The sequence below is a fragment of the Erythrobacter sp. JB1-4 genome, assembly GCF_057365025.1.
Window position 1 is genome coordinate 942672 of record NZ_CP200292.1, and the last position, 115343, is coordinate 1058014.

At 56.3% G+C, this 115343-nt stretch carries 83 protein-coding genes, 1 tRNA gene and 2 pseudogenes (2 of these 86 cut by a window edge); 32 read left to right on the top strand and 54 right to left on the bottom strand.

Annotated elements, in window-relative coordinates:
- The 3 genes in view from AC0V61_RS04285 to AC0V61_RS04295 are tightly spaced (at most 35 nt apart) and all read right to left on the bottom strand, a layout consistent with a single transcriptional unit that may run on beyond the window.
- Window positions 1-198 carry the start of a glycosyltransferase family 2 protein gene (locus AC0V61_RS04285; RefSeq protein WP_486156035.1) on the bottom strand. The gene continues 789 nt to the left of window position 1, outside the view, so the window shows 198 of its 987 coding nt (coding positions 1-198); it begins with the start codon at window positions 196-198; the stop codon falls past the left edge of the window.
- 35 nt (window positions 199-233) lie between these two features.
- The gene (locus AC0V61_RS04290; RefSeq protein WP_486156036.1) at window positions 234-1163 is read right to left on the bottom strand and encodes a glycosyltransferase family 2 protein; all 930 of its coding nucleotides are present in this window, start codon (window positions 1161-1163) and stop codon (window positions 234-236) included.
- Window positions 1163-2437, bottom strand: a complete 1275-nt coding sequence (locus tag AC0V61_RS04295) for an oligosaccharide flippase family protein (protein ID WP_486156037.1) — start codon at window positions 2435-2437, stop codon at window positions 1163-1165. Before AC0V61_RS04295 ends, AC0V61_RS04290 begins: the two co-directional genes overlap by 1 nt.
- A gap of 281 nt (window positions 2438-2718) precedes the next feature.
- On the opposite strand from AC0V61_RS04295, the gene AC0V61_RS04300 reads away from it, so the two are divergent.
- Window positions 2719-4146: a WecB/TagA/CpsF family glycosyltransferase gene (locus AC0V61_RS04300; protein ID WP_486156038.1), complete on the top strand. Its 1428-nt coding sequence runs from the start codon at window positions 2719-2721 to the stop codon at window positions 4144-4146.
- On the opposite strand, the gene AC0V61_RS04305 is transcribed toward AC0V61_RS04300, so the two are convergent.
- Together AC0V61_RS04305 and AC0V61_RS04310 are read right to left on the bottom strand one after the other, a co-directional pair.
- A complete protein-coding gene (locus tag AC0V61_RS04305; protein WP_486156039.1) occupies window positions 4143-5798 on the bottom strand; it encodes a hybrid sensor histidine kinase/response regulator in 1656 nt (551 codons plus the stop codon). The two genes, AC0V61_RS04300 and AC0V61_RS04305, sit on opposite strands and share 4 nt — an antisense overlap.
- A complete protein-coding gene (locus AC0V61_RS04310; protein WP_486156040.1) occupies window positions 5785-7281 on the bottom strand; it encodes a sensor histidine kinase in 1497 nt (498 codons plus the stop codon). Before AC0V61_RS04310 ends, AC0V61_RS04305 begins: the two co-directional genes overlap by 14 nt.
- Before the next feature lie 285 nt (window positions 7282-7566).
- On the opposite strand from AC0V61_RS04310, the gene AC0V61_RS04315 reads away from it, so the two are divergent.
- Window positions 7567-8835, top strand: coding sequence for an acyl-CoA dehydrogenase family protein (locus AC0V61_RS04315; RefSeq protein WP_486159447.1), 1269 nt, complete (start codon window positions 7567-7569; stop codon window positions 8833-8835).
- Window positions 8836-8842: 7 nt separating this feature from the next.
- Here AC0V61_RS04315 and AC0V61_RS04320 read toward each other — a convergent pair whose 3' ends face one another.
- The 14 genes from AC0V61_RS04320 to AC0V61_RS04385 all read right to left on the bottom strand — a co-directional run bounded on the left by AC0V61_RS04320 (window position 8843) and on the right by AC0V61_RS04385 (window position 29810).
- Entirely contained in the window at window positions 8843-11635 is a 2793-nt protein-coding gene (locus AC0V61_RS04320) for a CHAT domain-containing protein (RefSeq protein WP_486156041.1), read from the bottom strand.
- Window positions 11607-12353 carry a hypothetical protein gene (locus tag AC0V61_RS04325; RefSeq protein ID WP_486156042.1) on the bottom strand — a complete coding sequence of 249 codons (747 nt, stop codon included), beginning with the start codon at window positions 12351-12353 and terminating at the stop codon, window positions 11607-11609. The genes AC0V61_RS04320 and AC0V61_RS04325 overlap by 29 nt, the downstream gene beginning before the upstream one ends.
- 3 nt (window positions 12354-12356) lie before the next feature.
- A complete protein-coding gene (locus tag AC0V61_RS04330; protein ID WP_486156043.1) occupies window positions 12357-13688 on the bottom strand; it encodes a sensor histidine kinase in 1332 nt (443 codons plus the stop codon).
- Window positions 13685-14377, bottom strand: coding sequence for a response regulator transcription factor (locus AC0V61_RS04335; protein WP_486156044.1), 693 nt, complete (start codon window positions 14375-14377; stop codon window positions 13685-13687). Before AC0V61_RS04335 ends, AC0V61_RS04330 begins: the two co-directional genes overlap by 4 nt.
- A gap of 195 nt (window positions 14378-14572) precedes the next feature.
- Window positions 14573-15448, bottom strand: coding sequence for an SH3 domain-containing protein (locus tag AC0V61_RS04340; RefSeq protein WP_486156045.1), 876 nt, complete (start codon window positions 15446-15448; stop codon window positions 14573-14575).
- Between the two features lie 143 nt (window positions 15449-15591).
- Window positions 15592-20589 carry a hypothetical protein gene (locus AC0V61_RS04345; protein WP_486156046.1) on the bottom strand — a complete coding sequence of 1666 codons (4998 nt, stop codon included), beginning with the start codon at window positions 20587-20589 and terminating at the stop codon, window positions 15592-15594.
- Between the two features lie 24 nt (window positions 20590-20613).
- Window positions 20614-21903: a tetratricopeptide repeat protein gene (locus AC0V61_RS04350; protein ID WP_486156047.1), complete on the bottom strand. Its 1290-nt coding sequence runs from the start codon at window positions 21901-21903 to the stop codon at window positions 20614-20616.
- 160 nt (window positions 21904-22063) lie between these two features.
- Complete coding sequence (locus AC0V61_RS04355) at window positions 22064-23353, bottom strand: ABC transporter permease (RefSeq protein WP_486156048.1); 1290 nt, start codon at window positions 23351-23353, stop codon at window positions 22064-22066.
- Complete coding sequence (locus tag AC0V61_RS04360) at window positions 23353-24096, bottom strand: ABC transporter ATP-binding protein (RefSeq protein WP_486156049.1); 744 nt, start codon at window positions 24094-24096, stop codon at window positions 23353-23355. Before AC0V61_RS04360 ends, AC0V61_RS04355 begins: the two co-directional genes overlap by 1 nt.
- A gap of 8 nt (window positions 24097-24104) precedes the next feature.
- Window positions 24105-25349 carry an efflux RND transporter periplasmic adaptor subunit gene (locus tag AC0V61_RS04365; protein WP_486156050.1) on the bottom strand — a complete coding sequence of 415 codons (1245 nt, stop codon included), beginning with the start codon at window positions 25347-25349 and terminating at the stop codon, window positions 24105-24107.
- Between the two features lie 136 nt (window positions 25350-25485).
- On the bottom strand, window positions 25486-26304 hold the full coding sequence (gene kdsA / locus AC0V61_RS04370; protein ID WP_486156051.1) for a 3-deoxy-8-phosphooctulonate synthase: 819 nt from the start codon (window positions 26302-26304) through the stop codon (window positions 25486-25488).
- Window positions 26305-26313: 9 nt separating this feature from the next.
- Entirely contained in the window at window positions 26314-27630 is a 1317-nt protein-coding gene (locus AC0V61_RS04375) for an RraA family protein (protein ID WP_486156052.1), read from the bottom strand.
- A 3-nt stretch (window positions 27631-27633) separates the two neighbouring features.
- Window positions 27634-28626: a KpsF/GutQ family sugar-phosphate isomerase gene (locus AC0V61_RS04380; RefSeq protein ID WP_486156053.1), complete on the bottom strand. Its 993-nt coding sequence runs from the start codon at window positions 28624-28626 to the stop codon at window positions 27634-27636.
- On the bottom strand, window positions 28623-29810 hold the full coding sequence (locus AC0V61_RS04385) for a hypothetical protein (RefSeq protein WP_486156054.1): 1188 nt from the start codon (window positions 29808-29810) through the stop codon (window positions 28623-28625). The genes AC0V61_RS04380 and AC0V61_RS04385 overlap by 4 nt, the downstream gene beginning before the upstream one ends.
- Before the next feature lie 301 nt (window positions 29811-30111).
- On the opposite strand from AC0V61_RS04385, the gene AC0V61_RS04390 reads away from it, so the two are divergent.
- Window positions 30112-32040, top strand: a complete 1929-nt coding sequence (locus tag AC0V61_RS04390) for a methyl-accepting chemotaxis protein (protein ID WP_486156055.1) — start codon at window positions 30112-30114, stop codon at window positions 32038-32040.
- Window positions 32041-32148: 108 nt separating this feature from the next.
- On the opposite strand, the gene AC0V61_RS04395 is transcribed toward AC0V61_RS04390, so the two are convergent.
- The 3 genes from AC0V61_RS04395 to AC0V61_RS04405 form a co-directional block, all read right to left on the bottom strand.
- On the bottom strand, window positions 32149-35733 hold the full coding sequence (locus tag AC0V61_RS04395) for an ABC transporter permease/M1 family aminopeptidase (RefSeq protein WP_486156056.1): 3585 nt from the start codon (window positions 35731-35733) through the stop codon (window positions 32149-32151).
- A 17-nt stretch (window positions 35734-35750) separates the two neighbouring features.
- Window positions 35751-36647: an ABC transporter ATP-binding protein gene (locus AC0V61_RS04400; protein ID WP_486156057.1), complete on the bottom strand. Its 897-nt coding sequence runs from the start codon at window positions 36645-36647 to the stop codon at window positions 35751-35753.
- A gap of 112 nt (window positions 36648-36759) precedes the next feature.
- Complete coding sequence (locus AC0V61_RS04405; RefSeq protein ID WP_486156058.1) at window positions 36760-39402, bottom strand: M14 family metallopeptidase; 2643 nt, start codon at window positions 39400-39402, stop codon at window positions 36760-36762.
- A gap of 247 nt (window positions 39403-39649) precedes the next feature.
- Between AC0V61_RS04405 and AC0V61_RS04410 the strand changes: the two genes are divergently transcribed.
- The gene (locus AC0V61_RS04410; protein ID WP_486156059.1) at window positions 39650-42934 is read left to right on the top strand and encodes a TonB-dependent receptor domain-containing protein; all 3285 of its coding nucleotides are present in this window, start codon (window positions 39650-39652) and stop codon (window positions 42932-42934) included.
- Window positions 42935-43013: 79 nt separating this feature from the next.
- On the opposite strand, the gene AC0V61_RS04415 is transcribed toward AC0V61_RS04410, so the two are convergent.
- Both AC0V61_RS04415 and hppD read right to left on the bottom strand, forming a co-directional pair.
- Entirely contained in the window at window positions 43014-43574 is a 561-nt protein-coding gene (locus tag AC0V61_RS04415; RefSeq protein ID WP_486156060.1) for a VOC family protein, read from the bottom strand.
- A complete protein-coding gene (gene hppD / locus AC0V61_RS04420) occupies window positions 43571-44680 on the bottom strand; it encodes a 4-hydroxyphenylpyruvate dioxygenase (protein WP_486156061.1) in 1110 nt (369 codons plus the stop codon). Before hppD ends, AC0V61_RS04415 begins: the two co-directional genes overlap by 4 nt.
- Before the next feature lie 147 nt (window positions 44681-44827).
- Between hppD and AC0V61_RS04425 the strand changes: the two genes are divergently transcribed.
- Window positions 44828-45364: a VOC family protein gene (locus tag AC0V61_RS04425; RefSeq protein WP_486156062.1), complete on the top strand. Its 537-nt coding sequence runs from the start codon at window positions 44828-44830 to the stop codon at window positions 45362-45364.
- Entirely contained in the window at window positions 45364-46008 is a 645-nt protein-coding gene (locus AC0V61_RS04430; RefSeq protein WP_486156063.1) for a carboxymuconolactone decarboxylase family protein, read from the top strand. The genes AC0V61_RS04425 and AC0V61_RS04430 overlap by 1 nt, the downstream gene beginning before the upstream one ends.
- On the opposite strand, the gene AC0V61_RS04435 is transcribed toward AC0V61_RS04430, so the two are convergent.
- Both AC0V61_RS04435 and AC0V61_RS04440 read right to left on the bottom strand, forming a co-directional pair.
- A complete protein-coding gene (locus tag AC0V61_RS04435) occupies window positions 46005-47543 on the bottom strand; it encodes an acetyl-CoA acetyltransferase (RefSeq protein ID WP_486156064.1) in 1539 nt (512 codons plus the stop codon). The two genes, AC0V61_RS04430 and AC0V61_RS04435, sit on opposite strands and share 4 nt — an antisense overlap.
- A 12-nt stretch (window positions 47544-47555) precedes the next feature.
- Window positions 47556-48824, bottom strand: a complete 1269-nt coding sequence (locus AC0V61_RS04440) for an acetyl-CoA C-acetyltransferase (protein WP_486156065.1) — start codon at window positions 48822-48824, stop codon at window positions 47556-47558.
- Between the two features lie 125 nt (window positions 48825-48949).
- Between AC0V61_RS04440 and AC0V61_RS04445 the strand changes: the two genes are divergently transcribed.
- Window positions 48950-49711 (top strand): crotonase/enoyl-CoA hydratase family protein, encoded by a 762-nt coding sequence (locus AC0V61_RS04445; protein WP_486156066.1) that lies wholly within the window; start codon window positions 48950-48952, stop codon window positions 49709-49711.
- A gap of 66 nt (window positions 49712-49777) precedes the next feature.
- Window positions 49778-50941 carry an acyl-CoA dehydrogenase family protein gene (locus AC0V61_RS04450; protein ID WP_486156067.1) on the top strand — a complete coding sequence of 388 codons (1164 nt, stop codon included), beginning with the start codon at window positions 49778-49780 and terminating at the stop codon, window positions 50939-50941.
- An 87-nt stretch (window positions 50942-51028) separates the two neighbouring features.
- Here the strand turns inward: AC0V61_RS04450 and AC0V61_RS04455 are convergent, their stop codons facing one another.
- On the bottom strand, window positions 51029-53596 hold the full coding sequence (locus tag AC0V61_RS04455) for a TonB-dependent receptor (RefSeq protein WP_486156068.1): 2568 nt from the start codon (window positions 53594-53596) through the stop codon (window positions 51029-51031).
- A gap of 210 nt (window positions 53597-53806) precedes the next feature.
- A complete protein-coding gene (locus AC0V61_RS04460; RefSeq protein WP_486156069.1) occupies window positions 53807-55822 on the bottom strand; it encodes a TonB-dependent receptor plug domain-containing protein in 2016 nt (671 codons plus the stop codon).
- A gap of 124 nt (window positions 55823-55946) precedes the next feature.
- Here AC0V61_RS04460 and AC0V61_RS04465 point away from each other — a divergent pair, with 124 nt between their 5' ends.
- Both AC0V61_RS04465 and AC0V61_RS04470 read left to right on the top strand, forming a co-directional pair.
- On the top strand, window positions 55947-57458 hold the full coding sequence (locus tag AC0V61_RS04465; RefSeq protein ID WP_486156070.1) for a flavin-containing monooxygenase: 1512 nt from the start codon (window positions 55947-55949) through the stop codon (window positions 57456-57458).
- Window positions 57459-57503: 45 nt separating this feature from the next.
- On the top strand, window positions 57504-58280 hold the full coding sequence (locus tag AC0V61_RS04470; RefSeq protein ID WP_486156071.1) for a competence/damage-inducible protein A: 777 nt from the start codon (window positions 57504-57506) through the stop codon (window positions 58278-58280).
- A 9-nt stretch (window positions 58281-58289) separates the two neighbouring features.
- Here AC0V61_RS04470 and AC0V61_RS04475 read toward each other — a convergent pair whose 3' ends face one another.
- The 4 genes from AC0V61_RS04475 to rplK all read right to left on the bottom strand — a co-directional run bounded on the left by AC0V61_RS04475 (window position 58290) and on the right by rplK (window position 61535).
- Window positions 58290-59249 carry a dienelactone hydrolase family protein gene (locus AC0V61_RS04475; RefSeq protein ID WP_486156072.1) on the bottom strand — a complete coding sequence of 320 codons (960 nt, stop codon included), beginning with the start codon at window positions 59247-59249 and terminating at the stop codon, window positions 58290-58292.
- Window positions 59250-59267: 18 nt separating this feature from the next.
- Window positions 59268-60251 carry a hypothetical protein gene (locus tag AC0V61_RS04480; protein ID WP_486156073.1) on the bottom strand — a complete coding sequence of 328 codons (984 nt, stop codon included), beginning with the start codon at window positions 60249-60251 and terminating at the stop codon, window positions 59268-59270.
- Window positions 60252-60409: 158 nt separating this feature from the next.
- Window positions 60410-61102: a 50S ribosomal protein L1 gene (rplA, locus tag AC0V61_RS04485; protein WP_486156074.1), complete on the bottom strand. Its 693-nt coding sequence runs from the start codon at window positions 61100-61102 to the stop codon at window positions 60410-60412.
- A 4-nt stretch (window positions 61103-61106) separates the two neighbouring features.
- Window positions 61107-61535: a 50S ribosomal protein L11 gene (gene rplK, locus AC0V61_RS04490; protein WP_486156075.1), complete on the bottom strand. Its 429-nt coding sequence runs from the start codon at window positions 61533-61535 to the stop codon at window positions 61107-61109.
- 407 nt (window positions 61536-61942) lie between these two features.
- Here rplK and AC0V61_RS04495 point away from each other — a divergent pair, with 407 nt between their 5' ends.
- Together AC0V61_RS04495 and AC0V61_RS04500 are read left to right on the top strand one after the other, a co-directional pair.
- Entirely contained in the window at window positions 61943-62878 is a 936-nt protein-coding gene (locus tag AC0V61_RS04495; protein ID WP_486156076.1) for an aspartyl protease family protein, read from the top strand.
- A 182-nt stretch (window positions 62879-63060) separates the two neighbouring features.
- Window positions 63061-65088: a hypothetical protein gene (locus AC0V61_RS04500; RefSeq protein ID WP_486156077.1), complete on the top strand. Its 2028-nt coding sequence runs from the start codon at window positions 63061-63063 to the stop codon at window positions 65086-65088.
- Between the two features lie 3 nt (window positions 65089-65091).
- Here the strand turns inward: AC0V61_RS04500 and AC0V61_RS04505 are convergent, their stop codons facing one another.
- From AC0V61_RS04505 to secE, 3 genes are read right to left on the bottom strand one after another with little or no spacing between them, the layout of a single operon-like run.
- Window positions 65092-65283 (bottom strand): hypothetical protein, encoded by a 192-nt coding sequence (locus tag AC0V61_RS04505; protein WP_486156078.1) that lies wholly within the window; start codon window positions 65281-65283, stop codon window positions 65092-65094.
- Window positions 65284-65297: 14 nt separating this feature from the next.
- Window positions 65298-65834: a transcription termination/antitermination protein NusG gene (gene nusG, locus AC0V61_RS04510; protein ID WP_486156079.1), complete on the bottom strand. Its 537-nt coding sequence runs from the start codon at window positions 65832-65834 to the stop codon at window positions 65298-65300.
- Between the two features lie 37 nt (window positions 65835-65871).
- Complete coding sequence (gene secE / locus AC0V61_RS04515) at window positions 65872-66090, bottom strand: preprotein translocase subunit SecE (protein WP_486156080.1); 219 nt, start codon at window positions 66088-66090, stop codon at window positions 65872-65874.
- 313 nt (window positions 66091-66403) lie between these two features.
- Between secE and AC0V61_RS04520 the strand changes: the two genes are divergently transcribed.
- Window positions 66404-67933 carry an alanine/glycine:cation symporter family protein gene (locus AC0V61_RS04520; RefSeq protein WP_486156081.1) on the top strand — a complete coding sequence of 510 codons (1530 nt, stop codon included), beginning with the start codon at window positions 66404-66406 and terminating at the stop codon, window positions 67931-67933.
- 676 nt (window positions 67934-68609) lie between these two features.
- On the opposite strand, the gene AC0V61_RS04525 is transcribed toward AC0V61_RS04520, so the two are convergent.
- Window positions 68610-69041: a hypothetical protein gene (locus tag AC0V61_RS04525; RefSeq protein WP_486156082.1), complete on the bottom strand. Its 432-nt coding sequence runs from the start codon at window positions 69039-69041 to the stop codon at window positions 68610-68612.
- A 135-nt stretch (window positions 69042-69176) separates the two neighbouring features.
- Here AC0V61_RS04525 and AC0V61_RS04530 point away from each other — a divergent pair, with 135 nt between their 5' ends.
- Both AC0V61_RS04530 and AC0V61_RS04535 read left to right on the top strand, forming a co-directional pair.
- Window positions 69177-70424 carry a PQQ-dependent sugar dehydrogenase gene (locus AC0V61_RS04530; protein ID WP_486156083.1) on the top strand — a complete coding sequence of 416 codons (1248 nt, stop codon included), beginning with the start codon at window positions 69177-69179 and terminating at the stop codon, window positions 70422-70424.
- Between the two features lie 99 nt (window positions 70425-70523).
- Window positions 70524-71912: a PucC family protein gene (locus AC0V61_RS04535; RefSeq protein ID WP_486156084.1), complete on the top strand. Its 1389-nt coding sequence runs from the start codon at window positions 70524-70526 to the stop codon at window positions 71910-71912.
- An 88-nt stretch (window positions 71913-72000) separates the two neighbouring features.
- Here the strand turns inward: AC0V61_RS04535 and AC0V61_RS04540 are convergent, their stop codons facing one another.
- The 3 genes from AC0V61_RS04540 to AC0V61_RS04550 form a co-directional block, all read right to left on the bottom strand.
- Window positions 72001-72267 carry a light-harvesting protein gene (locus AC0V61_RS04540; protein WP_486156085.1) on the bottom strand — a complete coding sequence of 89 codons (267 nt, stop codon included), beginning with the start codon at window positions 72265-72267 and terminating at the stop codon, window positions 72001-72003.
- A 12-nt stretch (window positions 72268-72279) separates the two neighbouring features.
- On the bottom strand, window positions 72280-72432 hold the full coding sequence (locus AC0V61_RS04545; RefSeq protein WP_486156086.1) for a light-harvesting protein: 153 nt from the start codon (window positions 72430-72432) through the stop codon (window positions 72280-72282).
- A 396-nt stretch (window positions 72433-72828) separates the two neighbouring features.
- Window positions 72829-72904: transfer RNA gene (locus AC0V61_RS04550), tRNA-Trp, on the bottom strand.
- Between the two features lie 124 nt (window positions 72905-73028).
- Here AC0V61_RS04550 and aat point away from each other — a divergent pair.
- Window positions 73029-73760 (top strand): leucyl/phenylalanyl-tRNA--protein transferase, encoded by a 732-nt coding sequence (gene aat / locus AC0V61_RS04555; RefSeq protein WP_486156087.1) that lies wholly within the window; start codon window positions 73029-73031, stop codon window positions 73758-73760.
- Here aat and AC0V61_RS04560 read toward each other — a convergent pair.
- The 4 genes from AC0V61_RS04560 to AC0V61_RS04575 all read right to left on the bottom strand — a co-directional run bounded on the left by AC0V61_RS04560 (window position 73709) and on the right by AC0V61_RS04575 (window position 75949).
- Complete coding sequence (locus AC0V61_RS04560) at window positions 73709-74239, bottom strand: DUF2155 domain-containing protein (RefSeq protein WP_486156088.1); 531 nt, start codon at window positions 74237-74239, stop codon at window positions 73709-73711. The genes aat and AC0V61_RS04560 overlap by 52 nt on opposite strands.
- A 3-nt stretch (window positions 74240-74242) precedes the next feature.
- Window positions 74243-74674: an NADH:ubiquinone oxidoreductase subunit NDUFA12 gene (locus AC0V61_RS04565; protein WP_486156089.1), complete on the bottom strand. Its 432-nt coding sequence runs from the start codon at window positions 74672-74674 to the stop codon at window positions 74243-74245.
- 64 nt (window positions 74675-74738) lie between these two features.
- Window positions 74739-75287: a DUF192 domain-containing protein gene (locus AC0V61_RS04570; RefSeq protein ID WP_486156090.1), complete on the bottom strand. Its 549-nt coding sequence runs from the start codon at window positions 75285-75287 to the stop codon at window positions 74739-74741.
- Window positions 75281-75949, bottom strand: a complete 669-nt coding sequence (locus AC0V61_RS04575) for a regulatory protein RecX (RefSeq protein ID WP_486156091.1) — start codon at window positions 75947-75949, stop codon at window positions 75281-75283. Before AC0V61_RS04575 ends, AC0V61_RS04570 begins: the two co-directional genes overlap by 7 nt.
- A 198-nt stretch (window positions 75950-76147) precedes the next feature.
- Here AC0V61_RS04575 and AC0V61_RS04580 point away from each other — a divergent pair.
- Window positions 76148-77880: pseudogene (locus AC0V61_RS04580) on the top strand (fatty acyl-AMP ligase).
- On the opposite strand, the gene AC0V61_RS04585 reads toward AC0V61_RS04580, so the two are convergent.
- Entirely contained in the window at window positions 77877-79481 is a 1605-nt protein-coding gene (locus AC0V61_RS04585; protein WP_486156092.1) for a TIGR00341 family protein, read from the bottom strand. The pseudogene AC0V61_RS04580 and the gene AC0V61_RS04585 sit on opposite strands and share 4 nt — an antisense overlap.
- 209 nt (window positions 79482-79690) lie before the next feature.
- Here AC0V61_RS04585 and AC0V61_RS04590 point away from each other — a divergent pair, with 209 nt between their 5' ends.
- The 5 genes from AC0V61_RS04590 to AC0V61_RS04610 all read left to right on the top strand — a co-directional run bounded on the left by AC0V61_RS04590 (window position 79691) and on the right by AC0V61_RS04610 (window position 85326).
- Window positions 79691-80923 carry a toxic anion resistance protein gene (locus AC0V61_RS04590; RefSeq protein ID WP_486156093.1) on the top strand — a complete coding sequence of 411 codons (1233 nt, stop codon included), beginning with the start codon at window positions 79691-79693 and terminating at the stop codon, window positions 80921-80923.
- Between the two features lie 12 nt (window positions 80924-80935).
- Window positions 80936-81733 carry a hypothetical protein gene (locus tag AC0V61_RS04595; RefSeq protein ID WP_486156094.1) on the top strand — a complete coding sequence of 266 codons (798 nt, stop codon included), beginning with the start codon at window positions 80936-80938 and terminating at the stop codon, window positions 81731-81733.
- A 136-nt stretch (window positions 81734-81869) separates the two neighbouring features.
- Window positions 81870-82037 (top strand): hypothetical protein, encoded by a 168-nt coding sequence (locus AC0V61_RS04600; protein ID WP_486156095.1) that lies wholly within the window; start codon window positions 81870-81872, stop codon window positions 82035-82037.
- A gap of 98 nt (window positions 82038-82135) precedes the next feature.
- Window positions 82136-82735: a biliverdin-producing heme oxygenase gene (locus AC0V61_RS04605; RefSeq protein ID WP_486156096.1), complete on the top strand. Its 600-nt coding sequence runs from the start codon at window positions 82136-82138 to the stop codon at window positions 82733-82735.
- The gene (locus AC0V61_RS04610) at window positions 82732-85326 is read left to right on the top strand and encodes an HWE histidine kinase domain-containing protein (protein ID WP_486156097.1); all 2595 of its coding nucleotides are present in this window, start codon (window positions 82732-82734) and stop codon (window positions 85324-85326) included. The genes AC0V61_RS04605 and AC0V61_RS04610 overlap by 4 nt, the downstream gene beginning before the upstream one ends.
- A gap of 3 nt (window positions 85327-85329) precedes the next feature.
- Here AC0V61_RS04610 and AC0V61_RS04615 read toward each other — a convergent pair whose 3' ends face one another.
- From AC0V61_RS04615 to AC0V61_RS04625, 3 genes are read right to left on the bottom strand one after another with little or no spacing between them, the layout of a single operon-like run.
- Entirely contained in the window at window positions 85330-86139 is an 810-nt protein-coding gene (locus AC0V61_RS04615; RefSeq protein WP_486156098.1) for a class I mannose-6-phosphate isomerase, read from the bottom strand.
- Window positions 86139-87191 (bottom strand): mannose-1-phosphate guanylyltransferase, encoded by a 1053-nt coding sequence (locus tag AC0V61_RS04620; RefSeq protein ID WP_486156099.1) that lies wholly within the window; start codon window positions 87189-87191, stop codon window positions 86139-86141. Before AC0V61_RS04620 ends, AC0V61_RS04615 begins: the two co-directional genes overlap by 1 nt.
- 43 nt (window positions 87192-87234) lie before the next feature.
- A complete protein-coding gene (locus tag AC0V61_RS04625) occupies window positions 87235-87999 on the bottom strand; it encodes a hypothetical protein (protein WP_486156100.1) in 765 nt (254 codons plus the stop codon).
- 284 nt (window positions 88000-88283) lie between these two features.
- On the opposite strand from AC0V61_RS04625, the gene AC0V61_RS04630 reads away from it, so the two are divergent.
- Window positions 88284-89948 (top strand): MASE1 domain-containing protein, encoded by a 1665-nt coding sequence (locus AC0V61_RS04630; protein WP_486156101.1) that lies wholly within the window; start codon window positions 88284-88286, stop codon window positions 89946-89948.
- A complete protein-coding gene (locus AC0V61_RS04635; RefSeq protein ID WP_486156102.1) occupies window positions 89906-91336 on the top strand; it encodes an ATP-binding protein in 1431 nt (476 codons plus the stop codon). Before AC0V61_RS04630 ends, AC0V61_RS04635 begins: the two co-directional genes overlap by 43 nt.
- A gap of 88 nt (window positions 91337-91424) precedes the next feature.
- On the opposite strand, the gene AC0V61_RS04640 is transcribed toward AC0V61_RS04635, so the two are convergent.
- The 3 genes and pseudogenes from AC0V61_RS04640 to AC0V61_RS04650 all read right to left on the bottom strand — a co-directional run bounded on the left by AC0V61_RS04640 (window position 91425) and on the right by AC0V61_RS04650 (window position 97382).
- Window positions 91425-94868, bottom strand: a complete 3444-nt coding sequence (locus AC0V61_RS04640; RefSeq protein WP_486156103.1) for a TonB-dependent receptor — start codon at window positions 94866-94868, stop codon at window positions 91425-91427.
- Window positions 94869-95151: 283 nt separating this feature from the next.
- A pseudogene (locus tag AC0V61_RS04645) lies at window positions 95152-96089 on the bottom strand (isopenicillin N synthase family dioxygenase).
- Window positions 96090-96137: 48 nt separating this feature from the next.
- A complete protein-coding gene (locus AC0V61_RS04650) occupies window positions 96138-97382 on the bottom strand; it encodes a NupC/NupG family nucleoside CNT transporter (RefSeq protein ID WP_486156104.1) in 1245 nt (414 codons plus the stop codon).
- 217 nt (window positions 97383-97599) lie between these two features.
- Here AC0V61_RS04650 and AC0V61_RS04655 point away from each other — a divergent pair, with 217 nt between their 5' ends.
- From AC0V61_RS04655 to AC0V61_RS04685, 7 genes are all read left to right on the top strand, one after another.
- Window positions 97600-98316, top strand: coding sequence for a queuosine precursor transporter (locus AC0V61_RS04655; RefSeq protein ID WP_486156105.1), 717 nt, complete (start codon window positions 97600-97602; stop codon window positions 98314-98316).
- 151 nt (window positions 98317-98467) lie between these two features.
- Window positions 98468-104020: an AMP-binding protein gene (locus tag AC0V61_RS04660; RefSeq protein ID WP_486156106.1), complete on the top strand. Its 5553-nt coding sequence runs from the start codon at window positions 98468-98470 to the stop codon at window positions 104018-104020.
- Window positions 104021-104134: 114 nt separating this feature from the next.
- Window positions 104135-104398 carry an SDR family oxidoreductase gene (locus AC0V61_RS04665; protein WP_486159449.1) on the top strand — a complete coding sequence of 88 codons (264 nt, stop codon included), beginning with the start codon at window positions 104135-104137 and terminating at the stop codon, window positions 104396-104398.
- Between the two features lie 138 nt (window positions 104399-104536).
- Window positions 104537-104860 (top strand): hypothetical protein, encoded by a 324-nt coding sequence (locus tag AC0V61_RS04670; protein ID WP_486156107.1) that lies wholly within the window; start codon window positions 104537-104539, stop codon window positions 104858-104860.
- Between the two features lie 347 nt (window positions 104861-105207).
- The gene (locus AC0V61_RS04675; RefSeq protein WP_486156108.1) at window positions 105208-106614 is read left to right on the top strand and encodes an efflux transporter outer membrane subunit; all 1407 of its coding nucleotides are present in this window, start codon (window positions 105208-105210) and stop codon (window positions 106612-106614) included.
- A complete protein-coding gene (locus tag AC0V61_RS04680) occupies window positions 106611-107924 on the top strand; it encodes an efflux RND transporter periplasmic adaptor subunit (RefSeq protein WP_486156109.1) in 1314 nt (437 codons plus the stop codon). The genes AC0V61_RS04675 and AC0V61_RS04680 overlap by 4 nt, the downstream gene beginning before the upstream one ends.
- Window positions 107921-111112, top strand: coding sequence for an efflux RND transporter permease subunit (locus AC0V61_RS04685; protein WP_486156110.1), 3192 nt, complete (start codon window positions 107921-107923; stop codon window positions 111110-111112). Before AC0V61_RS04680 ends, AC0V61_RS04685 begins: the two co-directional genes overlap by 4 nt.
- Here the strand turns inward: AC0V61_RS04685 and AC0V61_RS04690 are convergent.
- The 3 genes from AC0V61_RS04690 to AC0V61_RS04700 form a co-directional block, all read right to left on the bottom strand.
- Window positions 111109-111912, bottom strand: a complete 804-nt coding sequence (locus AC0V61_RS04690; protein WP_486156111.1) for an SDR family NAD(P)-dependent oxidoreductase — start codon at window positions 111910-111912, stop codon at window positions 111109-111111. The two genes, AC0V61_RS04685 and AC0V61_RS04690, sit on opposite strands and share 4 nt — an antisense overlap.
- A gap of 73 nt (window positions 111913-111985) precedes the next feature.
- On the bottom strand, window positions 111986-112897 hold the full coding sequence (locus tag AC0V61_RS04695; protein WP_486156112.1) for a 2OG-Fe(II) oxygenase family protein: 912 nt from the start codon (window positions 112895-112897) through the stop codon (window positions 111986-111988).
- Between the two features lie 21 nt (window positions 112898-112918).
- Entirely contained in the window at window positions 112919-113713 is a 795-nt protein-coding gene (locus AC0V61_RS04700) for a CmcJ/NvfI family oxidoreductase (RefSeq protein ID WP_486156113.1), read from the bottom strand.
- 121 nt (window positions 113714-113834) lie between these two features.
- Here AC0V61_RS04700 and AC0V61_RS04705 point away from each other — a divergent pair, with 121 nt between their 5' ends.
- The gene (locus tag AC0V61_RS04705; RefSeq protein ID WP_486156114.1) at window positions 113835-114749 is read left to right on the top strand and encodes a LysR family transcriptional regulator; all 915 of its coding nucleotides are present in this window, start codon (window positions 113835-113837) and stop codon (window positions 114747-114749) included.
- Window positions 114750-114756: 7 nt separating this feature from the next.
- Here AC0V61_RS04705 and AC0V61_RS04710 read toward each other — a convergent pair whose 3' ends face one another.
- A protein-coding gene (locus AC0V61_RS04710) for a zinc-dependent alcohol dehydrogenase family protein (protein WP_486156115.1) crosses the window boundary here: on the bottom strand, window positions 114757-115343 show its 3' portion. It continues 418 nt past the right edge of the window; the window shows 587 of its 1005 coding nt (coding positions 419-1005); its start codon lies off the right edge, out of view; the stop codon is at window positions 114757-114759.

Here is a 115343-nt window from a genome sequence, read left to right on the forward strand (position 1 = left end):
ATTTTCCTGACAGACAATGCGGATGCGTGGGTCGGTGAAACCTCTTACGATATCCATTGATGCATCACTGCCACCATCATCGACACAAATAAGCTCGAAATCGGTAAACGTCTGATCCAGCACCGACTGCACCGCTTGGCCAACGAAGTGTTCGACATGGTAGATCGGCATCACGACAGAGATTTTGGGATTGGTCATGGAAATGGCCTTTCGAAAAGGGTTTCGGAGAGAAATCAGGCAAACACGGCGCGGCGTAAGGGTGCGGGCAAGGCACCGCCGGCAATCGCGCCGCTAAGGGTAAGGATGCTTCGAGCGCCGCCTGCCATGAAGCTGTCGCGGTCCGCCTTGAGCCCGCGTTGAGCGAAAGAACGGGCCACATGGATTGAGGCTCCAGCGCGAAGCGCGCGGCGGGTGAGATAGCGGCAGTATGTCGCCTCGGCCTCAGCCAGTTCAGACCCATCAATCCAACATGAAGCAAACCGCCGCCAATGGGATAGCATCGCTTCGAAATCGCATGATAGACCGTCCTGGCTCATCCGATATCGCACAAGCTTTTGGTCGAGACCTTGGATTGCGCCGCCATCTGCGATTACGCGCGCAAGAAGCTCTTGGTCTTCAGCATAGCGCATCGTCTTGTCGAAACCGCCAAGCTTCAGGAACGCCTCGCGCTCTATGACCAGGTTTGAGGTCGTGCAGACGGGGTTCTCGACAAGCACGTCGGCGACATCGAGATGGCCTGATGGCACGCGAGAAAAGGTCCGACCGCGTGCAAGCTTGCCGCCACGCTCGGGTGCAAACTCGACCTTGGCAAAACTCGCAGTCAGAAGCGGGTCAGCTGCATGCATAGCCCGATGCCGGGCAAGCTTATACGCATCCCACTGATCATCAGCATCGAGGAAGGCGATGAACTTGCCCTTGGCAAGCAATGCACCATAGTTTCGCGTCGCTGACACACCTGAATTGGGCTGAGAGACAACACGAACACGCCAATCCATCACGCCAAGGTCAAGCATTACATGAAGAGTGTCATCGGTTGAGCCGTCATCGACGATGATGATCTCAAAATCCTGATCGCTTTGCCCAAAGACGCTTGCAACCGTCGAACGCAATGTCGCTGCGGCGTTGTAGGCGGGGATGACGACAGAGAATTGTGGGAAGGACATTATTGGTCTCCTTTGGTGAGAACGAACTTCGAGGGGCTTGGCGACAAAAATTGAAGCGCTGCTGCCGGGACGAGGACGAGGGTGAGGGCTGCGGCGAAACCGATGCAGGCGGCCAGAAGGCTGATTTGCGCACCAAGGACCAATCCAACTAGGGCGACCGAAGTGGTGATCGCCATCAGGCTTGTCTCGGCATAGGGTGTACCAAGCGCGCGGAAGCGGGCGCCGAGCAAGGCGGCAATGAAGAGAGGGATCGCAGCGCAGGCTAACAGTGACAGATAGGGCGTTGCCGCGATCCATTTGTCTCCGAAAACAATCGGAACATAGAGCGGGGCCAGCAACGCCTGTGCAGCAACAAGTGGTAAGACGACCGCAAGCCCGGTTGCAAAGGCCCGCTTGAATTCACGCTCGAGCTCGTGCTCATGCAATTTTGCAAGGTGAGGGAACAGCACCAGATTGCAGGCGGTCACCAGCGATTGCGTAATGCCCAGTCCAGCGTTGAAGGCGAAGTAATATAGGCCAAGAGCCTCGGTCCCCAGCATCGCACCGACGAGCAGCTTGTCGCAATGAAGGCGGACAGCGGTCAGTAGCTCTGAACCCAGAATGGCGGGGCCGAATTTAGAAAAGGCGTTGATAGGCGCTTGCCCGACAAGGCGGTCATACGACCAGCTATGCGTGCGGCGTGCCAGGACCAGCCAGATGGGCGCGGTCAACAGTTTGGGCAGGACTATCGCCCAAGGGCTCGGCCATAAGACGGCCAAAGCAACCGTGAGGGTGCAGTCAGCTATGTTTTGAGCAGCTGCAACCCTCGCGCTCGCCCCCATACGCTGAGCGCGCATGGCCAGGAAAATCTGCACCAGGCCAGCTGGCATGAAGAGATAAACTGCCGACAAAACCGCGAGCATTGCGCCTACATCGGTCAGCTCAAATGCGAGCGCAGCGACGGCCGCTACGCTAAGCTGAACCGCTGTAACGCCGAGGCATACGATCCAGAACAGGCGCGAGGCGGTGTTACAAATTGCGCCGAGTTCAACTTCAGTTGCGGCAATAATCCGCTGGCCGATGCCAACATTCGTCAAAACGCGCACAAGTTCAAACAGGCTGAGCGCCAGTGCCGCAGTGCCAAGCATCGCGGGTGAGATTTGCCGGGCAACCACAAGGATAGCCGCGAGCCGCACAATCCGCGTAACGGCTTCAGCTGAACCATAGGCCAGCATTCCGCGGGCAAAGGCAGGCCAGCGGTCAGGCGTCATAAGAGTGCGAATTGCGGTGGTCATGTGTTCCTCGCATTGGGTTCATGCAAAGAAATTCAATTTCCGTGCCAATTCGAAGAACGACGTATTTCTGGGGTTCTTGGGGTTAAGGCAGCTCTAATTTAGCAGAACGGATGAAGTCATTTGCGAAATGCGAATATTTTCCGATGCAAAATGCGAAAATGGACTTCCTCGACTGACTCCGACAAGAGGGTGGGAAATAATACATCTATAAATCAGTAGTTTGAGAGTTTGGCACGCGCATTGCCAATTACGGGACAAGACCAACCCAAGGAGCTTGTCCGATGAAATATACGCCCTCCAGCGACTTTCGCCTTATCTCTGGCGCCGAATTATCTGACCGCGTGGAAGCCGGCCGCGTTTGGCCCACGAGCGAGCTTTTCGGCCTCTCACTCATTCAAGCAAACCGCAGCGCGATGGCGCATCATATCTTGGCTCTCGTGGGTGCAGGTAAGCGTTCGACGATCAACTTCGTCAACGCGCATTGCATCAATCAGCAGCGCGAAGACGCCTCTTATCGCGCGGCACTTCAAGCGAGCGACCTCTTGCTGCCAGACGGCGTTGGAATGGAAATCGCTGCCAAGATGAACGCAGATCGGCTCGGCGAAAACCTCAATGGCACAGACCTCTTCCCTGAACTTTGCCGCGATGCCGAAGAAGAAGGCACAGGTATCTTCCTTCTTGGCGGATTGCCCGGGGTCGCTGACAAAACCGCAGATTGGGCGACCACCCATTTTCCAGAGCTTCGCATCGCGGGCACCCATTCAGGCTATTTCGACAAACGCGATGAGGACGTGCTGATTGAGCGGATTAACCGGTCCCATGCCGGCATTGTTCTGGTTGGATTTGGCGTTCCGCTCCAAGAGAAATGGATCGCGCGCAATCGACATAAGCTTACCTCACCTGTCGTTATGGGTGTTGGCGGATTGTTCGACTATTACTCAGGCCGCATCCCGCGTGCGCCCAAACTTGTACGCGCATGCAAGAGTGAATGGATGTGGCGTCTTGCGATGGAGCCGCGCCGCATGGCAGGCCGCTATATCGCTGGAAACGCACAGTTCCTGGCCCATGCCGCTTTCGATGCTGCGCAAAAACGCGGCGCGTTGCACCTTGTCAATGCAGCCGCCAAGCGTACGCTTGATATAATCGGCGCGGGTCTGGCGATCCTTGCACTTCTGCCAATTTTTATTGCGACCGCCCTATCCATTCGTTTGGAAGACAAAGGGCCGGTGCTTTTCCGCCAGACACGTATAGGCGTAGACGGCACGCCGTTTAGCATGGTCAAATTCCGTTCGATGTACACCGATGCAGAAGACCGACGCAAAGCACTGTTATCAAAGTCGGAGCGCGATGGAACGTGTTTTAAAATGCGCAATGACCCGCGCATTACCCGAACGGGCCGCTTTATCCGCCGCTTCTCAATTGATGAACTACCGCAGCTATTCAATGTGCTGGGCGGTAGTATGTCATTGGTCGGCCCTCGCCCCGCTCTGCCAAGCGAGGTGAGCACCTATCAAGGATCCCATTGGAAGCGCCTTGCGGGCAAACCCGGCATTACCTGCACGTGGCAGGTTCGCGGGCGCGCAGAGATCCCGTTTGAGCGTCAGGCAATCATGGACCGCGCTTACCTCAAGCGCACCAATCTGTGGGTCGATATCAAGCTTCTGCTGTGCACACCGGGCGCAGTTCTGGGCGGGCGAGGCGCTTACTAACCCTCGCTTACAAGCGCGTTGTAGAGATCGTCAAAGGCCAGAAGTGTCGAGGCGATCTCTTTGCGCAAGCCCGCACTTGAGAAGGTTGGATCTTGGGCAAGCGTCTCGCGATAGCGGCTAAGCTCTTCGACGATACCGATGGCCCCCACATTGATTGCCACGCCTTTGAGACTGTGGGCGGCGCGCGAGAGTTCGCGCGTATCGTCCGACTTGGCGGCTTTAAGCACCTCTTCGCCGTAGTCGCTGATGTCTTTCTTCGCAGCCTCGCGCATTCGGTCGCGGTAAGCTTCGGGAAGATCAAAAAAGGCGCGCTGGAACAACTCGTGGTCAAAGCGCGCATTGAGCGGCTGAACCGCTTCGCGGCCAATCATGGCAGTGCGGATCGCGGTCTCGAGTTCCTCGCGGCGCACTGGCTTTGACAAACACGCTGTCATGCCGGCTGAGAGCAGCCGCTCCCTCTCCGCCTGAAGGCTATGAGCGGTTACACCGATTACCGGGGTTCGCGAAGCTGGACCGCTCATTGCCCGGATGGCCTGCGTTGCTTGCTCGCCATCCATAATCGGCATCATGACATCCATCAGAACCACATCAAACGTAGCAGCGCGTACGGCCTCAATGGCCTCGACACCGTTTGTCACGATGGTCGCCTCACAGCCGATGGATTGAAGCATGCGCTCAATCACATACCGATTGCTTTCAGTGTCCTCGGCAAGCAAAACTTTGGGAGCAGCAGGGCCCGCTTGGGGCCGCGCATCGCTATCGAACGTAAGGTCAGGAGCGAGCGTGCCCGGCGATGCCACTTTCTGGTCGCTTTGCTCGAACAGTTTAGAAGCGATTTCGACAAGTTGATCGGCGGCTTGCCTGACAACCGCGAAGTCCTTTGATTGTGATGGCACATCATCGGACAACAACTCCAGCCCACCATTGAGTGAATTGAGCGGTGTGCGGATTGCGTGCGCCATTTCGGAGAGGAAGTCCGTTCGAGCTTTCAATGCGTTAGCAGTGCGTTCTTGTTCTGCCGACAATTGTTCGCTCAGCGCATTCAGTTCTCGCACGCGGCGCTCAGCGCGAAGTTGGAGAGCACGCACTGCACGCTCATTGGCACGGCTGAATGTAATATCGCGCACAGTTCCATAAACGCGTGAGGGGGTCTCATCATCCCCTGCGTCGCGCCTGATAACCCAGCTCAGCCAATTGGTCGCGCCAGTGTCAAATCGGATAATGCGGTGTTCAAATCTGTGCTCTACGCCCGGCTTTAGATGAGTGAAGAAGGTAATCCCGTCGCGCAATATCCGATCTCGGTCGAGCGGATGGATCGCCTCAATCAGCTTCTCCAGTGACCCTTCCTCACTCTTCGGAAGCCCAAGCAGCTCACCTGTGCCTTGCGAAGCGGTGAAAGGTTGCCCTTTCTCACCATAGATCGTTGCCATTTGCGCGGTTGTTTGAGCCGACAGCAGTTTTCGGCTTTCAATGTCGAGTTTTTCGACGAGCTCGCTTTCTCGTTGGCTCAATTCCTTATTGGCCGTGTCGAGCTCGCGCATTCTCCCTTCTAGCGCGGTTTCAGCATCGAGAAGCGCGCGTTCGGCCCGGTCGAGCCGGATTTTGAGGATCCGAGCCTGTTCATCAAGCGGTAGATCTTCAAGCGTGCTCATTGGCGACCTTTTCTAGCACTTCGGGCAAAAGCCGCACGACATTGCCTGCGGGAATGATAAGGGTGCCGTGGTCGCCTTCCTCGTCAGTGATTGAACGCTCGCCATCGCTATCTTTCATTTCAATAACCTTGGTGGCTGCGTCTACAAGGTTCCCCGGCACACGAGACTTGTTCGCTGAGTCATATAGGATGACCAATGGTGCAGCATCGTGGTCATTGTCGTCGAGGTGCTGAGCGCTCACCACAGACCAACCGGCCTGGCTTGCCAAAGCTTCGGCTTGGATCTGGGTGGTGGCTTTCTCGATGGCTATGTGAATGAACCCTCGCGCTGCCTCCTCAACGTTTCGCGACTGCGTCTCTGCGGCCTCTGCAAGAGGAAGATAAATCGCAAACGTGCTTCCCCTGCCCACTTCGCTTTCGACCTCTATCCGCCCGCCCATCGCGTCAACAAGTTCGCGTGTGATCGAAAGGCCAAGCCCTGCGCCCACCGAGCGTCCAAGCGAGTCCCTTCCGCTTGTGTCGAACGCGTCAAAGATTGTGTCGATGCGGTTTTGATCCATTCCCGAACCGGTGTCTGACACGATGAATGTCCAATCCTTTTCACCGGCAAGGGGAGGCTCGATATCGATTGTCACCACACCCGATTGCGTAAATTTGACTGCGTTGCTGACAAAGTTTGCCAGCACCTGCTGGATGCGCCCCGGATCTCCCATGGCTTGAGCATCGCAAACCGCGTCAACTTCAATCCGGATAGCTTTGCGGCGTGCAAGAGGCCTGAAAAGCTCTGCGACGCGCTGGGCGACGGCGCTCGGGCGAAACCGCTCGGCCTCTCTAACCCCGGCATCCTGAGACAGTCTCGCTTGCTGCAAAATCGCATCAAGTGTGTCGAGCAATGCCTGACACGAATCCTCCATCAGCTGAAGCGCGCGCTCTCGTTCGCTTGCCGAGCGTTCCCTCTTAAGCTGATCAAGAATGCCAAGAACCCCTCCCAAAGGCGTTCGGATTTCGTGCGATACAGCGGCGAGAATGTTGGTGCGCGCTTCCAATTCGGCTTGGGCCTTGTCGCGTGCCTCGACGAGACTTCGCTGTGCCTCTTTCTCGCTCGTGATCTCTTGAAGTATGCCATAGAAACCGATCAAGCCTTGCCGGGTGGATTGGTTGTCAAAGGCTGGAATGCCGCTCACCCTTTGGGTGCGTACCACGCCTTTGGCGGTCACGACGCTGATCTCGAAACCGAAATCGGCTTGCGCATTGATGACGTCCTCGACCGTTTCCACAAGACGCTCACGCTCTGCCTCAGGCACGATTTCGGGCAAGCGGTCGATAGGGATCGGCATATCATTTAGGCCGATATTATCCCGGACCCAGGATGAAAATTCGATCGTGCGGCGCTTTGGATCGAGCACAAAGTGTCCCATACGGGCCGACGCATGCGCCCGTTCGAGAAACAGCATTTGCCGTTTTAGCTCGTAAATAGCGTCCAAATTCTAATCCCGGCTCAATCAATTGGCTTCACACGGATCATAGCACTTTAGGCTGAACAAACCACCAATGCGCTATGGGGCAAAGCCCAAGCTGTGGCACCCGATTGGTGGCTTGTGCTGTGCACTTCGCACCGAAGTCTTGCGTGCCATGCCTGAAGGCATGATACCCGCTATATCACCAAACATTCGCCAGCCGACTGGGGCCCGCGCACTGATGACCCGTTGCATCCCTTTGCTAAACGTGCATCCATGGATCGCACAAAAGAGACAGGGAAGAGAGCTGCAATCATGTTTGAGGTGCCACAAGAAATACTCGATTACCTAAAGGTTCTCGACCACTTCATCGAAAGCGAGATCAAACCGCTTGAGGAACAGGACGACAATATCCGCTTTTTCGACCACCGCCGCGAACATGCGCGCACGGATTGGGACAATAACGGTCTGCCGCGCGAAGAGTGGGAGGAGCTGCTCAGACAAGCCAAAGACCTCGCCGATAAGGCAGGGCACTATCGATACCAGCTTCCAAAAGAATTTGGCGGTCAGGACGGCACCAATCTGGGCATGGCGGTCATCCGGCATCACTTCGCAAAGAAGGGCCTTGGCCTTCACAACGACCTTCAAAATGAGCACTCGATTGTCGGTAATCTCGTTCAACCCCTGATGATGCGCGACTTTGGCACTCCCTTGCAAAAAGAGCGCTTTATGGAAGGGATGCTGCAAGGCTCAATGCGCTGGGCCTTTGGCCTGACCGAAGAAGCGCATGGGTCTGATGCAACGCATATGAACACCACCGCAGTGCGGCACACCAAAGACGGCGTGGAAGGATGGCTGATCAATGGCGAGAAAATGTGGACCACAGGGCTGCACACTGCGACCCATGTGATGACATTTGCGCGTCATTCCGGCGAGGCAGGCGATGCGAAAGGTTTGGGCTGTTTTGTGGTCGACACCCAGTCGCAAGGGTTTGAGGTTGGCGAATATCTTTGGACCTTCAACATGCCAACAGACCACCCTAAATGCACATTCACCGATGTGTTTGTGCCTGATGATATGATCTTGGGCGACCTTGATTGGGGCCTCGCGGCCGCTCAACATTTCGTCCATGAAAATCGTATCCGACAGGCTGCAAGCTCGCTTGGCGCGGCGGAATATTGTGTCGCCGAGGCGATTTCATATGCGCAAGAACGCAAGCCCTTTGGTAAGCCGTTGTGGCTCAACCAAGCCATTCAATTTCCCATCGTCGAGCTCTCCACTCAATGTGAAATGCTGCGGCTTTTGATCTTCAAAACCGCTTGGGAAATGGACCAGATGACCAAACCTGAGGTCGCAAAGCGGCTCTCTCATAAGGTCTCTATGTGCAATTATTGGGCAAACAGATTGGTATGCGATGCCGCAGATCGGGCAATGCAAGTGCACGGCGGCATTGGATATTCACGGCACAAACCGTTTGAGCACATCTATCGCCACCACCGCCGCTATCGGATCACCGAGGGCTCTGAGGAAATTCAAATGCGCAAAGTGGCCGGTGTGCTGTTTGGCAAGATCAAGACCTGATCGAAGATCACTCGATAATCACAAAAGGTGCCCATACCGCAGGGGAAGCGGCACCTTCCAAACTCGCATCAGCGATAAGCGCCAATTGTGCCCGGCGCAAAGCTTCACTGCGTTCGACACCTGTGCTGGACGCCTTGAGTGTTGCAACGCTTAGCCGGGTCGCCACATCATCGCGCACCGGCCAATGCGAAAGCAGCAGCGAACGCGCGCCTGCAAGCTGAAACGCACGCGCCAGCCCGGAATACGTTGGCGATGCACGCCCTTCCCCGGCGGCTGTATTGCAGGCGGACAGAACCACCCAATCGGCTGCCAATTTCAAACGCCCGATCTCGCTTGCAGTCAAAAGGCCATCATTGTCTGCGCTTTGAGCCGTTTGATCGGGGGTAAGCACCAAGGCAGGCTCCCCCAATCCCTCGATCTGTCCGCTGACCAATCCGTGCGTTGCAAAAGCGAGCACTTGAAAGTCTGCCAAAGGCGCGCTGCGTACAGCTTTTTCCGTTGCATCATTTCCGGCAAGAACCAGCGTGCCTTCATCGGCAAAAGCGGCCTTAAGAGCGGCAAGCTCCTCGCTTGCGCCGGGCAAGGACGGGAGCGCTTTGATGCTTTGGATATCGACAACCGCGCCGCGAAGCGCTGCTCTATTGGAAGGGGGCGCGGCAAGGCTTGGCGCACCAATTCCTGCAAAACGTTGAGGCGCGCTTGCTTGCTCACGCTGTCTTGCGCCAAGGCCCGGCGTAATGGCGATCGCATGGCTCTCTATCAAGAAGCGCGGGCGCGCAGTGTCTTCATGTGCGGTCACAAGCACCGATGGCGGAATAACCGCCAACGGGCCGCCGGCCGGAAAGATGAGCTTGTCCGCATTCCCAATAGCGCTCTTCACCTCTGAAGGGAGGATATAGTTGTACAGCGTATGAGCCGCCTGCGCGTCAAAGGCATCTTGCCCACCAAGGCTTGCATCAAGGGAAGCGCGCAACTTTGTGATCAAATCGCGCGCTTCGAACAAAGAGGTTTGTGACTGCCCCCAATGAAAACCCTCAGACGTGATCGCAATGGTGACGACGCGGTCCGAATACACCATGGGTACGATGTAAGCCTCGCCATCGGCCAAAAGGCCTTGCGTCGACGCAATCGTGAGTGGCTTGGGCCTTAGATATTCGGCAAAGTCAGGATATGCAGCGGCCAGTGCCGCTTTGGCAGATTCCAGCTCGTCAACGGCCTTAGCCAATGCAGCCGATGTTCCCTGCCCATCTGCAAACAGGGCTCGCGCTTCTTTCTCTTCAGCGCGGGCAAGCCGCACCTGATTAAGCGCCTTGTTGAAACCTTCTGCATCACCGGGATACGACAGAGCAGCAGCGCTGACCGCAAGATCGCTAATCACAGCAAGCTGCGCGCTGCGCCATGCCCTTTCGTTTTCGCCATTCACAAGCGATACAAACATCGCATCACGAAACAGCTCGGTGCCATCAGAAGCTATCGCGCGGCGGTCCTGTTCGCGGGCATAAAGATCGAGCAATGCATCTTCATTAAACGCCAGCACAGGTGCCATGATCGCGCTTGCCTTTGGCCCATCGCCAGCCCTTGCATACATCACCGCCGATATCCCCTCACGCTCTCGCCTCTCGGGGTTGGTGGGTTCAAGCGCGGCATAAGTCGCCATCGCTGTATCATTAAGAGCCAGCGCCTCGGTATGATTGCCCTGAATGCTCAGGATATCGGCAAGGTCAGACTGCGCGCGCGCCACATCGCGCCCTTGCGCATTGGCACTTTGATAAAGCGCAATCGCTTTTTCAAAATAGCGCACGGCCTCCTCAGAACGGGCATCGCGAAACAGCAATGCGGCAACCAAAGCGTCCTGATAAGCGCGCTCTTTATCGTCCGAGTAGCCAGAGTTCCCCTCAGCACTCAATGCGACCTCAACCGCTTGCCCATTACGCCCTAGCCGCGACAAAAGAACGGCTGTGTTTTGATAAATCGAGAGAAGCTGCGGGCTGTCTGGACCCCACTCCTTCACGCCGATGTCGGCAATACGACCAAACAGGTCAGCCGCTTCAGTGATACGTCCGCTATCCAGTGCGATAAGGGCGTTGGCGAGGAATACATAAAACCACCCAAGGTGATCATCGCGCGGGAGCACTTCAAACGCGAGCTGCTCAGTGTAACGAACCGCCTCAGCGCTCGCCTCAAGGTCCTGATTGCGCAAATATGCAGCGTATTGATAGGCGAAGTTCACCCTTGCTGGATCATTGGGCGCCAAATCCTCAAGCGCGATATCGAGGGCTTTTTTGTGCCAGCTGATCGACTTTGCAAGATCGTCTTCTTTGACAAAAAAGTGCCGTGCCAAATGGTGCGCGGCAAAGGTTCGCGCATAGCATGGGGTGCAGCTTTCGCTTTCAACCATGGCCCTGAGTTCAGCGATATACTGCACTTGGAGCGCTTCGTCTGCGGTGAAAGCCACAAGCCCGTGTCCCACCGCTCCCATGCGCGCATCAGGGTGCAGATCGTGTGCGTCGCTTGCTAGATACAGCTCATAGGCTTCCTTATATTTGGCCTTACCAATCAGGCCTATAATAAGGTCCGATGTAAGCTGTGCCCGTTTTTCTTGTGACACCTCATTGCCCATCGCATCGTAGGCGGATTGCGCTGCGGGCAAGATCCGGTTCGCATCGCCGTAAATGTCGAAATATTGGGCCGATGCACGATCCGCGTCCTGTGCTGATAGCGGGCTTGCTGCAACCGTGCCGAGGGCGGCAACGAAGAAGGCGGCAAGCGCCTTAGTCAAAGACGAGAAAATAGACGGCACGTTTGGGCCCCTCATTGACCAATTCGATTGAATAACGCTGAGTGTAGAGCGGTGTGAAGCGGCATGATGGGGGGCTGGACCCTTCGGTATCGCATACGCTGCGCGCACGTTGATCACTCACGCTGATGCTGACAGGCCCTGCGCCCTTGTGTGTAAGTGCCAGCGTGCTTGGTTCGCCCGATTTGAACGTTTGCGCGCTGATCCAGCGCTCGCCCGGAGCAAGCTCTCCGCGCACATACGCAGGTCCCAAAAGGCGTCCGCGAAACGGCTGCGCCTCATTGCCCGTTGCAGCAGCCCACATGCCAACAGTGTCAGTTTGATCCTCGTTCAATGGCGAGATTCCGCTGGCGTAAAGCGCGCTCACCAATTGCCCAAGCCGATCGTTTTCACGCGCGTCATAAGCGGCTTCCGCGCTTGCTAGATCCAAGGCAATCCGCCCTGCTCTGTATTTTGGAACCGGCGCATTGGGTGCCGCTGCGACTGGCGTTTGTCCAGTTGCAGCAGCACCTCCCCGAAATTGGTGCGCCCCCCGAAATTGGTGCGCCCCCGAAATTGGTGCGCCCCCTGCAATCGGTGCACACGCGCCGCCTGCCAGAATTGCTCCTGCAAGCAGCGCCAGAACCGTTGATCGTCGCCCCCTCATGAATGCAAGACTAGCGAGAGTGTCGGCCAAAACCTTGTAAGAATGCGACCCATCGAAGCTGTGCTCGTTTGCCATCGTCTATCTCCCCAACCGGAACCGTGATCCGGCCTGGCTGTCTTCGAGAGTGAGGTGCAATCCGTGTCGTTCTGCAATCGCTTTGGCAAGCGCCAGACCCAGCCCGCTGCCATGCACATCCGCGTTGTTACCCCGCCCACGATAAAACCGGTCGAAAACCCGGGCCCTATCGGCAGGAGAAATGCCGGGGCCATTATCAGCGATGATAAGCTCTGGCCCGCTAGACAAGTGCACTTCAATCGCACCGCCTGGCGGCACATATTTAAGCGCATTGTCAAGAAGATTGGTCACAAGCCGGCTCAATTGGCGTTCCTCGCCATCGACCATCACCGATGGCTCAATCTGCCAGCTCAGCCGGTGTCCTGTTTCCTCCGCGCTGCCCGAATACAGCTCACAAAGCCCGCTCACCATCGCGCTCATATCGAAAGCTTGAAGCCCCGCTTTGTCCCCCCGGCGGCTCTTGCTTGAGGCAATGTCGAGGAGCGATTCAAGCGTTTGCACCAGCCGCTTGATCTCTGCTCGCGCCTCTACCAAACGCTCTCCCACACGCGCTTCAGGCTTAGCTTCAAGCGCTTTCAGCAACCGGTTATCGAGATGCGATAATGGCGTGCGCATTTCATGGGCAAGCTGTTCTGAGGTTTCCTTGTAAGCCTCCATCAAGCCGCGCTGACGCGCAAGGGCTGCTGCGCTGTGTCCGGCAAGCTCGTCAATCTCATCGCCGCTCGTGCGTTGAACCAGCTCGCTTTCTTTTGCCGGATCACGAAAGGCAAGGTTGATACGGCCAATACGGCGTTGGAGGCCAAGCGCTGCCACCCTGCCAAGCAAAGCAACCAAGAGCACAAACAAGCTCCCTCCCACAGCAAAGGCAATGGCAACGTTCTTGAGCACTGCATCATTGGCATCCATGCGCCTTGCGACAAGCAAGCGAAGGTCCGGTCCCAATTGCACCGCTCTTGCAAAGCCATGAGAGCTTTCACCAATGGCAATATCGCCCGTTTCGGAGACCATGGGGTCTAATGCAGGCCAAGCAGCAATATCCCCGGCAAGGCGTTCGCCCCGATCATCGGCCAAAAGGTAATGCGGAGTGCTGCCTTCCGATGGGGTGAGCGCAATCCTATCGGAAATACGTTGCCGCAATTCATCAACGCCGCTGGTCGCATAAATGTCGACAAGCCCAGCGATGTCCACATCCACCTGTTTGGCCGCGCCCTCGTTCAAGGTTGAGAGAACCGTTTGATGGGTCACAAACCACAGCGCAAAAACCAGAGCCAAGGAGAGACCAATCGCAGCCAGCACGAGGCGCGAGAATATTGATCGGCGGGCCTCGATGATCATTTGCCCTCTAAGATACGATATCCAGAGCCCCAGATCGTCTCAAGAGCAGGTGCCTCAAAACCTTCTTCAAGCTTGCGCCGCAGACGGCCAATGTTGACGTCCACCACATTGGTTTGCGGGTCAAAATCAATGTTCCAAACATCGCGAAGAAGCATCTCGCGAGTTACCGTTTCGCCTGCGTTCTCCATGAAATAACGGAACAGGTCGAACTCTTTGGGGCTTAAGGGCAGATGTTGATTATCACGAAATGCGGTGCGCGCTTTTAGGTGGCATTCAAACGCACCGTAAATGATGACCGCCTGATGCTCTTGTCCTGCATTGCGGCGGTGAAGCGCCCGCAGGCGCGCCATAAGCTCATCGGGCTCATAAGGCTTTGCCATGTAGTCATCTGCGCCCGCATCCAGACCTTCTGCCCTGTCCGCGCTTCGGCCAAGGGCGCTCAGCATCAAAATGGGCGTCCCTATCCCGCTTTCGCGCAGGCGGCGCGTTATGGTGAGGCCATCAATATCGCCCAGCATCCGGTCAAGGATAATGACATCAAAGCCTTCCATCCCTGCACGCAAAAGAGCCGCGCTTCCGCTTTCTTCCCAGATCAACGTATCGCCGCTTTGCGATGCCACTTCGCTAACCGCCGCAGCCGTGCGCGCATCATCTTCAACATAAAGAATTTTGAGCGGTGCTTTCGCCATTATTTCATCCCGGCCCCCATTCCGGATAACCTCGGCCCCCATCAGGCCGGTAGCTGGAATTGAAACTGCCATTGCTTGGGTCCTGCTGCAAGCGGTGGGTGGCCGATTATTAGGTAGCCAGTCTTTAGGTGGGCAGCGTGAAAGCCTGTAACAGCCTCACACCACCCACCCCTCGGGTCGCCTTTTTGGCGGGCCTTAATTGAGCGCCTCGACGCTCACCCAGCCCTTCGTTCCAAAATTGTCTTCAACCTCGATGAAAAGCCCTTCGCGCTTGCCGGTCGGGTTTAGAGTTGTGCCAGGCTCAAGCCCGCGCACAGCCTCAGCATCGCTCATCGGCATCGCCATCATGGAGGTCGCGGCAGTGACAGTTGCCACATTGCTTGCCGCGGCCGCAGGCGCTGCGACGCGCGGGATAGAGGCAATCACGCCTTCTTGATCAACGACCTGATTAAAAGCGATTACAAAGGCTTCAACCAATTGTTTGCCCTTGCGGCTATCGCGATATCCAACCTGCTCGGCGCGCGCGCTCCACACAGAGGCTCCGCGAAAACTCAAAGAACTGCGTTTAACAGTGCCAGAGCCGGTCACAATCGTTTGCCCGGTGGCAGGCGAAAGCAGTTTAATGCCGGCTGCCACGCGCTTTTTCTTGCCTCCGAACATGTTGAACATGCCCATGACGGCGCCTGCACCCGGCACCCGTCCCAAAACTTGTCCTGCCGCGCCTGAGCGCACCAGCCCTTCAACCGCTGCCGTTTTCGCGATTTCGATGGATTGATCGACTTCCTCGCTGCTGCCAGCGATCACATTCATCAGAAAGTCTGCTGGCTGGCCGCTTGCTGCCGAATGCGGCGTGAAACAACCTGAATCGATAGCAAGCGCATTGATCAGCTCGCGCGGTGATCCCAGGTCAAACTCTGCCCAACCTTGGGTGTCGCCTTCAACGATGGCGATCGTTCCGATGCTTTCCTCGCATGTGACCAGCTCAAGATCATCCTTGGCTTTTGCGGAAGTGGGCGCTGATACAGCCGCGATAACAGCGACGCTCGCCAAAAGTGTTGTAAGGTGTTTCATTGGTCTATTCCCCCTTGCGTGGTACGATGTGCATTGCTGTTTGAGGGTTTGCCCCGGAGCTCTTGAAGGGACCACACACAGCTCCTGTCACCTCGATGACAAATGCCGTTAGGAGCTGTGTGCGGCCCTTTTCTCGCGCCCCCTTATTGGCGTGCAGCATCGCCCCAACTGATCATGCCGCCCATCATCGCCTGCGCCTCCGCAATAGCCTCAGCACGAGCGGACGGTTGGACGGGGCTTCGTGGCTGCACGGGGCTTGAGGCCAAGGTCTCAGGCCCAAGATCGATAGAGGCCGTGGTGGTGGTCTGCGGGCTCGTCCAACGCGACCAATCGGTAGATGTCGCCTGCTTCACCGCTGATGCTGACGCCCCTTCTTGACCGAAGATCGCAAGGCCAGACGCTGTTGTAACTCCGGTGGAGTTGTTGTCCGTCACATTCATGGCCAGAGCCGCATAAGCCGCATTATCGCCGTAAAGCGTCCCACTGACATTGACGAAGCAACCCGGCGTGCAGGTGTCTCCGGTTGAGGTCACCGTGCCCGCAGTGCTGGTGAATGCGCCGCCGAAAGTGAAGCCTGCACTGCCTGAGACCAGATTGATCTCGCTATCGCCCGGATTGGCCGCGCCGCCAGTGGTAGAAACCGACCAGCTGCGCCCGCCAACGTCCATGGAAAGGTCATAGCCAACTCGGTTCACCGACCCAAAAGCAATGGCAAGATCGCCTGTCACTGATCCCGGGGCAGAGCCTGCATTGTCGGTCGCAGAGGTTCCACCGATGAGCTCATAGGAAATCGTTCCTCCGGGAAGGCTTGTGGTCACCTCGCCCGTCATCACATGATAGCCGCCATTGGGCCCAATGACGCTGTCGATATTGCCTAAGAGGCCACGTGTCTCGACGGTGCCATCTGTCCAACGCGCCCAAGCAATCTGTTCCAGATCAGTGGCTTCCACAATTGTCGCATCGTTGCTGGAAATTGTTCCAAGAGCAGATGTCAGACCTGTGACCTCACCATTTACGAAGTCGGCTGATCCTCCGAAACCCGAAGCGAGCGAGCCATCAAGATAGGTGTAATAGACTTGGTCTGTGCGCGTACCCGTGAAATCGCCAGTGTTCCCGGTGACAGAGCCCTTTGCTGATACATCGCCAACTCCATCGACAAATGGACCATTTGCAGCAAAAGCAGCGGACCCACGGAAACGATAGTCTGTCCCGGTTCCGGTTTGAAAAGCCTGATAGACCAAGCCCACATGGCTAGCGCCGTCACCATAAACACCGCCTTGGACTGACAAGAAGCATGTTGAGTCGGCACAAGCATCGCCGCCGATCCCGACACCTTCGATAGCGCCCGGCCCGCCATTGCTGGCAGATGTGTTGAATGTATTGCCAAAAAACGTGCTGATAGGGATGCCACTTTGTGAGGCGTCGTCCAGCCCGCCATTGGTGGTGAACCGAGCGCCGTTGCCATTGCTCCAAATATCGAACTCGAAACCAACCGTCGGTGCTGACCCGAATGCAATCGCAAGCGCGCCTTCGAAGAACCCGGACGTTCCCGCTGGAAGATTGGCATCGGTTGGAGCAGTGCCGCCGATCAAATTGTATGTGACCTGCCCCATCGTTGGCAGATTGAACGCTTCAACCCCTACGATCAGATGACCGGTGAAGTTGGTTGTCCCAACACTCAAAGTCGTATTGATGTCGGGCACGAAATACGAATTCCATGCCATAACCCCCTCGACGCCGCCTTTTTCTTTGACTTCAAAAGGCACTGATGCGTTGAAGCCCGCGCCATAGGCACCCGACAAGAACTCGGCAAAACCGCGCGTATTGATCAAGGAAGTGATCACGCCATCAGGCGAAATCGTCGCTGAATTCAAACGCGAGCGGTCAGAGGAAATCGGGTAAGTTGAAAGAGCATATGCCCTTTCAAGCACAGTTTCAGTGCCCACAGAAATGATCGGACGCGTTCCGATGCCACCGACCCCGTCGGCACCAGACCCGAACACCGCAGAACCGGTGACGATGCTTTGCCCGTCAGTGCCAACACTGTCCTGAAGGAAGTATGTGAGACCGGCATGACTTGCGCCAGAGCCGAACAGCCCACCGGTGATCGTCATTGCACAAAATGTCTCACATGTGTCGCCTTCGAGGCCGGTAACCGTGGGAGCGAATGCAAAAGTGTTGTCTGCATCGATGTTAAAGCCGCCGGTTGCCGTGTTGGCTATGCCGCCATTGGTTGAGGCAGACCAACCGCGCGATCCGGTGAATATCTCAAGTTCAACTCCGATACGCGGGGTCGTGCCGAAAGCGACAGCCAATTCGCCATCGAAGAAGCCGGTTGATCCAGCATCACCAAATAGGTCAGTCGGTTCGGTTCCGCCCACAAGGCCATAGGTAACAAGGCCGCTGACCGGCAAATCGGTCGCAAGGTCGCCAGCAATGACATGCGTGTTGAAATTGGTGACGCCGCCGCTTGATGCTCCGCGCTCATAGCGCGTCCAGGCAATAACGTCTTGAACTTGCCCGCGCTCACGCGCCAAATCGCCAACGGCGGTGTAATCGCGTGTGAGACCATTGCTGAACGACACAGACGTGATTTGTCCGTCGGCCTCCACCTCTGCTGAAGCATTTCTGTCGGTCGTAAAACCACCACGCGTTACATCAAAGACGCCAGCATTGGCAAAAGTCACGCTGCCATCGCCCGGAAGCCCTGCAAAGTTGTCCGGGTTGCCACCGCCCTGAAGGAACTCGAAGTAATCGATGAAGAAGTCGTTGAGACCATCAAAACCTGCCAAGCCGCCCTGAAGCGCGGCAAGAGCTGCGAGGAATTGCTCCAGTGTCGCCAAGTCAATGACGTTGTACTCACTGGGCACACCGCCCGCCGCCAAGAATGCGAAATAGGCGTTCAGGTCAGCCACATATTGCGCGTAAATCGGCAGACCGGCAAAGTTCACCGGATCACCGCCTGCAAGCACGAAGGCTGCGTAATCGGCAAAAAACGCATTCAGGTCGCCAAACCCGACAAGGCCGCCTTGAGCGTTCGCAAGCGCTGCGAGATAGTCGTTCAAAGTCGCCTGATCGAGAACGGTGTAATCAGCCGGTAAGCCTCCTGCATTGAGGAATGCAAAGTAAGCGTTGAGCTGCACCACGTAGTCGGCAAAAACCGGAAGTCCCGCAAACCCATCGACCGCACCGCCATTGCCGATAAAATCGAAATAGGCGGTGAGAAGATCGGCGTTAGCACCAAGAAGCTCATCCACTCGGCCCGCATCTTCAAGAATTGCAAGCAGCTCTTGGAGCCGGGTCAGATCAGTCTGGGTAAAGTCAGAGGGTAGCCCATTTGCCGCAAGGAAAGTGGCATAGCCATTGAGAGCGGCTGCAAATGCCGGGAAGTCTGGCGGCACGGGGAGCCCTGCGAAATTGTCGGGATTTCCGCCACCTGACACAAACGCGAAGTAATCCTGATAGAACATCGCCAATTCGCCGAGGAACCCTTGCGTGGCGCCTGCTGCTTCAAGCTCTGCGATATACCGCGCAATGACCTCTTGAGAGAGCGGTTGATAGGCCGATGGAATGCCGCCGTTTTCCAGAAATTCGAAATAAGCTGCAAGGTCAGTCTGGTACCCTGCAAAGATATTCGAAGGCAGGCCTGCAAATGCGTCCACATCACCGCCAGCCCGCAGGAAAGCGAGATATTCGGCGAAGAACTGCGCCTGATCGCCTTGCAAATTCGCCAATAGCCCGGTGTTTGAAAGCGTCTCCAAATAGGCTCGCAAAGTTGCCTGATCGAGCTCGGTAAAGTCGCTTGGCCGCTGCCCACTTGCAAGGAAGGCAAAATAGCCACCAAGTGCAGTTTGGAACTGAGCTGCAAACTCAATCCCTCCGTTCTCAAGGAACGCAGCGATGAGGGCCTGATCAGCGGCGCTAAGTTGCACCAGAAGTCCGCTTTGTTGGAGGAAAGCGATGGATTGGGCGAGCGCGTCTTGGCTGGCTCCTGTAAACTCGCTTGGCACCCCGCCACTGCGCAAGAAGGCGAAATAAGCGGCCGTCAGATCGGTGAATGACGCCGCGAATAGATCGCGGTTCTGGCCGCTTGCAAGGAACGCCAAATAGGCATCGGCAAGTGCGCGGTCCTGATCACCCAAGGCCGAAATTGCCCCCGTACGCGTGATGAAGGCCAAATAGGCGTCAATGTCTGCGGGCCGTGCAACGCCGGATGCAAAACCACTGGGCACGCCGCCAACCCGGATCAATTCAAGGTAGCCGAGCGTGAAATTGGCATATGAGGTGAGGAAATCTGCACCCGACGCCCCGCTTGCAAGAAAGCTGAGATAGGTCCGAATAATATCGGCCTGCGCCGCGTTAAACGGCGTTCCGCCATAAACGCCCTCAAGGTCAGCGGCGGCGGCAACCAAAAGCGCCAGATCACCGCTTGGGAAACGATCGATAGTCGGGTTGGCTACCGCAGCCTCGACCCGGCGCCCTGCCTCAATGATATCAGCTGAAGCACCGGCACCGGCAAGACTATCGCCCAGCGTGACCGGAATACCATTAAGCGCGGCATTCGCGGGTCCGGCATCGCCCGCAATCGCCAAAACCTCATCCACGCCGGGTTCTGCGCTTGGCTGTACGACCGGCGCGTTGGCAATCGTGCGCTCAGGCGCTTCGCCTGCCTCAGCCTTCCACATTTGCCCTTCGCGATAGGGTTTGCGGCGTTTGCCATCGGTGCTCACGCGCACGACACCGGTAAGCGTGTGGCCTGAGGAACTGCCGTCTTCATTAACGGTGAAACTTGCCGATGAATTGGTGCCAACGATCTGGCCCGCAACATCGCCGGGCATCCGGATATCCACGCGTGCACGAGGCGCACCGGTAACAGTGATGGAGCCCTTGTGAAGATCGATCGAACCATCATCGTTGATGGTGTATTCAGCGCCCTCACTGATGCTGACCATGGCGCCAGAGGTGAGTTTAATTTGCGCGATGCCGCTGGTTTGCGTCGTGCGCTGCCCGGGCTGAACATCGACACCAGAGCTTGGGAAAATTACTGTATTGGCAAGGGCAGGTGTTGACAGGGCAAGGCTTGATGCGCCGATCAAAAGGATCCGCAGCGAACGTGATGAAGTGGTGTGAATGGAAGTCATGTCAGATACTCCAGAAAAAGCGGATCAAAATTCAAAGCGCGCAGCGACCGAGACGGTCCAGCGTTCGAAATCGAACAGAGCAATGTTGCTCCAATTGCGGGTGTATGTGGCGGTGGGCTGGAGGAAGAGCTGGTCGAGGACGGCAACCTTTACCCCGGCGCGAAGATCAAGGCGTTCATCGCTGCGTTCTGTCAGGAACAAAGGGTCGGGTGCGTCATATCGGCGAAGGTCAAAGGCTGCCCCGCCAACGACTGCCACGCGCTTTGCCACTGGCACTTCTGCGCCGACATTTGCGCTTGCAAAGGCGAAGCTTTGCGCATCGCCAGCTTGCCTGCGGGTCTCTTCTTTGCCGCCGGTTACGTTAATGGCAAAGTTCTTGCCGACATAGCCGACACCGCCTGCAAAACGATCTGCATCGCGCAATGGATCATTGTCAAAGTCGAGCCGATTGTACTGCGCCGAAACGGTGAGAGCGCGGCCATTTTCAAGCGGCTTTGTATATTGTGCAATCGCCCCATAGCTGGTGCGGAAACCATCGCGGTCGAGCCAGAATTTCTGCACCTGACCAGAAAGCGAGATAACGTCGCGATTGGCAAAAGTGTGCGCATATCCAGCAGTGCCGGTAAGCGCGGCCTGATCAAAAGCGCTGCTATCAAAGTTATCGCGCCAGCTGCCCAGAGCCGATGCGAACAGTCGATCTTGACGGCCGATGGCAGTGACGCCGGAGACGCCTGCATTGACCTCGTAGAACTCATCGTCTTGCGCAATTGCATTCGCGCCAAGCTGTCCTGCTCCAAGGAAGCTGAACAGCGGGATCACGATCGTATCAAGCTGTGTGGCGCTGTTGATATTGTCATCATAGCCAACCCGGGCCTCGACAAAGCCGCTAACGTCCGAGCCGCCGCCTGCGATTTGTTTGTCGAACTGGCGCACAAAGCCGGTAAAGCGTTGGCGCACCGGGTCTGGGAGTGTTGGATCATCGACAACGGTCGCAAATTGCTCGCGCGCGGTGTCGATATCACCTGCTAGCGCATAGGCGCGAGCAAGCTCAGCGCGCGCTGCTGCATTGGTCGGCTGAACCGCTAGCACCCGTTGGAACGCAATGATCGCATCACCAAACCGGCCTGCGTCCAGAGCCGCTATTCCAAGCTGATAGTCAAATTGCGGATCGCCTGCTCTTGTTTCCACTTGCGCATTGAGCGCTTCAAACGCGCCGTTTGCGTCTTGCGCCTGCGCGCTCATCGGTAGTGTTGCTACGAGCGCGCCTGCACCCAGCAGGGCTGCTTTCACAGCGGTTTTGAAGACTGGTTTCATGTTATTGCCCCTAATCACCCTTGATCGGCTCCATGAGGAACCTTGCATCGCGGCTATGGGGCGGGCGCACAGACAAGTCCGCTGACAAGCAGTGTTACGGTTATGACAAATGCTGTTAGGAGGCGTGGTTAGATGCCGCGCTGGGGCGTCTTGGGTCGGCTTATTCTGTTCGAAGCGCCTCAATTGGCGACAGGCGCGAGGCGCGGATTGCCGGGTAGCTGCCGAAAATCAATCCAAGCATGGCTGAGAAAGCTATTGAGCCGAGCGCCACGCCTATTCCGATAGGAACCGGAAAATCCGCATAAGCGGTAAGAGCCGTCCCCGCGAGCCACGCCAGCACAAGGCCGACCGCGCCGCCAAGGACACAGAGAACTGCGGCCTCGACCAAAAACTGATTGCGAATATCGCTCTTCTTCGCGCCCAGCGCCATGCGAAGCCCGATTTCACGCGTGCGTTCGGTAACGCTCACCAGCATGATGTTCATAATGCCAATGCCGCCCACCAAAAGCGAGATCGACGCAATCGAGACAAGCACCGCTTGCAAAATGCCGGTCACAAAATTGCTTTGTTCGACAAACTCTTCCGTCGTTCGAACGGTAAACGGGCTGACTTCGCCCGGTTTCACCCGGTATCTGTCTTTCAATACAGTGACGATGGCCTCTTTGCCTTCGGACAAAGACGCATCTTCTTGAAAGGCCACAAAGGCGAGCTGTAAATCGTCAGGTCCCGGTAAAGTGTCACCGACGAAACGCTGACGCATGGTGCTGATTGGCATGATCAAAGTGTCGTCTTGGTCATCGCCAAGCGTTGATCCCTTCTCCTCCAGAAGGCCAATCACCCGGAAGGGCACATTGTTGACGCGCACCTTCTCACCAATGGGATCAAACTCGCCAAAAAGGTCTTTGGCAACCGTTCGGCCAAGCACCAAGACGCGGGCAGAAGAGCGCACGTCTGCTTTGGTAATGTACCTCCCTCGGTCGGCAAGTTGGCTTGTCACCTGCCCATACCCGGGAGACGTTCCCACTGCTTGAGATGAGGTGTTTCCTCCCGCTACGATCAAATCAACTTGCTGTCGCAATTGCGGGGCAAGCGCTCGGATATTGGGCACTTCGCGTTCGACTGCGCTGAGGTCGCGCGCAGTAAGCCGACCGCGAATGTCACTGCGTCGCGGAGGACCGCCTTCCTCATTGTTTGGCGCTGGCACAAGGATCGCCATGTTTGATCCAAAGCGGTTGATCGTCTCGGTTACCGCATCGCTCGCACCATTGCCCACCGCAACCGCGAGAGTCACAGCAAACACGCCAATTAGCACGCCCAGCATAGTGAGGATCGAGCGCATCAAATTGGTTCGAAGCGCGGTAAGCGCAATCGCAATGTTGACACCCCAACTGCTGAGGAAACTTGCGCGCCTTGGCTTGGCGAGGTCTGGTTTGGCAGGCGCGCTTGCCATTACGCCTCCTCTGCCTCGGGAGCGCTGGCTGCAATAGTGCGGCCCTCAACGGCGCGGTCTTCGATCACCTTGCCATCGCGAAACTCAATCCGGCGTTTGGCATGCTCTGCGATTTCATCCTCGTGAGTGACCACGATCACCGTAATGCCGCTTGCATTGAGACTTTCGAAGATCGCCATGATCTCCTCACTCGTGCGCGTATCAAGCGCGCCGGTTGGCTCATCGGCAAGCAGGACAAGCGGCTCTGTCACAAGCGCCCTTGCAATGGCCACGCGTTGCTGTTGCCCGCCCGAGAGCTTCGCTGGCGTGTTGAGGAGACGGTCGCCCAGCCCCATATCGATCAGCTTATCCGTTGCGCGGGCTCTTCGCTCTGCTTTCTCAATTCCAGAATAGATTAAAGGCACCGCCACATTGTCGATGGACGACGTTCGCGCGAGCAGATTGAACTGCTGAAAGACGAAACCAATTTTTTGGTTGCGCAGTACCGCCAGATCATCGCTCGTCATGGATGCCGTGGGTGTTCCATCGATCAGGACTTGGCCAGAACTCGGCACATCAAGGCACCCGATCATGTTCATGAAAGTGGATTTGCCAGATCCACTCGTCCCCATGATCGCCACATATTCGCCCCGCTCAATCGAAAGCGAAACCCCGTTGACCGCATGGATCACCTCGCCGCCAAGGTTGTAGCTTTTGACAAGCTCGCGGGTCTCGATGAGCGGATGGCCTGTGGTATCCTCCATGGCCAAGCTTACGATCCCTCATCCGAGCCATCGCCGGTTAGGCTCTTCGAGCGCACAAGCACAGATTGCCCAACTTCAAGCCCGCCAGTGATCTCAACAAAGTCCTCACCCTCAAGCCCCAACTCAACGGGCACACGCCGGGGCTTGTATGGCTCATCGCCGGGAACCCAGACAAACGCCTGTTTTGCACCGTCCCCCTCGCCTTCTGCCCCGTCCTCTTCTTGCTCAGCGCGGTCCTGGTCGCGAGGTAAAAAGCGTGTCGAGGCGACCGGCACTCGCAACACATCTTTCTTAGCGCCGGTGATGATTTCAACATTGGCCGTCATACCGGTCAGCAAAAGTCCATCTGAATTGTCGACGTCAAGAATAACCAGATAGCTCACCGCGTTGCCGTTTTGCGTCGCGGACTGACGAATTTGCTGCACCTTGGCGACGAATTCTGCATCGGGGTAAGAATCGACCGTAAAGCGCACATCTTGGCCTTCGCGCACTTGGCCAATGTCGGCTTCATCCACGCTTGCCTCGACCTGCATCCGGCTTGTGTCTGCGGCAATCGTGAAGAGGTTGGGGGTTTGGAAATTGGCCGCAACCGTCGTGCCCGGTTCCACCAGCTTGTCGATCACAACGCCGCTTGTGGGTGCAATGATACGGGTGCGGGACAGATCGAGCCGCGCTGATTCAAGTTCGGCCATGCTTTGCGCAATCTGAGCGCGCGCGCTTTGGGCTTGGGCCTGAGCGGAGCTGAGATTGGCCTTGGCTGAAACCAGCGCATTCTCGGCCTGATCAAGGCCTGCCCCTGACACAAAGCCTTTCTCAGAAAGCTCTTTGCGGCGATCATATTCACGTGTCTGGACCTCCACATCGGTCCGCGAGCGCGCAATCGAAGCCTCAGCCTGCAAAAGGGTCGCACGCGCGAGGTCCACCTGCGCACGGGCTTGGGTTACGCGGGCGCGGGGCCTCGTGGAGTCAATTTCCGCAAGCAATTCGCCAGCTGCAACAGGCGAATTAAAATCGACATAGACATTGGTGATCTGGCCTGAAACCTCAGCGCCTACATTGATTGTGTTCAATGCGCGCAAGGTGCCGCTTGCGGAGACAACGCGGGCAACCTCACCTGTGCCCGCTTCCTCGACGACATATTCGTAGCCCCGCTCCCTTGGCGAGAGGAGGCCCCACAAGATCAAGATCAGCACCAGCGCAATGACGCCCGTGATGATTGGGTGCCGCTTAATCCAATCCAGCAATCGCTTCACTGTGTATTTGCCCCGTTTCGTTGTGCCGTACAGCCTTACAACGAAATGCCCATGAGGCGAGGCCAAATGACGTCGTTAAGCGGATCAGGTCAGGCAACCACCGAAATCTCTGGGCGTGATGTGATACTTTTAAAGGCTATTGCTTGGCGAGACAATCAAAAGCCAGAAGTGTTTTGAGAAGGCCTTCCATCTCGCGCAATGGGATCATATTCGGGCCATCGCTGGGGGCTGTGTCGGGGTCTTGATGGGTCTCAATAAAGAGCCCCGCAACCCCGATGGCAACGGCGGCGCGCGCAAGATGGGGCACAAACTCGCGCTGCCCTCCCGATGAGGTTCCATTGCCGCCTGGTTGCTGGACCGAATGGGTCGCATCAAAAATCACCGGATAGCCCGTCTCAGCCATAATCGGGACGGCGCGCATGTCGTTGACGAGCGTGTTATAGCCAAAGCTGCTGCCGCGCTCGCACAAGAGGACGTTTGAATTCCCGGTGCTTGCGATTTTGTCTGCCACATTGGCCATGTCCCATGGCGCAAGGAACTGACCCTTTTTCACATTGACCGCGCAGCCCGTGTGACCAGCGGCAAGAAGAAGGTCGGTCTGGCGGCACAGGAACGCGGGGATTTGCAGCACATCCACGACCTCCCCCACGCGCTCGCATTGATGTGGCTCGTGCACATCTGTGATGACCGGACATCCAAATGTGCTGCGGATTTCACCAAACACATCAAGCGCAGTGGTGAGGCCGATCCCGCGCGGTGAATTTATGGAGGTGCGGTTCCCTTTGTCGAAAGAGGATTTGTAGATGAGGCCAAGGCCAAGATTGGCGCAAATCTCACTAAGCCCGCTCGCCATTTCAAGCGCATGATCACGGCTTTCCATCGCACAAGGCCCTGCGATGAGGGTCAAGGGTTTATCGTTTGCAACTTGGAGTTTGCCAATCGTCACACACTTCATCACCGCCTCCTAAAACGCGCCGAACCGGTTCAGGATTTCGCCGGTGTCGAGCCCGCGTGCGGCATTCAATCGGATCTGTGCCTCATTGCTAAGAACCTCCCAGGCGCGGGCCTCAACTGTGTTCCAAGAAGAGCGCGGCACCACAACCACGCCGTCTTCATCGGCAAACACCACATCATCATTGCAAACGGGCACAGTGCCGATTTCAATCGGCTTGTTCATCGCAAGGAGCGTGCCTTCAAACTTGATATCGTTGCAATGACTGGCGTGCGCAAAGACGGGCAGGCCAAGGCGGCGCACGTCTTCGGTGTCTCGCGTCACGCCATCGATTATCGCCCCGACGGCCCCGGCACGAGTGGCAAGCCCTGCGTTAAGATCACCGAAATAGGCTCTCCCCGGCACTTCATTGGCCACCATGATGACATCGCCTTGCCGCACAAAGTCATAGGATTGGAGCGCGCCGTAAATGCCTTTCCAGGCATCGCTGTGATCGTGCGGATCAATCTTGCCCAGTTGCAAGGTTTTGGCCCGGCCCATGATCTTTCCGCCGCTGGTTTGGCGAATATGGGATGGCAGAACCGCGTTGATCTCCATCTCCTTGCAAATGTCTGCCAAAACGGTTGAGGAGAAATGGCCAAGCATCGCGCGAAACCGGGCCGCTTCGGCCGCTCTTTGACCGGCTGCAATGGTCTCAGCAACGGCAAGGTCGGCGTGTGTGTTGATGTCCACCTGTTCGATCGGATCAAGCTCAAACAGGATCGGGTTTGCACCATAGCGCCGGCCTGGAAGCGCGCCGTCTTCTCCCTTGCGCACGATGTAAAGGCTCATCGCCTCGGCAATCGTATCGGGAAGGTCAACGCTGTTGGGTATGCGGCCCTTGCTGTCTGTGTATTCGGGCGCGCCATTGGCCCAGCAATATTGCTTTGCGCGCGTCACGCCCACAAGGCTGTCAGCGTGCGGATTGGCAAGCAGCGCCTTGAGCGCCCGGGTGAGGGTATCTGCCGTTACAAAAGGCGCGGTGCAAAGCACTTGGACCCAGATATCAGCCTCAGGCCGCTGGCTGCACTCCCATGCGAACATCTCATGCCCATCAGTTGCATTGCTGGCGAGGGCTTCGGGACGCTTAAGCCATGTGACAGGCAAATCATCCGCGAGCGCTGCGAGCCCGGCGTCTTCTGTGTCGAGACACACCTCATTGATAAGCTTGCAATCGAGCATTTGTCGCAGCTTGCGCTTAAACAAATGCTCACCGTCAAGGATCGCCCGGTTCTTGCCAGGGACCCGCTCGCTATCGCCTTTGGCCGGTATGAATGCGACAATTTTCATGGGCTATTCCAGTATGTCCTTGGCATGGAGCATACCTTTTAGACGGCCTGCCGTGTCGATGACGGGCATGACAAGCCAGGCCGCCCCGCTCTCCTTTCGCACCGCCAAAACATCGCCAAGACTGGCGTTTTGTGCGATGGTGAGCGGCGCTGTTTGCATAACCGATTGGGCTGTTGCTGAACTGACATCCTCGCCTTGTTCCAACGATCTGCGCACATCGCCATCGACCACCAGACCAAGCAGTTTTTGGTCCTCATCGACAACGCACGCAGCCCCCATGCGTTTGGCTGACATCTCCGATAAAAGCTCCAACATGGGCGTGCACGGCGTTACCGTGGGCAAGTCATCCCCTTGGGCCATAAGCGATGCAACAGGGATTGCGCGGCGCCCAAGAAGCCCTGCTGGGTGGTGCTCCAGAAACTCGTGCTTCGAAAAGCCGCGCTGCTGGCTAACAGCGATGGCAAGCGCATCGCATATCGCAAGCTGCAGTGTTGTGCTGGAGGTCGGAGCCATCCCTAAAGGGTCAGCCTCGGCACTGACCTTGGCAAGGATCGTATGATCGCTTGCATCCGCCAAGGGCGAGACCTCGCGTCCAACGATCGCCACCAAGGTGCAGCTGCGCATCTTAAGCGAGGGCACAATCGCCAAAAGCTCGCTTGTGGTCCCGCTGTTTGAAAGCGCAATGACGCAAGATCGAGGGGCGATAGCCCCCAAATCACCATGGGCCGCTTCTGCCGCGCTGATGAAAGCGCAAGGGATGCCAAGGCTCGAAAATGTTGCAGCCGCTTTGCGGGCGATATGTCCAGATTTTCCGATCCCAGTGAATGTAACGGGCCGGGTCTGCCGGGCTAGCAAAGCGATCACTTCGAAAACCGAAGACTGGAACGGCCCGTCAATAAATCGCGAGAGGGCATCGCGTTCAGCCGTGATGGCATCGATAAATGCGTCCGCTTGACAATCGCTGTGCGCCCTGAAGATTGCGGTGACTGCATTCACGCCGCGATCTCCTTGTGCGTGCCCCATCCGCGGGCGAACACTGAAAGGTTCCTCTCCCACCGGTCAGGGGCAAAAGGTTTTGTAATCCGCTCAAGAATATCAGAACCGGTCAAACCGGGATCATCGGGCAAAACCAGGGTGTTGGCCGCGTGAAAAGCGAACCAAATCCGTGCCATTCCGGTATCAGGAGGGGTCGCATCGCCGTTACAAACCGCGTGTACAAATGCCTCGATGTCGTTGCAGGCGTGCAACCAATCACCTGTGCGAAAATGGGATCGCCGCATGATGGGCGTGCCCCAAAATCCGGCAAGCGAATAACACTTTGAATCGCCTAAAAGGACGCCATCCGCCTCGCGCATTAAGTGCAAGGTGGTCCGCTGTGCGCAAGGGGTCTGTGCGGGCAAAAGACGAACCGCGTGGCGGTTGGCCTCGACCACTTCGGTAAGCGCTCTTTTGTTGACGTAAAGGTCGTTGAGAGGATGATTGGTAAGAGCAAGGAAAGCACGCCCGTCAATGCGTTCGACCATCTCTTGGACCAACTTTGCATTGGGGCGGGGACCCATTTGATGCTGGGTGTAAAAATTTTCTGCATGCTCATACTCAAGCGGTAAAAACAGGGTCGGGCGATCCTCGGGCAACCGCGCCCATTTGCGAAACTCTGCCCGTGTTGGCGCATTTGAATTGGCAGCCTGAGCAATGGTGCCCCAATACGGTTCGATCAGCTGGATCAGCTTGGCACGTTGGTCATCATCCAAGTTTGGCAAAAGCGCGTGGTCAAACGGCGCCTTGGCAAAATGAACCGCGCTCACAGGCAATACCAAAGGGTCAGCGCCGCCTTCAGTGATGTGACGCACGAGCCCCGGAAACAGAGCCGTTGTTTCAACATCAGCCGACCGGCAAAGCACGACATCTGGAGCAAGCGTTGCCACAAACTCAACCAGTCTCTCGCGCTCAGCGGCGTTGGTTCGCATGGAGCGATGGCTTTCATCGGTTACGATATGCCACTTTACCAATGGCAAGTGCGCGCAAGCGTCATATTGCGCCTGACCAAGTCCGGTTCCTTGCCAAAAGATCGGTGCAAGAATGTGAACCTCATCATCCACCGCCAGCTTTTCGATCAGCGGCAAAATGATCCTCTCAAACCACCACGGCGTCACAACCGGTAGATAAAATAGAATGCGCATGACCTGCCCCGTTTGCCCGATAGGCTGTTTGCAAAGTGAGTTGTGAGCCCGATACGTTCGTGCGCGAGAGACGACGTGGACGACGCTACTGACGCATCTTGGGTGCTAGGCGCTGTGTGTAAGGATTGGTTAACCATGCGACTGGGGGAAGACCATTAAGTGGTTCGCCTGAGCGAATGCACCGGCTCTTCAAATTGCAACCACTGTCTAAACGGCAATCACGCAAAACTGCATAACCAAAGATTTCGCCTTCCGTAGCAGGCTTAACCCTATTGGACCGGCTCCAAGCGGAAGGAGATCAATGGTGCTTGCGTCGCTGAGTATAAAGAAACAGCTTATTGTCGGCTTTGCAGCTGTGATCATTCTTCTTTTGGCCATTGCCGGATTTGCAGGCCTAAGAATTGCAACGGTCGATGCCAACCTCACACAGGTTAGCGACGTCAACTCGGTTAAACAGCGCTATGCCATCAATTTTAGAGGAAGCGTCCATGACCGTGCCATCGCGCTTCGCGATGTGGTTTTGGCAAAGTCGCGCGGCGAAGCTCAAAAAGCGATCAACGAAATCCGCTCACTTGAAGCGATGTATGATCAATCCGCAGGACCACTTGATGACATGCTCGCGCCTGCAACCGCTCCCTTGCCCGAAGAACTCGAAATACTCAGCCGCATCAAAGCAACCGAACGCGAGACCAATGCTCTGGTGGAACAGGTCCTTGCGCGGCATAATGCAGGCGATGACGTGGCCGCTGACCGTATTTTGCGTCTCGATGCCGCCCCAATGTTCACGCAGTGGCTGGGTCAGATCAATGAATTCATCGATCTGCAGGAAGCCCGCAATCAGGCAATCTCGGCTGAAACGCGCGCGACCACCGGAAACTTCACTCTCATCCTTGCTTTGGTCTGCCTTGCGGCGGTTTTGTTAAGCGGCTTGATTGTGCGCTGGTCGACCAGAACCGTGCGCAAAATTCCTCAACTCACCGACGCTATTGAGCGTATGGCAACCGGTTCGCGCGGCGTCACTATCCCCTCGATTGAGGACCAGAACGAGCTGGGCGGCCTCGCAAACTCTATGCAGAGCCTTCAGCGCGAACTCACTAAGGCTGAGGCGGAGAAGGAGGCACAAGCGGCACAAATTGTTGAGAGTATCGGGACGGGCCTCGAAAAACTGGCAGCAGGTGACCTGAAAGCGCGCGTGGATGCTGACCTCACCGGTCAGTTTGCCAAGCTTAAGTCGGACTTTAACACAGCGCTCGAGACGCTTGAGCACACAATTTGCGAATTGTCAGGCTCGGCCAAGACCACGAACACTGGCGCTCACGAGGTCAGGGCGGCTTCTGATGATCTGTCCGAACGCACCCAGCAACAAGCAGGTCGTCTTGAAGAAACCGCAGCTTCCATGAGCCAGATCACAACGCTTATCAAACAGACCGCTGAAAAAGCCACGCAAGCCAGCGATGCGATCCACCAGACCGACAACCAAGCGCGCGATGGCGGTTCAGCCGTGGCCGAAGCCGTGGAAGCCATGGCCTCTATCGAGAAGTCATCCAGTGACATCACACAGATCATCGACGTCATTGATGGCATCGCATTTCAAACGAACCTTCTTGCCCTTAACGCAGGTGTCGAGGCTGCCCGCGCAGGCGAAACCGGCAAAGGCTTTGCAGTTGTTGCCAACGAAGTGCGTGCTTTGGCGCAACGAAGCGCAGAAGCCGCGCAGGACATTAAAGACCTCATCACGAAGAGTTCCAGCCATGTCGAAAACGGCGTGAACCTCGTCGGGAAGACAGGTTCAATCCTGCAAACGATTGTGGATCAGATCGGCGAAGTCACCACGCAAGTGAACGACATCGCGCACATGACCAACTCACAAGCTGACAACATTTCGCTGGTCAATTCATCTGTCGGTGAGATGGATCATATGACGCAGCAAAACGCTGCGATGGTCGAAGAAACCAATGCCGCGGCGCGCAACATGTCGAGCGAAGCGGAGCGGCTTGAGAAGATTATCGCCAAGTTCGAGGTGTCGGCCAAAAGCGATGCCGGTTCACAGCATGGCTTTTACAACCCCGCCCCTGCGCCGCTTGCGGTTGCAAAGCCGGCTCGTGTGAGGCCGGTCTTCCCATCCATTCCAACGTCTGCGCCCATCACAGAACCAGCGGTCGCGGGCAACCTTGCTGTCAAACAAGGCCTTGAAGTGTTTGATGACGATCAGGATTGGAGCGAATTTTAGCCCGCAAACATCCCCGGATTGGGCCGGGTAACACAACCTTCCGATACCCGGCTCAGAGCCTTCGCATACCTGCGGTGTGCGAAGGCTCACTGTTTTTGCAGAACGCGACTAACCCGGAGCAACGAGGTTATCATCGGAATTGCGATCAACATATTTGTTGTACGGATCAATCCCGAGCCACGTTGGCCGCTTTTGCGTCACAAGCTTGATTGTCTGCTTACCCGACTTAATCGGGCGGCGCTCCATCGAAAGCACGTTTGCTCTGGCAAATTCACCTGCTCCGGGACGTTGAGTGAAGGCTCCAATCTCGATCTGATCATTAAGATCAGCCTCTGTCTCATTGCCCTCGCCATCGGCATAATATTTGGCCGCAGCAATCGTCAGCGTCGTCTCGAAATTGCCATCATCAAGCTCTTTGACCTCAGCCTCTTCAGCTTTGAGATCGTAGACCGTAATCTTCTGCAACAAGTCGCTGATGAGCTCGCGCTCTTCGTCATTGCGTGCAAGCGAGAAGAAACCACCGACCAAGTCCTTTGAGGTCGCATAGGGCTGGCTCTTGAAACGGAAGCGGTCGAGCAGCTGTGCCAACATCGCATTGACGCGCTCCTCACCCAAACGATCCTGCAAAAGATACATCACCACAGAACCTTTGCGATAGTGGATGTACCCCTGGTTTTCGACCCGCTCCAATGGCAATTCTTCGAGGGCTTCCGACCCGCGCGAGGCAAGATAATTGTCGAGCTCGAACTTCAGGAACCGGCGCATGTCGTCTTCGCCATACATGTCCTTCATCACCATCAATGCCGAATACTGCGCCAGCGTTTCGACCAGCATGGTGCCGCCCTGCTGGTTGGCTGAAATCAGCTGGTGAGCCCAATATTGGTGACCAAATTCATGCGCCGCGATGTAAGTGACATAGTCAATTTCGCCCGGGTTCGCGAGGCTGGCCAAAAAGCCAAGATCTTCTGACCAAGGCATCGTTCCTGCAAAAGCCTGAGCAAAGCTTGCATAGCCCGGGAACTCGATAATCCGAGCATAGTCAAACTGATAAGGGCCAAAATTGGCGCGGTAGTATTTTAGCGATGCATCCATCGCCTCCATCATCCGCTCAGCGTTATATGGGTGTTTTGGATCGTAATAGACCTGCAAATTCACCCCGTCGGCATCCCTTTCCATTGTCTCATAACGCGCAGACTGGATCGAGAAGAACGCCAGCACAGGTGCGGTTGACTGGAACGTTGCAATCCTGCGATCGCCTTCGACCACATCAGAAACCCGTTTACCCGGCGCAATGGGCACCTGATCTGCCGAAGTCGACAAAGTGATGCTAGAATTCACCCAATCGGCATCGCCAATGTAGTTTTCATCATGGGCATGCTCATCTTCGAGTTTTGCCGGGCGCAGTTCAGGTTCAAGGCCGTGGCTGCGCCGTGTGGCCCGATCTGTAAGCAATCCTTGCTCATTCATCCCGATTTGCGGCGTGAACTCGGAATTGTTGAGGAAGGTCCCGTTTTTGACCAAACGCGTGCCATACCCGCTTGTGCTGAGCGCTTTGTGCCAGCGTTGGCTTTTAAACGTCAGGCTTGCCGTTTCGTCTGGCGCCAAAGGCGTGTCAAAGCGGTAGATGCGGTGTTGATAGGTCTCGTCATTGTTCTCCAGCGTTGCCCCTGGAACATCCACTTCAAGCAGTTTGCTATCGGCATCGACGAGGCGCACATGAAGCGTTTCAACAGGAGCGCCTGTGTCATTGATCATGGTGTAAGTGCCCGATGCCTCCATCCGCCTCTCTTCGGGATAAAGATCCACAGCCAGCGCCACGTCGGTCAGCGATGGCTGTTTAAGATCGGCATATTTGAGATACTCTTTCTCATAGTCGGCCAACATCTTTTCCTGCGCATCGCTGTTGCGATAGGTGTTCTCGACATTCATCTGATTGTAGAGAAATGCCCCTGTACCAACAGAGGTGAGGACACCCACAAGACCAAGCGCACCTGCCACAGAGATAGCACGGCGCGGAAGCGCTTTGAGGCGCGGCATCAGGCTGGTTTCCGTCCCGCGCCGCCACATAAGGTGGGCAAGGACGGCCATAAGCAGAGCCATTCCTCCGAAATAGAGCCTGAGCCACCAGCCAAGTTCGCCCGCAACAGCGTCTGCATTCATATCGGAGACCGGATTTGCAACACCGCCGCCATACAAAAGAAGCGGGTGGTCAAATCCAATGCCAGCAAAGGTTATGGTTGCCACAATGTAGAGCACCATAATGCCCCAGCCGACATATTTGTTCGGGCTTAGCGCTTGGACAAAGACCGATAGGATCGCAAGTTGGAGCAAGTCGACGGTGAAGGGCAAGACGTACCACATAAGGTATTTGCCGATCTCGAAGTCGAAATAGCCACGGCTTGCCTGCACCGCCATCGCTGCGATTACCGACACCATCAAGGTGGCGAACAGAACAAGGGTCACTGCAATGGTCTTTGGCACCATATAGGCCCAACCTGGCAGCGACGTGCTGTCGATGACCTCGTGGAATTTGCGATCCCGGTCCCGCCAGACAAGTTCACCGCCGTAATAGATCGCGATAATAAGAGGGATGATGCCAAAGGTGCCTGAAATAAGCTCGATCAGCGAAAACGTCGCAGGGATACGAGGCGTGCCATAGGTTTCAGTGCCAAAAATGAGCGCAGCAAGGCAGTTCACTAATCCCAAAAGCAGCAAGACTGAAAATGCCGGGCTGCGCACGACTTGGGAAATCTCAAACCGGGTGGTTTTTAAAAGGCGCTCAAAAGCTGCTTGCTCGGGCCGAGTTGCGGGCAAAACGGCGACAGTCTTGGGCTGTGTGCGTGCAAGTTTCTGCGCTTTTTTCGCAAGTTTGCGTGCTTGGCGCGCCGACACACCCCGGTCTGCAAAACTGAACCGCCAAAGAGCAAAACCCAAGGCAACAATGGCAATGACAAGAGCAAACACACGGTTGAACAACATCGTGCCCGTCAGTGCGGGCAGCTGTGTGTTGAGTTCTGACACCGTCCAATAGCGCGTCTCATTCGACACCGCTGCAAGGCCCAAGGGCTCAAACATTCCGGCAATGTCACGATATTCCGGTTCACCGCCGACGATTGCATTGAAGGTGAAATAAAGCACCAGAAAGCCGACCACGGCGACATAGGTGTACATCATCGAGCGCGTGACGGTTGCGACTGCAAAGAAAATTGCGCTCAGCATGATAACGCTGGGTGCGGCAAAGAACACATAGCTGTTGAGATAATACTCAAGCTGGTTGGGGCCGACGGTTTCCTGATCCAACCATGGGGCCAAAGAGCCAAGGAAAATCGCAAGAGGGATTGCTGCAAATGCGATCAGTGCAACAAGGAGCGCGCCTGTAAAGCGCCCCATGAGATAGGAGAATTTGGTAACCTGCGTCGAGCGCACCATCGGCCCGAAACCGCTGTCATCATCGCGAACCACGACATTTGCCACAAAAGCTGTTGTGACAAACATGAAGAACAGGCTCATTATCTGCTGAACCTGAAGAATTGCTGCGGGGCTGTTTATCTTGACATTGCCCCCGCCGCCAATCGTGAGCTGGTCCCAAACGGTTGCCCCGAAGGTCAGCAGGAAAAAGATGATAAGCGCCACCCAGAAAACCGGATTGCGCAATTGGTAACGCAGCTCAAAAAGCGCGATGGAACCGAACATGGTTGCGTCTCCTCGCTTTATGCTGCGTCAGTTTCAGGAACGGCGCGGCGCGCCTGTGCAAGGGTGGAGAAATAAACATCCTCAAGCCCGCCATCGACAGCGGCAAATCCATCACCCGGATCATGATCGCACAAGATGTGAATGATGGTTTCGCCTGCAAACAAACGGGTCGAAATGACCTCATACATATTGCGATAACCATCAAGCTCGCCGCGCTCGATGGTTTTAGCCCAAATCGTGCCCACGGCCCTCGTCATGAGCTCTTTAGGCGCGCCTTCAAGCTTGATCGAACCGTTTACAAGAACCGCCATCGACGGGCACAAATCCGCCACATCTTCGACAATGTGGGTTGAGAGGATGACCACCACATTCTCGCCAATTTCAGCAAGGAGGTTGAGGAAGCGGTTGCGTTCTTCCGGGTCAAGGCCCGCTGTGGGCTCATCAACGATGATAAGATCGGGATTGCCGATAAGCGCTTGTGCAATGCCAAAACGTTGTCGCATTCCGCCAGAAAAGCCTGCAATCGCTTTCTTGCGAACATCCCAAAGGTTGACCTGATTGAGCAGTGTTTCAACCGTATCCTTGCGCTCACCCCTTGCTCCAATGCCTTTAAGCACAGCCATATGATCAAGCATGTCATAGGCTGACACGCGGGGATAAACGCCAAAGTCTTGCGGCAAATAGCCAAGCCGTTTGCGCAGATCCTCAGGCTCTGCAAGGATATCGAGGCCATCAAAGGTGATCGCACCCGAACTTGGCGTTTGCAGCGTTGCCACTGTGCGCATCAGGGTGGATTTGCCCGCACCATTGGGGCCAAGCAACCCGAACATCCCCTTGGGGATCGTCAAAGTCACATCATCAAGCGCGCGCACGCCGTTGGGATAGATGTGGCTGACATTCTTCAATTCGAGCATGAGTAGACCCCTTCTTAAGCGGCCTCACGCTAGAGGGGTGTATTGCCCGTGTAAAGCACCAGTTCAAAAGTGCTCTATCAATGACATATCGAGCCCGACAAATGCCGACAGCTTAACGAATGCGCGATGGGGCAATAAGAACCGCGTTGGCGATCAACAGATCAAGACCATCGAGATAGGCCCGCGTCGAGGGGTCATGGGCAAAGCCAATGGTCAGCCCGCGCCCTGTGCCTTGTGCCATCATATAGGGTTTGAACGCCATCTGGCGGCGGTTTTCATCCCACACATAACCGCTTTCAATAAGGGCATCTGGCGCTGCAAAACGCATGACATTGGTGCCATCTGACCGGTCGAGCGGGGTGAACACAGTCGATCCGCTTGCAAGAACCACCGCACCATCGTCATAGCCCGCTGACAAGAAGTGCTCGGTATCGGCAACGGTATTGAGCAATGCGCCCGGCAAGGTGTCAGGCAAGGCCTCCTGATTGGCAATGGCCTCGCGATATTCCTCCTCGTTTGAGATTTCCTGCGCCCTTGTGAGTGAGCCTGCATCCTTTTGGTCATCATTTGCAGAAAGACCCAATGCCGCCTCGCGTTCGATGGAAAGCAGCGGGCTATCCCCTGACGCCACCGCTCCAAGAGAATTGCCTACCGCGACCAGCACTCCGCCGCGCGCCACATACTCGCGAAGATTGCGAAGGCCGCTTGCGCCCATTGTGCCGCGCGGTGATCCGTTGGGGATCAGCACAACATCGTAATCAGATAGATCAGCGCGGCCAAACCGGTTGGTACGGATCGGCACGACAGGCAGGCCTAGGCGCTGTTCAAGCACAAAACGCAAAGAGCCCGCGCTCAGTTGAGAGATGCCTTCATCCCACGCAATCGCGACTTTAGGCAAAGTCAAACGCACGAAAGCAGAACTGCCAAGATTGGGCCCATCTTCAACCCAGCTATCAGCAATACCAACCGTCTCAGCGCCAATTTCGCGTGCCAGCTCTTGCAAACGCGCCATTTTTTCAGGCGAGTTCATCGCGACCGGGAAAACCACGGTTCCGCGCGGGAATGTGCGACCGTTTTTGGTGAAAGCTTCATCGCTTGCCCGCCCTTCAATACCATCGCTCAGCGCAAGGGTAACAAGGCGCGCTTGCCCGCTGTCGGACCACGGAACCGCAACCGCGTAGGCAGCGGAACCACTCGTCACAGGGGCAACAGGTTCGCCGCCGGTCATTGGCTCACCGCCAACCGCGCGATTGCACAGGTCGACTTTGACGCCCGACATGGCTCCGACAGACCAGGCCGTTACATCGTAAAGCTCATGTGCCAAATCCTGGCTGCGCCGCTTTTCCTGTTCGAGGATAAATTCGCGCGGCAATTCGGTGTCTTTGTCGAGCAGGCTACGCACCAGTTTGCCTGCTGGCTGAGCTTGCGGCACCGCGATATAGCCATTGGGATAGGACCGCCCGCAAACGGTGACTGAACCCGATTGGCGAACAACCTTGATGCCTTGCGTGGCAAGCCTGCGCCCAAGACGCTCTGCATTCCAGCGACGGCTGGATAGGTCGATGATATAGGCCCCCGACCCTGTCGCCCCGTTTGCGTTTGCCCGGCGATATTGCGCATAATCTGCCAGGAAACGGTCTGCGTTCACTGCCACCGCCTCAGCGGTTGAAAGGCTTGCGATGAAGTGGTTTCTGACCGTGGTTGCATAAGGCAAAATGGTGCCATCGCGCCGGTCCCAGATTAGGCCCCGGGCAGAACCTTGTTCATAGGTCATGCCAATCGCGCCTTGGTGGGCATTCCAGGTATCGCCATAGCCGGGATAGAAAAGGTCAAAGATTTCGCGCGTGAAATAGGGTTCACCGATCCGATCAAAATGGCGCGCATTGTTGCGTCCGATCAGCTCATACAAAGAGAGCTGCTCTGGCGTGATATTGGGGTTCACCGGATCGGCTGCTGGCGCAAAGAAATAGGTCTGATCGCCGCCCATTTCATGAATATCAGCAACCACCACAGGGCTCCACTCGCGAAGAGCCGCAACCTTGCCGCGCGTCTCAGGCTGGCTCAATGTGAACCAATCGCGGTTAAGGTCGAACATGTAGTGATTGACCCGTCCGCTTGGCCAGGTTTCATCATGCTCGGCCGCCTGACGATCACCAATTGGCGTCATGCCCAATGCATTACGAAAATGGCTCACAAAGCGCGCGCGGCCATCCGGGTTCTGAATAGGGTCCAGCACCACAATGGTATCTGACATGATCTGTTCGACGCGCGGATCATTTGTGGCTGCCAGCAGATGGTATGCCATCATGATGGCGGCATCGGTCGAGGCAATTTCATTGCCATGCACAGAATACGCAAGCCACGTGACCGGCAGGGCGTTACCATTGCTCGCACGGCCTGCGGCGATATTGGCAATATCGGCCTGAATATCATCAATGCGCGCCATGTTTTCACGCGAGCTCAGCACCAGATAATGCAGCGGGCGGCCCTGCCAACTGGTCGCATATTCAACCATCTTGACCCGGTCAGGCGCGGCATTCGCCAGCGCTTCGAGATACCGCACTGTCTCTTCGGGATTGGTGATGCGCTCGCCGGGCAAGTGTCCGACAACCTTTTCCAGCGTGGGAATGGCCGGATCAAATTCAGCTTGTGCGTATGACTGGGCCGAAACTGAGCTTGGGGAAGCTGTCAGCGCGAAGGCTGCAGCGGCTACGCAGAGGGCAGCAATGCAGCGCCTGTAGGTTTTAGCGATCATCCCTTGGGTCTTACCCAATAAGCCAAGGAGCGCAAGAGAGTGCGTACAAGAGCAGGCATGAGGTCAGAAGGCGGCCCTTCATCCAGAACGGGTGTGCTCAAATAATTGCCCAATGCACATGCAGGTTGTGCCATTATAGCAACAATCTTGCAAATAACAGGGCGCAGAAGATGGATTCTGTTGCTGTATTCTTGACACACTTTGGCCAGCGAATGACCATAGCGTCAGAACAAAAAAGGAAGCGAAGATGAAACCTCTCAAATTCTCTGCGCAAGCCCTGCTGCTTGCCGCGTCAAGCGCTGTGCCGTTTACGGCATATGCTCAAGACGTGACCTCTCCCTCTCAGGAACTCGAAGAATCAGACCGCATCGTTGTCACCGGTTCGCGCATTGCGACAGATTCGACCACATCGCTGCCAAGCCCCGTTCAAGTTGTCACCGTAGAAGAACTCCGTAACGCAGGTGAGATCGATATCTCGCAAACCTTGCGTGAGATACCTGCGCTCCAAGGTTCCGATCCCGCCACGCTTTCAAGCGCGCAAGGCCTCGCTCTTACCGGCGCCAGCACATTGAATTTGCGCCAATTGGGCACCAACAGAACTCTCGTGCTCCAAGATGGCCGCCGCCATGTGCCCGGTATTGAAGGGACCGCCACCGTTGACGTGGGCTCTATTCCATCGGCGCTTATTGCAAATGTCGAAGTTCTCACCGGCGGTGCATCGGGCGTTTACGGCGCGGACGCGGTGTCTGGCGTTGTGAACTATATCATGCGCGATGGCCGCGATTTCGACGGCATCGAATTCCGTTTGCAAGGCGGGATCAGCGATGAAGGTGATGCTGAGGAGTTTTATGGCTCCGTTGCTGGAGGCGGGACCTTTGGTGATGGCCGCGGTAGCGCGGTGTTCGCCGTGGAATTCTCAAGCTCTGGAGGTATCCTTAACGGGGATCGCCCCAATATTGCAGGTCCCGGGTTTTCGTCTTTCAACCCAAGTAATGCGTTCTTGAACAATCTTTTGGGTCTTGATCCAAATTCTGAGAACGCATTTGTGCCTGATCGGCGCTTGCCGGTGTCCAGTGCAGGTTCAACAATCGCGCTTGATCCCACGCCTTTTGCATTCCCATTTGGCGCCCTGTTGTCATTTGTCAGCGACTTCAACCCTGCAACCGATACCGTGCCAACGATTGGCGGTACGGACATCCCCGTGCTTCAGATCATTGATGAAAACGGCAATCTCAGGGCCTTCAACCCCGGTATTTCAACCGGCGCATTCAACGCGAGCGGAGGTGACGGGATTTTCATCGGGAACACAGCGCCCGGCCTCACCCTCATTCCTGAACTCACCCGCTTTAATGTCGCAGGCGGCATAGACTATGAGATCACCGATAACCTGACCGTCTTTGCAGACGCCAAGTTTTCACGCGTTGAAACAAGCAATATCGCAGGCATCCCGTTTTCAGATGACATTCCAATCGCGCTCGACAACCCGTTCTTGCCCCAAGCGTTGGTTGATCAAATCGCTGTGGTCGATGCCCTTGGCCCGGACACACCAAGCATCTTTGTAGCGCGCGATAACGTCGGCTCTGAAGTCAACACCGGCACCGACATTGAACGCACAACCATGCGTTTTTCTGGCGGCTTGCGCTGGGAAGCGACCGATAGCAACATCGCACTCGAGGCGTCATATTCGTATGGCCGAACCGACATTGATGACACCTTCCGCAATGCGCGTCTCAACGACCGCTACTTCACAGCGATTGACGCAGTCGCTTTGACGCAAGCTGATATCGATGCAGGCATTCCAACGCTCAACGCAATTCGCAATGGCGAAGATATCTCTGTCACCACGGGCACTGCGCAGGTGGGCGACATCGTTTGCCGCGCTGAATTGACCGGCAATCCCTCACCAGCTGCATTGTTTGTGGGCGGTCCGCCACTCGACGCCGATGGCAACACCCGCGCGGTCACATTCGCACTTGGTGATGGAACCTGCGCACCGATCAACATTTTGGGACAAAACTCAATCAGCGGGGCTGGCGCGGCCTTTGCGTTCTCAAACCTGTTGGACACAACCGATATTGAACAGCAGCAGTTCCTCGCTGTTCTTTCAGGCGACACAGGTCACTTCTTCGAGCTTCCAGGTGGTCCAATCGGCTTTGCCGCTGGTTTTGAATATCGCCGCGATGATTCGCAGTTTAACCCTGATGCCTTCTTCCAAATCGAAGGCGACGTGGTCACCAATAACGGTGACATCATCTCGCCGTCACCAACCGATGGACAAGGCATCACGGTCTATGAAGGCTTTGGCGAAATCAGGCTGCCGCTGCTTGCCGATTTGCCATTCGTCGAAAAGCTCGAAGTATCAGCCACAGGCCGTATCTCCGATTATAACACCATCGGTAGTACACAGACCTATTCCTTCGGTGCCACGTACAGCCCGACCGATTGGTTGACCTTCCGCGGCACCATCTCGCGTGCAATCCGGGCGCCAAACATTGGCGAGCTTTTCGGTCCGCAACAGGCCGCTTTTATTGGCGTGGATGCTGACCCGTGTGATGATGGCAACATCAACAACGGCAGTGTCAACAGGCCCGCAAACTGTGCCCAATTCGTTGCAGCTGGCTTTGATTCCTCCGACTTCCTCACCGCTTTGGTGCAAGGGACCACCGGTGGTAATCCGGACCTGATCGAAGAAACCTCTGATAGCTTCACTGTCGGTGCCATTTTTGAGCCACGCGGGTTCATGGACGGCCTGGTTGTTATTGCCGATTATTACGACATTGAGATCGCTGACGCTGTTGGCAGTCTCACAGGCGCGGCAATCGCGGAAGCTTGCGTCGATTTGCCATCAACAGACAACCAGTTCTGTAATTCGATTGTGCGCGATCCTAACAATGGCGGTGCGATCTCAGACTTTACCTCAGGCAACATCAACCTGGCGTTCTTGCGGGCTCGCGGTATCGACTTTGAAGTTCGCTACAACTTCGATGCTCCATTTGGGAACGGTGACTGGGGTGAATTCCAGTTCCGGGCGGCAGGCTCGCATTTCCTTGAGCGCTTCACCGAAAGCGACCCGATTATCGGCGAGACTATCGCGGCTGAAACCGATCCGCTTCAGCAACAATTGCTGATTACAGACCAAGCAACGGTCAGCGATCTGCTCGGTGTGATTGGCAATCCGGATTGGATTGTGAACTTCGGCTTGAACTGGGTAAACGATCGCTGGACTGTTGGCTGGCGGACACGCTTTGAAGACAACACATTGCAGCGCTCAAACGCGGACAGCACCGATGTGGCTATCGTGGACGGGGCGGTCGTGGTTTCTGAAAACACGGGCCTGCTTGATCCATCGCAATTCCGCACCGGCAATGCCTTCGAACATGATTTCAACTTCAGCTATGATGTAAGAGACAATGTGCAGCTGTTTGGCGGGGTCAACAATGTGTTTGATCGTGAACCGTTCCTTGGCAGCCTTGCTCGCCCGGTAAGCCCACGCGGCCGCTATTTCTTCCTGGGTTTCTCAGGCGAATTCTAAGCCCGGTGTAATTCACAAACCAAAAGGGGCGCGAGGGTTATCCCTCGCGCCCCTTTTCTTTGGTCTGGTGAGGCCGCACTTACGCGTTGCCATGCTCTTTGCGGGCGATCTCATGCAGCCAATCAGCATGATTTGGCGCGGTCTTTGTTTCGCTCCATTCGTCGAGCATTACTGGGGCAACGCGTTTGAGTTCGGCGTATTGCTCGTCCGTGCCAATGTCGGTGGCAAGTTCGACGCGGTGACCATTGGGGTCAAAGAAATAAATCGACTTGAAGATGCCGTGATGGGTGGGCCCAAGCACATCAATGCCTTCGCTTTCAATGTGCGCTTTGGCGGCTAGCAGCTCTTCCTCTGAGCCAACTTTGAACGCGAAGTGTTGCACCCATGCTGGCGTGTTCTCATCGCGGCCCATTTCGGGCTGATTGGGAAGCTCGAAGAAGGCAAGGATATTGCCATTCCCTGCGTCCAGGAAGACGTGCATGTACGGGTCATAGTCGCCGGTTGAGGGCACATGATCCTCGGCAAAAGCGGTGGTGTACTCCATGCCGAGAACGCGGGAATACCACTCGACGGTTTCCTTGGCGTCCTTGCACCGCAAAGCCGTATGGTGGACGCCGCCTAGTTTGACGGGATGGCTCATTCAGAAGCCTCCAAGACACCGCGCGCAATCTGATCGCGCTCAATGCTTTCGAACAGCGCCTTGAAGTTGCCCTCACCAAAGCCGTCTTTGTAATCGCCCACGCGCTGGATGAACTCGAAGAACACAGGACCAATACGCGGTTCTGCGAAGATCTGAAGCAGTAGACGCGGTGCGCCGCCTTCGGTGGTGCCGTCGAGCAGAATGCCGCGCGATTTGAGCTCACCTTCGTCTTGCCCGTGGCCGGGAAGGCGTTCTGACAGCATCTCGTAGTAGGTCTCTGGCGGCGCGGTCATGAACGGCACGTCGAGCTTCTTGAGGCGGTCCCAAGCGGCCACAATGTCATCGCAGATGAGCGCGATGTGCTGGATGCCTTCGCCGTTGTATTCGCGCAGGTACTCCTCGATCTGACCCTTGCCGTTCTCGCCCTCTTCGTTGAGCGGGATGCGGATCTTTCCGTCAGGTGCGGTGAGCGCTTTAGAGGTGAGGCCGGTGTATTCGCCTTTGATGTCGAAATAGCGGATTTCCTGGAAGTTGAAGAGCTTCTCATAAAAGTCCGCCCAATAGGCCATGCGCCCGCCGTAGACGTTGTGGGTGAGGTGATCGATCAGTTGGAAGCCGCAGCCCTCTGGGTGACGGTCAACGCCGGGCAGATACTCAAAATCGATGTCATAGATCGACAGGCCCTCGCCCTCTTCGCTCGCATAGCGATCAACGAAGTAGAGGATCGAGCCGCCGATGCCGCGAATGGCCGGAATGCTGAGCTCCATTGGGCCAGGCGCATTGGCGACAGGCTCTGCGCCTTGTTCAAGGACATGATCGTAAGCTTTGGCCGCATCGCGCACGCGGAAGGCCATGCCGCAGGCGCCGGGGCCGTGTTCGCGCGCGAAGTACCAAGCGGCAGACTTTGGCTCATAGTTCACCACCAAATTGATCCCGCCCTGACGCCATAAGGCCACATCTTTCGAGCGGTGGTTTGCGATGTGAGTGAAGCCCATGCTTTCAAAAACCGGCTCCAGCATGCCTTTCTCAGGCGCGGAGAATTCGACGAATTCAAAGCCGTCGAGGCCAGCGGGGTTTTCGAACAGATCACCGGGATGAACAGTCATGAGGCGGATACCTTACGTCAAAGAGAAGATAGTTTCGTTTGAAACTATCTAGTCCAACATGGCCCATTTGTCAAAGGGCACCTGCTCCAAAACCGCATTGAACGCCCCGCCCTTTGGGTGCAGGATCGCGCCTGAGAGGGAAGAGACATGATCAAGACCAAGGGAATCAACCACATCGCGCTGGTGTGCCGCGATATGGAGGAGACGGTGACATTCTATGAGCAGGTGCTGGGCATGCCGCTGTTCAAGACGGTGGAGCTGCCGGATGGTGGCCAACACTTCTTCTTCGATTGCGGCGGCGGCAATGCGGTGGCGTTCTTCTGGTGGGCCGATGGACCGCCCGCAGCCCCCGGTATCGCATCGGTGAAATCCTTCCCCCTCGATTCAAAAACCGCCGTTGGCTCGATGAACCACCTCGCCTTCGATATGGAGGAAAGCGAGCTTGAGGCAGCGCTTGACCGGCTGCAAGAGGCAGGGGTTGAACACACCCATGCCGTCATCAATCACGATGACAGCAAGATGGGTATGAGCGCAAGCTTGCACGAAGGTGTCTTTGTTCGCAGCGTCTATTTCACCGATCCCAATGGTATCATGATGGAGTTCGCCGCGACCACTAAGACCTTCGGACCCGAAGATATCGCGCACAAGCCCGCGACCGCCGCCGACCGAGTGGAGGCCTCCTGATGCCGCGCCTCAAGCAAGTCCCCAAGGCCGAAGCTGACGCTCGCATCCTTCCGCTTTACCACCTGCTGTTTGGAGAACGCGACCCTGTCGCTGAACCGGGCACCGCCACAGGCACATCCGGCGATTGGTGGACGGTCTTTGCCAATTCTCCCGAGGCGCTGGCTCACGCCGCACAAGGCTTTGGCTATTACCGCTCTCCAAACCGCAAACTCGACCCCATTTTGCGCGAGCTGGGTCAGACGTGGGCGGGCTGGGCGACCGGAAGCCAGTTTGTCTTCTCACAACATTGCAAATCGCTTCGCGGGCTTGCCTATCCCGAAGAGAAGATCGAGGCCCTCCCCACTTGGCAAACCGCCGCCTGCTACACCGCGAAAGAGCGGCTTGTGCTCGCCTATGCTGACAGGCTCGTCATGCACCAGGGCCGCGTCCCAGACCCTCTGTTCGACGCGCTCAAGGCTGAGTTCTCCGATGAAGAGATCATGGAGCTGACTTACACGACAACCATGTACCTCATGCACGCCGTGATGAGCCGGGCTCTGCGCACAGAGTTTGACGACCGCGATGACGCAGTCACCGAAGTGGCCGCGCCCGAAGGTTTTGATGCGCTCGATTTCCTAGGCGGGAACCGCGAGGATAAGGATTAAGCGACCCGCCCGACGAAACGCCCTTTGTCGTCGCGCGTCACCGAAAGCTTCGCGCCAAACGGCATGCCGCCTTCGAACAGCGCAGCGGTTGCCTCATGGCTTAAATCCGCATTGCCCGCGACCCGCTCTCCATCAGGATTGCGTCCGATAAAGACAGCCACGTCGCCCTTTTTGTTGCGGTTGATCGTGTAGGTTTCGACCACTGCTTCGGCATAGTCACCCTTGCACACAGGCACCGCATTGGTTGCCTTTTCAAGCTTTGCCACGCGCGCAGATGCGTCTGACCAATCGGCAGGCTGCGTCGAGTAAATCCCGGTTGAAAACTTGCTCATCCACCCGCCATTGGCGCCGACCAATGCGGTCTTGCCGGGCGCTGCACGCACACGCGCCACCGCTTCGGCAATCGCGTGGGCGGAATAGTTGTTTCCAGCACCGCCAAAGAACGGCAATCCGCCTGTCAGCGTGAGACCACGGCTGTCATCCACGGCCAGACCAAAATGGTCGCATTGGTTGAATACGGGGATCGCAAAGCAGGAATAGAAATCGATGATATCGACATCATCAAAGCTCTTCCCCGCCATGGTAAGCGCCGCCTCGACACTGGCGATGGAGGCAGGATTACCCTCAAGCTCAGGCCGTTTGATAAGCTTTAGCTCGCTTGCCGAAGTGATGGAGTGGATGTGCACCCATTTGTCTTGCGGAACGCCAAGCTCGCGCGCCTTTGCCGCGCTTGCCACGATGATCGCAGCGGCTTGGTTCACCTGATCGCGCGCAACGGTCATGCGGGTGTAGGGTTCGGCCACAATCCGGTTACGCTCGGTAACCGCTGCCAGTTCCTCAGCGCTGCGTTCAACAGGCGCTGCGGAATGGGGATTGCTTGCCGCAACGCGCGTAAAGGGTTCAAACAGCTCACCGATTTTGAGCCGGTATTCCTCAAGCGAGAGGCCAAGCTTTGCCCGCCGCGCATTTTCTGCCAGCGCATAAAGGGGGATGGCCCCGGTCGCGCCATGGGCGAACAGTTCCATCTCCATCAAATCTTCAACGCCAAGCCCGCGGTCCTCATGGGTCCCGCCGTGGGTTTCCGACCAATCGGGTGCCTCACCTTTGGCCGCCAGCGCAAGCGCAGTGGAGATTGCTTCTGACCCAACAATCGCAGCGCAGTGGCTGCGCCCTTCGGCAATATCGGCGGCAAATTCGCCCAGCATCTGCTGGTTGGTTTGCCCGCCCGTGGGGGAGAGGATCAGCCGCTCAGGCGATGCCCCAACCCGCGAGGCGAATGCCGCCGGGATGTTGTCGGGCGCACCAAAAGGCGGCTTTCGGTCAGCGCGCGACATTTCAAACGCGCGGATGACAGCGAGAGTGTCGATGGCGCCCGCCACAGCGCCATCGGCATTCGCCGCACCGCTATCAGTGATCGCCTCAGCCAGCGCCCGGCCGCCCAAATCCGCATAGGAAAGGGGCGTATAATCCGGGTCAGTGACCTTGTGCGAAAACTGGCCGACGCCGATGATGACCGGCGTGTTGTCAGCGATCATTGCAATGCGCCTTTAGTCTACGAAGTCTTCGACACGCTCAACGATGATCGCAGGGGCCATACCGCCCGCTGCACACATGGTGACAAGACCATAGCGACCCTCGCGGCGCTCAAGCTCGTCAACGATGGTACCGATCAAGATCGAACCGGTCGCACCGATTGGGTGACCCAAAGCGATAGAACCACCGTTCACGTTCACTTTGTCCCAACCAAGGTCGAGGTCTTTCATGAACTTGGCTGTCACAACCGCGAACGCTTCGTTGATTTCGAACAGGTCGATATCGTCGGTGGTAAGACCCGCTTTTTCGAGCACTTTCTTGGCGGCCGGAACCGGCGCGTTCAGCATGAGTGTTGGGCAATCGCCTTGGTTGGCGGTTGCAACAACGCGGGCGCGCGGCTTGAGGCCATTGGCTTCGCAATATTCTTTAGAGCAGACCAGCACAGCTGCCGCGCCGTCAACAACGCCCGATGAGTTGCCCGGACCGTGGAAGTGCTTGACCTCAACATCGGGGTATTTCTGATTGATCATGCCAACAAAGGTTGGCTTGCCCTCGCCCATCGACATGCCGGCCATTTTCTCAAATGACGCTGGCAATCCGCCCAGAATTTCCATCGTCGTGCCGGGCTTTGGAAACTCTTCCTTGTCGAGAATGACATTGCCGTCATCATCGAGCACGGGGACGAGTGACTTGTCAAAGCGCCCTTCCTCGATCGCGCGCGCGGCGTTCTCTTGACTTTTGAAAGCCACCATATCGAGCTCTTCGCGGGTGAAGCCTTCAATAGTGGCAATCGCATCGCCGCAAATGCCTTGCTGCGTTTGAGGATGGGTTTTGGCGAGGCGTTCATTGCCGCTGCCCATGCCAAGCGGCATGATGCCTGCTTGCATCTTTTCCTGCATCATCGAGGAGGTAAGGCTCATCATCTCTGTGCCGCCAGCCACAACGCAGTCTTCCATGCCGCTCATGATAAGCGCGGCAGCGAGGTTCACCGACGTGATGCCGCCGCCGCAGAAACGGTCGAGGGTCATGCCAGAAGAGGTGACGTCATAGCCCGCATCAAGCGCCGCCATGCGGCCCATGTCCCCGCCTTGCTTGCCTTCTTGTGAAGAGGTGGACCAAACCACATCGCCGACGGTTGATGTGTCGAGGCTGTTACGCTCGGCAATCGCTTTGAGGCACGTCGCGGCGAGATGCTGTGGGTGTTCCCCTGCAAGCGCGCCTTTGCCAACTTTACCAATGCCGCGCGGGGTGCGCACTGCGTCTACGATATATGCCTCTGCCATGATCTCTCTTCCCTCGAACTCGTTTTTATCGAAAATGCGGTTGACGGGTGCGTAAAGCGTCTGCACTCCATACACAAGAATTGAGTTTCAATTTGAAATCTCAGAATTGATAGGGAGAGCTCCTGATGAGCGAAGAAGTTCTAACACAGGTCGAAGACGGCGTTCTGATCGTCACGATCAACCGTCCAGAGGCGAAAAACGCCATGACCAAGGCGGCATCCGAAGCGATTGCGGCGGCAATGGACCGTTTGGACGAAGAGGACGATCTTCGCGTCGGCATTTTGACCGGTGCTGGCGGGACTTTCTGTTCAGGGATGGACCTTAAAGGCTTCCTTCGAGGGGAAAGCCCGAGCGTTCCCGGCCGTGGTTTTGGCGGCGTTGTGCAGGCGCCTCCTGCCAAGCCTTTGATCGCAGCGGTCGAAGGCTATGCGCTGGCTGGCGGACTTGAGCTGATGATTGCGTGTGACCTTGTGGTTGCTTCGGCAGGCGCGAAATTCGGCATCCCCGAGGCGAAACGCGGTCTTGTGGCGGCTGCTGGCGGCGTGATGATGCTGCCTGACCAAATTCCTGAGCGGGTGGCGATGGAGCTGGCGCTGACGGGCGACTTTATCGATGCGCCGCGTGCTTATGAGCTTGGCCTCATCAACACCGTGACCGAAGGGTCTGCGCTTGAAGGCGCGAAAGCGCTCGCAGCGAAGATCGCGGCCAACGGCCCACTTGCGGTCAAGGTCTCCAAGCAGATTATGAAAGAGTCGCGCGCATGGCCAATGGATGAGCGTTACGACCGCCAAGGCAAGCTCATCGCGCCTGTGTTCGTGTCAGAAGACGCGCGCGAAGGTGCAGCCGCTTTTGCAGAGAAACGCGCGCCCAATTGGAAGGGCAAGTGATTTGACGAGCGGGACGTCTTTTTGCGGCGTCCCCTCGTAACTAACGTGGGATTATAGGAGAGAGATATGCCCGTCATTGACGTGCCGCAGCCCGAATTCATGGAAGACGAAGAAATTTCGATCTTCGCAGATGCCGTGGGCAAATTTTATCAGCAACACGCCCCTCAAAAACGCGTCCAGAAATGGCGCGATGAGGGTCAGGTGGAACGCGAGTTTTGGAACGAGGCGGGCCAAGCGGGCCTTCTCGGCGTTTCGGTTCCCGAAGCCTATGGCGGCCACGGCGGTGACTTTCGCCACGACATGGTTGTGATCGACCAACAATCAAAGCACGATGTCGATGGCTTTGCAGCATCGCTGCACAACACCATCATCCTGCCCTATCTCGTCCGTCACGGAACCGAAGAGCAAAAGCAAAAGTACCTGCCAAAGCTCGTGACCGGTGAGCTGGTCAGCGCGATTGCCATGACAGAGCCGGGCGTAGGCTCCGACCTTCAGTCGATCACCACCACCGCTCTTAAAGACGGCAATGGCTACCGCATCAACGGGGCGAAAACCTACATCTCCAACGGTCAGACCGCGGACTTCATTGTCGTTGTGGCAAAGACTGACCCGAACGAACGGGCCAAGGGGATCTCCTTGATGCTGCTCGAAACCGAAGGTGCCGAAGGGTTTGAGCGAGGCAAGAAACTCGACAAGATCGGGATGGATGCAGCCGACACCTCAGAGCTGTTCTTCGACAATGTTTTTGTGCCAGCTGAAAACGTGCTTGGCGGCGTTGAAGGCAAAGGCTTTTACCAGCTGATGGGCGAGCTTCCGCAAGAACGCCTTGTGATTGCTATGGGCGCTTGCACCGGTATCGAAAAAGCGCTCGACACCACCATCGACTACGTCAAATCGCGCAAGGCGTTCGGGCAAACCATCTGGGATTTCCAGAACACGCAATTCGTGCTCGCCGACCTCAAAGCGCGCGGCACTGCTGCGCGGGTGTTCGTCAATGATTGCATCGCGAAACTGCTCAAAGGCGAGCTTGATGTCGCAACCGCGTCGATGGCGAAATATTGGTGCACCGAGCTCCAAGGTGAGACCGTTGACAAGTGCCTGCAGCTGCACGGCGGTGCTGGCTATATCAACGAATACCCCATCGCCAAAATGTACCGCGACAGCCGCATCACGCGGATCTTTGGCGGTTCGAATGAGGTCATGAAAATGCTAATCGCGCGGTCGATGTAACCACACCCGCCGCCTCACAAGCAAACAAACAAAAAGGCCCGCCCGGTTTCCCGAGCGGGCCTTTTTCTGTTCAGACCTTAAGAAGTTTTAGAACTTCGTGCGGATCGTCGCGCCGTAAGTGCGTGGCTCGAGCGTGAAGCTTGAGCGCGCATTGATCGCGCCGGTCCCGCGAAGAACGTTGTTGAAGGTCACGCCCCGTGTGATCTCATTCGTGAGGTTAAGGACGTAGAATTCAAGCGAAATGCGTTCATCAAAGGTGCGAATACCAGCACGCAGATTGATCTTGATGTTCGAGTCTTGAACATCAGCCACAATCAGCGGCGCTGCATCAATCGCAGCCTGCGTGTCAGCGACGGTGGCCCCTTGTCCAGGCGGTACAATCGCCTGTGTCGAGGTGCGCTCATCCGACACCATGCGCACTTGACCGGCTGCAAAGAATTCGAGGGTATCGCTGAGTTCTGTTTCATACAGAGCCCCGGCAATCGCCGTGATTTCCGCTGCATTGGTGAGGTCATTGCCGCAAAGCGACAGGACCGTCACGCTGGTCAGGTCGCCAGCACAATCATCAGGATAACGCGCATCCAGGATCGTCGCACCAAGGTTGAAGGTCCAATTGTCGTTAGGACGGATAACGCTTTCAATCTCCACACCCGTGGTCAGCGCCTCGGGCACATTGAAGGATTCAAACGCAGCTCCGGTGAATTCCAGCACCTGGAAGTTTGAAAACTCCTGGTGGAAGGCTGCGATGTTCAAGGTCACAGCGTCATCAAGGAAGCGCCCTTTCATACCAATTTCATAGGCATCGACCTCTTCCGACAGGAAGGTCGGGTCTGCACCAAGCACGCCTGCGGTGGTATCAAGGTTGATACCGCCAGCCTTAATGCCGTGCGTGAAGCTGGCATAGGTGCTGATATCTGGCGTGATTTCGTAGCCCAATTTGACCGTGTAGATGAGTTCGTCATCGTTGAAGTCGGCCTGGAAGGTTTGCGGCAGCGGGAGAACCGCTGAGGCTGGAAGATCGGCAGGGGCGGTAAAGCCAAAACAGCCGGTTCCCAATGCGAGCGGTGCAAGCGGCCCCAACGCGCCCGGAATTGAGCCATTGAGGAAGCCAGGAACGAGCGCGTTACACACGTTATTGGTGTTTGCGACCTGCGCAAAACCGCCCGATTTGCTTTCATCGGTGTAGCGAAGGCCAACCGTGAACTCGAGCCCATCGGTCACCTCGAACGTGTTGTGCGTAAAGACCGACCAACTTTCCGCTGCTTGGGTGAAGCGGTTTGTGCTGGACGAGCCATTTGGATCAAAGCCAGTGAGCGCGGTCAACGGATTGGCGCCAAGCGTCCCCAAAGTGGCACCGCCCGACAGCCCTGCGAACAAGGCACCGATATATTCGCCATAATCTTGTCCAAGGAAGAACGAGTTGTTCGCCTCGATCTGTTCATCGGAATAATAGCCACCAACAAGCCAGTTCAAGCGGCCATCAGCCGCCTCACCTTGAAAGCGCAATTCAGCGGTGAACGTTTCGATTTCGGTCAACAGCTCCACGTTGAAAACATCAACCGCAGAGAAGTCTGAATCATAGAATTCTTCAGCGTCAAATTTGCGGTAAGATGCAATGAAGATCGCTTCTGCATTGTCGCCAATGGGATGCTCGAATTCGCCAAGGATGCCCCAGTTATCGACGTCTGCCACAGGCGCAAAGCTGGCTGCCACCGCGCGGCCTTGTGCAGCTTCGTCAAATCCTGCCTGATCAAACGGGCTGGTTGCAAAGTTTGCTAAAGGTTGACCACCGTTTCCGGGAAGACCAACCGCTGCGTAGAACGGAGCGATCGGTGTTTCGAACACTTGCGTTGCGACGCCCGCGCTCGATTGGTTGTTGGAATAATCACCGATGATACGGCCTCTAAATCCGCTGTCAGTTTCCCAACCGATCTGACCGCGAACAAGATAACGATCTGTATCATTGGTGTCGTCAAACTGGGTGCCGGTCGCATCGACCACTGCAATCGCGCCGTCACGCTTGCGATAGGCACCAGTGAGGCGCAGCGCGAGCGTATCCTCAACCAGTGGCAGGTTCACCGCGCCTTGAAGGGCGATTTCATCAAACCGGCCATAGGTCGCATTGGCAAAGCCGCCAAATTCGCTGAGGTCAGGCCGAACGGTGGTGATGTTGAGCGCGCCAGCAGATGTGTTGCGACCAAACAGCGTCCCTTGGGGCCCGCGCAAAACCTCAACCCGCTCAATGTCGACAAATTCGCCAAGAGCAACGCCGGGACGCGATTGATAGGCACCGTCGATGAAGATGCCGACGGCTGATTCAAACCCAATGTTGTTAGAGGTTGTGCCGACACCGCGAACACGCAGCACGACCGAGCCTGCTGCTGTTTGCGCAGTCGTGCTCGAGAAGCTTGGCGCAACCGCTGTCACATCGCGGATCTCATTCACGCCCTGCCGCTCAAGTTGGGCCGGGCCGACCGCTGTCACAGCCAGCGGGATATCTTGCACGTCTTGTGCCCGCCGCGTTGCGGTCACAATAATCACATTGTCATTGGTTTCGGGCGCTTCGACTTCTTCGCCGTCTTGCGCCATTGCAGGGGCAGTAAACGCGCTGCAAGCCATAAGGCCTGCAGCGTAAGTTGCGAACTTACGCGTCATATTTTCTCTCCACTTCCATCCGGGATGTTCCCAAGACGGTTCTCCACTCTTCAAACTATCAGGGGTTTTCTGCGTGCCAAGGGACCTTAGCAAGTTCTCACACACATGATGCAAATATGCCACAAGTTGTGCTGCAACGCAGCAATTGTGCGGTGAGCTTGATCTGTGGCAAATAATGTTTCGGTGTCGCCGTCCACTTGCGCCCAACTGCTAGAGACCGACCCGAACCCCAAACCACAAGGTGTGCGGCACACCCAAATCAATCGCTCCGCCAGAATTGCGGGTCACGATTGTCTCATCGAACACGTTCTCTGCGCGGGCCACGAGCGAGACGGCATCACTCAAAGCGACCTGCGCAAACAGATTGAGCGTTGTCGCAGCTGGCAGAACGTCGGTTTCCTGGTCGTCTTCAAACTGAGAGCTCACATGGCGCAGCGTGCCAGCAAGGCGCGTGCCTTTGGTAGGCTCCCATGCAAGTGTGGCCGAGGCGGAGAAATCGGGCGTTTGCGGCGGCCTGTTGCCATCAAGCGCAATTGATGCGCCCTCACCATCAATCCTCGCATCAGTGTACGCAACCGATGCATCAAAGCTCACATCCCCAAGCCCAAAAGCAAGCGCGCCCTCGATCCCTTGCGCGTCAATTGCGGGCAGGTTCTGGCGTTGGCGCAGGTTGGGCTGCAAAGTGACATTGGCAATCGCATTCTTCACGCGGTTATCAAACGCTGTGACAGAAAGCGAAGCATTGCGAGAGGGCTGCCAATCAAGCCCCAGTTCAAACCCTTCGAGGCGCTCATTCTCAAGCGCTGCGTTCGCTTGGGTTACGACCGGAAAGACGACAAAGGGCCTGTAGAGCTCATTAAGGGTGGGCAGCCGTAATCCGGTATAGGCAGCGCCGCGAAGGTTCACGCCCCGGCCTGCATTGATCGTAGCGCCCGCTCGCCAACTCACCGCCCAGTCAGAGCGGTCAGGTGCAATCGTCTCGCTCACCAGATTTGCATTGGCATCAACGGCTCGGAAAAAACCATCCTCAATGCTTGTGTGATCAGCGCGAAGGCCACCGGTCAGAACAAGCGGACCAATCGACCAGTCATCTTCGATGAAGAAACCAAGATTGCTGTTCACCCCGCCCGCACGGCGGCTTTCGCGCAAATTGCCGGTGAAGGCGCTGAACGCGTCTTCCTGAAGTTCGCCATCGGCCCGTCGGTAATCGGCCCCGATCCTCAAATCATGCCCCTCTGCAACCGGTGGGCGAAGCTCAATTTTGCCGCCGAGCCCTGTCGAGGGCGTGTTGCGTTGGTCGAGCACCTTTACAAAGCGGGTTGAGCTGATGATCACATTGTTGAAATTGCGCGCCTGGACATATCCCAGCACGTCAAACTGCCATTCCCCGCGCCCGACAATGCGTAACGATGCATCTTGCCCACGATGATTGGAATCCGCACCCTCAAAGCGCAGCGTACGCCCATCGTCAAACGCGCTCACCCGTGCTTGAAGCTCAACATCGGGCGAAATCGGCGCGACCGCGCGCAGGCCCACTTGCCAGCTGTCAAAGGCCGCCCTCGCACTGGCAGGCACGCGTTGATTGTCAGGGGCGGTAAAGAACCCCTGCCCCCGATCCCAGCGCCCACTCACAACCGCAAATCCGCTGCCTAGCTCTTGTGCTATAACGCCGCTCGCCTCGGTCTCTTCGCGGTCATTGATAAGCAAGCTCGCCGCCGCGTTACCGATTGTGCCGGGCCCTGCACTCTCCAACTCAATCGTGCCCGCAAGCGCGCCTGCTCCAAACGGACCAGAGCCCCCGCCCCGCGTAACCCGAACGTTCGAAAGCGTATCGGGCGAAATCGAGGACAGCGGAATATATCCAAAGAACGGGTCTGCAATCGGCACCCCGTCAAGGAGCACCAACGCCCGGCTCGTCGCATTTCCGCCAAGCGCACGCAGCGTCACCCCTTGCGCGGTCGGGTTGGACGAACGGCTGTCAGAACGGCGAAATTGCTGAAACCCTGCGACATTGGCAAGGACATCTTCCAGCCTGCCTGACCCGGTGGAAACGATTGCCTCGCGGTCAATCTCGGTGGTCGAATAGATCGAATTGGAAAGCGACGGCTCAAGCCCCTCGCCGGTCACAACGATTGTGTCTTCTTCAAGCCCGTCCTGCGCCATCACAGAATAGGGAACACACAAAGCAATAAGCGAAGAGGCGGTCAGCCAAAAGGGGGTCTTCATAACGCCAGCGCCTAGCGTCTTCGCAAGGCAATGCGCAACCCAAAGTAAGTTGCTATTTGCAATCATGACTCGCTTTTCCTGCGGCTGTGTGCTTACCTTCGCGTCAACTGGAGAGAGAACAGACATGCTAGCGACACCACCCGACTTTGACGTCCTCATCGTAGGCGCAGGCATTTCCGGCATCGGCATGGCCGCGCACATGCAAATGAAAGCGCCAAATCATACCTTTGCGATTGTTGAGCAGCGTGAAAACCTGGGCGGCACATGGGACCTGTTTCGCTATCCCGGCATCCGCTCAGACAGCGATATGCACACATTGGGCTTCGACTTTGAGCCGTGGCGGCATGAGAAAAGCATCGCTGATGCGCCTGCTATTCTGGATTACCTCAACACAATTGTGGACGACCGCGGCATCCGCGAACGCATCCGCTTTGGCCATAAGGTCATCAGCGCCAATTTCCGCGAAGACGAGGCACGCTGGCACGTTGAGATGGAGCTTTCCGATGGCTCGCGCACGCTCCTCACCGCCAACTTCTTGTACCTTGGCAGCGGCTATTACGACTATGACGAACCGCATGATGCAGGCTTTGAACTGGGCGAATTTGAAGGCCAGGTGATCCACCCGCAATTCTGGCCCGAGGACTTGGACTACACCGGCAAGAAGGTCGTCGTAATTGGCTCTGGCGCAACGGCGGTGACCATCGTGCCGTCGATGTCGGACAAGGCTGAGAAAGTGACCATGCTCCAGCGCACGCCCACTTGGATGTTTGCGCGCCCTGCAAAGGATGGCTTTGCCAATTTCCTGCGCAAAGTGCTTCCCGACGAGCTCGCGTACAAAATCACCCGGTTCAAGAACATTAAGATGCAAGACATCGCGTTCAAGACCGCACGCAACAAGCCGGAAAAGGTCAAGAAAGCGCTCTATAAGGGCATCGAAAAAGCGCTTGGTCCGGGCTATGACAAAGACACTTTCACCCCGCCCTACAATCCGTGGGAGCAACGCTTGTGCCTTGTGCCTGATGATGATCTGTTCGAAGCGATGAAAGCGGGCAAGGCCGAGGTTGTGACAGACCACATCGCTGGATTTGAGAAGAACGGTATTCGTCTGAAATCAGGCGAGCTTCTCGAAGCCGACATCATCGTCACCGCCACCGGGCTCAAGCTCGCGATTGCGGGCAAGATCGCGGTGAGCGTCAATGGCGAGGCGGTCGATTTCTCGCAGCGCTATTATTACAAAGGCTGCATGTATTCCAACCTGCCCAACCTTGCGGTGGTGTTCGGTTATATCAACGCAAGCTGGACTTTGCGGGTCGACATCAATTCCGACTACGTGTGCCGCGTGCTGAACAAAATGCGCGCCAAGGGTAAGACCATCGTCAACCCGGTCATGACGCCAGCGATGAATGCGAATATCGAGGACGAGGACATCTTTGGCGATTATTCGAGCGGCTATCTTGAACGCGGCAAAGGCATCAATCCCAAGAATGCGACCGAATATCCGTGGCGTCTCAATCAGGAATATGTGCTCGATAGGAAACGCATGGCGAGCGACCCGGTTGATGACGGCATTTTGATCTTCGGCAACCTGGGCGCGAATGCGCGCGGCGTTGAGGAACAGCTTGAGGCAGCTGAATAAAGAAAGAGGGCTTGCGCGCGGGGGAGTTTTGCTTACCTCAAACCCATGACCTCTTCTGAAAAAATCTGGCCAGAAAAAATTTGGACCGCGGGCCTCGTCATAATCGGTGATGAGATCCTGTCTGGTCGCACCCACGACAAGAACATCGGACAAATCGCAAGCTGGCTTCAAGTGCAGGGCATTCGCCTTGCCGAAGTGCGCGTGGTGGCCGATGATGAGGACAGGATTGTCGAGGCGGTGAACGCTTTGCGTGCTGACAACGACTACCTCTTCACCACTGGCGGTATCGGCCCGACCCACGATGACATCACCGTCGATGCAATTGCCAAGGCGCTTGGCGTTGAAGTAGTGATCCACCCCGAGGCACGCTCCATGTTGGAAGGGTATTATTCCAGCCGCGGTGGCCTCAACGAAGGGCGTCTTCGCATGGCCCGCGTGCCCGATGGCGCAGAGCTTATCCGGAACAAGAAATCGGGCGCACCCGGCATTCGCCACGGCAATATCTTCGTGATGGCGGGCGTGCCCCACATCACTGCTGGAATGCTGGATTCTCTCACCGGAGAGCTTGAAGGCGGCGCGCCGTTGCTCTCGGAAACGGTCGGATGTTGGACTGCGGAAAGCGAGATCGCCGACCTTCTTCGCGAAGTCGAGACGGCGCATGAAAACTGTCAGATCGGCTCCTACCCCTTCTTTCGCGAGGGCCGCGTGGGCGCGAACTTTGTGATCCGTTCAACCGATGCCGAGACCGTGAAGAGCGCGGTCGATACACTCACCGATGGGCTTGCGACCAATGGCTTGGACTTCACGCCCGGAGGAATCTAGGCGCGAGATTTAGAGCGCCCGTGCCCAAAACCCCAGCATATCATCGCGGAATTGATCGGCGAGGGTACCGCTTGATCCCAGTTTTGCGCCGGTCACCATAAAACCAGCTTTCGCGGCGTAGGCCATGAAATCGTGGTCAGTGCCATTTGGGGCTGCCTCGCCCGTGATCGGGTCAATGAAGCTTCCCGCATCATCGATATAGATCGTGGGTGCATGAGGCGCGACGGTGGCCGTGGGGAAATCTTCCATCCCTTGCCTGCGGTCATAGGAATGGTGCGCGCCTGCGTACATCTTGAAGCTCACGTTGCCCGAACTGGACAGCCGGATCGCCTGCGCATAGCCCTGCGCCTGCTGGGGTGAGCACCACTCGTCCTGTTCACCGATGACAATGCGTATGGTCACATCGCCAATATCGGGATTGAGGAATTGCTGGCCCGCCCAAGGGTACACGCCGTAAACCGCTTTGATAGCTTGCGCCTCGCCAAGGACGGCATTCTGCATCGCTTTCATGGCCGCCTGCACCACAGCAGCGCCGCCCCGGCTGTGCCCTTGCACACCGATGCGTGATGCATCCACTTCCGGGCGCGCAGCCATGGTTTTGACCGCCGCGAGCACGTCATAGGCGCTCGCCGCAAAAGAGAATTGCGTTTGATTGTCATAGGTCACATCGACCGAGCGCGCGCCGAAGGGATCGACGATGAAGGCGGCATAGCCTGCCCCGCACAACGTCTGCGTGTGCATCAAATGGCTCTGCGCCACCCCAACGCTTCCCGGCACAACGATCACGCAGGGCAGCGGCGAGCCGTCATGATCAGGCGGCAAAAACAGCTTCCCATCAATCGTGATCTTGGGGGCATCTGACCCATTTAGAATGTCATGAAAGTTCGCAGGATTTGCGCTCTCAAACTCAATCGCCTCACCAACAGCTCCATTAGCAAAGACGATTTCCCTCTCCAGAAATCTCTCCATAGTCTCAGCGATATTGCCTCATTTTTCCGCCCTCTCAAGCCCATTTGCGACCTTTTCAAAGTCGCTCAGATTTTGCGCCCAGCCGTCAATTTCTGCCACGCCGACAACCCGCAAATAGTTGCCATCAGGCATAAATCCGACCCACTGCGCCAAGCGCACATCTTTTCCAGAGCGGCTGTCAATCGCATCGGCAATGATACGGTTGGCGGGTAAGCCAGCAAGCGTGAGTTCTTGCGTCTCGGGTGTTCCTGCCAAGGAGTAAGACCCGAACGAGCGTAAGACTTGCAGGGCAAACGCCTCACGATCTTGACCCAAAGCCGAGGGCCCTATCGAGGAGGCAATAATGAGAACCGGCTGCTCTGCATCGCGCACCACGTCATTGGGACCATTGGTTAGCAAAACGCCTGAACCGCCGATCACCCGCACAATCCGCATATTGCCAAGCTCGCCCAGCTGATAGGGGAGCGCTGCCAATTGCTGCTCAATCGTCGCAGGCGCACGCTCTGCAAGACCGGTGATGAGCGCGCAGGCGTCTTCGCTTGCTCTTTCAGGGTTAGGGATTTGCGCCGCGATAAGGCCGATCTGCGCTTTGCCTTTGAGCACATAAATGCATTTGGGGATCTCTCGTCCTGCCATGGTTTGCGTGCCGGCAATTCGAATAGCGGGCATATCGGCAATTGTGATTTCGGTGATCTTGCTTGCCGTGATGCCTTGGCCTGCCCATGTCTCCGCCTTGGAAACATTGGGGGCAATCTCGTCCCAAGCCTCGATCGGGAGCTCGTTGATGGTCACAGAGGTGCTGTCCTCGGGATCGATGAACCCGGTGAATTGGTCCGCTGTCTGCGCGCCACCGAATGGCACCATGCCAAAGGCAGAGCCGTCAGGGAAAACGGTCTCTTCGTCCGTGGTCTCATTTTGGGCATGGACGACGCTTGCCCCGGCCAGCGTGAGGGCCAAGACAGGAGCAGTGAGCCCGGCCAGAATACGATTTAGAACACCCATTGTATTTCCCGATTGGTCGCGATTTGGAAGAACGCTCGCACATCGCGCCGACACTGGCAATTTCTCGCCCGTCTTTTTCCTATAAGACCGACACGAAAAAGGGGCCGGAAGATACGCTCTCCCGGCCCCTTTCATATTTCAAGTCTGGTAGGAGTGGCTTACGCGCCCTCAACCTGCGATGCGTCGATCTTGAGGCCTGGACCCATGGTCGAGGTCAGCGAGATCTTCTTGACGTACTTGCCTTTGGCACCCGTTGGCTTGGCTTTCACCACAGCCTGCGTCAGCGCTTCGAAGTTTGCTTTGAGAGCTGCATCGTCGAACGAGAGCTTGCCGATGCCGGTGTGGATGATGCCCATTTTCTCAACGCGGAACTCAACCTGGCCGCCTTTGGCGTCCTTCACGGCTTGCTCAACGTTTGGAGTAACCGTGCCAAGCTTCGGGTTTGGCATAAGGCCTTTAGGGCCGAGCACTTTACCCAGACGACCCACAACGCCCATCATGTCAGGGGTTGCGATCACACGGTCGTAATCAAGGTTGCCCGCCTGCATGTCTTCCATGAGGTCTTCTGCGCCAACTTTGTCAGCGCCAGCAGCGGTCGCCTTCTCAGCGTTGTCGCCGCGTGCGAACACAGCGACTTTCACGTCTTTACCCGTGCCCGATGGCAGCGAGACCATGCCGCGAACCATTTGGTCAGCGTGACGCGGGTCAACGCCCAAGTTCATCGCAAGCTCAACGGTTTCGTCAAACTTTGCTTTGTGCGTGCGCAATGTCGCGATGGCTTCGTCCACGGTGTAGAGCTTGTCATTGTCGAGCTCTGCCAGAACTTTTTGCTTTTTCGTTTGTTTCGCCATGGGTTTAGCCCTCCACCTCGAGGCCCATCGCGCGTGCGGAGCCTTCGATAATTTTGACAGCAGCGTCGATGTCGTTTGCGTTGAGGTCTTTCATTTTGACCTCTGCAATTTCAGCGAGCTGAGCGCGGGAGATTTTGCCGACTTTGTTCTTGTTCGGCTCACCAGAACCCGATTTGATCTTCGCAGCCTTCTTGAGAAGGAAGGAAGCAGGCGGGCTTTTGGTGGTGAAAGTGAACGAGCGGTCTGCGTAAACCGTGATCGTGGTGGGGATCGGCGCGTTTTTCTCAAGGTCCTGTGTGGCCGCGTTAAACGCCTTACAGAATTCCATGATGTTAACGCCGCGCTGACCCAGAGCAGGACCAATTGGCGGTGATGGGTTTGCGGTGCCAGCCGGCACCTGGAGCTTGATATAGCCCTCGATTTTCTTGGCCATGAAAGGCCTCCTTTTCTCACTGTTGCCCGCCTCGTGTCGAGGTGGGCTCATGTTAAGCGGTCCGGCAGCTTTCCTGAGCGAAAGCCTCCCGCGTGGATTCGCATGTGAAATGCGAAGCCGTGCACATACCGATTTACTTGCGCGATGCAAGCTTTTTGGCCTTGGGTGAAGCCCTGCCAAATGGTGTAACTCTGGCGCGCTTGTGGTATTGTGAAAGGCATGACCAAAATTACCAAAACAAGTGCCCAAACTCTGGCTCAAACCTTGGCCCAAATTCTGGCCCGCACGCTCACCCTTCGCAGCGCAGGCTTGTGTATCGGGTTCTTTTGTATCCTACCCGCGCAGGCCCAAGAGCCCACCCCCTCTCACCCGCGCCCGTTTCGCAAATCTCAGAGCAGCCCGTGCGCATGCCAGAGCTGCCGCCTGCTGATTTTGATGAAGACCTCTCCATTGGCGGGGACGAGATTGAGGCCAAGAAACTGCGCAGCCGCATGACGGTTGAGGTCAACATCAACGGCACCGGCCCCCATCGCTTTGTGGTCGACAGCGGCGCAGACACATCCGTCATCGGCCAAGGGCTCGCAAAAGAGCTGGGGCTTCCGGGTGCGGGGCCAATCCTCCTTCACACCATGACCGAAAGCACAACCGTGGAGCGGGCCCTTGTTGATACTCTTACGCTTGGCCCATCGACCATTCATGACCTCAAGCTGCCGGTCCTAAAAGAGACCTTTATCGGCGGCGATGGGATGATCGGTCTGGATGCACTGGTCGAACAACGGTTGATGCTCGATTTTGACAAGCGCATCATCACCGTTGAAGATTCAGAAGAGGAACCGGTCAACTTTGGGCGAAACGAGATTATCGTCACGGGACGCCTCCAACGCGGCCAATTGATCCTGACCGAGGTGAAAGCGCAAGGACACCAGGTGGACGCGGTGATCGACACCGGCACCGAAGTCACCATCGGCAATTTGGCGCTCAAGGAAGAATTGATCCGCCGCAGGAGACGCGGCGATCAAACCTTTGAAATCTTCGGTGTAACAGGAGCAAAGGCCGATATTGAGTTTGCCATCATCAACAAGCTTGAGATGGGCTCTGTCAGTTTCAGCAATGTCGCGATTGCCTTTGCCGATGTGCCGCCATTTGAAGTGTTTGGGATTAATGACAAACCATCTTTGATCCTTGGCACCGATTTGATGGAGCAATTTCGCCGCGTCTCGCTTGATTTTGCAGAGCGCAAGGTCCGCTTTCAATTGAAGCGATGCAGCATTCAAGTTGCTCGCCTGCGCACTTTGCGACACGCATCGCGTCTCAAAGCAACCGAGCAAAGCGCGTGCGAATGATCACGCCAACGCGGCGCATAGCCCAGCGCATGACGCAGCGCCCGACGCAGCGCCTTGCGAACCATTTGGCTTACGAAGTTTTACATTCAGCCTGCTGATTTCTTGGCGGTTCCTTACCAGCCGTTTACCTAGTTCTGCGTATCTGACCTTCTTTCGCGCGCGTTTGGAGGTTTCGCACACACATGGGCCACGCCCCGCAAATTTGGACACGGTTACCGGCAGGACGCCTTTTGGCGCGCCTGTGGCTGTGCGCCGCATATGCGTGCGCCTTCCTGAGCCTTTGGTCAGCGCCCCTGTCTGCTGAAACGCCGGGAAAAGACGGCGATGCCACCATCAGCGGGACACAAGTTGTCAACGAATATGCCTCGCTGTCGGGCTCTGCCAGCGCCGGCTCGACACAGGTTAACGTCAACAGCCTTGCAGGAAATCTCCCCTCCTTGTCGCCCGGCGATGTGGTGATGATCTATCAGGCGCAAGGGGCAACGATCTCTGGCGCGGACAGTGCATCGTATGGTGCCATCACAAATATTGGCTCTGCGGGCCGATATGAATTCCACACCGTGCGCTCAATCAGCGGTAACACCATCGAGCTCCACACCTTTGGCGGTGCGTGCAATGGATTGGAGTTTAGCTACTCCGCCAATGGTAAGGCACAGGTCATCCGCGTGCCGCAATTTCGCAATTTGACTGTTAGTGGCGGTTCGCGGATTACCGCGCTGCCCTGGAATGGAACGCGTGGCGGCGTGATCGCGATGACGGTCTCCGAAACGCTTACCCTCTCAGGCGAGATTGATGCCTCTGGCCTTGGCTTTCGCGGCGGTCAGATCGACAATTTCACAACCCCCACGGGCAATAGCTATTTTGGCTATCGCAGCTCGATTGCCAATGACGGCGCTGAAAAGGGCGAGAGCATAGCCGGTTATCGCGGCGAGCTTCCGGGCGGCCTGTTCTATGGCCGCGGCGCGCCTGCCAATGGCGGCGGCGGCGGCAATGGTCACAACGCAGGCGGCGGTGGCGGCGCGAATGGCGACAATGGCAATGGTTGGGGCGGGCAAGGCGTGCCTGACAATTCAGACCCAAGCTGGGCGCAGGCGTGGGATCTTGACCCTTCTTTGAATTCGACCACCAACCAATCGGGCGGCGGGCGCGGCGGTTACACCTATTCGAGGGCCGGCAATGCCTTGACCACGCCGCCTGGCTCCAATGCTTGGCCCAATGACCGCAGGCGCGAGCTTGGCGGATTGGGCGGTCGTCCGATGACCTATGATCCCACGGGCCGCCTGTTCTTTGGCGGCGGCGGGGGCGCTGGCGATGGCAATAACAATGCGGCGGGCGCTGGCGGCAATGGCGGCGGGCTGATCTTTGTCTCCGCTGGTACGATCACCGGCGGCGGCGCGTTTCGTGCGGACGGAACCGACGGAGCAGACACAACGCCAAGGCACAATGACGGCCCCGGAGGCGGCGGCGCTGGTGGCACTATCGTGGTGCAATCGGGCGGATTTATCGGCGCATCGACCTTCGCAGACGGCGGCGATGGCGGCGATCAGCTCATCACCAATGACGAGAACGAAGGCCCCGGCGGCGGCGGTGGCGGCGGCGTAATCGCAACCACCGGCGGCGTCAGCGTCACTTTTGCGCGCGGCGGCACGAACGGCGTCACCTTCTCAAGCTCGCTCACAGAGTTCCCGCCCAATGGCGCGACCCAAGGCGCCTTCGGACAAGCCAGTGCCAGCGCGCCGAGCCTCACTGACACACCCTTCTGCCGCGCACCTGATGCACCCCCTACCGTTTCCAAAACAAGCGCAATCACGGACGCAAGCGTCTTTGGCGGCAAGCGCATCCCCGGCACCGATCAGACCTACACCATACGTTTTGCCAATCCGGGACCAGAGATCACCGCAGGCACCATCGTAATCATCGATAGCCTGCCCACCGAGCTTGAGCTGTGGACAGGGGCTTTCGATGGCTCAAACGCGACGCCGGTTGTCTTCATCGATGGGACGGGCGCTGCGGCAACTGGGATCTCCTGCTGCACGGCAGGCCAAATCAGCTTTTCGACCGAAACGACGGGCACCGACTTTAGCCACCCAGCAAACGGTGCCTATGACCCTGCTGTGCGCCGAATACGGATCAACCCCGGCGGCGCAATGCCCGAGGGGTATGACGATGAACGCAGCTTCGAGGTGCAATTGCGCGCACGGATCAAGTAGCGCTTATTGGTGCGCAGCTGGCAAGGATTTCATACCCTTGGTCCGGCTGGTGAGATGGAATTGGTGGCAAAGCTCGCATTTGTAGACGCGCAAAGTAACACGCGCACGCACGCCTGCAAGAACAGCGGCCTCTTCAGCAGCGGCGCGCGTTCCAAACCGTTTCTTGCGATTGCAAATGCGCGGAGAGGTTTTCACCGTCCCCTTTGGCCTTATTTGACCAGTTCCACCTGTTCAAAGTCGAGCTCAACCGGCGTTGCACGGCCAAAGATCGAGACGCTGACCTTGACCTTCGCTTTGTCGAAGTCGAGTTCTTCGACCACGCCGTTGAAGCTTGCAAATGGCCCGTCGAGCACTTTGACCTGATCGCCGATTTCATAGTCAACGCTAATGTCTTGCTTGGGCGCCGCTTTCGCTTCTTCAACACCGCCAAAGTAGCGTGCCGCCTCGCGCTCGCTGATCGGTTGCGGTTTGTTGTTGTTGCCAAGAAAACCCGTCACCTTCGGCGTGTTTTTGACAAGGTGATAGATGTCATCATTCATGCGCAGCTTAGCCAGCACATAGCCCGGCATAAACTTGCGCTCGACCTGAACCTTCTTGCCGCGCTTTACCTCGGTAATCGTTTCGGTCGGAACCTCGATTTCTTCAACGCCCTCGGTCAGGCCAAGACGATCCGCTTCTGCTAGAATCGCTTCTTTGACCTTGTTTTCAAAACCGGAATAGGCGTGGATGATATACCAACGAGACATGAAGGATTATCCTTGAATTGGAGATGTTGCGCGGCGTTTAGGCCAGCGTCAGCAGGAAGTTCACGACAGCGTTAAAGAGGCTGTCGACGCCAAAGAAGAACAGCGCGAGTACCACCATAAAGATGAATACGAAGATCGCAGTGCGGATCGTCTCATCACGGGTCGGCCAGACAACTTTGCTGGTCTCTGTGCGCACCTGATTGACGAACTCTGGGATAGAGGTCTTGCGCTTTGGTGCTTGCTTGGGATCACCCATGGTCCGTCTCTTGCGTGGTTAGCGTTTGTGTTTCGTTTCTCCGGCTTTCAGGTAGGGCCTATCGCCGCCGGGACAAGGTCTCGGGTGGGCTATACGCTCTATCGATGTCGGATTAGCGCTTCGATTACTGCGATTCCCGCCGCTTGGCAAGGGCGCTAAACCCCCAAGTCAGCAATTTCACATGATCGCAACATTATTCCCTAGCCAGCGCGGCATCGCGGCGATAGCGTAAGGGCCAATACGCCGCGATAAGCGCCCGGTACACACGGGCAAGGCGCGGCCCAATGGGACACAATCGGGGAATTTTATAAAAATGGCAGCAAGTGAAACTGCACTATCCATTCTTGGCGTCAGCTTTGCTGATCAAGTGGTCAATGTCTCAGACTTCATTTGGGGCGGCACGTGGAACGGGGTCGAAATCATCCCATTCCCGCCCATGGTCATCATCCTTTTAGGGATTGGCCTATACATCATGGTCGGCCTGAAATTTTACCCGCTTCGCAATTTGGGCGGCGCGTTTGCTGGCCTTTTCAAAAGCCGCAAAGGCAGCGGCGACGGTGAGATTTCACCTTTCGCAGCCCTCTCAACCGCGCTTTCGGGGCAAGTGGGCACCGGCAACCTTGCAGGCGTTGCGACCGCAATCGCGCTTGGTGGGCCGGGTGCGATTTTCTGGATGTGGATCACGGCGCTGATCGGTATGGCGCTCGCCTTTGCAGAAGGCTCGCTTGCGATCCGATACCGCGAAAAGACCGAGGAAGGCGCATGGCGCGGCGGTCCAATGACCTACATCATGATGGGTCTGGGCCCGAAGTGGACGTGGCTCGCGATCTTCTTTTGCCTTGGCACGCTGTTCTCAGCGGTCATCACCGGCAACTCTATCCAAGCCAACGCAGTGGCTGATGGCCTCAACGAACTCTTCGGCATCGAGGAAGCCATTGGCGGCGCAATCGTTGCGGTCGCAGTGTTCGTTGTCATCATCGGCGGGATCAAGTCGATCGGCTCTGTTGCTGAGAAGGTCATCCCCTTCATGGCAGGCGCTTATATCGTGATGGCTCTGCTCGCGCTGATCCTCAACATTGCAGATATTCCAGCGACGTTTGGCCTCATCTTCTACCACGCGTTTAACCCAGCAGCTGCCACAGGCGGCTTTGCAGGGGCGATGATCATTATCGCCATCCGCGCAGGTGTTGCCCGCGGCCTGTTCTCAAACGAGAGCGGCCAAGGCTCGACCCCAATCGCGCACGCCGTGGCGCAAACCAATGATCCCGAACAGCAAGGCCGCATGGCGATGCTGGGCTGTTTCATCGATACTATCGTGATCTGCACCATGACGGCACTGGTTATCCTCACCGTGCAAGGCGACTTCACCGGTGGCGGTCAGGCCGTCGCACATGCATGGGAAAGCGACCTTCAAGGCTTTGCCATGACAAGCGGCGCGTTTGCAGCGGCCTTCCCATTGGAAGTGGCTGGCATTCCCATCGGCACGCTGATCGCAAGTATTGCTCTCATCGTGTTCGTGTTCACCACGCTCCTGACGTGGAGCTATTATGGCGAGCGCGCGATCACCTTTATCTATGACCGTATCCCCGGCACCACCGAAGGGGGTGAGAAAATTCTCCACCTCATCTGGCGCGTGCTGTGGTGCGTTGTGATCTATATCGGCGCAAGCGCGGACCTCACCACGGTGTGGCGCATGGGCGATATCTCAAATGCCGCGATGGCTCTGCCCAACCTGATTGCGCTTCTGCTGCTCTCAGGCGTCGTGTTCAAGCTTGCTCAAGGGGTGCGTGATGCGGGCCCTGATCACAGCAGCAAGAAAACCGAGACCGCCGAAGAGGCGTAACGCAAAAAGGGGAGCGTTCTACTCGCAAGAACGCTCCCCCAATCATCACCCCCCAATAATTTGCGGCCCTAAAAGCTATCGCGGTGAACACACCGCTTAGCTCCAACGAACCCTTTCGGGGAGGGTTCGTTTGCACCCTTGATTGACGATCATCTGCAAGCCATTGCCCTCGCAGATCACCGCTTCACAAGCAGGACACATCAAAACCGGTTTCAAATCGCTTTCAATGTGTCAGGCCGCGAACAGCAATTCGAAGAAAGGGGCTGCGCAATCTCACCCCCAGTTCGATCGCGCCTCAGGTCTATCGAGAGAACGTAAGACCTGCCCGCCTTTCTTCGAATCGCTGAACTCGAAAGCGATATTGGCGAGGCGATCTGGTCTGCGATGTGCAAATTGGCACATCCGGGGATCAACGCAATGCGCGCCCTCACCTGCACGGTTTTTCCCAATGCGAGAGCACAAAGCGTTTTCCTACTTGAGGTTCGCTTGTCATGATGGCTGCGGCTCTTTCACAAGCAAATCCTGAACCGAATTCTAAAAACAAAGTGTCACTTTGTCCGCAACGGCCAAAGCATTGCAGTTGCGCAATTTTTAGGAAAATTCTGTAGGAATAAGGTGACACATGTGTCACCTTGCATTTCTTGCAAGTCTGTCCAGAAACAGTCCGGCCAAGCGCTTATGCGGTTTTTGGAGCGCCAAGAACGCGGGCAAATATCCAGCCGCCAATCGCGCCAGCCAGAACCTGTGAGGCAAAGCCGAGACCTGAACGCGCGCCGCTGATGGGGACGGTTTGAAACTGGAGGTACATAAGGCCCAAAACCGTGGCCAAGGCGGCAGCTCCCGCAACGGGATAGGCAATAGCAGAAAGGCCGGGCGCAAATCGTTTCACAAGCGCCGCAATCGCAAAACCCAGCAACAAAGCGACCAAAATAATCACGAGATAAAGCCACATATTGGAGACATCGAAAGCCGTCATATTATAGCGGTCACCAAGACTTACCGGCACATTATGCGCGCCGATCACAAATTGTGCGTTGGCAATAACGGCAAGCACATAAGTGCCAAGGCTTGCGATGATGAGGGCCGCGACCCAGCGGACAAAACGCATATCTTTCTCCAGCTTTCGGCCGTGCAAACTAGAGGCATCACTAAGGCGATCAAGCCCATTCACCGCCTTGGTGGACAAATGAGGGGCGGCGGCTGATAAGCGGCCATAAGACGACTGAGTGTGAAAGAGACTAAAATGCGCGCAATAAATGCCACCGGTTCCTTGGCTGCTGGAGCCCTTGCCCTAACGCTTGCGGCCTGTTCGAACCAAGGCGCGTCTGACACAGGCGACAAGACCAGCGTGCTGGCGGGCCGCGTGGATGCGGGGCCGGTGAACTACGAGGTCCAGACGGTGGCTAAGGGCCTTGATCACCCATGGTCGCTCGCCTTCCTGCCCGATGGCAATATGTTGGTGACACAGCGCACCGGCGCGCTCTTACTGGTGAAGCCAGATGGATCACAAGAGACCGTGCAAGAGTTCACCGGAAGCTGGGAATTGCCGCCCGTCCACTTTGGCGATGACATTCAAGCGGGGCTGTTCGACGTGGTCCTTCACCCTGAGTTTGCCGAGAACAATCTGGTCTACATCTCTTACACGGGGCTGCTTGAAAACGGTGAGAACACTCTACTTTTGACCCGCTTTAGTTATGCCGATGGCAAGCTTACCAATGGCGAAGAGCTCTTCCGCGCCTCGCCCAGCCGCATTCAAGGCAATCACTACGGCGCGCGTATCGCCTTTTTGCCTGATGGTACATTGCTGATGCCAGTGGGCGATGCATTCCATTTCCGGGAAGAAGCCCAGACACTGGACAACCACTTTGGCAAGATCGTGCGCCTTAACGCCGATGGGTCAGTTCCGGCAGACAATCCGTTCGTGGGTGAGGAAGGCGCGCTGCCTGAAATCTGGTCTTACGGCCACCGCAACCCGCAAGGCATCCTTGTGACAACCGATGGCCGCGTGCTTGAAAACGAGCACGGCCCCGCTGGCGGTGACGAGGTGAATGCAATCAAGAAAGGCGCAAACTATGGCTGGCCCACAGTGACCTATGCGCTGGATTATTCAGGCGGGCGGGTGTCGCCTTTCGAGGCGCTTGAGGGGACCGAGCAATCGCTCACCCACTTCACCCCCTCCATCGCGCCCTCTGGCTTTGCGCAATACTCAGGGGAAGCTTTTCCAGACTGGCAAGGCGACCTCTTCCTATCGGCCCTCGCCCTTCGCCACGTGCGCCATATCGATATGAACGCGGACGGCTCTTTGGGCGATCAGGCGGAACTTTTTGGCGAGCTTGATGTCCGGTTCAGGGACGTGCGCTCAGGCCCTGATGGGATGCTCTATCTGCTCACCGAAGAGCCCGGCGAAACCAGCCGAATCCTGCGCGCGGTGCCCAAGGGTTGGGTTGAGCCTTTGGTCGATGAGGCGCAGCAGCCCACATCGGCCGATTAATTGCATTTGGAGCGACCTCTCAAACGCTCAGAACTTGCAGCAAACCTTGACACTTTCTAGCGTCTAAAGTGTTAGAGCGACGAATGAGGGAGAGCGCGCTTGACGGGCAAGCTCGATACAAAACTGGCTGGCATGTGGATGCGCTGGGGGACAAAGCTTCTCCCGTTTGCTGATGCTGCGAGCGAAGAGCTGCCGCTCTCACGGCTCTTGCGATTGTCTCTTATCCAATTTTCAGTTGGGATATCGCTCACACTTCTGGTGGGAACTCTCAACCGGGTTATGATTGTCGAGCTTGGGGTGGCTGCAACGATTGTCGGCGTGATGCTCGCTCTACCGCTTCTGATAGCCCCGTTCAGAGCGCTCATCGGGCACCAGTCTGATACGCATGTGTCAGCACTGGGTTGGCGGCGCGTACCGTTCATTTTCCGTGGATCGATGCTCCAATTTGGCGGCCTTGCGATTATGCCGTTTGCGCTTTTGGTATTGGGCGGAGAGATGCAGGCGGTCGCTTTACCGGCGTGGATCGGACAAGTCTCAGCGGCCATCGCAATCCTTCTGGTGGGCGCAGGTGTGCATATGACGCAAACCGTAGGATTGGCGCTCGCAACGGACCTTTCACGCGAAGATCAACAGGCCAATGTTGTGGGCCTTATGTATGTGGGGCTTTTGCTGGGCTCGATCAGTGCTGCACTGGGTTTTGGGTGGTTCCTGTCAGAATTCACCCCGGGTCGATTGATCCAAGTGATCCAGGCCTGCGCTGTGATCACGCTCTCCCTCAATTTCATCGCGGTGTGGAAACAAGAGCCGATGAAGCCGCCCCATTTGATGAAGGAGGCACCGCCACCACCGCTGACTTTCAAACAGAGCTGGGACATGTTTGCTGGGCAGTCACAAGCCATCCGCGGGCTGGCTGTGATCGCTATCGGCACACTTGCTTTCACCATGTCGGATGTGGTGCTTGAGCCGTACGGCGGGCAGGTGCTGGGGATGGATGTAGGGGCAACCACCACGCTTACTGCTATCCTTGCAGGGGGCACATTGGTGGGCTTTGCCATCGCATCGCATATCCTGACGCGCGGAGGCGATCCTGCGCGTATGTCGGCATTAGGCGCGCTGATCGGTCTTCCCGGATTCGCCCTCGTGATTGGCGCAGCGCCGACCCTCTCTTCCTCGCTGTTTTCGTTGGGAATTCTGCTGATTGGATGCGGCGCGGGATTGTTCGGCCATGGAACGCTGACCGCCACAATGCGCAGCGCACCCGCGGGTCAGATCGGCATGGCGCTAGGAGCGTGGGGAGCGGTGCAAGCAACCGCTGCAGGGGTGGGCGCAGCTTTGGGCGGAGTGTTGCGAGATGCCGGGCAGGCCCTGCGCCTTGAGACCACACTGCCAGCGGTTAGCAACGGCTATCTGATGGTCTATTCGCTGGAGATTATTCTTCTTCTCATGGCGCTGGGTGTGATGGCGCCAATGATCCGTCGCCGAACCTAGCTCCCTTGCGCTCCGCAATCCAAATGCAAAAGGGCCCGGCAACACGTGCCGAGCCCTTTTGAACTTTTTGCCAAATGGCGCTGAGAGCTTATTCTGCTGGAGCAGCTTCAGCTTCTGCTGCTGGCGCTTCTTCAACGACAGCTGGCGCTTCCACGACGGCTGGTGCAGCAGGCTCCATTGCAGCCATTTCTGTGACCTCAGCAGCCGCGCTGCCTTGCCAATAGCCGCCCATCCAGGTCGTGTTGGTCAAGATCGATGCGTGTACCAAAAGCACAGCCGTCACGAGTGTGAGGAACATGATCGGCAAGAGCACATTCGGGCTCACATAAAGGAAAATGCGTCCTTCTTTCATCATATTAGCTCTCCCTTACCCGAACCATGGCGACAAAGTGTACGCCAGAACGTGAGCGGCGAGCGCGATCACAAGAAAGAGGCGCGAGCCCCATTTAAGACCATCGTTGATTTCGAGAGCCTGTGCCTCTGTGAGGCCGGTCGGATAGACCGTAGTATCATCTGTCATAAGCGATTCCTTACCTTTGCGGATTTTCGATCCGCAAGACAAAAAAAGGAACTCGGTAATGACCCCAGCCTTGTCCCCAACGGCATCCACAAACGCAAATGCCATTCTAAGCACCACTGCAGCGTCCAAAACGCAGCATCAAGCGCCCGTATTTGCGTAAAATCCACGAGGGCTTTCTACACATATGTTATATTGCATTTTTTGCCACACTCGTCAAGAATGTTGTACGCACTGCAATGTCAATTGAATCAATCTATTGCAGCGCACGCAAGGCTGGCTCCAGCACCTGACAGTGGCACAGGCCTATCGCGCGGCTCGGCACCGCGCCAAGGCATGGCCAGCCGAGTCGGGGGGCGCGCCAAACCAGGCGCATCAGATTTGAGGATGGGAGAAAAATGGCAGGGGTGACAGGATTCGAACCCGTGGCCCTCGGTTTTGGAGACCGATGCTCTACCAGCTGAGCTACACCCCTGCATGGGAGTGCGGCCTTTAGAACGCTCATCCGCAATAGGCAAGCACCCCGTTAGCTTCTTTCGCGTTCAACTGGTCGAATCATGCTGACGCGCGAGCTTTACGCTGATACGACTTTGTGAACTATGCATGCACCAATGCGCGCTCCTATTCCGATTGAGACACTGTTGCTCGCCTATCGCAGCGGCATCTTTCCGATGGCGGATAACCGCGAGGATCAGGAGATCTTCTGGGTCGAACCGCGCGAAAGAGCCATCATCCCTTTGGAAGGTCTGCACGTCTCGAGAACCTTGCGCAAAGTGCTGAGAAGTGAGCGGTTTACAGTTACCATCAATAAGGATTTCGAAGGGGTAATGCGCGCTTGCGCGGCGCCGCGCCCGGAGCATCCCGAAAGCTGGATCAGCGGTCGCATCGTTGAAAGTTACAAAGGTCTCCACGAAGAAGGCCATGCGCACTCAATCGAATGCTGGGAAGGACTTGAGGGCGGTGAGCCACGTTTGGTGGGCGGTCTTTACGGGGTCTCTTTCGATTCGGTTTTTTGCGGGGAGAGCATGTTCAGCCTTTCCGACAATGCCAGCAAGGTCGCACTATGCTGGCTGGTCGCGAGTTTGAACGAGGCCGGCTTCAGAGTGCTCGACTGCCAGTTCATGACAGATCACCTGGCCTCAATGGGCGCAGTCGAGATGCCTCAAAAGGCCTATCTCAAACTGGTGGAAATGGCGCGCACAGCACCTGAGTTGGATTTACCAAGCGCCTTTGCGCACTTTGCAAATGCCGACCATTCGCGTTCGCATGACCCGTCAGATCATTCGTCGCCTGGAAAACTCATCGCGCAGTCTTTGACCCAAACATCATAGACGGGGTGCTCGACGACATTGAGGCTGGGATTTTCCTTGAACAGCCAGCCTGAGAAGACCCGCGTGTGATCACTTTCGCCTCTTTCAAGCACGTCTAGCTGCACAAAAGCGCCGGTTTCTTGCGGAAACTCATAAGGCGCGGTGCGCTCGCAAGCCTCAAGTTTGACAATGACAGGGCCTTCTTCGACGCTTTCGCCCGGGCGAATTTCAAAATCCTGGCTGACATTGTTGCGCTTATTCAAAAGGCCGATAGTGGCGACCCGCTCCGCCATTGGTGTGGCGCCGTCGAAGGCTTCACCATCAGAAACTGCGCTTTGTGCCGTTACAGGGTCAGAACTGGTCTGCGCTTCATCCTCGGCTTGGGTCTCATCTGCCTGATCGCCGCCAATGAACTCAGAAACACTATCGCAGCCCACCAGTGCAAAACCAGCAAGCAACGCTAGGGCTAAAGTGTATTGGCGACGCACGGTTCTGACCAATACTCAGCCTTCAGGCGCCCAAGCTTCGTAGTCACCATCAGCCTTCGCACGTTTGCCGCCCCGCTCAATCATACCTTGCGGCAGATAGGCATTTGGCGTGCCGGTGGCGTTTGGCGTGTAATCGGCTTCCCACACTTTGGCCGGGGGCAAATTGCTTTCGGGCACATCATCAAACGCACCATGAAGCCAGCCGTGCCACTCGCTCGGCACACGGCTTGAGTCATTTGCGCCGTTGTAGATTACCCAGCGGCGCTCTTTCTGCGTGTAAGATCCGGTGTTGGGGCCATCTTTGCCTCCAAGCTTATTGGCTGCGCGATAGTATTTGTTGCCTTGCGCATCTGTTCCAACATGTTCGCCGCCGACGCGTGTGGCCCACCAATGCGTGCCAAGCGTTGCACCGTCCCACCAAGTGAAGATTTTGCCAAAGATTCCCATAAGCGAAGCCGTTAGCCGATTACTCCTAGGACGCCAAGTCGGACGTTTACGCAGCAGCGAAAAACTAAAGGCTGGCATCCTGCGGGAGGTCAAATTCGACCAAATCGCCTTCGCCAATGCCCAATTCGGCAGACAAACCGCCTCGGATTTCAAAAACCGCGATCGACATGCCCTTCGAAGTCACACTGTCGAGCGAATAAGGCACACCTGCCTCAATGTTTGTGATCCGCTTGTTTGGCCCGATGAAAATAATGTCGAGCGGCAGCGGTGTGTTCTTCATCCAAAAGCTTCGAAGTTGGGGTTGGTAGGAAGGGAACAACATCCCCTCTCCATCACCCATTTCGGTGCGGAACATCATGCCCTTTGCCTGCTCCGCCTGAGTGGCGGCAAGCTCTGTCACAAAGCTATGACGCGTCTCCCCGCTTACAACCGTCACATCAATCAGTCGAAGGCCAGCCTCTGAGACACCTGCCTCGGATACGCGGACCTCTGATGTGCCAGAAGCCTCCTCAGCGGCAGGGACAGGTGCAGGTGCGCTTTCCTGCGCTGAAGTGCCATTTGGTGAGCAGGCGACAAGCGTCAGTCCCACACATGCAGCTGCTAGTCTCACCATAAATTCGGGCCCTCTTCCTCTTCGACTTCGATGAGCCATTCCTCTATCTCGTCTTCTGCACGTGCATCAAGGATGAACGTGATATGTTCAAACTTGTGTCCCGCACGGAGCATGGCAGCAACCTGTTTTTCGCGGCGCTTGTGTACGACCTCTGCGGGCTCTTCCTCTTGCGGGGGCAAAGCGAAGGGGCCAAAACGGCGTTTCTTAGCCAGTAAGATAGCAGCCCTGCGTGTTTCCGCCTCGCCCGGTGCAGTGTCCTCGCGAACATTTTCATCAACACCGGCAGCCCAAAGCGCCTGGCTCACACGCCTCGCGCCATAGCCGCGTGCGGTCAGGTCGCGGGTCTTAGAACGCGCATAAGCTTCGTCATCGACATATCCAAGTTCAACGAAATTTGTGACGAGTGCGTGGACATCAAGGGTTAGAGCTCTCCCATCTGCGTCTTCGGCAACACCGCGCTCTCGCAGCTTACGAGCCAGGTATCCCTCTAGCTTTGATCCGGTCGTGGCAAAGCGCGCCACATAAGACAAAGCTAAGTCACGAAGCGAGGTTTCATCAAGAGGGCGCGCCTTCTTGCGCTTGCGCACAGACTTGCTCCGCCTCGACGCAGAGTTACCCGATGCAAACCCAGAAGCGCGTCCCGATTCTGGTTCCTCATCCACGGGAAAATCCGTATTTTCGTTGCCATTTGATGACGTTTTGCTTCCCTCCGACACCATTTCGCCTTATTCGTGCCACAGTCCTTATCAAATGAAAAAGACGAAGCCTCTTGGGGTAATGGGTATAACCTGAGAGGAAATGGGATTGAAAGAGTGCGTAACTGCAGAAGCGCACTAAGAATGACGGGTATTGCAAACACTATGACCGACGCCGCTTTGACGCCGACGCCGACCGATTGTGAATTGCCAAGGAAACGCGCTGAGTTCGCGACCTTTAATGACGCCATCGACTACGCTGCCAAAAGCCGTAAAGGGCTCAACTTCCACGACATGCGCGGGCAGTTGGAACAGGTGTATCCTTACGCCGAAATGCGTGAAGATGCGCTTCAAATGGCGTATCGCCTGGTGGCTGCCGGCATCAAACCGCAAGACCGCGTTGCGTTGATCGCTGAAACAGGGCCGGACTTTGCGGCTCTTTTTTGTGCTTGTGTTTATGTCGGTGCATGGCCGGTTCCTTTGCCCCTTCCCACAACATTTGGTGGCAAAGACAGCTTCATTGATCAGCTTACGATCCAATTGAACAGCTCAGACCCGAAAGTTCTTATCTATCCTGAAGAGATCGGCGATATGGCGGCGGCGGCCGCTGAACGTCAGGGGTGTTCAGGCATCAGCTGGCAAGAATTTGAGCAATATGACGCTGATGAGGTTGAGCTTTACAAGGCCTCCCCCGATGACATTTGCTATCTGCAATATTCTTCGGGCTCGACCCGTTTTCCAACCGGTGTGGCAGTAACGCACAAGGCGTTGCTACACAATTTGTATGGCCATGCTGTTTCGATGAAATTGGGCACAGGTGACCGCTGCATTAGCTGGCTCCCGTGGTATCACGATATGGGTCTTGTTGGCTGTTTTCTATCACTGATTGCAAACCAGTTTTCTGCAGATCTGCTAAAACCTGACGCCTTTGCGCGCCGTCCGCTGGCATGGCTCGATATGATCAGCCGCAACCCGGACAACACCTGTTCTTACTCGCCCACCTTTGGCTACGACATTTGCGCACGCCGCATCTCTAGCCAGACCAATGTAGCAGAGCGATTTGACCTGTCGCGCTGGCGGATTGCGGGCAATGGCGCGGATATGATCCGGCCCGACGTTATGCAAAGCTTTGTGAACGCCTTTGCTGATGCAGGCTTTTCCGCAAGCGCATTTACTCCGTCTTATGGCCTTGCCGAAGCGGTGCTTGCGGTGACTGTTATGCCACCGGGCGAAGGCATCAAGGTAGAACTTGTCGAAGAGGAGCGTCTTTCAGGAACCCCCGCGACCTCAGCCGCCCTGCGCGTTACCGCGCGATTGTGAATTGCGGCAAAGCGCTTCCTGACATGGAAGTCCTTATCACGGGCGAAAACGGGGAGGCTCGCGAAGACCACCAAATCGGCAAGGTGTGGTGCCGGGGTCCATCCGTCATGCACTCTTATTTCCGCAATGAGGAAGCGACGAAAGACTGCCTCATCGATGGTTGGCTCGACACAGGCGATATGGGCTACACCGCCGATGGATATCTGTTCATTGTGGGCCGTGCCAAAGATATGATCATCATCAATGGCAAGAACCATTGGCCACAAGATATCGAATGGGCGGTGGAACAACTCCCCGGCTTCAACCACGGCGATATCGCAGCCTTTGCCGTCGAAACAGAGAACGGCGAAGAAGCTCCAGCTGTGCTTGTCCATTGCCGCGTCTCTGATCCGGTAGAGCGCGTTAAACTGCGCGAGCAGATCGCTGACAAGGTGCGTTCGGTAACAGGTATGAGCTGCGTTGTGGAACTCGTACCGCCGCGCACCTTGCCGCGCACAAGCTCTGGCAAATTGAGCCGGGCTAAAGCGAAGAAGCTGTATCTGGCAGGCGAAATTGTACCGCTGGACTTGGCGGCTTAATTCCCACCCCATTTGGCTCTTAGCGGGCCAAAGCTGCTTTCAGTCGTAACGTTCACACCGCGCCGTCCTAGCAATTCGGCAGCTTGCGACGCCTCTTCTTGGCTGCCCTCCAAGACAATCGGCAAGCTCGTGCGCTTGGCGGCCCATTCGATCACCGCGAGCGCTTGCGCACCTTCGGGCGTGGGGCCTTCTTCGTCAAATGTGATTTCGTCTGGCAAATCGCCAACGGGCGGGAGCAATTCAATCGTCCACTCTGGCTCTGTTTCGGCGATACGCATTTCCAATGCGCGGTATGCGGCCAGCGTTGCCCCCTCAAGTTCCTGCGCGCGCACTGTCGCCCGCCTGCGGCTTGCATCGATGGTTACATCGCTTTCGGGCACGCCTGCCACAAGCGACAAGCGGTTCGCCAGAGCCGAAACCCGTGCAGTTGCCGCCTGCTCTTCGCGCGCTCTTACAGCCGCAAGCTCAGCTTGTTCAGCGTCGCCGGCACCCGTCCCCGTTTGAAAGGGCGTAAGGTCGAGTTCGATATTGCGCCCCAGGCGCGTCGCCAGAGCTTCCTCAATCTCGGTTTCCGCATTGGGCCGAACGTTAGGGCTATACATGGTGGCAAAGATGCTGATTGTCTCTTCGCTAAAGGCGATTTCGAGCTGAGAAAGCCGCCCGTCGCCCTTATACTCTTGTACGATTTGCTCGCGAATAATGCGCTGCGCATTGGCTTCCCAGGCGATTGTGCGAAGCGAAAGGCCAAGCGGAATCGCAAGGGCGAAGAAGACCAGAATAATGACCGTGTTTTGAAACTGAGACTGGCGCTGGCTTAAACTGCCGCGGAAACCGTAGAGCTTTGACAGCGCCCAAGCGGTGAGCGCAATGGTCACAAGGTTAGTGACGAACAACAAAAGCGCGCCGGAGAAAACGGTCCAGTTAAAGGTCGCAAAACCAAAGCCCACGACAGCCAGAGGCGGCATCAAAGCGGTCGCGATGGCCACACCGACAATCGCATTGGCCCGCCCCCTGATCATCGCATAAGCGCCAGCAAGCCCTGAAAAGAGCGCGACGAGAAGGTCAAACAAATTGGGCTGTGTACGCGCGGCAATCTCAGGCGTGATTGTCGTGATGGGAGACAAAAACACGATGATCGAACACAAGATCACTGCCCCCAGACTGCCCCAGAACAGGGACATGGTGGATTGTTTGAGCCATTGATAGTCGGTGATACCAAGGGCAAATCCAAGGCCCATAATCGGACCCATCAAAGGCGACAAAAGCATCGCGCCGATCACAACGGCGGTCGACGATTGGAGGAGGCCGATAACAGCAATCCCGGCGCTCATCGCAGTCATGAAGAGATAATGCTCTGACATAGCGCATTCATCGCGGCGCTTTTCGATCACTCCCTCATGATCGATTGCACCGATCACATCATCGCGCCACCAGCCCCGGAACGTCGCGATAACACGCATAAAGCCATAGCGGCTCTGCGTTACTGCTCTCACCGCCTCGCCAGCGCTGTCTACTTTACCATGAACAGTGCTAGGTGTTCTTGCGCTTTCCACTTGGTCAGCAGCGTCAATCGCATGTGAATCTTTGCTCTGGTCGGTCACTTTTGCTCCTCTAATCGAGTGGCTTAAGGCCAATAGGAAACAAATAAAAGCGCCGATCCAGAACGATGGGGCGCAAAAGCATGGACGCGACGGCGCAAAACGGGCAGTCTTTAACCCAGTCTTGAACTACGTGTTTTAGATACCTAATACAGTATATGTAGCAGGGCCTTTTTAAGTAAGGGCCAACCAGGGAGCTAAGATTTTTCGCTATGAGCACTGAAACTTCGCCAGATCTGAACCTTTCAGCACCAACGAAAACCGCGACCGATTTTGAGCTAACCCCTCCCGCGCCAGTGCCACATGTGGCTCCTGAAAAAGCGGCAGGTCTAGTTCCCGTTTCGACCGAGCAAAAATCCAAGCTCGAGGTGAAAGCAGATGCTTTTGTTCAAGACCTGATTTCGGTTGATGCCAATTCGCCGGAGTTTGGGGCAAAAGTCGATCAAATCACGCGCATGGGTCAGGAACAAATTCGGGCCGCCGCTGCACACTCCAACCGTTTCCTTGACCGCCCAGTGCGCGCGATGGATGACGATGGCAGCGTAGGCACCGATCTTGCCGAGTTGCGGCGCACGGTCGAAGATCTTGATCCGGGCCGTAAAGGCAATCTTCTTGAGCCGCGCAAGATTTTGGGCATCATTCCCTTTGGCAATAAGATCAAAAACTACTTCGATAGCTACACCAGCTCTCAGGGCCACATTCAGGCGATCCTTGAACGCCTCGAGGGTGGCAAGAAAGAACTCCACATGGATAATGCCGCGATCGACACCGAGCGCGCAAAACTGTGGGACGCCATGGGCGAGCTGGAGCAGATGATCCATATCGCAAAGACACTGGATGCGAAACTTGAAGCAAAAGCTCTCGAGCTGGACTCCAGCGATCCGGAAAAGGCCAAAGCTCTTCGCGAAAGCGCTCTGTTTTACGTGCGCCAACGTACACAAGACCTACTGACCCAGATGGCAGTGAGCGTTCAAGGTTATCTAGCGCTGGACTTGGTTAAGAAAAACAATGTCGAGCTCGTCAAAGGCGTCGACCGCGCAAGCACAACCACGGTGGGTGCGCTTCGCACAGCTGTGACAGTTGCGCAGGCGATGACCAATCAACGGCTCGTGCTGGGGCAAATCAGCGCCCTAAACCAAACGACAAGCGATATCATAGATTCCACCAGCACACTCCTTCGCGAGCAGACCGGTCAAATTCATGAGCAAGCGGCATCAAGCACCATACCGCTTGAGACGTTGCAGCGCGCTTTCCAAAACATCTATGACACCATGGATGAAGTCGATGACTTTAAGGCTCGTGCGCTCGACAGCATGAAGCAGACAGTGAATGTACTCACTGACGAGGTGGAGAAATCCAAAGGCTATATTGCACGCGCCGAAGGTCAGGCACAGGCTCAGGCGAAAGTTGCGACAGAGCCTTCACTCCTCGCGCTCGATAACTGAAAGCTGAGCTAAGTGCAGGAGACCCCCGAACAAATATATAATGCCGCAGCCGAAAGTTTGGCGACGCAGCGCGCTGGCGGTACGCATCGGCCCGCGAAGTCGATTGGCATGGGTTCAGCCATGGCGAAGCGAAAAGTTTGGCTTGACCGAGCAAAATACTTTGCCGGCGCGGTTCTGACCATTCTGATCAGCGCATCTGTCGCAGGCGTAGTTCTCAATGGGATTGGTTTTACCGGCGTGATGATGGTCGCACTGGCTGTCATGGCAGCAGCTTTCGTCTTCACAAACTTCCCCAAAGTCAAAATTCCAAAGCGTCACGAGCTAAAGCAGGGCAATCCCAAGCAGATGGTCGCCCGCGTTGAACTGTGGCTCGAAAACCAACGAAGCGCGTTACCCACTCAAGCTGCGGAAATTGTCGAGCGGTTGGGTGCGCAATTGGATGCTCTTGGTGCGCAACTTGAAACAATGGACGATGCCCATCCCGCGATGAACGATGTACGCGAGCTTGTCGGTGACTATATCCCTGAGACTATCGACAACTACTGCAAGATTCCAAAACACCTGCGAGGCGAAGAACACGCAGGTGGAACAGCAGATCAACGCCTCATTGACAGCCTCACCAAAATCTCTGCCGAAGTCGATAGAGTGACGCGTCGTTTGGCCGAAGGCGCGATGGATGATCTCGCCGTCAAATCACGCTATCTCGACTATCGCTTTGGCGCAGATGACCTGCTCGAAGATGCATCAGCGATGCCGGACACTGGCGTTCCGCTTCCTGATTTCACTCCCGCCCAGAAGGCCAAGGGATAGGGATGCGGATTTCGCTGCCCCACAAGCTTGGCCGCGAAGAAGTGCGCAGGCGCATGCACGCCCACGCGCACGAAATTGGCAGTTACTTCCCCCCGGTATGGCAACAGTGGAAACAGAGTGGCCAAACGAGGACCGAATGGACCTTTTCATTACCGCAGCTGGGCAGCAAATCGACGGCGGCATTGATGTTGGCGAAGATACAGTGGTGATCGAACTCGACCTGCCCGGCATTCTGGGGTTTTTGAACGGTACGCTTGAGCGGGCAGTGCGAAAACACGGCGGGAAGCTGCTCGAGAAGCCGTGATCACTGGCGAAAGACCACGAAACACGATTGTCATAATGCATTGACAGTTCTATTGACTATCTAGCTAGACACTTTTCTCGCGAGATGGATACTAGGGCATGGAGCTAGACACGGCGCAATCCAAGGCAAACAGCCTGCGCAAGCATTTGCGAGAGGCAACTGCCCATGCCCATGACAAACTTGATGCCTCAATGCGCCCTGCCTCGGATTGGCGCTCACGTGATGATTACGCGCGGTTTTTAAAGTCACAATATGCCGCGCGGCTGTCGGTGGAAGTGTGGTTGGCGCTTCATGCACCTGCAGCCCTTAGACCGCCTGTGCAAACCGGGTTGATCGCGCGTGATCTCATTAGTCTGGGAGAGACTGTCTCGGAGAATGAGGTTGCATTTGATCCGGGTTTTCACAGCGACGAAGCTGCGCTGGGTATAGCATGGGTGCTTGCAGGTTCGTCACTCGGCAACAGGGCAATGCTGCACGATATGAAAAGTGCTCTTCCCGAAGGCTCTCAATGGCCGCACTCGTTCCTCAGCAGTGAGGCAATGACCGAATTTTGGAAAGGCTTGCGTGTGCAGGTTGATGCACCTGCCAGCCCTGAGGTGGAAGCCGATGCCGTCCGCGCAGCGACCGCTGCGTTTGACCATTTCCTTGCTGTCACAAGCAAATTTTCAAGCGACGCTGTATTGGAAAATCCAGAATGAACTTCCAATCCGTCACAAGCGACCTTACCGAATGCGACCGCGAGCCCATCCACCAGATTGGCGCGGTTCACGCCTTCGGTGCGCTTATTGCAGTGGATGCCGATTGGAAAATTACGCATCTCTCGACCAATTGGGCCCAGCTTTTGGGAGGCGATGCAGCGACCCGGGCAAAGATGCAGGCAGGGATAAAGGCGGGCGAGCCGCTCCAGAACCATTTCTCTAACGCCGCTATCAATGCCCTTAGTACAGCGCTGGCAAAGCTTGTCGAAGACGACATGGTTGGACGGCTTTTCGGCGTTGATCTTACAGGCAATGGCAGGCTGTTTGATTGCGCGATCCACCCCTCAGGCCGCTTCATAGTCATCGAATTCGAGCCTCACGCGGGAGAAGAGTTCCGAGATCACCTTGCCGCGCTCACCCCGATCATTGGGCCGCTTTCAAACGCGAAAAACACCGATGAACTTTGCACCACCGCAACCCGTCTTGTGCGTGAGATGCTCGGCTATGACAGGGTGATGATCTACCGCTTCCATCTGGATGACAGCGGCGAGGTGGTTGCAGAGGATAAGCGTGATGACCTCGAGCCATACCTTGGTCTTCGCTATCCCAAAACCGATATTCCAGTTCAGGCGCGCGAGTTGTTTGTGCGCAACCGATTTAGAATTATACCCGATTGCCAAAGCAAACCTGTGCCAATTGAGCCGGCACCCAATTCTCAGAGCACTCGACCAGACGCCCCACTCGATCTTTCAATGAGCGTGCTGCGTGCATCTTCTCCGATCCATATCGAATATCTCAAAAACATGGGCGTAGAGGCAAGCTTAACGATTTCGATTGTGCGGGCTGGCAAATTGTGGGGCCTGATCGCTTGTCACCACTCAGAACCAATGGTGGTCCCTTACTCACTTCGCAGCGTTGCGGAAATGCTAAGCCACATGTTCTCGATGACGCTGGACCGTTTGCTGGTTGAGCGTTCCGAGAATTTGCGTGCCCGATCACAAAGCATGCATGATTTGTTGATCCGGCGGCTGGCTGATGGCGTGTCCTTTACCGAAGATGTAGACGCCTTCGCACAGACCCTTGGAGAGGTGATCACACACGACGGCACATCGATCCTTATTCAGGATGATTATGTATCGCACGGCTCAGCCCCGAGCAGGGAACAATTTTTGACCCTTTTGCCAGCGCTTGGCGCGGCGCAAGACAGCCCTGTTCTTGCCGCAAGCTCTCTGGCCGAGCATATCCCCGAGGCCCGCGCGTTTCAGGATTTAGCGGCAGGCGCATTGATCCTGCCCATCTCACGGCCGACACGTGACTACCTTGTGATTTGGCGCGAACCCTTGGCTCAGACCGTCCAGTGGGCTGGTGATCCGACCAAAGCGGTCAAAGCTGAAACAGGCCGCCTCGAACCGCGAAACAGCTTTGCCGCCTGGGTAGAAACAATCGAAGGGCACAGCGAGGCGTGGAGCGATAGTGATCTGATGATTGCGGAGAATTTGCGCACCACTTTGCTTGAAGTGATTTTGCGCATGACCGACGAGGTCGCCAATGAACGCAAGCGTGCCCGTGAACAGCAAGATTTGCTCATCGCAGAGCTTAATCACCGCGTGCGCAACATCTTGAACCTCATCCGCTCGCTCGTGTCTCAATCGACAAAAGATGCGGTCAATATCTCCGACTTCACCGCCAATATCGATGGCCGCATCGCAGCCCTTGCCAAAGCGCATGACAACATAACCCGCCAAAATTGGAGCCCTGCCCCTCTCGCCTCGCTATTTGAAAGCGAGATGGAAGCCTATCTCAGCGGAAAGAAAGACCGCCTTGTGATTGTGGGCGAACCCGTTCTTATTCAACCCGAAGCTTACACCGTTCTGGCTCTGGTCATTCACGAACTTGTCACCAACTCGGCGAAGTACGGCAGCCTATGCGACAGCAAAGGGTCGATTGAGGTTAAGGTGGACCGAGCGGCGAATGGCGACCTTTTGATTACATGGACCGAACGCGGCGGGCCGCCGGTTCAACCCCCGACCCGCAGGGGTTTTGGTTCAACAATCATCTCGCGCATTATTCCCCACGATCTTCGCGGCAAAGCAGAGCTGCACTTCAAACTCTCAGGGCTTGAAGCAGAGTTCCGCGTGCCTGCCCGTTACATCTCAACAGCGGCGAACAGTGCCATATCTCAAGGCGAGAACGTGGCTAAAAACTCACGCGAAACAGAGAGTGCACCGGCTCGCAAAGTGCCTGAGCACGTGTTGTTAGTGGAAGACAACATGATCATCGCCCTGGACACAGAAGACAGCCTTCTGGAAGCGGGGGTCCAATCAGTGAATGTCGAAAGCTCTGTCAAAGGGGCTTTGGCCGCAATCGCAAATCGCGAGCCCGACTTTGCAATTGTTGATTTTAATCTAGGGACCGAATCGAGCGCCAAAGTCGCCGAGGAGCTCGCAGCACGCGGCGTCCGTTTTGTCCTTGCCACAGGCTATTCTGAGCTTTCCAGCGACCTTGAAAGCCTTGGTGCACAAGGTTTGATGCGCAAACCGTATGGCGCAGATGATATCGAGCGGGCGTTAATCGGAGAGAGCGTGCAGTAGCGATCAATTGCTGCGAGTAAGCAGAGTGACTTTGGCCCTGCTAAAATCAATTTGATCAAGGCTTGGCGTGATCAAACACTCGCCCTCGCTAGCAATTACATCCCCTTTTAAACTTTGGACTGTGCCTTCGAGCGGCAGCACAAGAGCGTGAGCTGGATAAGCCGCTCTAATCGCTGCACTTGGAGGGCCCTCCACCCGGTCTAACCGAAAGGGCCGAGCCTCGATCAGCGTGTCCCCGCATTCTGCCACCGTCCCTTTTAGGTCAGGGGGATACGGCGTGCCATTGGCGACGTCCAAAGCGCGATCAAGGTGCAGTTCGCGTGGGCGACCATAATCATACAGGCGGAAGGTGGTGTCGCTGTTTTGCTGCACCTCAACAAGGGACAGCCCTGGACCTATGGCGTGAACAGTGCCCGGCGTCAGGTGGTAGAGATCACCCGCGTTAACTTCATGCCAAGTCAGCAGTTCCTCAATGGAACCATCCTTGGCGGCCTTCCCCATGGCGGTTGCTTCGATCTCTTCATCAAAACCGATAGCCAAGGAAGCACCAGGTTCAGCGTCAAGCACAAGCCAGCATTCCTCTTTGCCATCCTCGCCTTCCAGTGCGTTGTGATCCCCTGGGTGAACCTGCACCGACAGCTTTTCGCTTGTGAAAAGATATTTGACCAAAAGGCCGCTCATTTCAGGTGGAGGCTCAAACCAAATCTCGCCGATACGCTGGCCATCTGGTGCAGCGAATGGCGCTGGGAGGACGTCTCGCCCCCAAACCTTCTCCACCATGCGTTTGGGCAAGGTGCGCACAGGCCGAGCCATTATTGGTTTACCGCGCCAGGCAGTTTGCCCACTTTCTGTGCGCCGTCACGCGAGGTCACAAGCACCTCGCCTCCCGATACGATAATACAGACATCTTCGAGCCCGACCGCGGACACCCGTGGCCCGTCGCTGGTCGCCAGAACACCGGTGCAATCAATCAGATCAACCTGCCCTCGGGTGACGGTGCTGCGCTGACTTGCGCTGTTTTCTTCTTCGCCGCTTTCATCAGCCAAGGCATCGTGCAAGGCTGCCCAATTGCCAATATCTGACCATCCCATGCTGGCAGGAACCATCGCAGCGCGTGCGGTGTTTTCCATGACCGCGTAATCGACCGATTCCCCTTCAATCGAAGAGAAGCTCTCAGCCTCAGGATGGATTGCAGAACCGTTTATCGAAGCCCGCTTCATCGCATCTTTCACGCCCTCTAGCATTGCTGGGCGTTGTTCACCCAAAGCATCGAGGAATGCGCCGGCCCGAAACGCGAAGATGCCTCCATTCCAGCTGTATTCGCCGCTCGCCAGATAGCTGCGTGCGCGTTCCAAATCAGGTTTCTCAACGAACTGAGCAATGGCAAAGCCGCCGTCAAGCGCTTCACCGCGCTTAATGTAACCATAGCCCGTTTCAGGGCTCTGCGGGGTTATTCCAAATGCGGTGAGGTAATCGCGCGCAGCCAATGCCCCGGCGGCGGCCGCTGCATCACAAAAGCTTGCCGGATCAGCGATATAATGATCGCTTGGGCACACCAACATAACGTCACCGGGATCAAGCAGCGCCGCTGCCAAGGCTATTGCAGGCGCGGTATTCTTGGCGGCGGGCTCAATAATGAGCCGATATGAAGCGCCCGCCATCTGCTCTGCAATAAGCTGTTGGTGCGCAGGCCCTGCCACAATGATTGGCTCTGCAAACCGGGGATCAGCCGCAACCCGCCCGATCGCTTGTTCGAACAGGCTTGTCTCGCCAATGAGAGGCAAGAATGGCTTTGGCCGTGCTTTTAGACTTAGAGGCCAAAGCCGGGTGCCGCCTCCGCCACATAAAATAACTGGATGGATCACGTTGTCTCATCATCCTTACTATGAGCTCCACCCTCCGCGTAAGCTATGCACCCTTTCGCGAAGCAGAACAAAACAGACTATTCACCTTATCGCTCGCGAAAATCAACACGATAACCGTAACGCGATGCAACCGCGACACCATCAGCAGTGCGCGCGGGGTTGAAACGAATTTTATCAGAGACAAGACCGCAAACAAGCGCGGTTGTCGCCGCATCGGAGCTTGTTCGTGCAACCGAACAATTGATCGCCCGCCCCTTAGGCGTAACCGTAAAAACAACCGTAACAGATGTACCAAAACGTGAAGAGCGCCCCCCTCGGGCACAGGAAAATCGCGGCGTGGATCGAGCCTGCCAGATTGCACACTAGGCTTTACCGCGATGCCGTTGCCTTGTCCGCCGCCGCCATTACCGCTGCCGGTGCCAAGTCCTTCGCCTTGGTTGCCAGTGCCATCGCCTTCATCCCTTGCCCCTGACGTCTTTGCTTCGCCTGTAGATGAGGCTTTGGGACGAGGCTCTGGCCGTTTGGGAATTTTCGCTGGAGGTGCGGTGACAGGTTCCGGGATGGCCTCCTTGCCTGCTTCCCCGGCCGCTCCCTCATCGGGTTCTGGCGGTGTCTCGGGTTCGTCAGATGCGGTGACCGTGACGGTTAGAACGCTTGCCACCTCCTTCTCAATACTTGCGGTGAAATCCGGGGCAAGCAAACGCGACAGTCCATAGAGCGCCGCTAAATGGAATACGACAATCCCTGCCAGCAAGGGCCAGCGCGGGACTCTCGGTTTTCCCTGATAGCGCGGTTTGGTCTTGATCATCTAAACTCTGCGAATGTGTCTTTGAAATTGTGGGAGTTTGCAAGGGTCTAAGCAAGTCTGCGCTTTCAAAAAGCCCCTGGGTGCATTCGCAGACTTTCTTGCCCCTTTACAACCGGTGATATCTGATGGAGCCCAACATAGAAATTTCGAACGACGTGCCCACTGCGCGACCCGGCTCTCCTTCTGATGGAGCAGGGGGCAAGCTGTGCGCGGCCTTTATACAAGGATCGCCTACTATAAGCTCATCAGCCTTAAGGACGCCTTTCGCTCATCCTTTCACCCAGATGAGCCTGCAAACGCTCTTTGGGCCCAAATCGGACACGCGTGCATGGGTGATTGGATTTGGCCTTGGTCTTACATACGTGCTGGTGGGTGTAACCTGCCTGTATCTCTCCCGCTTTGATGCAACATTTGCTAGCATTTGGTTGCCCAATGCCATGGCAATTGCTGTGTTGTTCCTTGCTCGTCTGCGCAATGAGCTGCCAGCGTTTTTCGCCATCATAGCCGCGAGCATGACAGCCAATTCACTAGCGGGCACCCCGCTTTTGACAGTGACTGCATTCACCGCAGGCAATATCGCGACAATTTTGTTGGTCACTTGGCTGACACGGCGCGCGTGCGGCCCGGTGCCAGACCTTTCGAATTTGTCCCACCTTGGACGCTTTCTTCAATACGGCGGCGTGCTTGGCCCGTTTGCCGGGGCGCTCATTGCCAGCTCCGCAATGGGCTCAGACTTGGCGACAATATGGGGAGGCGCCTCTTCCTGGTTTCTCATTGAGAGCTTGGGGATCGTTCTTCTGGTCCCTGCTTGCCTCCTGCTCGCTCAGATCAAGGCTCAACCATGGCGCAAACTTCGCAAAGATCTTGCAGAAGCTGTCCTGATATCAGGTTCAGGCTTGTGCGCCGTCTATCTCGTCTTCAACCAGAACGCCTATCCGCTACTCTTCCTTATACCTCCGATCACACTGCTAGTCGCTTTGCGCTTGGGTGCACTGGGCACAGCTTTGTTTGTTCCTGGGATTACGGTCGTTGCATGTGTGGCAAGCTATGCAGGCTTAGGGCCAATTGCCGATGGTATCTCCGACAAAGCCACCCAAGTGCACGTCATACAAACATTCATCGCTGCAAATTTTCTAACAGGACTGCCGATAGCATCCATTCTAGCGGGGCGTGAAAGGCTAACAGCTGAGGTTGAAGCAGGACGGCGTGAGCTTGCTTTTCTCACAGAAGGGATCACCGATGCAGTAATGAAAATCGATGCCCACGGTATCGTAAGCTACGCCTCGCCATCGGTCACAGATGTTCTAGGGCGCACACCGGAGAGTTTTGTCGGAAAGCACATTGGTGCACGTTCTCACGACGAAGCAACAGCGCGCATCCTAGAGGTTTTAGAAAAACTTCTGAGCGGTGAAAGCGATAAAGAGCGCATCACATATCGCCGCTATCTTGACGATGAAAATGGCCATCCAGTCTTTATCGAGGCCGATTGCGCTGTACTGAAAGATGCCGCCGATGGTGCGCGCAATGCCATCGTGGTGTCTGCGCGCGATGTGACTGAAAGGGTCGAGCTCGAATTGCTCCTCACCCGTGCCCGCAAATCAGCAGAAGACGCGGCAAGTGCCAAAAACGAATTCCTCGCCAACATGAGCCACGAAATCCGCACGCCTATGAATGGAGTGCTTGGATTTGCTGAGCTTCTTCGCGAGGGGGACTTGAGTGACGAGAACCGTCGCCACGCCGATATGATTGTTCAGTCGGGACGCTCGATGATGATGCTTTTGAACGACATTCTCGACTTATCCAAAATTGAGGCAGGCCAAATTGGCATCGCAACTGAGCCGGTGGACCTGCTTGCAACTATATCGGAATGCGCCGCTCTTTACCGTCCAAGTGTTGAAAAAAGGGGTTGCGGCTTCATTTCTCGGCGACTGACACGACAAGCGCGCTAATCCGCGAAGATGCCACCAGAGACAAGGCACCGTGGATCAAGACCGATGGCTTGCGCCTGCGACAAATCATCCTCAACCTGTTGGGCAATGCCGTCAAATTCACTGAAGAAGGCGAAGTTGAAATCATCGTAACTGGCGATGAGGAAGAGCTCTACATTGAGGTGAAAGACACTGGCATTGGGATTAGCGAAAAGCGGCTTGCGTCCATTTTTGCCCCGTTCACCCAAGGTGAAAGCGACACCGCACGGCGCTTTGGGGGCACAGGGCTTGGCCTTTCGATCAGCCGCCATTTGGCCGAACTCTTGGGGGGGACAATTGATGTGCAGAGTGTTGCAGGCGAAGGTTCGACCTTCCGGCTAACTTTGCCTGCGAATTACACCGAGCCCGCCCTGGCGGAGCCTCTTGAAGATGAGGCCTTTGAACCTTCAATGTTGACCCGGTCAGCAAGCATCCTTCTTGTCGAAGACCATGATGTGAACCGCTTGCTTGTCTCTGAAATGCTTGAGCGCTGCGGTCAAAGTGTTGCGAGCGCGCATGATGGAAACGAGGCCATCGCGATGGTCATCGACAGCATCATGCGCGACAAGCCTTTCGACCTGGTCCTAATGGACATTCAGATGCCGGGTTGTGATGGTTTCGCCGCGACCAGAGCCATCCGGATGGAAGGCATTACACCTGACGAGCTTCCTATCATTGCGCTTACCGCAAATGCGTTCCCAGAGGACTTGGCCGCTGCGCGCGATGCAGGAATGCAAGCCCACCTTGCCAAACCCCTGATTTTCGACGATCTTGCGCGTGCACTCCAACGTTGGTTACCAACCCGCATCGTTGAAAGTGACGAGGTAGAGCATGCCCCAATCGAGCAAGGGCCTGTAGATATAGCGGATTTGGACGCAGCTGCTCCCGTGCCTTCAATCAACGAAGAGCCGGAGACCGAATCCTTTGATGCTCCTTTGTCCGCTGAGATTGTCGATATCTCACGCAATCCGGCGGCACGGCCGCCAAAGATCGGCGAAGTAGCAGTGCCAGAGGCGCCCTTCCGATCTGAACCGCAATCCAGCCTTTCTCAGTTTCACTCACCCAGCATCATAGAACGCTGGACAAAACGTCGCGGGGAAGCCGTAGAAGCGGTTCGCAACGCGTTAGAAGATGGCTCACTTAGTGGAGACGCCGGCTCGCCTGAACATTGTGAAATGGTCGCTAAACTGGTGCATAAGCTTGCCGGCACGGCGGCCATTTTCGGCGAGGCGGAACTTGGTGACCAGGCCGCTGCTCTTGAACATGCGCTGCGCATGCGATTGCCCGGAGATGTGCGCGAGGCGCTGGCATTTGAGCTGTTGAGTGTTGCCGATGATCCGGCCGACACCCTGGCAAAAGCCAGTTCCTAGCCAACAATCACAAGCACCCGAACCCCAAAAACAAACGGCGGAGCCCGAAGGCCCCGCCGTTCATGTCTCTTAGCTGCTAGGCTGCGAATTAGAATTCGTAACGCACACCCAGCTGCATCCGCCATGCGGAGCTTGAGATCGAGATGTTGTTGTTGTCGTCCGGATTGAAGCCGTCGATGATGTAGCGGCCATCCGCATCCACACCGCCGTCAACAAGGTCGACAAACTGACTGCGACTGCGACGGATGTTGGCACCGCTGTCGAGCATGTTGAGGAAGTTCTCAAAGTCGACAAACAGCTCGATGCGATCTTCTTTAATGCCGGTCAAGCTGCCGAGGAATGGCAGTTCTTGGCTGAAACGAAGATCCAGATCGTAGTGCCAGTCATTGCGACAGGTGTTACGCGCTATGGATTGACCAAACTCGAAGTTACACGCTGCAGCGATTTCGGACCCATCTTCCCCGGAAGCTGTGGTGCCGCCTTGGAGATATGTGATCAGGTCTGCAACGTCAGCTGCATCTGACAGCGGTGAGATGTTTGGATCGTTGATCCCGGTCGGGATGTAGAGCAGCGCGTTGTCGTTACCCGAAGATGGGTCTGCAAACACACCGCCGCCATCGAAGGTCAAGCTGTAAGGCAGACCCTCTTGCGCACGGAACAAGATCGCGATGCCGGTGTCGAAACCATCGAAGAACTCTTCGCGCATGAACAGTGAAGCGGTGAAGTTGTGACGCGTTTCAAAGTTCGAAGTCGAGTTCGCTGGGTTCTGACGATCAAAGGCTGCACTAACGTCAAATGACGAGGTCGCAGTTGATGAACCAACGTTACGGAAGTTGGTTGAGTCAGTGAAAGCATAACCGAAGTTTGCTGTGACCGAACCGCCTTGCGTTAACAGGCCTTCGCTGAAGGTCTTGTTCAGGACGATCGATGCGACGTGGCTTTCGTAGCTCCGGCCATTGGTCAGCTGAATGTTGTCGTCACGACGGGTGTTGAAACACTCAGCGGTGAGGCCGCTGTATACTGGCGGCGTGCCACCAGAAACAAGCGTTGCGTTACAACCAGCAGCGGTTGCATCAACCGCCTGATAGATCGGACGACCGTCGACAGTGAAACCGCCATTGGTGCGGATGTCAGGTGCCTGTGACAGATCGACAAAGTTCAACGTGTCGTTGAACCGTGAGTAGATGTAGTCAAGGTTGAGGTTCCAGTTGCTGAAGAACCCGCCCTCTGGACCAAATGTGGTCTGGAAGCCGACGTTGGCACGAACAACAGTGGGAACGTCGAAGTCCGGGTCGGTTGACTGGACATCGTTACCACCCACAGCTGCTACGTTCGCACCAGCCTGGATAGCACATGCTGGGAAGCCAGTGAATGAACCACCGCTCAGGACATTAAACGAACCATTTGCGTCAAGAAGGCCGGCACATTCTGCATCGAAGGTATCACCGTTCGCACTTGCAAAGCCATCGTTCGAGAAGGCGTTTGAGTAGTACACAACCGGGTCACCGCCTGAGAAGACGCCAACACCGCCAGTGATACGGCTGTCTGAGAAGAAGCCGTCGTTAAACAGTTCATAGGTTGCAGAGATACGCGGCAGAAGTACCGGATCGAGACGGCCGAACGAATTGGCGTTGGTGAAACCATAACGCTGAAGGAAGTTCGGGTTCGCACGCGGTGCGTCGCCATCATAGAGTTGGGCGCGGATACCAGCGGTGATCGAAAGCTGATCCGTAGCCTGCCACTCATCCTGAGCATAGAATGAGTAGATGGTGCGGCCAAACTGGGCTGCTGCGTTGTTGATGTCGCCGTTAAGGCTGGTTGCGATCGTCGCACCGCCCAACGCTCCGCCACCGACCAGATCATCGACACCGCCGAAGACTGATGAGAAGAAGCCTGGTGCAACAACACCGTTTTCGAAGTTGTCGAGGCCATCGAAGAAGATCGTGCCTGTCGCGTTGATGGCAAACAGGTTGAATATCTCGAGATCGTTCACTTCGACACCAAACTTAAGGAAGTGGCCTGAGCCAGCATCATAGTTCATTTGGAAGCGAGCCTGATCGATCCGTGTGTCGAGCTGGTTGGCTGAGCGGAAGATGCCTGGGCCGGTTGAGAGAAGACCGTTTTCGGTCGAAGTACCGTCTGGCGCAACGCCCACAGCAAGACGAACAGTTGGCGAGTCTGATTGCGCTTCACCAAAGCCAACTGGGCCTTGAACGTCGCCCACTTCAGAACGGCTTACACGAAGCTCGGTTGAAATCGAGTCGCTCCAGTCAGAGTAGAGACGCAGGGCATAATAGTCCGAGACCGTGCCCTCATCCTCAAAGCTGTTGAAGCCTGTGATATTCTGGTTGCCGAAATCGCTTTCGATGTTCGTTTCTTCGAGACGCTGATAGCTTGCCTCAAGACGGTGATCATCGGTGATGATTGCATCGACACGCGCAAAATAGCGTTGTGAGCTTTCAGCCAACTGAGCTGGATACCCACCGATATCGATGCCGTAGACGTCGTTCGCGATCTGAGCAAAACGATCAAACTGCGCTTGGCTCACGAAATCAGCTTCGTTGGTGAAGCCACCACCTGCTGGACCAAAGTTGTTCCCGTCACCAAGGTCGGTTTCTTCATAACCCAAAGAGAAGAAGAGACGATCAGGAATGATGGGTCCATTCAGCGTCGCGCCCCAGCGCTTTTCTGAACCTGCGTTAAGTGGGCGGCCATCGATCTCGTCAGCGAACAGACCTTCGTCGAAATAGGTGTAGAACGCAGAGCCATGGAACTCGTTACTACCGGATTTGGTCACAACGTTGACCAAGCAGCCAGTGAATTCTGAGTATTCAACATCAAACGGAGCAAACTCAACAGACGTCTGCTCGATCACATCAAAAGGCAGTGGCAAGGCGTTACGTGCTGCGAACGGCGTACCGTTCAGACCAAAAACGTCGGCTTGGACCGTGCCGTCAACGGTGAAGGTGTTCGAACGATCGTTACCGCCAAGACATGAAACGCGGTCAACTTCGTTTGAGCGGTCAAGGCTTACACGAGGGTCAATGCGGATGATGTCGCGAATGTCGCGAGTGATCGATGGGAAAGCTTCGAGCGTTTGTGTGTCGAAGGCTGTACCTGGGCCAACAGCAACTTGCGTTACCTGAGCGCGGGCGCCGGTCACAACGATCACGTCTCCCGACGCGCTCTCAGTCAACGAGAAGCTGAAACCGGTGTTACCAGAGATATTAGTGAAGACGTTTTCAACTGTTTGGCCTTCGAAACCAGCAGCCGTCACAGTGACGGTGTAAGGACCGCCAGGAGGAAGAGACTGGATACGAAAGTCACCGTTTGTACCAGCGGTTGTATCGCGGGTTTGACCGGTACGCTCGTCGACTACGGTTACGCTAGCGCCAGCAAGCGGACCGCCATTTGCGTCGCTTACGCTTCCCTCGATACCCGAGGTAATTTGCTGCGCATAGGCAGGTGTTGCAATTGCGGTGGCAGCGGTCAGGCTAACTACGCTGGCTGCCAAAAAATACTTTAACTTCATGAGAGGGTGCCCCTTACCAACAGGAAATCGGAAACTGGACGCGGCCCTAGGGTCGCTGTGCGACCGCATGAGGTCGTTTTTGTGACAAGTCTATGACACCACCAATGCGGGCTCGGGATATCTTTTTGAAGAGAGCCACCTCACCCCGCAAAAACCAAGGAATTCTGCGGAACTCAGCTTTGTGTTGCAGCTAAGTCACGCAGGTAGGGTTTTTAAAATTTGCCTAAAACAATGCCTGGAGCTTCGCGATCTCAGCGGCTTGATCACTTAGGCGAATAGGGAATCAAGCAAGGTTTATCTCGCGCAGACGCTGCAAAAGGAAATCGTGGCTGCTGATGGGCACCTCTGGCTTTGCACCTTCCCGCTCCAAGCAACTTTCCAGTGGCTCAATGATATAGTCAGGCCGGAAGTGGAGGAAGAACGGCATAGAGTAACGCGAACGCTGTGCCCCTGTACCTTTGGGATTTACCACTCGGTGCGTGGTCGAGCGCAGAATACCAGCGGTCAATCGCTCCAACATATCGCCTACATTGATGACGATGGAGCCTTCCTCGGCATAGACGGGGTGCCATTCACCCGACTTGGTCAAAAGCTCAAGCCCGGCTTCTTCTGCCCCCAACAAAAGCGTGATCGTGTTGATATCACCATGAGCGGCTGCACGAATAGCGCCTTCTGGAGCATCAGGTCCAAGCGGCGGGTAATGCAAGAGGCGCATCACTGAATTTCCGTCTTCGACTGTTGGCGCAAAGAAATCACGCGGAAGTTCAAGATGAAGCGCTATCGCTTCAAGCACGCGCAACCCGGTAACCTCAAACGCAGAGTACAGCGCGCTGAAAGTCTCTTCAAAATCTGAGACCTCTTTGGGCCACGTATTGGGAGCCATAAATTCTGCGAGCGCATGTCCCTCCGGCAAATTGCGACCAACGTGCCAGAATTCTTTCAAGTCAAAGACGTCTGCGTCCTTGGCCTTTTCCGTGCCAAAAGGTGTGTACCCGCGCGACCCCCTTTACCCGGTTGGTGGTAATTATGCTTCACATCTTTGGGCAGGGAGAAGAACCGTTTCGACGCTTCTTCGGCCTTATCGATCAGCTCTTGCGGGATGCCGTGATCGCGCACCACAGCAAAGCCAAATTCGGCGAAGCTGCGGCCCAAATCCTCAGCAATATCCTGAGGCGGCTGGGCAAGAGAGACAGAGGCGATGTTTGCTGCGGTCTGGGTCATAGGCTGCACACATAATAGGGCCAAGCCGCCTGTTCCAGCCCGTTCGGCCTAAAACGGCAAAAACAGGCTTGCGAGCGCTGCACTCATCAGATTGGCAAGGCTTCCCGCCGCCAGTGCTTTGAGGCCTAGTCGTGCGATGACCGGGCGTTGATTGGGGGCAAGGCCGCCAGCCACTGCCATCTGGATCGCGATGGACGAGAAATTGGCAAACCCGCACAACGCAAAGGTCAATATCGAGCGGCTGCGCTCAGTTAGGCCTTCCACCGCGCCAAGTTCGATAAAGGCTACAAATTCGTTGAGGACAATCTTCGTGCCGAACAGCCCGCCAGCAATCTGCGCCTGCTCCCAATCAGAGATGCCGATTAAAAACATAACAGGGGCAAAGACATATCCGAGCAATTGCTGGAAGGTGATGTCCGGATAGCCGAACCAGCTGCCAACTCCGCCAAGCAGGCCATTTGCAAGTGCAACAAGCGCCACAAAAACCATAACCATCGCGCCCACCGCAACAGCAAGCTTCACGCCGGTCTGTGTACCTTGAGCCGCCGCTTCGATAATATTGGCAGGCTTTTCGCCTTCCTCGAAGGTTTCAGAAACAGTGACAGTCGCAAGCTGTTTGTCATGCTCGGCAGCTTCCTCCGGATCATCAGGCATGATGATCTTTGCCATCAATATTCCGCCAGGCGCAGACATAAAGGCTGCGGCAAGCAGATAAGGCACAGCATCTTCGCCTAGGAAAGAAGCGTAAGCGGCAAGAATGGTCCCTGCAACGCCTGCCATGCCCACACACATCAAAGTGAAAAGCCGCGATGGCGGGAGGGCTGCAAGATAAGGGCGGACCACCAGGGGGCTTTCTGATTGACCCACAAAGATATTCGCGGCGCTGCCCAAAGCCTCCACCTTACTGATACCGGTTAGCCAGCCAATCGCTCCACCAAGCCAGCTGACAAGCCGCTGCATAATTCCAAGATAATAAAGGATCGACACTAGCGCTGCGAAGAACACGATCACAGGAAGCGCGGCGATCAAGAAAGTATTGGCAAACGGATTGGTGCCCATCGGCCCAAACAAGGTCTCAATCCCGCTGACCGAGTATCCAAGCAGCGCGATCACACCATCAGAAAGAAACTGGATCGTCACCACCCCAAAGTCTGTGCGCAAGACCAGGAGAGCCATAATAGCTTGCAATGCAAAGGCTGCTCCCACAACCCTCAGCTTGATACGCTTTTTGCCGGAAGATAGCGCAAATGCGATTGCCAATATGGCGATAATCCCAAGGACGCTGAATAGCATCGAAGTTGCCGTTTCACTCAAAGTCAGCACTCAATGACAGTCGCTCGCGTGATATCGAGACCCTGCCCCCTCTTTATTGCATTAATCCGTTGATGAGGTGGCAGTTTGCGAAAGACTGCGCAAGTGGGTCTTCACAAGACACCGGTGACAGCCTCTTTGCCCAGGCTTTCGTTTTGACGGCTTCCCTTTTTGAAGGCCCTCGCCTAGCCCTTACGCAATGAGTGACACCGCACCCCAACCGCAAAACCCCGCAAGCATTTCCATGCCGCTGGGGTTGTTCGTTTTTACTCTGCTTTATGGGGGAATGACCGTTCTTGCAGGCGTGCTCGCCTTTAAACAGGTACAATTGTGGCCAACCGAATTGGCCGTAGAATCCGGAATATTCGCCTTCCTCCTTCTGGTGGTCATCTCGAGCACTTTGTCCCAGCTTTACGGACGAAAAATGGCGACCCGGATTGTTTGGTGGGGGTTTTTGCCGCTCGCGATCGCGTCCTTGCTTATGCAGCTGGTACTCAATCTCCCGGCGTCACCTGAAATGCTGCAAGGGCGCGCCGATGATCTGGCAGCGTTTGAGCAGGTGCATTCAACCGTTTGGCGTGTCTGGGCCGCGGGTCCAGCGGCTTACATCGTCTCGCTCTTGCTCAATATCTGGATCTTTGATCGGCTCAAAGGATCGGGCGAGACATCAACCTTAGGCCTAATGGTGCGCGGTGCTTTGGCCTCGGCGCTGAGCCAAGCGCTCGACTCCGTCATATTCATTACTTTAGCGTTTTACGGCCTCTTTCCGATCATGAACCTTATGATCGGACAAATCATTGCAAAGGTCGTTTTGAGTATCGTCTTGGTACCCTTCTTGATCACTTTTGGAGTAAAAGCAGCCCGCTGGTTGGACGCTCGGAAAAATGCGCAAGATCAAGCCCAAGAGCTCGCCTAACCGGCTAGTCAGCCAAGAATTGCCCCCCAAAAAAAGCCAGCCCGTGCCCGTGCCCATGATTGGCGCACTGGCAACTACCTTTTCTAGCAAGCGCGAGATGAGCAACAAACAACAAGCGCTTTGGGCTCTATGCTGATAATGGGAGGGTGGCATGAAATATTCGTCCAATAGATCGCAACCATCCTCGAGATCGGCGCCTATTGCAGACCGCGAGCAGTACGCTCGTCTTCAGGCCGAATGCTCACAGGAGCCCGGACGTTTTCATGGCAGTTTGGCCAAGCGCAATGTGTGTTGGCTTATACCAGAGCACAAAGCATGGGCTTTTTTCGATGAGGGCAAGAATGCTTGGATAGGCTGGGATGCGGCAAGCGGCGAGGCCGTGGCCCTTGATTTGCCGGAGAGCTTCGAGCCGTGGGACCGTGCTTTCAACGATGACAATGCGCCAAACTGGCGTTGGTTCGAAGGGGGATTAACCTCCACCGCGTTCAACGAATGTGACCGCCATGTGCTTTCAGGCCATGGGGATGAAGCAGCCCTGATTTTTGAGGGCGACCGCTGGAATATGGCCAGTGAGGAAGGTCGTGGCGGCCCTGTCGATGCAGAAGTCATTTCGCGGCGCAAATTGCTATTGGAAAGCGCCAAATGCGCGCTCGCCTTGAAGGCTCTGGGCGTTGGACCAGGCGACCGAATTGCGCTCAACATGCCGAGCATTCCTGAGCAGATTTATTGGACGCAAGGCGCGAAACGTCTCGGCGTTGTTTACACACCTGTGTTTGGTGGGTTCTCTGACAAGACACTGTCGGACCGGATCGCTGATGCAGGAGCGCGCGTGGTGGTCACCGCTGACGGCTCCTATCGCAACGCACAGATGGTGCCGTTTAAGCCGAGCTACACCGATCCTGCGCTTGATAATTTTCTTGGTGTTAGCGTGGCTATGGATCTGCTTGAAGAAGCATTGGCTGACGCGGCGCTTGAGGTTGCGCCTCAACATGCAGAAGCGATCAAAGAGACCGTTGCTGAGCTGCTCGACGGCGAGGTCACGGTTGAGCGCTCCGACGTGATGCGCGGCGTGGGCAAGGCGCTCACCGCGATTGCCTCAGGCGAAGGTGCAGGCGGGCATATGACCCCGCGTCAGTCTGCCCAGTTGCGTATCGCGATAGCCAGCGCCTTGGTCGCGTCGCCGTCGCGCGTCGATGCTGTGGTGGTGGTCAAACACACCGCACAGCCAGACCTTCCGTGGAACGAAGACCGCGATCACTGGAGCGACGATCTCACTGATGCGGCCCTCCAAGAAATCCTGACGGCGGCGCAGGGGGCAGGCTTCGATGTTGCAGATGAGGCGGGTGTCTACGCCCTCTCCGATACCGATTTCGTTCGCGCCATTTGGGCAGCCTCCCCTGTGCTCGCTGTCGATGCAGAATTCCCAAATTTCATTATCTATACTTCAGGCTCAACCGGAAAACCCAAAGGCGTTGTCCATGTGCACGGATACGCAGCCGGCATCGCGGCCACCATGCCGATGGCGTTTGGAACGCAAGCTGGCGATACGATGTATGTCGTCGCTGATCCGGGCTGGATAACCGGGCAGAGCTATCAAATAGCCGCCGCGCTTCTGGCACGTGTAACAACAATCATCACTGAGGGCTCACCTGTTTTCCCGCATTCCGGGCGCTTTGCCTCGATAATCGAGAGATACGGCGTCAACGTCTTCAAAGCAGGCGTCACTTTCTTGAAGGCGGTGATGCAGAACCCTGAGAATCTAAAGGACATCCAGCGCTACGACCTTTCCAGCCTCAAGGTCGCAACCTTTTGCGCGGAGCCCCTATCCCCCGCGGTTCAAGCCTTTGCGATGGAGCATATCACCGAGCGCTACATCAATTCCTATTGGGCAACCGAACATGGCGGTATGGTGTGGTCGCACTTTGCGAGTGCAGACGGCCGGCAAAGTGATGGTTTCGCGCTAAGGGCCGATGCTCACACCTATGCGCTTCCTTGGATCATGGGCGACGTCTGGGTTGAGGACGCTGATGGCGGCGAGAAGGCGCAAATCCCATACAAAAGAGACAAGGACGCAGGCGGTGTCTCTTGGCGGCGGGCCGAAGCTGGTGAGAAAGGCGAAATCGTCATTGCCCAGCCCTACCCGTATCTGACCCGGGCCATCTGGGGGGACGTTGACAATTTCATTGTGGAACAAAATGACGGCACCGCTCGTATAGTTGACACTTGGCGTGGCGATGAGGTCCGCTACGCCAGCACGTATTGGAAACGGTGGAAAGGCGCTTGGGCCTATACGCAAGGTGATTTTGCCATGCGTCACCCGGACGGATCTTTCTCCCTTCATGGCCGCTCTGATGATGTGATCAATGTTTCGGGTCACCGTATCGGGACCGAAGAGATTGAGGGCGCGATCCTTCGCGACAAAGCGCTCGACCCCAACTCTCCCGTGGGCAATGTCATCGTGATCGGAGCGCAGCACTCCCAAAAAGGTGTGACCCCTGTTGCGTTTGTGACCCCGGCTGCCGGTCGAAGCCTGACACAGGACGACAAGCGCCGCCTCACCGATCTGGTGCGCACCGAAAAGGGTGCGGTTGCGGTGCCGCAGGACTTTATCGAACTCAGCGAATTCCCAGAGACACGATCGGGCAAGTATATGCGGCGCATGGTGCGCGCTATCGTCGAGGCCGAGGGGGCGGACAGCGCTGAGGTCGGCGACACTTCAACCCTACGCAATCCCGAGAGTTTGGACCAACTCTCCCGCGCGATCCAATCGTGGAGCCGCAAGCAATCGCTCTCCGACACGCAGGCCCTGTTTGAGCGCTATCGTTTCTTCACCATCCAGTACAACGTCGTCTCAGCAGACAAACGCGTTGCGACGGTGACGGTCAAAAACCCGCCCGTGAACGCGCTCAACGAACGCGCATTGGACGAGCTGGTCATCATCGCCGAGCACCTTGCGCGCAAAGACGATGTGGCTGCCGTGGTCTTCACAGGCGCTGGGACAGCAAGCTTCGTTGCAGGCGCTGACATCCGCCAGATGCTTGAGGAATTGAACAGCGTTGAAGAGGCCAAAGCGCTTCCCGACAATGCGCAGCTTGCCTTCCGCACGATCGAGGAAATGGGCAAGCCCAGCATCGCCGCCATTCAAGGCGTTGCGCTGGGCGGAGGTATGGAGTTTGCGCTCGCGTGCCATTACCGGATTGCCGAACCCAAGGCGCGTTTTGGTCAACCTGAGATCAACCTTCGCCTGCTCCCCGGCTATGGCGGAACACAGCGTCTCCCGCGCCTTTTAGCGAGCCGGAACGGTGAGACCGGTCTTCGCGATGCGCTGGACCTGATACTTGGCGGCCGTGCGATTGATGCAGAGGCGGCGCTCGCGATTGGCGCGGTTGATACACTGGTGAGCGGGGCGGAGAATGCGCTTGCGCTCGCTCATGCGATGGTGCGCGATTTCGTTCGCGATGGCGAGGCGAGCGAGCTGGGACAGGCTTTTGCCGAGCGCTGCACTCAAACCGAATTGTGGCAATCACCCGCTCTGATTGATCTCGATGAGGTGCTGAAGGACGAGTTTCTCCAGCGCATCCTCAAACAACTCAAATGGGCAGGTCGCGATAAGGCTGGCGAGCGGGCGTTGGACGCCATCCGCACCGGCTGGAGCGAAGGTATGCCAGCGGGTCTCGCGCGGGAAGCTCAGCGTTTTGCCGAAGCAATCATCGACCCCGAAGGCGGCAAAACCGGCATCCAGCAGTTCATGGACAAGGCCAGCCCGCCGCTGCCCGTGCGCCGCGATGGCGTATGGGAAGACGACACGCATGAGGCCACGAAAGCCGCACTCATCGAAGAGGGCAAATTGCTGCCTCTGGGCGCGGCCTTCTACCCTGGCGTTACCGCCATTCCGCCCAAGCAACTCGCTTTCGGTATCGCCCGCCACCCAGACACAGGCGCGCCGCGCTTTGGCCCGCCGGCAACGCATGAACGCGAGCTGGTCGTCAACACGCCCAAGCCCCGAGCAAACGAAGCGCTGATATATCTCCTCACCTCGGAGGTGAATTTCAACGACATCTGGGCGCTCACCGGCATCCCCGTCTCGCCCTTCGATGCGCATGACGAAGATGTGCAGATTACAGGGTCTGGCGGCTTAGCGCTTATCGCAGCGCTCGGAAGCGAGCTTAAGGAAGAGGGGCGTCTGGCGGTAGGCGATCTTGTCTCGGTCTATTCGGGCACAAGCGAATTGCTGTCGCCCATGGCAGGCGATGACCCGATGTATGCAGGGTTTTCGATCCAAGGATATGAGACCAAAACCGGCAGTCATGCGCAGTTCCTGACTGTGCAAGGGCCGCAATTGCATCGCCCACCTTCTGACCTGACGTTGGAGCAGGCCGGGGCATACACGCTTAACCTTGGCACTGTGGCGCGGTGTCTGTTCACGACGCTGGAAATTCAACCGGGCAAGACTGCGTTTGTGGAAGGGTCTGCGACCGGCACGGGGCTTGATGCGCTCAAGTCCTCGGTCCGCACTGGGCTTGCTGTCACTGGCCTCGTCTCGAGCGAAGACCGCGCAGACTTTGTGAAATCGCAAGGCGCTGTCGGAGCGCTCAACCGCAAAGACCCCGTCCTCGCAAACTGCTTCACCGCCATCCCAGACGATCCCGAAGAGGCGCGCGAATGGGAAGCTCAAGGCCAAGAACTGCTCAATGCCTACCGCGCGATGAACGGCGGCAAGCTTGCAGATTACGTGGTCAGCCACGCAGGCGAACGCGCCTTCCCTCGCTCGTTTCAATTGCTCGAAGAGGGCGGACGCTTGGCATTCTACGGCGCGTCCTCTGGCTATCACTTCTCCTTTATGGGCAAGACCGGCAGCGCCTCCCCGCAAGATATGCTCTCACGCGCAAACCTTCGCGGTGGCGAAAGCGTGTTGCTCTACTATGGCCCCAATTCGACCGACCTCGCCGACGAAACTGGTCTAGAGATGATCGAAGCCGCGCGGTTGTTCAAAGCGCGCATGGTGATCGTTGCCACCACCGATGGACAGCGCGAATTCCTGCAATCGCTGGGGCTTGAGGACTCGGTCGAAGGCATCCTTAGCATCGAAGGTCTAAAACGCCGGAGCAGCGACTTCGACTGGCCCGAGACTATGCCGCGCCTGCCCGATGCACGCGCCGATATTGAGAGCTTCAAGAAAGCTGTTCGCGCTTATCAGCAGAACACGATGAAGCCGTTTGGCACTGCGGTGGGCAAGCTCCTGCGCTCTCCCGGCAACCCTCGCGGTGTGCCTGATTTGGTGATTGAGCGTGCTGGTGCTGACACGCTCGGCATCTCAACAAGCCTCGTCAAACCCTTTGGCGGGCGGGTGATCTACGCGGAGGAGATGAAGGGCAATCGCTATACCTTCTATGCTCCGCAGGTTTGGACCCGCCAACGGCGCATCTACATGCCGACGGCGGAGATTTTCGGGACGCACCTGTGCAATGCCCACGAAGTCACGATGATGAATGAGATGGTCGCCGCCGGCCTTCTCGACGTGACCGCGCCCACCATGGTGCCTTGGGAAGGGCTCCCAGAGGCGCACCAGGCGATGTGGGACAATTCCCACACCGGTTCGACCTATGTGGTCAACCATGCTTTGCCAGCCACAGGGCTCACAACAAAAGACGAGCTGCTCGAATATTGGGCGACCAGAGACGCAGATACCGGAGAGACATCATGAGCACGATCGCTACCGCGAGCAAAAACTGCCGAGGCCAAAGCGGGCCGCCTTGATAGGAAGGTCGCTCTGATCACAGGCGCAGCGGGCAATCTGGGCAGCGAGATCGCTCGCCTGATCAAGGAGCAAGGCTCTGGCTATGTCCTCAATGTCTCCAGCTACTTTGGCGACGAGAAATTGATGGCGGTCGCCTATCCCCACCGCGCGAATTATGGCCTCTCCAAAGCTGGCCAGCGGGCGATGGTGGAGAGCTTCTCGCCCTTCCTCGGACCTCAGGTCCGGTGCAACACCATCGCGCCCGGACCCGTCGACGGAGACCGGCTCTCTGGCACCGGGAACCAAGCCCGGTCTGTTCCAGCGCCGTGCGAGACTTGCCCATGAGAATAAGCGCCACAATGCCGTCTATTCCGCCGTCATCAAAGCCATTCGCGGCGGCGCGGATGCGGCCAAGATCCTCACCCGCCTCTCGCGCAATTCGATCAGCACGGTGAGCTACGATATCATGCACTCGAAGAGGCGATGGACAATACGCTCTCCAAATGGGGGCATCCAACCACGGTTCTCTCCATGCCCTGCGACGCGCTTCCGGCGCCTCTGTTTGAGGAGGGCAACCCGCTCACAACGGCTGAATTCTCGCAGCTCGTCGAGGGGAACATCACCCGCCACTACCGCGTGACCCGCAAGGCCTCGCTCTATGGTAAGCGTCAGGTCGTACTGGTGTCACTCGATGTGCCGTATGGCGAAGACAGGGCGAGGGTTGCCCTTGCGAACTTTGTGAAGATCAGCCTCCATGCCTTCACCGCCACGGTTGCCGTTGAGAATGAACGGCGGGCATCTGCATAGCGCCCGTCTTTTCAGACAATAGTTTCTGAAACTCCGCGCCTGTCAGCTCATGAAAGGCGCAAGGGATTTCCTTGATGCACAAATAGCTTTCAAGCTTGCCTGTGAAATAGGAGATTTTGAGACCATAAACAGTGAGCCTCTCCGACCTTTAGGGGATTACTAAAAGGCAAGTCGACCAGCGAAGTGTGCAGGAGATCCTAAGGCTACCAAGCGATACAAAATCGACGATTGTCAGATCGTGCCGAGCGGCTAAAGGTTTCAATATGAAATCGAGCTCTCCTTTCTCGAAGCAAAGATTACACTGTCCGACAAGGGCAACCCACCTAGTCGCTTGCGCTGCTCTTGTGATGGCATTGACCGGATGCATATCGCTCGCGCCTGAGAGTAAGCAGCCGGAAGTCGTTTCTGATATTCCCACCGAGTTTGCGCTTTCTCCAACCTCAGGTGAATATAGCCCCGCGCGGTGGTGGGCACAGTTTGAGGACCCGGTGCTCGATGGTCTGGTTGAACAGGCTCTTGCGAGAAATCTCGACATTGCAGAAGCTGCCGGTCGGCTTGAGCAGGCAAGTGCGCAGGCACGCATTGCGCGCGCCGGACTGTTTCCCTCTATCAGCGCATCGGGCGATGCCAGTGTCACCAGCACCCCGCTTGATGGCAGCGCCTTTGGTGACCTTGCTGGCGGCGCGATTGACCGGATTGATAATGAGACCTTTGCGCTGAGCCTTGGCGCCTCTTATGAACTCGACCTGTTTGGTAGGGTGAGAAACGACAACCTTGCCGCACGCCGCGATGCGCTTGCAAGCGCGTATGACCTTCAAACAGTCAAGCTAAGCGCGGTGGCGGAGACGATTTCTGCCTATTTTGAGCTGGTAGATACCAAGCGCCAGATCGAGCTTGCCCGGCGCACAAGCGAGGTATTGGAAGACCGATCTGCGCGCACCGAAGATCGGTTCGAGCGCGGGTTAGTTGAGAGTTTTGAGTTGTATCAGGTGCGTCAGGACCTGCGCTCCACCCAATCCTCCTTGCCGCAATTGGAAAGCGGCCTCGTTACCGCGAAAGCACGGCTTGCACTTTTGCTTGGGCTCTATCCTGAGCAATTGGAAGAACAGCTCGAAGGGAGGTTGCGGCCGCGCTTGGTGTTTGAGCCTGTGCCCGCCGGGCTTCCTTCACGCCTATTAGAACAGCGCCCAGATGTTGCAGCGGCCTATGCTCGGTTCGAAGCCTCGCGTTATCGCATTGGCGCTCGGCGAGCGGAGCGTTTTCCCTCGCTTACGCTCAATGGGGCGATTGGAACGCAGGCAGGTGATTTCTCCGGCGCATTTGATTTCGGGACTAACTGGGCCTCCTCGCTCGCCGCTTCGATTGTTGCCCCGATCTTTGATGCAGGACGTATTTCGGCCAATATTCGCAGCGCACGTGCGGTTTATGACCAACAGGCTGCCGCTTATGCCCGGACGGTTTTGTACGCCTATGGGGAAGTCGGTAGCGCTGTTACCGACTACGACAAACAGCGTACACGCTATCGTCTTATTAGCTCACAATTGGCGAGTGCTGAGGCGTCGCTCGCACTGCAAGGCCGGCGATTTGAAGCCGGTGTTGGCGATTACACTGCCTATCTTGATGCCCTTCGCACTGTCTATCTCGTCGAAGGCAATCTGTCTTCTGCGGCCCGTGACACAGCCTTAGCACGGCTGGGTGTTCATCGCGCGCTGGGAGGCGATTGGGTGACCGAAATTTCTGGAGAAACACCTTGACCCGTCAGCTTTTTTGGTCGGCTGGATTGCTCGGTGGAGCTGTTCTTATTGCAGTGCTTTTGGTGTGGCTGCGACCCGCGCCTGTAGAGATCGAAAGGGTCAATGAAGCGCCTCTGGTGGAAACAACGCCGCTGGTTGCCGCATCCGGCCCGATCCCCGTCATCGGTTCGGGCACAGTGCAAGCGCGCGATGAGGTTACTATTGGCGTTGAGGTTGCTGGCAGGCTCACATATGTCAGCCCCGCCTTTCGGGAAGGCGGCGTGGTGAGCCGCGGCACAGTGCTGCTGCGAATAGATCAGAGCGACTATCGCAACGATGTGCGTATCGCGAAGGCTGATGTGGCTGCGCAAAACGTCGCGGTACTGCAAGCGGAAGAGGAAGTCGCGGTTGCCCGCGAGGAATTGGAGCGCTTTGCCGCGCGCGAAGCGGAGCGAAAGGATGCCGGCGGTGGCTCTCGCATTCTTCCCCCTCGCGATTTGTCACAAGCAGCCGATACGAACAAAAGCGGTCGAGGCAACGCTCAGGCCATAAACGAGGCACAGCCCTCATACGGCCTCGCTACGCGCGAACCACAATTGCGCTCTGCTGAAGCGGCGCGTGAAAGGGCAGCAGCAGGCCTTGCCGACGCTCAATTGCTACTCAGCCGCACCCGCGTGAAAGCTCCTTTTCGCGGTTTAGTGAGAACCGAGGACGCAGCGGTGGGCTCACTGGTTCAGCCGGGTCAAGCGCTCGGCTCAATCGTTTCCACCGCGGCATATGAGGTGCGGATTTCGCTCACTCCCGACGAGGCAGCGCTCATCCCAGGCCTTCTCCAAGCCAATACTGCGCGCATCCCTGCCCTGGTTACATCGCAGTACGGCGGCAAGACCTATAGCTGGGCCGGCTTCGTTGACCGCGCTAATGCAATCCTTGACCCTGCAACCCGCAATATCGAGGTGTTCGTTCAAGTTCCCTCGCCTTTGAGCGCTGGCAAATTCGCTGGCGAAGGTGAGAGTGTCGAAGCCGCACCGCCACTATTGCTAGGCGCCTTTGTGCAGGCAAAAATCACCGGTGCGAGCCTCGACAGTTATGCTGCTGTCCCCGCATTGGCTGTACGGCCAGGGAATGAAATTTGGGTGGTGCGAGACGGCATGCTCGCGATCCTTCCTGTGCGCGTTATTCAGCGTTCTGATGACATCGCCTACATAGCCACACCCAGTCTTGCTGAAGGCGGTGATATTATCATCTCCAACCTCAACGCACCAATTGAGGGAATGGCAGTGCGTATGGAAGCGCCTGCGAACAAAACGCAGGGCGAAGCCAAAGAATGAGCGAGGAGCCGCTCGACCGCGCACGAGACCGCACTGGCATCATCGCCTTTATGGCGCGCAACGGCGTTGCTGCGAACTTGCTAATGATCGCGATGTTCATCGTTGGGATGATCTCCTTCGGGCGCATAGTGCAAGAAGTCTTCCCCGAAAGCAGCCTTGATACGGTCTCGGTCAGCGTCAGCTATCCAGGAGCAACGCCAGCGGAAATCGAACAGTCGATTGTCCAACGTGTGGAAGAAGCCGTCGAGGCAGTAGAGAACGTCGACCGGATCAAATCGACCGCCTCTGAAGGTATAGGCACGGTCAACATCGAGTTCGAAGAGGGCACTAATATCGCGGTGGCCCTCGACGAGGTGAAGTCCGAGGTCGATCAGATTCAGACCTTCCCAGCCGAAGCCGATGAACCCGACATTCGCGAGCTGACAACCCGCTCAGTCGTTCTGCGGATCGCCTTGTTTGGCGATGTTTCCGAACGCGCTCTTAAAGAGACAGCGTTTGACCTCGAAGACCAAATCGCAGCCATGCCAGAGGTAAGCTATGTTCAAACAAGCTCTGTGCGCGACTATCAGATTTACGTCGATGTCCCACAAGAGCGCCTGCGTGCGCTAAACCTTTCTTTGCCCGACATTGCCCGGATCATCGGGTCAGATAGCCTCGATAGCTCGGCAGGATCGGTTGATACCGAAAGCGAGGAAGTGCGCATTCGCACAGTGGGTCAAAACTATGATCAGGCAGACTTTGAAGACATCGTCATCGTCAGCAGCCAAGAAGGCGACCTGCTGCGGCTTGGCGATATTGCCAGTGTTGACGACGGCTTTGAAGACACAGATCTGATTGCACGGTTCAACGATCAACCCGTCGCATTTGTGGATGTGTACCGAACCAGCGATGAGCGAGTTCTTGATGTTGCAGCGGCAGTCAAGGGCATGTTGGCGAGCGAATATAATCCGCCAGCGGGAGTAGATTTTGCGGTCTGGAACGACCAATCGCAAGTGCTCGAAGATCGCTATTCCATGTTGTTGCGCAATGCGGGCGTCGGCTTGATACTGGTTCTTGTTGCGCTCACCCTCTTCCTTGATCTGAGGCTCGCGTTTTGGAGCGCGGTTGGTATTGGCGCTGTGTTCACAGGCGCGATTTTTCTGCTCGAGGCGGTTGGTTCGAGCATCAATATGTTCTCGCTCTTCGGGTTTATCCTTGCGCTTGGCCTTGTGGTTGATGACGCGGTGGTTGTGGGCGAAAACATCTATGCCGAGCGAGAGCGCGGACGCAGCGGGATGGGCGCTGCCATCGCGGGTGCTCAGCGAGTGCGCGTTCCTGTCATCTTCGCGGTCCTCACAAGCATGGTCTCTGTGCTCCCTGTGCTCGCAGTGGGTGGCACAATCGGTAAGATTTCCGCAGACGTGCCTGTGGTTGTGGTCGCCGTGCTAGCCCTATCTTTGGTTGAGGCACTGTTGGTCCTGCCGCACCACCTTTCAAGCCTGCCTGCCGCTGGAACCTATGCCAAAAACGCCGTCACGCGGTTCTTTGAAAGGGTTCAAGCTGCGGTCGATCAGCGATTTAAAAGCTTTGTAGAGGGGCCGTTAGACACCGCCCTCCAATTCTCCGTAAAGGCGCCCATCGTAGTCATGTCCGGCGCGCTTGCCCTACTGATATTAATGGTCGCACTGGTGCCAGCTGGGATCATCAAAACGAGCTTTTTTCCAGATATCGAAGGCGATGTGATCTCCGCCTCGATAGAAATGCCAGCAGGCTCAACCGTCGAACGCACGCAGCAAGTCGCGCTCAAACTGCGAGAGGCAGGCGACCGCGTGCTTGCGCGCTATGCCAGCAAGGAAGAGCGTGATGCCGGAGTGCCGCCTGCTTTTGTGGACGCGATTTATTCGACCGTTGGTCAGCGCGCGGTGGGTCAAGGCGGGCCTCAGGGCACGCGCACACAATCCGCGCCCAATCTTGCCGATGTGCAGATCGCGTTAAAGACATCAGGCGAGCGCGAAGTGGGGGCAAGCGAGATTGAAAACGCATGGCGCGAAGAGATTGGAGAATTGCCCGAAGTCAAATCGCTCTCGATCACATCAGATGATGTGTCCTTTGGCGCGGCGATCAATGTCCAACTCTTTTCAGCCGACCCCGAAGTGCTCAATGATGCGCGCAAGCGGGTTATGGCAGGGATTGCCCGGATCAATGGCACCTTCGACATTCAAAGCGATCAGGACGCAGGCCTTCGCGAGATTGAACTGCGCCTGAAACCCGAGGCGCGCTCTTTAGGACTGACCGTCGAGGATATCGCAGGCCAAGTGCGCGCCGCCTTCTTTGGCGCAGAAGCCGTTCGCGTTCAGCGTGGCCGACAAGATGTGCGCGTCTATGTCCGCTTGCCTCAAGATGAGCGCAACTCGGTCGCCGATATCGAACAGCTTCGCATCCGTATTCCGGGAGGGGGTTTCACCTCCTTAGCCGCTTTGGCTCAACCGCAGTTTACCGAAGCGCCTGCGACAATCCGGCGCGAAGATGGGCGCCGCGCTCTCACTATCTCTGCAGATATCAACGAAAGCGCGGTTACCAGCGAGGAAGCAACAGATTTTATCGACCGCGAAATCATGTCAGCGATCAAGGCTGATTATCCCAGCCTGCTGTACGAATATGGCGGAGAGCAAGAGGAACAGCAGGAAAGCTTTGCAGACATAGGAAGCGCCTTCCTGCTCGCACTGGTCGCGATTTATTGCCTACTTGCGATACCGTTCAAATCCTACACCCAGCCCATCGTCATCATGGCAGCCATTCCTTTCGGCCTCATCGGCGCTTTGTTTGCGCACGCACTGCTTGGCATTCCGCTTGGCATCTTGTCGCTCTTCGGAGTGGTTTCGCTTGCCGGGGTTATCATCAATGGCTCATTGGTTATGGTCGATTTCTTTAATGAAAACCGCGCCGCCGGTATGAGCGCGGAAGACGCCGTTATCGACTCAGCCAAGTCGCGTTTCCGCCCGATCATGTTGACGGCGCTCACGACCTTCCTCGGCGTTGCACCGATCACGTTCGAGACCAGCAGACAAGCGCAGTTCCTCATCCCCATGTCCGCGAGCCTTGGGTTCGGTGTACTCATCGGAACAGGCCTATTGATGTTGGTGATCCCATCGCTGGTTATCCTGCATTCGCGCGCCATTGATGGGATCCGTAAGTTCTACCGGGTTTAACGTTCGCCAATAACTCTTTCGATTGCATCAATCACACGCTGGTTCTTCGCCGAGTTCAAAGCGTCAGGATGCGGCTGCCCAAACGCTTTTTGGTCATTGTCGTAATATTTGCCTGAGGCGTCTGCAAACTCATCGCTGAGCGCTGCGCGAGCCAGAATATCTGCGCCAATGCCAAGGTCTTGCCCCTGCCGGCCATAGGCTTCTTTGACCATCTTGCTACCAAGAAATGAGGCCGGGTTTACAGCAACAATCATTGGGTCAGAGGCACCCAGCCCGTTAGCCATTTCAATTGACCACATGGTGAGCGCAAGCTTGCTCTGAGCGTAAGCTGCGCTGTCTGAGAATGTTTGCTTGCTCAAAAAACCTTCGATGTCGACCGGAGACTGCGCGGCTGAAGACAAGTTCACCACGCGCCCTTCAGACCCAAGATTTGGCAAGAGCGCCTTGGTCAGCAGATACGGGGCAACGCTATTGACGATAAAGCGCACATCGTGCCCGCTTGCTGTCACAGGATTGGAAGTTGCGAAAACCCCCGCGTTGTTGATCAAGACATCGATCGAGCTGAAATCATCTTGAATAGCCGCTGCAAGCGCTGCGACTTCGCCAAGGTCCGAAAGATCCGCACGGTATGTCTTGATTGCCCCTGCGCCGGAAATGTTTGCGACTTCTTGCGCTGTGCGCGCTAGCTTTTCCTCACTGCGCCCATGCAAGAGAAGCGTATGCCCCTGCGCTCCGAGGAGTTTTGCAGTTTCAAGGCCGATGCCGTCTGTGGCACCTGTAATGATTATCGTCTTTGACATGAGATGTGTGTCCGTTGTTGGATTGGTGACGTGTGGTTTTTTTCAAACCACCATTTGAGAGGTGATTGCCCCGTCAGAAGGGAGCAAAGCCATCTGGTGAGATTTGAGGGTGTGACCAGCGCTCTTGCGGTGACGCGGTCGGAATAGAGCCGTGAGGGTAAGGCGTCTGGCCATGAGCTCCATAAAGCCACAGCACGAAATTGTGGCGCTCACCTTGCGTAATGGGCTTTGAGGCATGCATTGCGCGGCCATGGTGAATTAACGCTTTGCCAGGAGCAAAAGCCAGATCCTTCACCTTCTTTGTCGCTGGATCCATAAACCTTACCGCAGAGCCCGAGAACTCCTCACCAGGCAGGTTCAGGTTGATGTTCAAAGTCACGCTTGAAGCATCTGTATGAGCTTGCAGCGTGGTATCCTTGCCTGCCTCCCACTGGATCGAGAACCCAAAAGTCTGGCTGTCATAGCCATAGATATCGGGGAACAGCATTCGCGCAATTGGACGCGTGAAGTGATCCTGCAAGTCCTGATAAAAGGCTTGGAAAGTTGGCGCTGCAAGATGACCTTGGGAACGCGGATCAAGCATGGCTCCACCGCGATTGAGGACAAGCCCATATGGAGGGCGAAGCGGAATGTCCGCCTGCTCCACGCGCCTCAGGAACTCACGCAAATCGTCAAGCTTCTCAGGATCGAAGAATTGCGCTTCATAGACATCTGGAAAAACTTCGGTCCAAAGGTCTCGAACCGATTGTTCCTTTGAGGGATCCGCCCAAGCGCCTTCAACAGCCCGGCGAAGCTCGGGCGCGTAAAGCGATCGGTCAAGTGTCAGGCCCTTGAGGCCGTCTTGCTCTTCCCACTTAGTCCAAGCGTCTTTAAAAACATCGTCATTTTCGCTCCAGAAATGATCGACAGATGGAGCGCGTTGCAGCATTTCTCCGCGCGATGGGCGAAGGACGCTGCGTGCTTTTGTTAGTACATCGGTAGACATGGTTTGTGCCTTTCAAGAATGTTATGCGTATCGCACGAGGGTGCGGCTTTCGATGCTCATGCGCGGGCGCGCCGCGTTGACGTCGCTTGGAAGGTCGAGCGCACTGTGCGCGAGGTGCGGCCGCCCGCGATTGTCGTAGATATTGAAGATCACCACCTCATCAGGTGTCATCTCAGAGAGAAAGAACCAGTCGTGCGATTGATTGGCAGCAACGCCCAGAATTTGCCCAAAGCGATCAGGATAAATGAGCCCGATATCCATCCAGTCACTGGCGTCCATTGAGCCGGGCTGAATAAAGCCAAGCGGCGAGCTCTTGATCACATCTGCAACAGGCCGCCAGACATTCACAAAGCTATAGCCAGCGTCATGAAACTCACTCGAGCGGCTCTCGCCCACAAGGTCAATCAATCGCTGCTCGGCACCTGACTTGTTATAGTCATTATGAACATTGCGTGCCGGACGGCGCGCCGCTTTGGGATCATCGATACGCACTGTGTGATCGAAGACCAAGACGTCGTGTGCCCCGATCTGGCTCTTGAGAAGTTCACTCAACTCCCGATCATATATGGTCTGCCAATCTGTGCCATCGCTAAAGTCTTTGACAACCGATTTGTGGCGCAAGAACGAGATACCGTCGCGGGCAAATTCGGGCTGCCAGTCATGTGCGGCCTTGGCCCCGCGTAGGTCGGTGACTTTGATGTCAGTCTTGATGAGCTCTGGTGAAACCAAATTTCCGGTAATCCCACCAGCATCGAACTCAAACGCCTGTAGGGCGGTTTTCTTTACGTGGTAATTCACGCTCGCATTGATTTGCATCACGGCCCTCCAACTGGTCTGCGACACTGACTGTCGCGGCGTTGGACTTGAGATATTACCTAGCACTGCAATATAAAATACCGTATAATTGGATGCAGAATATAGAAATTGGATATAATAAATGGAGCTAGAGAGCCTGCGGTTGTTCGTACGGGCAGCCGAAAAATTGAATATCAGCGCGGCTGGAAGAGACCTTGGTTTAGCGCCGGCGGTTGCGAGCGCGCGCCTTGCCAAGCTTGAGCGCGAGGTGGGTGCCGAATTGCTTCACCGCTCCACTCGCAAAGTCTCTGTTTCTATTGAAGGCGAGGAATTCCTACCCTTTGCGCGCGAAATTCTAGCGCAGCGCGATGCAGCCATGGCAGCACTTGGGCAAGGGCGTCCTCAGGCCTCTGGAACCATTCGTTTCGCTGCCTCGAGCAGCTTTGCGCAGCTATACATCGCACCCATCCTGCCTGAATTTCTTGAGCGTAATCCTGAGATCGATCTCGACCTGCGCTTTTCTGACGCGCAGTTTGACCTGCTGGAGGGGAGTTTTGATTTGGCGCTACGCAACAGCTCGCTGGAAGACAGCAGCTTAAAGGCGAGAAAGCTCGCCGATGTTACCGAAATCTTGTGCGCCGCCCCTTCGTATTTGGAACACAAAGGCATGCCGCAAGAGCCAGCAGATCTCCTCAATCACGACCTGATCGCATTTCGCCAGCTTGATGACTCTTTGACACTAGTGCGGGGAAGCGAACGGGCCACCATCGCCATGAGAGGCAATCGCACCCGTATTCTGCTTGACGATGGCACCAGCCAGCGGTTGGCGACGCGGGCGGGTCTTGGCATATCGTTGAATGCGCGCTGGAATGTGAATTGTTCACTGCGCGATGGCAGCCTCGTACCAGTTCTCCCCGATTGGTATGTAGAAAGCGAGCGTGCGGTCTGGCTGGTCTATCCAAAATCAAATGTACTGACTGCCAAGGTTCGTGTGCTGATCGACTTTCTGGTTGAGAAAATCGGCCGTAACCCGCCGTGGCAGTCAGACATGCGCTAGTTCAAAATCAGTCGATCTCAATAACGACTTTGCCAAGAGCATCGCCATTGCTGAGATGAGCATAGGCGTCGCCTGCTTGCTCCATTGTAAAGCGCTGCTCATCAACCAATGGCTTGAGCTGTCCCGCATCCACGAGCGCTGCAAGCTGGGTCAATATCACACCGTGCGCATCCCGGTTAAAGTCGTGAAGCATCGGGATCAGCATGAAGACCACGTGGATCGAGAGACCTTTGAAGTGAGCTGGTGTCAAATCAAGCTCTAACATGGATACTGTGGTCACCACCTGACCATTAAGTGCGGCAGCTTCGAATGAGTTGCTCATATTTGCGCCGCCCACGCTGTCGTAAACAATGTCAAATCCCGCGCCGCCAGTATGCTCGGCGACGTAGTCCGGAACGGCTTGCGATGAATAATCAATCGGTGTCGCGCCATAGTCAGCAACAATCCTGAGGGCTTTTTCTCCGCGCGCCGTAGAATAGACATTTGCGCCCAGCGCAGCCGCTATTTGAACCGCGACATGGCCAACGCCTCCGGTTCCCCCGTGGACAAGGACCTTTTGTTCCTTGCTGACACCACTACGCAACCCGGCGCGCA

Excerpts from the sequence above, each read along its gene's own strand:
- AC0V61_RS04290 (WP_486156036.1), bottom strand. The coding sequence starts at position 1,163 with ATGTCCTTCCCACAATTCTCTGTCGTCATCCCCGCCTACAACGCCGCA.
- AC0V61_RS04295 (WP_486156037.1), bottom strand. The coding sequence starts at position 2,437 with ATGACCACCGCAATTCGCACTCTTATGACGCCTGACCGCTGGCCTGCC.
- AC0V61_RS04300 (WP_486156038.1), top strand. The coding sequence starts at position 2,719 with ATGAAATATACGCCCTCCAGCGACTTTCGCCTTATCTCTGGCGCCGAA.
- AC0V61_RS04305 (WP_486156039.1), bottom strand. The coding sequence starts at position 5,798 with ATGAGCACGCTTGAAGATCTACCGCTTGATGAACAGGCTCGGATCCTC.
- AC0V61_RS04325 (WP_486156042.1), bottom strand. The coding sequence starts at position 12,353 with ATGGCAAACGAGCACAGCTTCGATGGGTCGCATTCTTACAAGGTTTTG.
- AC0V61_RS04330 (WP_486156043.1), bottom strand. The coding sequence starts at position 13,688 with ATGATCATCGAGGCCCGCCGATCAATATTCTCGCGCCTCGTGCTGGCT.
- AC0V61_RS04335 (WP_486156044.1), bottom strand. The coding sequence starts at position 14,377 with ATGGCGAAAGCACCGCTCAAAATTCTTTATGTTGAAGATGATGCGCGC.
- AC0V61_RS04340 (WP_486156045.1), bottom strand. The coding sequence starts at position 15,448 with ATGAAACACCTTACAACACTTTTGGCGAGCGTCGCTGTTATCGCGGCT.
- AC0V61_RS04345 (WP_486156046.1), bottom strand. The coding sequence starts at position 20,589 with ATGACTTCCATTCACACCACTTCATCACGTTCGCTGCGGATCCTTTTG.
- AC0V61_RS04350 (WP_486156047.1), bottom strand. The coding sequence starts at position 21,903 with ATGAAACCAGTCTTCAAAACCGCTGTGAAAGCAGCCCTGCTGGGTGCA.
- AC0V61_RS04355 (WP_486156048.1), bottom strand. The coding sequence starts at position 23,353 with ATGGCAAGCGCGCCTGCCAAACCAGACCTCGCCAAGCCAAGGCGCGCA.
- AC0V61_RS04360 (WP_486156049.1), bottom strand. The coding sequence starts at position 24,096 with ATGGAGGATACCACAGGCCATCCGCTCATCGAGACCCGCGAGCTTGTC.
- kdsA (WP_486156051.1), bottom strand. The coding sequence starts at position 26,304 with ATGAAGTGTGTGACGATTGGCAAACTCCAAGTTGCAAACGATAAACCC.
- AC0V61_RS04375 (WP_486156052.1), bottom strand. The coding sequence starts at position 27,630 with ATGAAAATTGTCGCATTCATACCGGCCAAAGGCGATAGCGAGCGGGTC.
- AC0V61_RS04385 (WP_486156054.1), bottom strand. The coding sequence starts at position 29,810 with ATGCGCATTCTATTTTATCTACCGGTTGTGACGCCGTGGTGGTTTGAG.
- AC0V61_RS04390 (WP_486156055.1), top strand. The coding sequence starts at position 30,112 with ATGGTGCTTGCGTCGCTGAGTATAAAGAAACAGCTTATTGTCGGCTTT.
- AC0V61_RS04395 (WP_486156056.1), bottom strand. The coding sequence starts at position 35,733 with ATGTTCGGTTCCATCGCGCTTTTTGAGCTGCGTTACCAATTGCGCAAT.
- AC0V61_RS04400 (WP_486156057.1), bottom strand. The coding sequence starts at position 36,647 with ATGCTCGAATTGAAGAATGTCAGCCACATCTATCCCAACGGCGTGCGC.
- AC0V61_RS04405 (WP_486156058.1), bottom strand. The coding sequence starts at position 39,402 with ATGATCGCTAAAACCTACAGGCGCTGCATTGCTGCCCTCTGCGTAGCC.
- AC0V61_RS04410 (WP_486156059.1), top strand. The coding sequence starts at position 39,650 with ATGAAACCTCTCAAATTCTCTGCGCAAGCCCTGCTGCTTGCCGCGTCA.
- AC0V61_RS04415 (WP_486156060.1), bottom strand. The coding sequence starts at position 43,574 with ATGAGCCATCCCGTCAAACTAGGCGGCGTCCACCATACGGCTTTGCGG.
- hppD (WP_486156061.1), bottom strand. The coding sequence starts at position 44,680 with ATGACTGTTCATCCCGGTGATCTGTTCGAAAACCCCGCTGGCCTCGAC.
- AC0V61_RS04425 (WP_486156062.1), top strand. The coding sequence starts at position 44,828 with ATGATCAAGACCAAGGGAATCAACCACATCGCGCTGGTGTGCCGCGAT.
- AC0V61_RS04430 (WP_486156063.1), top strand. The coding sequence starts at position 45,364 with ATGCCGCGCCTCAAGCAAGTCCCCAAGGCCGAAGCTGACGCTCGCATC.
- AC0V61_RS04435 (WP_486156064.1), bottom strand. The coding sequence starts at position 47,543 with ATGATCGCTGACAACACGCCGGTCATCATCGGCGTCGGCCAGTTTTCG.
- AC0V61_RS04440 (WP_486156065.1), bottom strand. The coding sequence starts at position 48,824 with ATGGCAGAGGCATATATCGTAGACGCAGTGCGCACCCCGCGCGGCATT.
- AC0V61_RS04445 (WP_486156066.1), top strand. The coding sequence starts at position 48,950 with ATGAGCGAAGAAGTTCTAACACAGGTCGAAGACGGCGTTCTGATCGTC.
- AC0V61_RS04450 (WP_486156067.1), top strand. The coding sequence starts at position 49,778 with ATGCCCGTCATTGACGTGCCGCAGCCCGAATTCATGGAAGACGAAGAA.
- AC0V61_RS04455 (WP_486156068.1), bottom strand. The coding sequence starts at position 53,596 with ATGACGCGTAAGTTCGCAACTTACGCTGCAGGCCTTATGGCTTGCAGC.
- AC0V61_RS04460 (WP_486156069.1), bottom strand. The coding sequence starts at position 55,822 with ATGAAGACCCCCTTTTGGCTGACCGCCTCTTCGCTTATTGCTTTGTGT.
- AC0V61_RS04465 (WP_486156070.1), top strand. The coding sequence starts at position 55,947 with ATGCTAGCGACACCACCCGACTTTGACGTCCTCATCGTAGGCGCAGGC.
- AC0V61_RS04470 (WP_486156071.1), top strand. The coding sequence starts at position 57,504 with ATGACCTCTTCTGAAAAAATCTGGCCAGAAAAAATTTGGACCGCGGGC.
- AC0V61_RS04475 (WP_486156072.1), bottom strand. The coding sequence starts at position 59,249 with ATGGAGAGATTTCTGGAGAGGGAAATCGTCTTTGCTAATGGAGCTGTT.
- AC0V61_RS04480 (WP_486156073.1), bottom strand. The coding sequence starts at position 60,251 with ATGGGTGTTCTAAATCGTATTCTGGCCGGGCTCACTGCTCCTGTCTTG.
- rplA (WP_486156074.1), bottom strand. The coding sequence starts at position 61,102 with ATGGCGAAACAAACGAAAAAGCAAAAAGTTCTGGCAGAGCTCGACAAT.
- rplK (WP_486156075.1), bottom strand. The coding sequence starts at position 61,535 with ATGGCCAAGAAAATCGAGGGCTATATCAAGCTCCAGGTGCCGGCTGGC.
- AC0V61_RS04495 (WP_486156076.1), top strand. The coding sequence starts at position 61,943 with ATGCCAGAGCTGCCGCCTGCTGATTTTGATGAAGACCTCTCCATTGGC.
- AC0V61_RS04500 (WP_486156077.1), top strand. The coding sequence starts at position 63,061 with ATGGGCCACGCCCCGCAAATTTGGACACGGTTACCGGCAGGACGCCTT.
- nusG (WP_486156079.1), bottom strand. The coding sequence starts at position 65,834 with ATGTCTCGTTGGTATATCATCCACGCCTATTCCGGTTTTGAAAACAAG.
- secE (WP_486156080.1), bottom strand. The coding sequence starts at position 66,090 with ATGGGTGATCCCAAGCAAGCACCAAAGCGCAAGACCTCTATCCCAGAG.
- AC0V61_RS04520 (WP_486156081.1), top strand. The coding sequence starts at position 66,404 with ATGGCAGCAAGTGAAACTGCACTATCCATTCTTGGCGTCAGCTTTGCT.
- AC0V61_RS04525 (WP_486156082.1), bottom strand. The coding sequence starts at position 69,041 with ATGCGTTTTGTCCGCTGGGTCGCGGCCCTCATCATCGCAAGCCTTGGC.
- AC0V61_RS04530 (WP_486156083.1), top strand. The coding sequence starts at position 69,177 with ATGCGCGCAATAAATGCCACCGGTTCCTTGGCTGCTGGAGCCCTTGCC.
- AC0V61_RS04540 (WP_486156085.1), bottom strand. The coding sequence starts at position 72,267 with ATGATGAAAGAAGGACGCATTTTCCTTTATGTGAGCCCGAATGTGCTC.
- AC0V61_RS04545 (WP_486156086.1), bottom strand. The coding sequence starts at position 72,432 with ATGACAGATGATACTACGGTCTATCCGACCGGCCTCACAGAGGCACAG.
- aat (WP_486156087.1), top strand. The coding sequence starts at position 73,029 with ATGCATGCACCAATGCGCGCTCCTATTCCGATTGAGACACTGTTGCTC.
- AC0V61_RS04565 (WP_486156089.1), bottom strand. The coding sequence starts at position 74,674 with ATGGGAATCTTTGGCAAAATCTTCACTTGGTGGGACGGTGCAACGCTT.
- AC0V61_RS04570 (WP_486156090.1), bottom strand. The coding sequence starts at position 75,287 with ATGGTGAGACTAGCAGCTGCATGTGTGGGACTGACGCTTGTCGCCTGC.
- AC0V61_RS04590 (WP_486156093.1), top strand. The coding sequence starts at position 79,691 with ATGAGCACTGAAACTTCGCCAGATCTGAACCTTTCAGCACCAACGAAA.
- AC0V61_RS04600 (WP_486156095.1), top strand. The coding sequence starts at position 81,870 with ATGGACCTTTTCATTACCGCAGCTGGGCAGCAAATCGACGGCGGCATT.
- AC0V61_RS04605 (WP_486156096.1), top strand. The coding sequence starts at position 82,136 with ATGGAGCTAGACACGGCGCAATCCAAGGCAAACAGCCTGCGCAAGCAT.
- AC0V61_RS04610 (WP_486156097.1), top strand. The coding sequence starts at position 82,732 with ATGAACTTCCAATCCGTCACAAGCGACCTTACCGAATGCGACCGCGAG.
- AC0V61_RS04615 (WP_486156098.1), bottom strand. The coding sequence starts at position 86,139 with ATGGCTCGGCCTGTGCGCACCTTGCCCAAACGCATGGTGGAGAAGGTT.
- AC0V61_RS04625 (WP_486156100.1), bottom strand. The coding sequence starts at position 87,999 with ATGATCAAGACCAAACCGCGCTATCAGGGAAAACCGAGAGTCCCGCGC.
- AC0V61_RS04630 (WP_486156101.1), top strand. The coding sequence starts at position 88,284 with ATGAGCCTGCAAACGCTCTTTGGGCCCAAATCGGACACGCGTGCATGG.
- AC0V61_RS04640 (WP_486156103.1), bottom strand. The coding sequence starts at position 94,868 with ATGAAGTTAAAGTATTTTTTGGCAGCCAGCGTAGTTAGCCTGACCGCT.
- AC0V61_RS04650 (WP_486156104.1), bottom strand. The coding sequence starts at position 97,382 with ATGCTATTCAGCGTCCTTGGGATTATCGCCATATTGGCAATCGCATTT.
- AC0V61_RS04655 (WP_486156105.1), top strand. The coding sequence starts at position 97,600 with ATGAGTGACACCGCACCCCAACCGCAAAACCCCGCAAGCATTTCCATG.
- AC0V61_RS04660 (WP_486156106.1), top strand. The coding sequence starts at position 98,468 with ATGAAATATTCGTCCAATAGATCGCAACCATCCTCGAGATCGGCGCCT.
- AC0V61_RS04670 (WP_486156107.1), top strand. The coding sequence starts at position 104,537 with ATGGACAATACGCTCTCCAAATGGGGGCATCCAACCACGGTTCTCTCC.
- AC0V61_RS04675 (WP_486156108.1), top strand. The coding sequence starts at position 105,208 with ATGGCATTGACCGGATGCATATCGCTCGCGCCTGAGAGTAAGCAGCCG.
- AC0V61_RS04685 (WP_486156110.1), top strand. The coding sequence starts at position 107,921 with ATGAGCGAGGAGCCGCTCGACCGCGCACGAGACCGCACTGGCATCATC.
- AC0V61_RS04690 (WP_486156111.1), bottom strand. The coding sequence starts at position 111,912 with ATGTCAAAGACGATAATCATTACAGGTGCCACAGACGGCATCGGCCTT.
- AC0V61_RS04695 (WP_486156112.1), bottom strand. The coding sequence starts at position 112,897 with ATGTCTACCGATGTACTAACAAAAGCACGCAGCGTCCTTCGCCCATCG.
- AC0V61_RS04700 (WP_486156113.1), bottom strand. The coding sequence starts at position 113,713 with ATGCAAATCAATGCGAGCGTGAATTACCACGTAAAGAAAACCGCCCTA.
- AC0V61_RS04705 (WP_486156114.1), top strand. The coding sequence starts at position 113,835 with ATGGAGCTAGAGAGCCTGCGGTTGTTCGTACGGGCAGCCGAAAAATTG.